Source organism: Rhodopseudomonas infernalis (genome assembly GCF_022271405.1).
Classification (GTDB): Bacteria; Pseudomonadota; Alphaproteobacteria; order Rhizobiales; family Xanthobacteraceae; genus Rhodopseudomonas; species Rhodopseudomonas infernalis.
Genome location: NZ_JAJNAL010000008.1, coordinates 1 through 112639 on the forward strand (window position 1 = coordinate 1; position 112639 = coordinate 112639).

Here is a 112639-nt window from a genome sequence, read left to right on the forward strand (position 1 = left end):
ATCGAGCCGCCGCCGCACCAGTTCGTACAGGCCGAGATTTTCGAAATGGCCGCCATCGGAAAGCTCGAGAAACGTCGCCTTGTGGTGATGGCCGAAGCCGAGAATGCCGGAGGTCAGCCCGGGCCGGAAATAGGTCGGAACTCTCGGGCTGAAAGGCAACCGGTTCTGCGCCAGCTTCCACGGGTTGGTCACCCACAGTCCCAACCGGATGTTGAGAATGGACATCACCGCGGACAGGAAGCGGTCGCGGGTGACGCCGGTGCCGATATAGCCGGCATTGGCATTGGCCGCGGCTCCGGAGGCGGCCATCGCGGAGGCCAGCGTCAGCGGCCCCTGTAGCCTCAGGTAGTCTCGGCTGCGCATCCAGCCGGTGGTGGCGGAGCCGACTATCGCCGGCGAGATCAGGAAATTGTCGCCGCCGCGCAGAGCCACCTTGGGGTCGGGTTCGTTGACCAGGATCGCGTGGGCGTTGACGAGGTGATAGGGGCGGTCGCCGCGCTCCTCGGCGCTGCGCACGACGTCGACGATCGTCAGTGTGTCGGCGACGTCGCTTTCTCGGGCGCTGCCCTTGGCAATCGCGTCCGTCATCGGCATGAAGGTTTCCATCAGCCGGTCACGATAGAACCGGTGCAGACCGGTGGCGTTGAGGCTGCCGAGCGCTCCGATCGCTAACGCCACGACGAACAGCGATACCGCGATGGTCAGACTGGTGAGCGGTTGCTTTTGAACCAGCACATGCGCCGCCAGAAATGACAGCAGGAAGAGGCCAGCGAGAAACAGCAGCGATCCGGTGATGGCGAGAAATTGGCCGGCTACGCTCGGCAACTGACTTTTGGCCTTGAGGTAGTAGCCATACAGTGCGGTGCCGACGCCGCTCAGAAGCGACAGCAGGGTGCCGACCGAGCCTAGCGACACCAGCCAACCTTGGGCGTCTGTGTACGGCTTAAGGCCTGCGATGATCAGCGGCATAGCGCCGAGAAAGGCCGCTCCAACCGCGGGCGGGATGATCCAGCTCGATGCTCTCTCGAAGGTGCGGCGAAGGAAGTAGCTCCAATTCGCTGATCTGAAGGCTTGAGCAATCGCCACCAGGAGGGCTCCAGCCGCGACCAGCCCTTCGACGATCAGTTGTGCGCCCATTGCGGGGTGCACCTCGTCGAGCCCGGGGAGCTTCCACCAGATATGAGTTGTCGCGGCGACCACGATCGCCACCGCGCCGAGCTGAGTCGACCACTTTCGTGTGCCCTGGAGTCGGCTGAGAAATGCGAACAAAATGGTGACGGTGAAGATCAGCAGCCCGACCGCCGCCGGACCGGCCAGCAAGGCGCGGTAGGTCGGACGACAGTTCAGCAGGGCCATGCCCTGTCTCTTGAGACAATCTTCTTCGAGAGACCGAGGATTGGTCAGCGCGTTGTCAAGCAGTTCAATCCCGAGAAAAATCGCGACCAGCAGCGGCAGCCAGACCGCGAGGCTGAGCAGCACGGTGCGCACCACGGCCATGATCAGGCCGGCCAAGCCGATGTTGTCGCCCGAGGTTAGATACGAGCCGTGCTGGCGCAGGAATGCCAGGTTGGCGGTCGCCGCCTGCTGCAGCGGCGTGGCGTTGTCGGTTCGGCTTTGAAACGGAAAGCTGGTGGCGTCCGCGCCGAAGCGCGGCAGGAACCCTTTAGGATCCTTGGCCAGCGCCATCTCCTGCTCGACGCGCCGCTGACTCCAGAACCACGACAGTGCAGTGCCGATATAGCCGCCGCCCGACACCGTAGAGATGTAGTGAATGCGGGTCAGCAGTCCGCGCGACGCCAGGCTTTCGAGTACCCCGAGCGCCACCGTGGCGGCCCGGACGCCGCCGCCCGACAGCGCCAGCCCGGCTCGATAGGCCGGCGTTTGCTCCGGCCAGAGGAATGCGTCCTCCGCGGCCAGCATACCGGCTTCGTCGAGCAAAAGCGACCCGGCTGCAGGGGAGGCCTTTGCGGTCGAAGCCTGCGCTGCTGCACCCGGATCGTTCGCGCTTCGTGCGGCTGCGTCCGCCCCGATCATCATCATTGCAGATCCTCCGCGTCAACGTGGCCACGCCCAGGATTGCTCGTCGCTCCGGAAGGATCCGACGCGGCGTTCGAGGTCGTTGATGCGGATGAAGCCGCCCGGCTTCAGCGTGGCGTCGAACACCACGCAGGCCAGCCCGCCGGCGTCTGCGGCGTAGCGCTTGATCGTCACTTGCCGCTCGGCCAGCGGCTCGGCATAGGCCGTGCCGAAACCGAATTGCGCCCAGAACTGGCTGTTCTGTCCGCCCCTGACGACTTCGGGATTGAACGAGAAATCGGAGCGATTACTGCGGCGCCGGAATGAAAAGTAACCGTCGGGCGTCGCATCGTCGGTGCGCTTGCAGCCGTTATTCCGCGCCGAGTAATCGACGTGATAGGCCTTCAGCGTCTTGCCGTCGGCGGCGTCGCGGATCTCGCTGGAGTCGTGGTAGTAATCATAGGAGCGGATTCGCACGCTCTTGCCCGACGGGAAGTCGGGATACGCCTCACAGGATCCGTCATTTCGATAGCTGTCGCGTACCAGCGCCACCCGTCCGGTTTCAGTTGCCTGCGCGCCTTCGACCCCGGTCTTGATGACCAGAACGCCGCGCCGGGCCGCTTTCAACACCGGCTCGTTGGCCACGTAGGCGAACGTCACCTTGCGGGCGCGACCGTCCTGCACGTCGGCCGTGAGGCTGGCAATTGGCCACCAAGCATTGTCTCTGCGATACAACCAGGTGCCGTCATCGAGCTTTCCGGCGTTGGCGATGGCGCTGCAATCGGCGGCGGCCGTGGTGGCGGATGCGGCAAGGATCAGGCAGGCGAGCGATAGCAATTTGCGAATGCTCATGGCGTCCTCCACGTGCGACGCGCTTAGCTCCGGCAAAGAAAGTGGGTGCGTGAACGCGGCGTGTCTCGGGTGTCCGGCCGCCGGCCGGCATCTGCATCAGACGGCGAGATGGCGTTCCCAAGGCAGGTCGTAATTCACCTGCACCTCCAGCCTTGCCGCTACAGCGGCGCAATCTTTTGAACTAATCGTTTACTTGCAATAACAAGTCTTCAAATACACGTGTGAGCACCTCGGACCCGAGAGATCTCACGATCCGACTATAGCACTGGTCGCGCCGCTGTCCACCGCCGCTGAAAGAATTGCGGCGGCCTTCGCGTGTGACGTAGCTAACTCAGCGCACTGCGCCGGGCGGCGGCAGCGGCTGGCTGGTGACGTCGGGGGCGGACTGCAGCGACAGCACGGATTCGGCGGCCGGCACTGCGGCGTCGGCCATCGCGGCGTGGCCTTCTGCGGACGGATGGATCGCGCCGCCATAGACGGCCGACACCACGCCCCAGGTGGCGTCGTGGATGTCGGCGGGCTGGATCGCGGCGGGCAAACCTTGGGGAAACGTCATCGCGGCGAAGTAACTGTCGTTGGCGTCGCGGATCCAGCGCGCGCGCGGCAAGTACGCGCGGAAATTGCTGGCGCCCGCACCGCAGGCCATCGGCGAGTTGGCGGCGGCGACGATGTCGCTGGTGAAGCTGTCGCCGCGCGGCGAGAAGCAGGCGCGGTCGAATTCCGGATCGGTCTCGGCGCGGGCGCAGAAGCCGTGATTGGCGAAGGTCCGCTGATGCGCGTCGACGAAGGTCATGGCGTCGGCGGATGGATTGCGGCACAGCACGCCGCCGGTGCATTGCGCCAGATCCTTCAGCCGCGGCAGGAATTCATTGTCGACGAACGATGCGACCGCGGCGAGCCGGTTCGGATCCGCGCTGAACGAGGGGTGCACGTCGAAGCCGCCGGGGCCGCCGGGGCAGGGGACGCCGCGGCTCGCCAGCGCCGGATTGGCGTAGGTGACGTAGACGACGCGCGACATGTCGTCGACCAGGCCCTTCAGCGTCTCGCGCAGCTTGGCGAAGTTCTGCGGCAGTTGCCGCTGCAGCGCGCTGCGGGATTCCTCGATCGAGCCGATCACGCCAGAGCGGCGGAAGATGCCGCGCTCGGTCGGGCTGTCGACGATGACGTCGGCGACCAGGCCGGAGAAGTTGATGTCGTTGGCGCCGACCGACAGCAGCACCAGATCGAGCCCGCGCTGCGGCTGGCGCTTGCGCGCCGCGGCGACCGCCTCGCGCAGTTCGGCGATCTGGCCGTTGACGTTGCTCGGACAGTTGGTCCCCGATTTGGTGCGGAAGCACTCGCGCGGCCGCTGCGACCCGAACAGGCCGTCTGGAATGGTGGCGCCGGTGCAGGCCAGCGGCAGATAGGTGACGGCGATGTGCGGATGGCGGGCCGCCAGCGCCAGCGCGGTGCGGGTCTGGTAGCTATACAGCGAGCGATGGCAGGCGGCGTTGAACCAGGTCGCCGAATATCGCTGCCAGTTCGCCAGCGTGTCGGGCGCCTCGCAGGCGCGGCCGCCCTTGAAGCCGGCGCGGCTCGGTCGATAGAATTGCCCGGCGGTGGCCCCGACATTGCTGATGCCGAGATAGGAGCGATAGCAGAAGCCGTCGTCCGACAGCGCGACCGGCCGATCGGGATTGCCTTCGCCCGAGGCGATCGAGTCGCCGAGGCCGGCGATGAAGAAATCGCGCACCATGATCTCGGTCGCCACGCGCTGCGGCGCGTCGGCGCCGCTGGTGACGTCGACGGTGGCGACCGTCGGCTTGCCGTAGCGGGCGCGGAAGTTGATCGGTTCGGCGCAGTCCTGGGTGGCGTTGCGCGGGCCGTCGCCGTCGTCGAAGGTCCAGGCGCAGATCGCGCCGACCGGGATCGCGCCGCCGAGCCGCACCGTCACCGGATGCTCGGTCGGGGTCAGGTAGCTTTCCTTGACGCCGTCACGGGTGCAGGGCTCGCTGACCCGGCCGGTCAGATCGATGCACAGCCGGTTGACCACATTGCGAGCCCAGCCGCGGCCTTCGCTCTGCATCCCGAGCGCCTGCTCGGACGCCAGCACGGTCAGCCCGTTCAGCGCCTCGGCCTGTTCGCGAAAATCCCGTTCCTCCCGGAACAGCCGGAAACGATTGCGGACCTCCCAGACGATCTGCATCGAGCCGTCGGTGACCGGTACGGCGGCGGCCGGCGGTGTCGCACCCGGGACGGCCGGCGGCGGCAGCGGGGTTTGCGCCGAAGCCGGGAGCGGCTGTGCGAAAAACAGGGCGGCCAGCGTCAGCAACGCCAGCGACCGAAACGAGGACATCACGGTGATCATGAGGCGATTGACGCTTCCGATAAGGCGGAAATATGAGCGTTACCATCGCGCTGAGAAAAGCCGCTCCGCCTTGTCTCTCAGCGCTTCTGCGAGTGCTGCGCGACCTGGCGGACCGGGGCTGTGGCGGTCAGCGGATCGCCATGGGCGGCCCGCTTTTCCTGCCACGGCTTGACCACGCTGAGCCACAGTTCGCGCAGGCCCATGATCGATATCGCAATGCCGAACGGCAGCAGGAAGTACAGCACGCGATAGATCAGCAGCGTCGCGATGATGTCTTCGCGGGCGAACATCGGCAGCGCCACCAGCATGGCGGCGTCGAACACGCCGAGCGAGCCAGGCGCGTGACTGGCGAAGCCCAGCAGGGTGGCGAGGATGAACACCACCGCCAGCGAAACGTAGTCGATATACGGCTCGGACGGCATCAGCAGATACATCGCCAGCGCGCAGAAGCCGAGGTCGACGACGCCGATCAGCACCTGCACCAGCGTGAGCTTGGCCGACGGCAGCACCACCTTCCAGCCGTTCTGGCCGAGCTCGCGGCGCTTCTTGCCGCTCGCCAGCCAGACGAAATAGGCCGCAATGCCGGCGAGGCAGGCGAGGCCGATCAGCTGATTGACGCGGTCCGGCAGCAGATCCATGGCGCTGGCCGCGGCCGGGTGCCAGATCATGCCGATGCCGAGCACGAACAGATTGCCGAGCCAGAAGGTGAGGCCGGAGATGAAGCAGATCTTGGCGACGTCGATCGCCGACAGCCCGTAGTCCGAATAGATCCGGAACCGGATCGCGCCGCCGGTGAACACGGTGGCGCCGAGATTGTGGCCGATCACGTAGGAGCTGAAGGCCGACAGCGCCGCGATGCGATACGGGACGTGCAGCTTGCCGATCGTGCGCAGGGCGAAGAAATCGTAGAAGGTCAGTGTGCAGAACGCGCCGATGACACACAGCGCCGCCAGCCCGATCTGGGCCGGGCTCTTGTCGGTCAGCGCCGTCAGAATGACGTTGTGATCGACTCCCTTCAGGGTGCGGATCAGCGAGGTGATCGCAAAGCCGATAATCAGGATGCTGGCGACGATGCCGAGCCGTTTCCAGCCGACATAGGTCTTGAAGACACGCCCCAGCGCGCTCAGCAGTCGATGCATTCGTCCTCCCGGCGGGGCGGCAACGCGACGGGAGCCGGCTGCGGCACGGCCTGACACTCGGCACCCGACAAACTCATCCGCGAAAATCCTTAGGGCATAATCGGCCCGCGACGCAATCGGGCCGACGCCGTTTGGAAACCCATCCATGGAGCGGCGGATGTCACTGGCCCTTGACGTGGCGCAAAGGAGCTAGTCGGCCGCGGCATGGCGGCCCTCGGCGTCGGACAGCTCTCACCTGCCGGTCAGATATAGGGCGGACCAGGCGGCGGCGCCATTGTCTCGTGGGGCTCGGCGAAAACCCGGAACGGGTCTCTGTCTGTCTGGTTAACCCGGCACCCGGGGAACGCCGGCTGCGGCTAGGCAGCCTCGGACATCCAAAACCCCAGAGAGGCCATGCAATGGGACTTTTTACCAAAGACATCAAGACCATGGACGATCTGTTCGTGCATCAGCTGCAGGACATTTATTACGCCGAGCAACAACTCGTGAAGGCGCTGCCGAAGATGGCCGACAAGGCCACCGATCCGATGCTGAAGCAGGGGTTCATGACCCATCTCGAGGAAACCCGCGGGCACGTCAAACGGCTGGAGCAGGTCTTCGAAATGCACGGCGCCAAGGTCAAGGCGGTCAACTGTCCGGCGATCGACGGCATCATCGAAGAGGCCGAGGAAACTGCCGGTGAGGTCGAGGACAAGACCGTGCTGGACGCGGCGCTGATCAACGCCGCGCAGGCCGCCGAGCACTACGAGATCGTCCGTTACGGCAGCCTTGTGGCGTGGGCGAAGCGGCTGGGCCGCAACGATTGCGCCGCCGTGCTGCAGAAAACGCTCGACGAAGAAAAGGCCACCGACAAGAAGCTGACCACCCTCGCGGAGACATCGATCAACATCCGCGCCGCCAGCTGACCTAACAGCGGCTGATAGCATGAGGCTAAACGCCGCGCAGGCACCTGCGCGGCGTTTGTCATGCCGACGTCACGAGAACTACGCGAGGCCGACTACCTCAGAGTTGTATTGTTTGACGGCCGGGTGACAGGCGCTTAGTTGCGGCGCAAGGCGAAGTGTGCGCCGCAGAACGCCATCGCGGCTCCGAGCAGAAGCGTCGCCAGACCGGCGACCACGCCTGCCGTGCTCGGCCCGGCGGAGGGTGCGGAGGCTGCCTGTCCGGCGGCGGCCAGCACCAGTACACCAATGGCGATCAGGAATTGTCGCATCCGCGGCGGGATCTGCCCGGCGGCGGCGCGATGCATCAGTGTCGCGGTGAAGTAGCCGCCGGCGAAGCCCGCCGTTGCCACCAGCCACCACGCCAATGCCGCCCGGGCCGGCATGAATTCGGCGAGGTCGCTCCGCCACAGCCCGCCAAGATCCAGCCCCAGGCGTTGCCCCAGCATGTGCAGCGCCAGCGCCAGCAGCACGCCGCTCACCAGAGCGCCGGCGAAGATCAAATGACGGGCGAAATAGGCGGTCTCGGGTCTGGGCATGGCGCTCGGCGGCGGAGGGGCTGCACAGAGTTGTAGGAAACGGAGATGCTGTCGGCAAGCGACGACGGGGGTGGGGCCAGCAACAGTGGGCCAAACAGGCGGATCGACGCATTGCAAGGGGGCGTGGACTGCGGCAATGACGCGGAGAGCACGGAGGGGCGAGTGGCAAGGGCGGATCCGAAGACTGGCGTGAAGCCGGGGGCCTACGCTTTCAAAGCGTCCCTGATCGGCGCGGCGCAGCAGTTCGAACTTACCGATGACGGCCTGCTGTGGCGGGTCGGCCCGAAATCCGGGCTATGGCCCTACGCCAGCATCAAGCAAGTGCGGCTCAGCTTCCGGCCGGTGTCGATGCAATCGCAGCGCTACCGGGCGGACCTCGAGGACAACAATGGCGCGCGGGTGCGGATCCTGTCGACGACCTGGCAGACCGTGGCGCTGATGGCGCCGCAAAACGACGCCTACAGGGCGTTCATTCTGGAGTTGCACCGACGGATGCTGGCGGCCGGTAGCCGCGCCGAACTGATCGGCGGACTGCGTCCGGCCATCCACACCGCCGCGCTGGTGATCGTTGCGCTGGTGGCCGCGGCAATGACCGGGCTGCTCGCCCGCGCGGTCGCGACTGGCTCCTGGCCGGGCGCTTTGTTTATCGCGGGCTTCGCCGCCTTGTTCGGCTGGCAGATCGGCGGCTTCATCCGCCGCAACCGCCCACGGCGCTACGATTTCGACGATGTACCAAAGGATCTGCTGCCGTAGGCCGGGCCACAGTGGTGCGCTGCGTGGACAAGACGTGTCCGATGACCATCGCAGGCGCGCGTCCGGCGCCAAATGACCACCTTCCACATTTCGGCTATTTCGTAACGACGGTGTGTTCGCTTCTGCTGGGCGGTATTCGTACTATCATTCGCAATAACCCTTCTAAATGCGTCGCGGGATCAAAAGCGTTCGCTGGTCCGTCTTGCTAGTTAGTCTCTGTTTCACAATGGGGACGACCGATGAACGTCAGGGCGAACAGATCCATTCACCGTGCGTGGCGCTGCGGTAACATGCACAAATTGATTTCTGCGACGCTCGGACTGGCGCTTGCTGCTGTCGCCACGGCGGCGGTCGCGAAGGAATACCCGATCGGCAAGCCGCATAGGCTAGAAGCGGTCGGTCTGGATGTGGCCGCGGTGTATCTGCAGCCGATCGACATGGAGCCGCCCGGCATGATGCGGGCCGCCAAGGACTCCGACATCCACCTCGAAGCCGACATCAAGGCGCTGAAGTCCAACAAGAACGGTTACGCCGAAGGCGACTGGGTCGGCTATCTCAAGGTCACCTACGAGCTGATCAAGGACGGCGATCCGGACATCATCAAGGGCGACGCAATGCCGATGGTCGCCAGCGACGGGCCGCACTACGGCGACAACGTCAAGCTCAAGGGGCCCGGCAAGTACAAGCTGAAATTCACGGTGTCGCCGCCGGGCGACGACAAGCATGCCGGCCATTTCGGTCGCCACGTCGACAAGGAAACCGGCGTGCAGCCGTGGTTCAACACCTTCACGGTGGACTACGACTTCACCTTTGCCGGCGTGGGCAAGAAGGGCGCTTACTGACGAGAGCGCAGGGGCGTGCCGCCGGAGCGGCGCGCCCTCCTCGTGTTGGCGGGGTGCCGTCCTTGCAGCCGTCTTTTGGGCGGCTCGCGTTATTTACAGACAAGTTGAGGCGTGTGCGATGAGGCCGTTTGGAATCGATGTCGGTGCGGCGGTCGCCGGGCGCGGTCTGTCGCTGTTGGCGCTGCTCGCTGGGCTGCTGGCCTGGCCGATCGCCGGCGCGCATGCCGACGACGAGCCGACCTTCAGGATCGAGTTCAACGACGGCAAGGTCTCGCCGCAGCGGATCGAAGTGCCGGCCCTGACAAGGTTCAAACTCGACCTGCACAATCTGGGTCGTGAGCCGGCCGAGTTCGAGAGCAAGGAACTGCGCAAGGAAAAGGTGCTGGCCCCGGGGTCGAGCTCGATCCTGGTGATCAGGACGCTCGATCCCGGCGAGTATCCGTTCTTCGACGACTTTCATCTCGACGCACCGCCTGCCGTGTTGATCGCCAAATGAAACGGAGCGGGCGGTGAGTAATCAATCCTGGAACGTGGCATTCGTGATCTGGCGCGAAAGCGTCGAAGCGCTGCTGATCATCGGGATCCTCAACGCCTGGCTGGCGCAGCAGCCGCGGGCCCATGCGGTCCGCGGCCGGATCTATCTGTGGTCGGGCGTTGTCGCCGGCCTGGTGGCGGCAGTGGCGTTCGGTGCGCTGCTGATCGGGTTCGGCGAGACGCTGTCGGACGATGTGCTGCAGGCCTATCAGACCGCTGCGGTGCTGATCGCCGCCGCGCTGATCGTCCAGATGGTGTTCTGGATGCGCGCGCACGGCGGGTCGCTGAAGCGCGAGCTGGAGACCTCGCTGCAACGGGCGGCCGACCGGGCGAACTGGTGGGGCGTGTTCGTGCTGGCGCTGATCGCGGTGGCGCGGGAGGGCAGCGAGACCGTGGTGTTCCTCTACGGAACGCTGGCGTGGGCCCGTTCGGACCAACTGATGACGCTGATTCCGGTGGCGCTGTTCGGCTTCGGCCTCGCGATCGTCACCTACTATCTGCTGCAGGTCGGCAGCCGACTGATCTCGTGGCGGATCTTCTTTCGGACGACCGAGATCATGCTGCTGTTTCTGGCGGCGTCATTGCTGGTCACCGGCGTCGACAATCTCGTCGGCCTCGGTGTGCTGCCGTCCTTGTCGGGGCGGCTGTGGGACTCCTCGGCGCTTCTGTCCGATAGCGGCGGCGCTGGCGGGATCATCGGGGCTCTGACCGGCTATCGGGCCCGACCCGACCTTGTTCATGTGCTGGTGTATGGACTGTATTGGGGGCTGATGTGCCTGATTCTGTTTTGGCCGCGTCGCGGCAAGGCAGCTTGAGGTCGTTCACGCCCAAGTGGCGGCGCGCCTCGGCCAGCGATCTCGACGCCGGTCTTGCGGCGCTCGGCGACTGGCTGGGCCGCCACCGCCGTGCTGTCGCCGTCGTGCAATGGGCCGTGGTGCTGATCTATCTCGCGTTGCTGATCGTTCCGCCGCTGCTGCCGATGCCGGAACAGACCGCGCGGATCTGGAGCAACCTCACGCTGGCGGCGCAGTTCGCGTTCTGGGGCATCTGGTGGCCATTCGTGCTGCTCAGCATGGTGCTGTTCGGCCGGTTGTGGTGCGGCGTGCTGTGTCCGGAAGGCTCGCTGAGCGAGACCATCAGCGCCCGCAGCCGGGGATACGCCGTGCCCGGGTGGATCACATGGAAGGGCTGGCCGTTCGTCGCGTTCTCGCTCACCACGATCTACGGCCAGATGATCAGCGTCTATCAATATCCGCAGGCGGCGCTGGTGCTGCTCGGCGGCTCCACGGTGGGCGCGGTCGTGATCGGCTGGTTCTACGGCCGCAACAAGCGGGTCTGGTGTCGCTATCTGTGCCCGGTCTCGCGGGTGTTCGGGGTGTTGGCGAAGCTCGCGCCGCTACACTACCGGGTCGATCTGAATTCCTGGCAATCATGGCAGAAGCCGCGCGGGGGCGCGCCGGCGCGGGTCGATTGCGCGCCGCTGGTTGCGATCGGCACCATGAAGGGCAGCGCCGCCTGCCACATGTGCGGACGTTGCAGCGGCTTCCGCGGTGCCGTGACGCTGGCGCGCCGCTCGCCCAATCATGAGATCGTCAACGTCGCCGGATCCGAGACCAATGCGGTCGAGACGCTCGTCATCCTGTTCGGATTGCTCGGCCTGGCGGCCGGCGCTTTTCATTGGGGCTCCAGCTCGATCTACATCGCGGCAAAACAATTTTCCGCCGAATGGCTGATCGAGCACCGGCTGATGTGGCCGCTGGAAGCAACGGCGCCGTGGTGGATTTTCACCAACTATCCAGATCAGAGCGACGTCATGACGCTGCTCGATGGCGCCGTGCTGATCGGCTATCTGCTGCTGTTCGCCGCGCTCGTCGGCATCGGCGTCGGCGGCGGCGTTGCGGTCGCGACGCGGTGGCTCGGGGCATGGTCGCCCGCGCGTTTCCATCACATGGTGCAGAGCCTGATCCCGCTCGCCGGCTGCGGTGTATTTCTGGGACTGTCGATGACGACGGTGACGCTGCTCGGCCAGAACGGCATCTTCCTGGATTTCGTTGCGGGTCTGCGGGCGACGATGCTGATCGGCGCCGCTGCCTGGTCGCTCTGGCTCGGCTGGCGGATCGCGGGCATCTATGCCGGCGGGCGCCGGCGCGTCGCCGCTATGCTGCCCTTGGCCATCGGCGTCACCGCCGCTGCGGCGGTGTGGGCGTCGCTGTTCTGGCGCCTTTAGTCGCACGTCTCCGCGCCGTGTCGGCCGCCGCGGTCACGCCCCGCTGCTTCGTCACGCGGTATTTCGCACCACCAGCACCGAGCAGGGCGCGTAGCGGACGACGTGGCCCGCGTTGGAGCCGAGGAAGTAGCTGCGCATGGCCGGGCGGTGCGAACTCATCACGATCAGATCGGCGCCGATCGCGGTCACCTCTTCGATGATCTCGTGATAGATGCCGCCCTGGCGCACCGCCGTGGAAAGCCGCGACGACTCGATGCCGGAGGTGGCCGCCACCTCGGCGAGTGCGGCTTCGGCATCGCTGCGCTGCTGATCGTCGAAATCCGCCGGGACGTATTCGGCGAGTACCACGGGGGTCAGCGAGATCACGTGAAGCAGCCGCACCGTGCCGTCGTAGGTGTGGGCCAGCGTCGCGGCCGTATCGATCGCTTTCTTCGCCAGCGCGGTGTCGGCAAGATCGATCGGCACCAGAATTCGTTTGAACATCGGCGGCCTCCCTCACCAACAGCGCGCCAAGAAAGCTAACTGGCCTCGCGCAAAATCTTCGGGCTGACGAAATGCTGCAGCTTGCCGGTGCCGAAGCGGGCATCGGCCCAGTCGGCGATCGGGAAGTCGATCACGGCGATCGCGCTGGTCGGCATGTTGCCGGACAGCATCCGGCGGTCGCCCTCGTTCGTCCCGCAGGTCAGGCCGAGCGCGAGTTCCTGCAGGCCGGGATTGTGTCCGACCAGCATCAGACGGTTGATGCCGGCCGAAACCTCGTGCACCGCGGCGAGCAACTGCGCGGCGCTGGCGCTGTATAATTCCGGCAAGTGTTCGACCTGCGGTTCCGCGCCAGGAAACAACTCGGACAGGATGTCCCAGGTCTGCCGCGTCCGGGTCGCGGTCGACACCAGCACCTGGTCCGGCACCAGCTGTTGCTCCGCCAGCCACTCCGCCATTGCGGCCGCATCGGCCCGGCCGCGTTCCTCGAGCCGGCGGTCGTGGTCCTTGCCGGTCGGCGCATCCGTTTCAGTCTTGGCGTGACGCAGCAGGATCAGTCGGCGCATGTGTCCCTTTCCGGCGGGCGAGCTTGCGGATTAATCGAGAAGCGCCGGGAGGACAAGGTGACAATCGCCCGGGCTATCCGTAAGAAAACGTCATGACCCCCTCCGTCACAAGTGCGACGAATGGACCGCATCCGCTCCCGACCGAGGCGGCCTCGGATCTGCATGCGCGGCTGACCTTCGACCTCGACGTCGATCTGTGCGTGGTCGGGGCCGGTCTGGCCGGTCTGTCGGTAGCGCTGGAGGCGGCGCAGCTTGGGCTCAGCGTCGCGGTGCTGGAAGCGCGACGCGTCGGCTGGGCGGCTTCGAGCGCGACGCTCGGCAGCGTGCTGCCGGGCTACGGCGTGCCGATCGGCGAGCTGATCGAGCGCGTAGGCGTCGGGCACGCCAGCGACCTGTGGGCGCTGTCGCGCGAAGGCATGGACATCGTCCGCGCGCGGGCCACCGAGGAGGCGATGCCGGGCATCGCGCTGTCGTCGGGTGCGCTCGAGGTCTCCAATGTCGATCTCGGCGACCGGCTGGTCGAGCGTCTGCAGACGCTCGGCGTTGATTTCGGCTCCGAGGTCGAAGGCTGGCAGATCGACCGTGTCCGCGAGGTGCTGCGTACGCAGCGCTATTTCCACGCCATCCATTTTCCCGGTGCGTTCCAGCTCGACGGCCGGCGCTATATCCGCGGGCTCGAGGCAATGGCGCGGCGGGCCGGGGTTCGGATCTTCGAGGATACGCCGGTGCTCGGCATCGACTCGTCGGGCATTCGCAAGCGGATCGTCACGCCGCATGCGCGGATGCGGGCGTCGGACATCGTGCTTGCCGGAAATGTCCATCTTGGCGCCGCCTCGCCGCGGCTGACGCGGACGCTGCTGCCGATGTGGCGGATGGCGGCCCTGACGGCGCCCCTCGGCGAGCGGCTGGCGGAGGCGATCGCCTTCACCGGGTCGATCGCCGACACCGATGGCGTCGATCACTACCGAATCGTCGGCGGCGACCGGCTGCTGTGGACCGGGCCGGAGACCACCTTCGATATCGCCCCTAGGCGGCTGGAAGGGCTGATCCGGCGGCGGATCGCGGCGCTGTATCCACAGCTCGGCGCGGTGGCGATCGAGCGCAGCTGGAGCGCGCCGATCGGCCAGACCGTGCACGGCATGCCGCAGATCGGCGAATTGCGGCGCGGGTTGTGGGTGGCGAGCGGGTTCGGCCGGCATGGGCTCTCCACGACGGCGATCGCCGGCCGCCTGATCGCGCAGGGCATTGTGCATGGCGATCAGCGCTGGCGGCTGTTCGATCCGTTCGAGCTGGTCTGGGCAGGCGGCAAGATCGGCCGGGTCGTGGGGCAGGGCGTCGCCATCGCGGAACGCCGCACGGCGATCGCCTCCGGCCTGCTGGCGCGCTACCGCGAACGCGCTGCCGAGCGCAGCCGGCAACGTGAGGAGCGGCGCGAAGCGGCCAATCGCAGCGTAAGGCGGGTACTGCCGGAGCAAACGCCGGCTTCGCCGACAAAGAGCGATCGCCCAGTCGAACAGCGGACCGAGGCTGGTTCCCCCTCCGCGTAACAACGCTCGCGACAATGTGAGCCTGCAGCGGGGTGTGTGTTGTAACTTCCGCGGACGTGGCTGCGCATCTGCGAACGACACACCTCCGGGCAGCAGCGCCCACCATCGACGGAGACCGCCATGATCGACCGCCGTCTGCTTCTTGCTTCCGCCGCCGTTGCGTCGGTGTTCGGCTTCCGTTGGCTGCGGCCGGAGGAGGCCCGCGCGGCCGAAAAATTCGAGATCGAGAAGACGCCGGAGGAGTGGCGGGCGCAGCTCACGCCGATGCAGTATCATATCTTGCGCGAGGAGGGCACCGAACGGCCGTTCTCCAGTCCGCTGCTGAAGGAGCACCGCAAGGGCACTTTCGCCTGCGCCGGGTGCGACCTGCCGCTGTTTGCCTCCGACACCAAATACGACAGCGGCACCGGCTGGCCGAGCTTCTGGCAGCCGCTGCCGAATGCCGTCGGCGAGCGCAAGGATTCGACGCTCGGCATGATCCGAACCGAGGTGCATTGCCGCCGCTGCGGCGGACATCTCGGCCACGTGTTCGACGACGGCCCCAAGCCGACCGGCCTGCGCTACTGCATGGACGGCTATGCGCTGACCTTCAAGCCGTCGCCGTCCAGCCCAAGCTGATACAAGACGGCGATCGACTCCGGCGCTATGACGGCGTCGGAGTGATCGGTATCGTACGCGTTGTCGGGTTCCCGTGCCGCCGGGGCTCGCCTCGGAGGTTTTCCGGAATGAAAGTCGCGGCCGCGATTGACAAGGCCGCGCCGCGTCCCCCATCAAGCCGCAACATTAACTTTTGGATATGTTGGCGGCAGGCGGAATGGATCGCACCTTATCCCGATCGGGATTCTCTGTTGGTCTGCTTGGTCTGGTCGCATTTGCGCTGCTGCTTCCGATAGGGCTGGCGGCGCTCGTTTTTCCCACGCCGCTCTACGATACCCGTGAGCTGGTTGCGTGGGGCCGCCATTTTCCGCTGGTGACGCCGGTCCATCCGCCGATGATGGTGTGGTTCGGCGGCATCGTCGACCGGCTGTTCGGTCCGTCCGGCACCGCCATCGTGGCGGCCAACCAGATCTGCCTCGCGATTGGTCTCGCTTATCTGTACGCGACGCTGCGGCTGCTGATCGAGCGCAGCATGGCGGCCTATGTGCTGGCGCTGACCGGGGCCTCGTTCTACGTGGTGTTCGCCCCGCTCTCATGGGCGCTCAACGCCGACATCCTGCAACTGATGTCGTGGCCCGCGGTGCTGTATCACTTCATGCGTGGCCGCAGCACCGATCGCTGGCTGCACTGGATTCTGTTCGGCGTCTGGACGGCGGTCGCTGCGCTGACCAAGTACAATGCGGCGGTGCTGCTGATCGGCATCGCGGTCGGCATCATCGCCGTGCCGTCGTTTCGATCCTGCCTGCGCCGACCGGGCTTGTACGTCGCCGCACTCGTCGGCGGGCTGCTGATCCTGCCGCATGTCATTGCGGCGCTACAGGTCGGAAGCACGATTCATTACGGCGAGCGGCATTTCACCGGCTTCGGTTCGATGGCGGACACCGCGCGGCGGCTCGGCTGGCTTGTCGTCGGCTATCTGCCGATCCTGCTGCCGGGCGCGGCCGTTCTGGGGATATCCGTCGCGCGGCGGATGGTGGTGTGGCGCGTACCACGTTTCGCAGCGGCCAGCGACGAGCTGAAATTCGTCGTCATCGTCAACATCGCGATGTTCGCGGTGCTGCTGGTCCTGATCGTCGGGCTGGGACTGGAGTATATCGCGCGCTACGGCGCGCCTTTCGCGGAGCTGTCGGTGCTAGCGCTGGCGCCGCTGTTCTCGTGGGCGGCGGACCGCCGCGACGCCGTGATGCGCCAGACCGTGCTGTCGCTCGGCACGTTGTACGGCGTATTGGCGGTCGCGGTGTCGGTTATCTATCTGTTCTTCGCCTCGCACAGCGGACTGCAGGAAGCGACCGCGCCGGCGGCCCGGCTGATTCTGGATGACTGGAACAGCAAGTACACATGTGGTCCGGGCTATTTCCTCGGCGATCGCCAGACGGTGTACGGCATCGGCATCGCCGCCGGCCCGGATGGCGACTCGATGACGCTGGATTTCATCCCCAAAGCCCGGTGGTTCGATCGCGCCAAGCTCGCGTCGCGGGGCGCCGTGCTGATCTACACGCTGCCGCAGGTCCCGACAGATTTTGCGGCGGCCTTTCCCGATCTGACGATGTCGGATGAGAAACGCATCAGCGTGCCGGTGCTGCGCACCCGCACCGGAAAGACCAAGGACTACTTCTATCGCCTGGTGCCGCCGAAAGATTGCGGACGCTGAACGCTCGGTCGTTCAGCGGACCAGCATCTGCCACTTCTCGGCGGCCTCGATCGCGGCAGGGCGCAAGGTGTCGGCCGGGATGCCGCGATGCAGCGCCTTGGCGTATTCGCAGACGGCCATGAAAGTCGACGCGCGCGCTTCGTCGACTTCGAACGAATGCGGCGTGCCGTCGCCCTGCACCAGCCCGACCAGCCCATTGAGGATGCCGAGCGCTCCCTTGGGATCGGCCAGCTCGGTCTGCCGTAAGCACTGCAGCACATGCTGCGCCATCTCGCCTTCGCTCATGCCTTGATCGCCCGCCGTTGAACTCTGGTCGCTTGTTACCATGATGATCTGGTCGCTTGTTACCATGATGATGGGCGGATGTCCTGATCTGGCGCAAGCCGGAACCGCAGCGGCGTTTCAGCCAAGCGCGCTGGCGGACATCGCCAACGCGCGGCGTAGCACCTTGGACAGATCTTCGACCGAATACGGCTTGTGCAGCAGTTCGAAGCCGTGGTGGCCGTCGTCGGCCAGGACATTGGCGTAGCCCGAGTTCAACACGATCGGCAGGTTCGGCCAGCGGGTTCGGATCTCGCGGCCGAGCGCGACTCCGTCCATTCCGGGCATCACGACGTCGCTGAGCACGATGTTGAAACGCGCGGCGTCCTGGCCGAGCAGCTGCAGGGCCTGTTCGGCGCTCGAGGCCAGCACGGTCTCGTAGCCGAGGTCGTGCAGCAGCTGGGTCGAGAACTCTCCGACCTCCGCATTGTCCTCCACCACCAAGACCCGCTTGCGCTCCTCGGACTTGTCGCTGTCGCCCGGCGCAGTGCGCTCGCGCTGTTCGATCGGTTTGTCGCTGAGCGGCAGCCGCAGCGTGATGGTGGTGCCCTTGCCGAGTTCGCTGTCGACCGAGACGTGGCCGCCGGATTGCTTGACGAAGCCGTAGACCTGGGAAAGGCCGAGTCCGGTGCCGCGGCCGACGTCCTTGGTGGTGAAGAACGGCTCGAAGATGCGGTCGATCTGGTCGGGCGCGATGCCCGAGCCGGTGTCGGTGATCGACACGGCGACGACGTCGCCGATGCCCGCGGCGTCTTCTTGATAGGTCGGGCGGGCGCGGACGACGCGGATCTGCAGTTCGCCCTGGCCATCCATCGCGTCGCGTGCATTGGCCACCAGATTGACCAGCGCCGCATCGAACTGGTTGGCATCGGCTTCGATCGCGAGCGGGCGTTCGTCAATCGTCAGCGTGAACCCGGCGCGCGAGCCGAGGGCGGTTCTGAGCATCTCGGCGATCTGCTCGATTTGCGCGGTGACGTCGAAGACCTGACGGTTCTGCGCATGACGGCGCGCGAAGGTGAGGAGCTGGCCGGTCAGTTTGGCCGCGCGATCGGCCGTATCGGAAATCGCATCGACGTAGCGCCGCATGCGATCGGGCGGCAGTTCGCGCCGGCGCAGCAGATCGGCCGAGGAGCGGATCACGGTGAGCAGATTGTTGAAGTCGTGCGCCACGCCGCCGGTGAGCTGGCCGATCGCCTCCATCTTCTGGGCTTGGCGAAAGGCTTCCTCCGCCTTGCGCCGCACGGTGATCTCGACGGCCTCGGGAACGATGGCGATGACCTGTCCCTGCGCGTCGTGCACCGGGCGCATCTGGAAGTCGAACCAGCGCCAGCCGCCGACCGGCAGGTTGAGATGCAGCTCGCGACGCACGGTTCCTCCAGCGGCGACGGCGGACACGGCTTCCTTGATCATCTCCGTCATGCCCGGCGTGCCGGCGAACCAGGGAGTATCCCAGACCGGTTTGCCGACAACGTCGTCCAGCGCTGCGCCGATGCCGGACAAGGATGTGAGATTGGCGTCGATCAGGACGCCGTCGACGCCGAGCAGGGCCTGGTAGGTGTAGCTGGCGGCGAAGATCGTGCGTAGCCGCGCTTCTTTCTGGCGCAGTTCGGCGGTGCGTGCGGCGACCTGCTCTTCGAGCTGTTCGTTGAGGTTGCGCATCGCCGTCTCGGCGCGCTTGCGCTCGGTGATGTCGCGGAAATACACCGACACGCTGCTGGAATTGGTCGGCGCGACGCGCAGGTTGAACCAGCGCCTGCTCGGCCCATGCTCGATCTCGAATTCCGAGCCGGCGCGCTCGTCCATCGCGCGGCGCAAGGCTACTTCGATGCGGCTTCCGGTCAGTGCCGGATAGACCTCCTGGCAGATTTTGCCGATCAGTTGCGAGGCCCGACGCCGCATCATCCGTTCGGCGGCGGTGTTGACGTAGGTGAAGCGATACTCGCTGTCGATCGCCACGAAGCCGTCGCTGATACTGGCGAGGATGCTCTCGGCGCGGTCGCGTGCCGCCTGTGCTTCCTGCCGCAGCGTGTGTTCGGTGCGCAGCGCTTCGCGCCGCACCTCGGCGGTGTCGAGATTGGACCGCACCCGCGCCAGCAATTCGCGGGCGCTGAACGGCTTGCTGAGATAGTCGTCGGCACCGGCCTCCAGACCCTCGACCTTGGCTTCCTCGCCGGCGCGCGCCGACAGAAAGATCACCGGCACGTCGGACAGCCTGGGATCGTTGCGCAGCGCCTTCAGCAGGTTCAGTCCGTCGAGCCGCGGCATCATGATGTCGGACAGAACCAGATCAGGCCGATGCTTCCAGGCGGCCTCCAGGGCGGCCACGCCGTCACCCACGGCTTCGACCTCGTAGCTGTCGCCGAGCAGGCGCACCACGTAGTCGCGCATGTCGGGATTGTCGTCGGCGAGCAGGACGCGGGGCCGGACTTCGTCGCGGCGGATGCCGAGTCCGAGGTCTTCGGCGGACGACGCGTGAGGCAGGTCGGCCGCGCCGCCGTCGCCCTCCAGCCAGCCCATCGCTTCATCCAGATAGGCCTGGGCCCGAATGTTGGTGGAAACCTGATGCGAAACCGGCTGAGGCCGGCCAGCCGGCACATGCGCGGTACCGAACGGCAGCGTGACGTGGAACGCGCTGCCGCGTCCGATTTCGCTTTCCACGCGGATGCTGCCGCTGTGCAGCTTGACGAGCTCCTGCACCAGCGCGAGCCCGATGCCGCTGCCTTCGATCGACCGGCCGCGCGCGCCTTCGACACGGCGGAAGCGTTCGAACAGATACGGGATCTCTTCGGGCGGGATGCCGGTGCCGGTGTCGCGCACCACGATCTCGGCCGACCGGCCGTCCGGCGAGGCGCCGACCGAGACGGCGACTTCGCCCTCGAAGGTGAACTTGAAGGCATTGGAGAGCAGGTTGAGGACGACCTTCTCCCACATATCGCGATCGACATAGACCGGCTGCGGCAATGGCGGCGCGTCGATCACCAGTCGCAACCCGGCCTTGTCCATTGCGGAGCGAAAATTGGAGGCGAGCTCGGCCGTGAATGCCGGCAGATCTACCGGACGAAAATGAGCGGTGAGTCGGCCGGCCTCGATCCGGGCGAAGTCGAGCAGGGTGTTGACCAGCTTGAGCAGGCGCAGGCCGTTGCGGTGGGCAATGCCGAGCAGGGCCTGCTGATCGTCAGACAGCCCGGTCTGCGTGATCACCTCCTCGAGCGGGCTCAGCATCAACGTCAGCGGGGTGCGAAATTCATGGCTGACATTGGAGAAGAACGCGGTCTTGGCCCGGTCGATCTCGGCGAGCGCTTCGGCGCGGCGGCGCTCTTCTTCGTAAGCATCGGCGTTGGTGATCGCGGCCGCGATCTGCCCGGCCACCAGCGCCAGGAAGTCGCGATAGCCGACGTCGTACAGCCTGAATGGATTGAGGCCGGCGACCAGAAAGCCGGAATGGCCGGTATCGCCGCTCGACTGGATCGGCAGCACGATCGCGCGGGTCGGCGGACTGCGCCAGCCGCCGGTGGGAAATTCGAAGCCGAACCGCGCCTGGAGATCGTCGACCAGTTGCGGCGTTCCTGACACCATCGCGTCGGCCACCGGCCACGACTCCGCGCCCGGCGCGACCGACAGTATCGGCTTGACGCCGGGATGGTTGGCATCGATGCCGGCCGATGCGGCGAGCCGTGCAGTCTCGCCGCCGGGCTCGACCAGATAGATCAGGGCGAACGGCAGATCGCGCGGGTTGCTTGCCAGGGCTGCGGCACTGCTTTCGCAGGCTTGCGCCACGTTGCGCGATTGCGCCGCGTTGCTGGCTACCTCGCGCAGCAGCGACAGCTGCCGCTCGCTGATGACGCGCTGGGTGTCGTCGGTATTGGCGCAGAAGATGCCGCCGGGCGAGCCGTCTTCGGTCGGGATCGGGCTGTAGGAGAAGGTGTAATAGGTCTCTTCCGGGAAGCCGTTGCGCTCCATGATCAGGAGCTGGGCTTCGACGTAGGTACCTTCATGTCCGCTGGTGGCCTTGGCGAGCAGCGGCGCGATGTCGTCCCAGATCTCGTGCCAGACCTCGCGGGTCGGCAGGCCCAGGGCCCACGGATGCTTGCCGCCGATGATCGCCTTGTAGGCGTCGTTGTAGAAGAAAATCAGGTCGCTGCCCCAGCCGATCCAGATCGGCTGTTGCGACGTCAACATGATCCGGACGGCAGTCTTGAGCGCTTGAGGCCATTGCTCGGGCGCCCCCAACGACGTCGACGGCCAATCGAACTCCCGCGACAGCGTCGTGAGTTCTCCTCCACCGAGGAAGAGATGGTCAAGACCGGCCGATTCGTCTCCGGGCGATACAACCGGCAATTTTAGGTCGGCCAACGCTGCCCCCGACACGATTGAACGGTCCGAACGCGCGTCTTCTCAAAAAGTTCCGACTTCGCAGTTCCGTGTCGGAACTTTTGGTCGTCCAGCTGACGATCAATCGGCAATTCTTGCCGAAGCCGGCAATTCCGCCACGGCTTCGGCCCGTTGGATAGTTCTTAAGCCACTGAAACAGCTGCATTGTTTCGTTGGCACGGAGTTTGCGGAAGCTCCCACAGATCGTGTCCGACCAGACAGCACAGCCAGCCGACACGGCGGCTTGAATTGGGAGAAGTGAGTAATGGGTATTTTCGGCGCTCTCACCACCTCGGTCGCGGGCCTGCGCTCGAACTCCTACGCGCTGGAGAACATCTCCGGGAATATCGCCAACTCCCAGACCACCGCCTTCAAGCGCGTCGACACCTCATTTCTCGATCTGGTCCCGCAAGGTGGCAGCAGCCAGCAGGCCGCGGGCTCGGTGACTTCCGAGTCGCGGCTGACCAACACGCTGGCCGGCTCCGTTCAGTCGGCCTCGGTCTCGACCTATATGGCGATCAACGGCGAAGGCTTCTTTGCGGTCCAGAAGCCCGGCTCCTTTGCAGACAACAGTCCGATCTTCACAGGCGTCAACAACTACACCCGTCGCGGCGACTTCTCGCTCGACAAGAACGGCTATCTGGTCAACGGCTCGGGCTACTACCTGCAAGGTGTGCCGATCGATTCGACGACCGGCAATCCGGTCGGCAGCACGCCGCAGGTGCTGAAGTTTCAGAATGACTTCCTGCCGTCGCAGGCGACCACCAAGATCAGCTATCGCGCCAACCTGGCAAGCTACCCGCTGACCACCAAGCACGACACTGCGGTGCCTGGCTCCGAATTGTTGCGTCCGGCCGACTTCGCGTCCAACCCGCAGGTCGTCGGCACTTCGCCGCCGCCGTTCGGCGACAACACCAAAGTCGGCCTGTCGTCGAACAACAAGGCAGGCAGCCCAATCACCGGGGCGACGTTGCTGAAGGGCAGCTCCGGTGACGCCGTTGCGACCAGCTTCACGATCACCGACACGGTGACGGTCGGAACCGGATCCGCGGCGAAAACCATCGCCTTCTACGATTCAGGGGCCGGCGGTTCGGCGGGCTCGGCCGCCAACACCACCTATCTCGACCTTGCCACCGCGACGGTCGCCAATCTGCTCGGCGCGATCGACACGGCGAACGGCAACACCGGCACGGCATCTTCGGCCGCAGCCGGCTCGGTGACGCTGCACACCGGCACGGCGTCGGATCTGCTCATTACGTCTTCGGCCGGCGGTTTCGCGACGCTCGGCCTGACCAGCCCCGTGACGGTGATGCGCACCGGCGGCGGCACAGTGGGCACGGGCCAAGTGATCGGCACCGACAACCAGGCCTTCCTCGACGAATCGATCTCCGGCGGCGCCACGACCGCCTATGACGGCAGCGGCGCTCCGGTGAACGTGCAGTTCCGTTGGGCCAAAATCGACTCCTCGACGCTCGGTGCCGGGCACACCGACACCTGGAATTTGTTCTATCAGGTCAATCCGAATGCCACTGGCAGTCAGGTGGCCTGGCAGAACGTCAATACTAACTTCTCGTTCAGCGCGACGGGGCAGATGAACCCGGTGATCGGGCAGCTGTCGTTGGCGAACCTCACCGTGTCCGGCGTGTCGCTCGGCACCGTCACGGTCTCGTTCGGCACAGGCGGCCTGACCCAGTTCGCCGACACCAACGGCAATGTTCAGGTCAATCAGCTGCAGCAGGATGGCTACGCCGCGGGCCAGCTGGTCAGCGTCTCGGTGAGCAATGAAGGCCGCGTCGTCGGCTCTTATTCCAACGGCCGCAACATCGACCTCGCCGAAGTCTCGGTCGCGACCTTCAACGGCGCGAACTTTCTGAATCGAATCGATGGCGGTGCGTTCGAGGTCACCAACGAGTCCGGCGAGCCGCTGTACGGCAAGGGCGGCAGCATCTCGGGCTCGTCGCTGGAGTCTTCAAACACCGACATCGCCGACGAATTCACCAAGCTGATCGTCACGCAGCAGGCCTATTCGGCCAACACCAAGGTCATCACCACGGCCAACACCATGGTGCAGGACCTGCTCAACGTGATGCGCTGAGGTGCATCGCACGCCTCGTTCTGTTTCGGTCAACGGGTAGCCGGTCATGAGTCTCGGAGACGCACTTTCGATCGCGATGGCCGGCCTGCGTGCGAACCAGGCGGCGATGTCGCTGGTGTCGTCGAACGTCGCCAATGCGGAAACGCCCGGCTACGTTCGCAAGACCATCGATCAGGTCCAGACCTATTCGGGCCCGTCCGGCAGCGGCGTCTCGGTCGTCGGCGTCAACCGCGAACTCGACGCCTTCCTGCAGGCCCAGCTGCGCACCGAAACCTCCGGCGCGTCCTACGCTTCGCTGCGGTCGGATTTCCTCAACCAGGTGCAGGGATTGTTCGGCGACCCGAACTCGACCGGGACGCTGGAAGATTCCTTCAACAGCCTGACCGCCGCAGTGCGCGCACTCGCCACCAGCCCGGACAGCACCTCGGCCCGGATCGGCCTGCTCAATGCGGCGCAGGTGATGTCCGGCGCGCTGAACGCGATGTCGAACGGCATCCAGTCGCTGCGCACCGGCGCCGAGACCGGGCTGTCGGACAGCACCACCACCGCCAACAATCTGCTGCAGCAGATCGCCTCGATCAACAACAACATCCGCAGCAATCCGGCCGGGGGCACCTCGACCGACACGGCGACGGCGGCGATGCTCGACCAGCGCGACCAGGCGATCAGCCAGCTCGCGCAACTGATGGACATCCGCGTCGTCACCGACGGTTCCAATCAGGTGACGGTCTTCACCGGCTCCGGCGTGCAACTCGCCGGCATGCAGGCCGCCAAGCTGTCGTTCGATGCCCAGGGCACGGTGACGCCGAGCACGACCTGGAGTTCGAACGCCGCAACCAGTCAGCTCGGGTCCGTCAAGGTCAGCTACGCGGACGGCAGCTCGATCGATCTGACCAGCTCGCTGAAATCCGGCAAGATGGCGGCCTATATCGAGCTGCGCGACAAGTCGCTGGTGCAGGCGCAGACTCAGCTCGATCAGTTCGCCGCCTCGATGGCGAGCGCGTTGTCGGACAAGACCACGGCCGGCACTCCGGTGACGTCCGGCACCCAGGCCGGCTTCGCACTCGATCTGTCGAACATGAAGTCCGGCAACACCGTCAATATCAGCTACACCGACACGGCCACCGGGGCCCAGCGCACCGTCTCGGTGATGCGGGTCGACGATCCGTCGGTGCTGCCGCTGCCGCAGACCGCCACGCTCGATCCCAACGACTATGTGGTCGGGATCGATTTCTCCGGCGCGTCGGGATCCGTCACCGCGCAGCTCAACGCCGCATTGAACAGCCGCAACCTGCAATTCACCGGCACCGCGCCGAACATCACGGTGCTGAACAATCCCAACTTCTCCATCGTCACCGCGGCGTCGGTGACGAGCACGGAGACGTCGCTCGCCGGGGGCAGCGCAGAATTGCCGTTGTTCACTGACGGCAGCTCCGCCTATAGCGGTGCGCTGACCGGCTCCGGTTCGCAGATGACCGGCTTCGCGCAGCGGATCGCCGTCAATCCGGCACTGGTCAACGACTCCGACAAGCTGGTGTCCTATTCGGCGTCGACGGCAGCCGGCGACACCACGCGTCCCGATTTCATCCTGAAGCAGCTCAGCACCAGCAAATTCTTGTATTCGCCCTCGACCGGGGTGGGCTCGACCGGCACGCCCTATAACGGCACGCTGCAGAACTATCTGCAGCAATTCGTGTCGCTGCAGGGCTCCAACGCGCAAGCGGCGTCGCAGCTTTCCGATGGCCAGAACGTGGTGCTGAACACGCTGCAGCAGAAGTACTCGACGAACTCCGGCGTCAACATGGACGATGAAATGGCGCATCTGCTGTCGCTGCAGAACGCCTATTCGGCCAATGCGCGCGTGATGTCGACGGTGAACCAGATGTATCAGACGCTGATGCAGGCGATGTGAGGCAGCAATGGCAATCGACGGCGTAAGCGGGCGTACATCCTACATCGGCACCGGAATTATCAACATCCGGAGCCAGATCGAGAACCTGACCGCGCAGCTCGCGAACGGTCGCGTTTCGACGACCTATGCGGGCGACGGGACCGGCCGCAGCCTGGCGATCGGCATGCGCGCGCAGGTGGCGAACATCGCCAGCTATTCCGACACCATGACCAACATCAACACCCGGATCAGCGTCGCCAATCTGTCGCTGCAGCGGCTCGACGCGATCGGCAGCGAGGTGAAGGGTGCCGCCGCGAGCGCCGGCGCGACGCTCGACAACACCGGCCAGTCGGCCGGGCAGAAGACGGCCGGGCTGGATTTCTTCGATGCCGTCGACATGCTGAACGCGCAGTCCAGCGGACGCTATCTGTTTTCGGGGCGCGCCACCGACACCGCGCCGGTGACCTCGGCCGATCAGATCATGAACGGCAACGGCGCTGCGATCGCCGGGCTCAAGCAGATCATCAGCGAACGCCACGACGCCGATGTCGGCACCGACGGCATGGGGCGGACGATCGTCTCGACCGGCGCCACGCCGACCTCGGTGCAGATCGGCGAAGATTTCGCGGCCAATCCCTACGCGACGCCGACCGCGATCGGGGCCTCGCCGTTCGGTCTGAAGATCTCGTCGATCGCCACCACCATCGCCGGCGCGACGGTGACCCAGCCCACCGAGACGCCGCCGACCTCGGCGCCGGCAGCGCCCAACCCAGTGGCGATGGGGATCGACCTGGGCGGCAATCTGCCGAACGAGGGCGACACCGTGTCGTTCACCTTCAACCTGCCGGACGGCTCGCAGGAGACGATCAAGCTGACGGCGTCGTCTCAGTCGCCGCTGCCGGCCAACAGCTTCGCGATCGACCCGGGCGATCCCCTGGCGGTACCGGCGGTGCCTGCGTCGCCGTCGATCACCGCTGGAAACCTGAAGACGGCGCTTACCGATGCGGTGCAGAAGCTGTCGGGCAGTGCGCTGTCCGCCGCTTCGGCCATCAAGGCCGGCGACGACTTCTTCAACAAGACGCCGCCGCTGCGGGTCGCCGGCACCGCGCCGTTCGGCGCCGCCACCGCGCAGGTGGCCGGCACCAAGGCCGATACCGTGTTCTGGTACAATGGCGAGCCGGACTCATCGACAGATCCGGCGCGCGGCACCGCCATTGGCCGCGTCGACGACTCCATCACGGTGCAATACGGCATCCGGGCCGACGAGCAGGCGCTGCGCAAGCAGTTGCAGACCGTGGCGGTGTTCGCCGCGGTGACCACCTCGGCAAGCGATCCGAACGGCGCCAATAAACTCGCCGCGCTCAACCAGCGCGTGTCAGCGAACCTCGCGGTGGTGTCGGGGGAGCAGACGATCCAGAATATCCAGGCGGACCTCGCCGGCGCCCAGGCCGCGATGAAGGCCACCGGCGACCGCCAGACCCAGACCAAGGCGCTGGCGCAGACCATGCTGGATTCGATCGAGGGCGTGAACAATGACGAAGTCGCGACCAAGATCCTGGCGCTGCAGACCAGTCTGCAGGCGTCGTATCAGTTAACGTCGCAGCTCTATCAGATGAGCCTCGTCAAGTTTCTTTAGTTAAAGGTCTGTCAACGAATGAGCCGCCGTTGCGTCGATCGCACGGCGGCTTTTGTTTGCGTGCAGCCACGGTACAATCCCCGCAAGCCGAACGAAATTCAGCATCTTTAGGCCGACGCGGCGCTGAATTCGCGCACTATGAGATGCGCTACCTCGTTGTTTCACGAGGAAAAAGCCATCGTTTTATGCGCGCTTTCGTGCGCTAAAGGGAGTGCCTTACCTTTACGCATTTTTAGAGTCTGCCCGTCATGGTTCCGCGGTCGATCAAGAAGATCGTATTTGCGCACCAGGAAGGTAGCATCACATGTCAGGTATCGTTCTCTCGAACGCCGTTCGCCAGAATCTCTCGTCGCTTCAGGCCACGGCAGACTTGCTCGCCACCACCCAGAGCCGCCTCTCGTCCGGCAAGAAGGTGAACACGGCGCTCGATAATCCGACCAACTTCTTCACGGCCGCCTCGCTCGACGCCCGTGCCAGCGACATCAACAACCTCCTCGACGGCATTGGCAACGGCGTGCAGATTCTGCAGGCCGCGAACACCGGCATCACCTCGCTCACCAAGCTGGTGGACAGCGCCAAGTCGATCGCCAACCAGGCTCTGCAGACCGTCACGGGCTACGCGACCAAGTCGAACGTCTCGACCACGATCGCCGGCGCCACCGCCGACGACCTGCGCGGCACTCAGAGCTTCACCAGCTCCACCGCGCTCGGCTCCGTGCTGTTTGACGGCACCGCCGGCGGCACCACACCGCTGTCGGCCACCGATACGCTCGGCGCCGCCGCGAACTCGATCGCCAACACGGTCGCCAAGACGACGACCAACTCGGCCACCGATGGTACGGTCAACGGCACCGCTCTGAAGATCGGCACCGGTGGTGCGGATGCGACGGGCGCGACCCTGATCAGCGCGCTGACCAACGGTGCGACTGCCTCGGCCACAGGCCCGGTGTCCGGCGACTCGATCACGGTGAACGGCAAGACCATCACCTTCACCACCGCCGGCGCGTCCAGCAAGGACAGCTACGGCAACTACACGATCGGTATCGACCAGTCGATCGACTCGCTGCTCGACACCATCGACACCATCAACGGCAACACCGCCAAGACGTCGACCGTCACCGGCGGCTTGATCGAGCTGCACACCGGCACCAACAGCCCGCTGACCCTCGGGGACAACTCGAACGGCACCGTGCTGAGCAAGCTCGGTCTGTCTGCCGGCACCGTTGCGTTCGGTGCCGCTGGCGCCGCTGCCAACGTCACCGACACGACGAAGCTGTTCAACACGCAGGGTGCGCTCAGCACCAGCGCGATCGCCGACGGCACCACCCTGAGCGTCAATGGCAAGACCATCACGTTCAAGGCCGCCGACGCGCCGCTCGCTTCCGACGCTTCGACCGGCACCGGCGTGCTCGGCCGGATCTCGACCGACGGCAACGGCAATTCGACGATCTATCTCGGCAATCAGACCAACTTCACCAACGCGACCGTCGGTGACGTGCTGACTGCCATCGATCTTGCCAGCGGTGTGAAGTCAGCCAGCATCTCGAACGGCGTGGCCAACATCAGCACCAACTCCGGCCAGACCGCTTCGACCTCCGCTGCCGGTATCACCACGATCCGTGGCTCGACCGGTGCCGACCTCAGCATCACCGGCTGGTCCGACCTGTTCAACAACATGGGTCTGACCACGTCGGCCGGCTCCGGCCCGGTGACCCTGTCGTCGACCCGCACCACCAGCGCCTCGACCATGGGCACGCTGATCGAAGACGGCTCGACCCTGAACGTCAATGGCAAGACCATCACGTTCAAGAACGCCGCGGTTCCGACCGCGTCGTCGACCCATCAGGGCATTACCGGCAACGTCGAAACCGACGGCAACGGCAATTCGACGGTGTACCTGCAGAAGGGCACCATCAATGACGTGCTGAAGGCGATCGACCTGGCCACCGGCGTGCAGAAGGCGACGCTGGGTGTCTCGGGTGCCACCGTGGCGACTGCCACCGGCACCGCCAACTCGTCGATCCTGGCGAGCGGCACGCTGAAGATCTCGACCGGCCTCACCTCCGATCTGAGCATCAACGGCACCGGCAACGCGCTGGCGGCGCTGGGCCTGACGGGTCCGAGCGGCACTGCGACCACGTTCACGGCGTCTCGCGGTGCCAGCGAGGGCAACCTCGACGGCAAGAGCCTGACGTTCAGCTCGTTCAAGGGCGGTTCGGCGGTCAACGTCACGCTCGGCGACGGCACCAACGGCACGGTCAAGACGCTGGCTCAGCTCAACGTTGCGCTCGCCGCCAACAACATGACGGCGTCGATCGACAACTCGACCGGCAAGCTGACGATCGCCGCATCGAACGACTACGCCTCCTACACCCTGGGTGGCGCAGACGGCGGTGCGATCGGCGGCACCCTGGCTTCTTCGGCAACGTTCTCGGTGCCGGCGGCGCCGGTGGCTGACCCGAACGCGCAGACCACCCGCGCGGGCCTGGTCAAGCAGTTCAACGACATCATGGACCAGATCACCACCACGGCCCAGGATGCTTCGTTCAACGGCGTCAACCTGCTGAACGGCGACACCCTGAAGCTGGTGTTCAACGAAACCGGCAAGTCGACGATCTCGATCCAGGGCGTCACCAACAACCCGACCGGCCTCGGCCTGTCGAGCCTGAACGCCGGGACCGACTTCATCGACAACTCGCACACCAATGCGGTGCTGGCGAAGCTGAACACCGCTTCCACCACGCTGCGGTCGCAGGCTTCGGCCTTCGGTTCCAACCTGTCGATCGTGCAGGCCCGTCAGGAGTTCTCGAAGAACCTGATCAACGTGCTGCAGACCGGCTCGGCCAACCTGACGCTGGCCGACACCAACGAGGAAGCGGCCAACAGCCAGGCGCTGACGACCCGCCAGTCGATCGCAGTGTCCGCGCTGTCGCTGGCCAACCAGTCGCAGCAGGGCGTGCTCCAGCTGCTGCGCTGATCCGCAGCGCACGTCGCAACATCGTCACGAGGCGGCGGGGGAAACCCCGCCGTCTTTTTTTGATTCGCGTTAGGAAAAAAAGGGCAGGGATGCCCTGCGGCGGTCTCGCCCAAACCATCCCGCTATTTCCAGGCCATTGATAAACTACACTTTTTAAATGCCCGAGCGGCCTTAATCGGCTGTTAACCATATTTTAAAGTCCGCGCGCCATAGTACCGATGCTCAGGAAGAAGGTTTGGCCGAGAATCGGCTGCGTTGATCCGGACAGTGCGCGAGCACGGCCGAGGTCCCTCTCCAGAACAGGCGTCTAAACACAACCGGCGAGCGACGCGGCAGAGCCCGCGCGCGAGCAGCAGCGTACGACCGAAGTCGTCGCACAGCGCGGATCAGGAAGGTTTGCACCATGTCTGACGTGGTTCTCTCGGCATCAGTTCGCCAGAATCTGTTATCTCTGCAATCGACCGCAGAGCTGCTGTCGACCACCCAGAACCGGCTTGCGAGCGGCAAGAAGGTCAACACCGCGCTCGACAATCCAACAAACTTCTTCACCGCGGCAGGGCTCGACAGCCGGGCCAGCGACATCAACAATCTGCTCGACGGCATCAGCAATGGCGTCCAGATCCTGCAGGCGGCCAACACCGGCATCACATCGCTGAACAAGCTGATCGACACCGCCAAGTCGATCGCCAACCAGGCGCTGCAGTCGAACGTCGGCTACACCACGAAATCAAACGTTTCAGCCACCATCGCAGGCGCGACGCCGGACGATCTGCGCGGCACCCAGACCTTCGCCAGCGCGACCGCCACCAGCAACGTGGTCAACAATGGCAATGCCGGCGGCACCACGCCGGTGGCGCTGAGCAGCACGCTCGGCGGCGGCGTCGGCAGCATCACCGGCGGCTCGGCGATCACCAAGCCGGTCGCGGCCGACAACTCGGCCACCGGCACGGCGCTGCACATCGGCACGGCCAGCGCGCTCGCGGACGGCACGACCCTGATCAGCGCGCTGACCAGCGGCCTGACCAGCACCGCAACCGGCCCGCAGGCCGGTGATGTCCTCGTCGTCAACGGCAAGACCATCACCTTCACCACGACGGGCTCGCAGGCCAACGACGGCAACGGCAACTACACGATCGGCATCAATCAGCCGCTCAGCGCGCTGCTGGCGACCGTCGACTCGATCAACGGCAACACCAGCAATCCGTCGGTGGTCGACGCCAACGGCCGGCTCGAGTTGCACACCGGCACCAATCGTGCGCTGTCGATCAGCGATACGACCGGCGGCCAGGTGATGGCGAAGCTCAATCTGAGCCCGACCGTCGACGTGGCGCTGAACACCGGCGCGACCAGCGCGATCACCGCCACCACCAAGCTGTTCAACACGGTCGGCGGTTTGCAGACCGGCGCCATCGCCGACGGCACCACGCTGAACGTGAACGGCAAGTCGATCGTGTTCAAGGCCAGCGATCCGCCGAACGCGGCAGGCCTGCTGGCCGGTTCGGGCGTGCTCGGCAATATCGTCACCGATACGTCGGGTAACTCGACGATCTACATGGGCACCAGCAACGCCTACACCTCGGCCACGGTCGGGGACGTGCTGACCGCGATCGATCTGGCGAGCGGCGTCAAGACCGCCACGATCGCCGGCGGCGTCGCGACCTTCGCGACCAACGGCACGCCTTCGCAGATCTCTGGTTCGGGTGTCGTGACCCTGCAGACGTCGACCGGCGCTGATCTCAGCATCACCGGTCCGGCCGACTTCCTCAACACGCTGAAGCTGACCGGGTCCACCGGTCCCGGCCCGGCCACGGTGACCGCGACCCGCACCACCAGTGCGGCGACGATCGGCACGCTGATCCAGGACGGCGCGACGCTGAACGTCAACGGCAACATCGTCACCTTCAAGAACGCCCCGGTGCCTGCGGCGTCCGCCACCCACACCGGCGTGACCGGCAATATCGAGACCGATGGTCTCGGCAATTCGACCGTGTATCTGCAGGGCGGCACCATCGCCGACGTGCTGACTGCGATCGATCTTGCCACCGGCGTGCAGATCGCAAAGCTGAATTCGGGCGGCGCCACGCTGTCGACCCAGGTCAACTCGGCGAGTTCGTCGCTGTCGAGCGGCGCGCTGAAGATCTCGACCGGCAGCGCCTCCGATCTCACCATCAGCGGCACCGGCAATGCGCTGGTGGCGCTCGGCCTCGCCGGCAACACCGGCACCTCGACCGAGTTCAAGGCCTCGCGCGCGTCCGGCACCGGCGGCGTCTCCGGCAAGAGCCTGACCTTCACCTCGTTCAAGGGCGGAACGCCGGTCAACGTCATCTTCGGCGACGGCACCGGCGGCACGGTGAAGACGCTGGCACAGCTCAATGCAAAGCTGGCGACCAACAACATGACCGCGCAGATCGATGCCAATGGCTTGCTGACGATCTCCTCGAACAACGACTATGCGTCGGCGACACTCGGTTCGGTCGCCGACGGCGGCACGGTCGGCGGCACCATCACGGCGACGCTGACCTTCAGCACGCCAAATCCGCCGGTGGCCGACGTCACCGCGCAGATGGCGCGGTCCAAGCTGGTCGATCAGTACAACAACGTCATTCAGCAGATCACCACCACGTCGCAGGACGCCTCGTTCAACGGCGTCAATCTGCTCAACGGCGACACGCTGAAGCTGGTGTTCAACGAGACCGGCAAGTCGACTCTGAACATCGTCGGCACCGCGCTCAGCCCGGCGGCGCTCGGCCTGCCGACGCTGGTGTCCGGCGTCGACTTCATCGACAACGCCGCGACCAACAAGACGCTGACCGCTCTGAACAACGCGTCGACCACGCTGCGCTCGCAGGCGTCGTCGTATGGTTCGAACCTGTCGATCGTGCAGATCCGCCAGGACTTCGCCAAGAACCTGATTAACGTGTTGCAGACTGGCTCGTCCAACCTGACGCTTGCCGACACCAACGAAGAAGCGGCCAACAGCCAGGCACTTTCGACGCGCCAGTCGATCGCGGTCTCGGCGCTGTCGCTGGCCAACCAGTCGCAGCAGAGTGTGCTGCAGCTGCTCCGTTAAGCGCGACAGAACGGCAGCGGAGGCGCACGCGCGCCTCCGCGCAACGCGGCGATTCTCGGGCCGGCAACGCCGGGCCCGACTTATCCACCGAACACGGCATTGGATAGCGACGCGTAGCCGGCGCATAACTGGCGCGCGGCCCGACGCACCTGAGTCGTCGGCCGGTCGCGCCGACCGCGATCGACGGATCGCCATCAAAGGACAACACGATGCCATTGCGAGTCGAATTGAAGCCGTTCGAGCGGATCGTGATCGGGCAAAGCGTGATCACCAATTCCGATTCGCGCACCACGTTTCTGATCGACGGCGACGCGCCGATCATGCGCGAGAAGGACATCCTCACCGCCGAGACCGCCAACACCCCGGTGAAGCGCGTCTATCTGTGCGTGCAGATGATGTATCTGCAGAACGATATTCCCGCGTATCAGGACTTGTATCTCGGCTTCATCAAAGAACTTCTCGAGGCCGTGCCGAGTTTTCGCGACACGATCGAGGCCACGAGTAATCTAATTTTAAGCGGCCAGCTTTATAAAGCGCTGAGGGAGTTGCGGCCTCTCATCAAGCGTGAAGAAGAATTGCTGCAGAGGTAGTCATGTCGAGTGCTGCTCAAGCGTATGCCCGTACCGCGCAACGGACGGCTTCTCCGCGGGAGATCGAAGCGCAAGCTCTGCTCAAAGCCGCCCGGCAGCTCCAGGACGTTGTGACGAACTGGGACGAGCGCGGCGCCATCGGCATGAACGAAGCGCTGATGTTCAATCGCAAGCTGTGGTCGCTGTTCGTCAGCGACGCGCTGCGCGACGACAGCCCGCAGACGCTGGATATCCGGCAGAACATCGCCAATATCGGCGTGTTCGTGCTCAGCCAGTCGGCGGCGCTGCAGATGGCTCCGCAGGTCGAGCCGCTCAATGCGCTGATCGAGATCAACCGCAACATCGCCGCCGGTCTCAGCGGCCGCGGCTAACCGGTCCCGCGTCCAACGCGACGCGGTCTACGCCGATAACGATCCCACTCTCAGTCACGAGTGATTGCCCGCGCTTGCGCTGCAAGCCGGGGCATCATCCCAATCGCTGCTGCGTTCACGCGATTCGATCGGTCGGGATCGGGCCGGTGCGCTGCTGCAGTTTCGATTGATCCTGTTCGCGGAAGTAAGCGCGCGCCTTGAGCTGCCAGGATTCCGGATATTGGTTGATCACTTCGGCGGTCGACTCGTCGACCGAGACGTACACCATCGCGGCCGATGCCTGATCGAAGATCACCTGGCGCGAGATGGTGTCGGCGCCGACCTTGGCGGCGTTGCTCGCGACGGCATTGCTGCCGCCTCCGTTCGCCGTAGCGGACACGCTTTGCGGTGCGGGCAATTGTGTCGCCACGGCAGATTGGACCGCTTCAGGCTGAAGCCTGACCACGGGCGGTATCACCAATTGCCCCACCGGCTTCACGGTGAAGTCGAAACTCATGGCAGCCTCCTGGCTCCATCAAGGTCAATTCACCCGCCCAGGAGATGCTGCACAGAAGTTTTGAAAGTTGTTCTACACCGTTCAGTCAGATTTGATTCGAGTTGGAGCCACCGGGACGGCCCGGCCATGGCGACTGCGGCGCGGACGGCCGCGCGGCTACAGCGACCGGCTCACCGCGATCGGCGTCAGGTTGCGTGGGCCGGGCGCGGCGCGCCTGCCGGCGGCCGTGTAGGTCTGCGGGATGTTGCGCTTCTGCACCTCGGCATTGACGCCGCGGACGATGCCTTCCGACACCGCGTGTGCGGTCGCCAGTACAGTGAGGTTGACCTGCAGCATCGCGCGAAACACTTCGTGGTGGCGGTGCAGGGCGCCGAGCAGGTCGGGGGTCGCTTTCGCCATGTAGGGCTGGCTGGCGCGCACCAGCGTGATCGCCGCGATATAGCGCTTGGTAAGGTCGTTCTTCTGCGGCTCGAGCTTCATCGCCTCCGGGATCTTGCCGGCGCGGACGAGTTCGGTCTCCTGTTCGATCAGCGCCAGCAGATTGTTCATGATCTCGGTCAGCACGTTGGCGAGCTGGCGCGCGTCGATCGGTGAAGTGACGGATGGGGCCGGGGCGGGCGCCGGCTGGCGTTGCATCTGCATCATGCGTCGTCCTTGCTGCTCAGGCCTTGCCGTTCGCCTGTTGAAGAATGAGGGTGCGGAACACATCGCTGGCAATGCCGACGCCGCCAGCCTTCGCCACGGTCTGCGAATACTGTTCCGTCAGCATCGAGCGCCAGACCCCGGTTCCGACCGTGTCGCCGAACGGGCCTTCGCCCTTCAGCCCCGAGGTCATCTGCGAGAACATCGAATTCAGAAACATCGCCTCGAAGTCGCGGGCGGAATTGCGTGCCTTCGTCTGGGCCTCCGGCGAGACCTTTGCGAGTGCCGCAGCCATATCGTGGTCGGGGCGGCCGTTGCGCGTCGGAGCGGTGGTCGGATAGTTGACCGGGACAAGCGACATCACATCACCTCGATATCGGCTTCGATGGCGCCGGCGGCCTTGATGGCCTGCAGGATGCCGATCAGGTCGCGGGGGCCGATGCCGAGGCCGTTGAGGCCGTCGACCAGCTGCTGCAGCGACACGCCGTCCTTGACCAGCGCCAGCTTCTTGCCGTCTTCGGTGACGCCGACCCGCGTGTTCGGCGTCACCACGGTGCGACCGCGCGACAAGGGGTTGGGCTGGCTGACCTGCGGGCTTTCGGAAATCGACACGGTGAGGTTGCCCTGCGCCACCGCAACGGTGGCGACACGGACGTCGCGGCCCATCACGATGATGCCGCTGCGTTCGTCGATGATGATCTTGGCAGCCTGATCCGGCTCGACCTGCAACTGCTCGATTTCGGTGACGAAGGCGACGGCGTTGCCTTTGAATTCGGCCGGGATCGAGAGCTGCACGGTCGACGGATCGATCGGCTCTGCGCTCTTGGTGCCAAGAAAGTCGTTGACCGCCGCGGCGATGCGCTTGGCGGTGGTGAAGTCGGCGTTGCGCAGCGCCAGCCGCACCATCGGCAGCCGGTTCAGGGCGAATTCGATTTCGCGTTCGATGATCGCGCCGTTGGCGATACGGCCGACGGTGGGGACGCCGCGGGTGATCTTGGCGGCATCGCCCTCGGCCTGGAAGCCGCCGATCGCCAGCGAGCCTTGCGCCACGGCGTATACATTGCCGTCGGCGCCCAGCAGCGGCGTCACGAGCAACGTGCCGCCCTGCAGATTCTTGGCGTCGCCGAGCGCCGAGACAGTGACGTCCATCCGGGTGCCTTGGGTGGCGAAAGCGGGCAGATTGCCGGTCACCATCACGGCGGCGACGTTGCCGGTGCGGATGGTGGCGCCGCGGATGTTGACGCCCATTCGCTCCAGCATCGCCTGCAGCGATTGCTTGGTGAAGGGGATGTTGTTCAGCGTATCGCCGGTGCCGTTGAGGCCGACCACGAGGCCGTAGCCGATCAGCTGATTCTGCCGGACGCCCTCGATATTGGCGAGGTCTTTGATGCGCGACGTCGCGCTGGCGGCCACCCCCGACAGCAGCAGCGCGGACAGGGCGACTGCGGCCAGCTTCAGGATCGTGGACGAAACGCTCGGCATTCTCGGACTCCCGCGATGGCCGTCGCGTCCAGACGCGAAACGGCCTCAGCAGTCGTCTTGCGAGACCCGTGCCAATCGCCAGGATTTGATAAGCATCTGTTCTGAATAACTAAATCGCGATGGCGATGGCGGGGCCGCAGCGCTGCCCACGGCAAAACCGACACCGCCCGGCAAATCTTGCCGATCGTTTACCCGCCGTTAACCATAAACCGCGAGGTTGGGTTCCCGGGCTCTCAGCGCGCTTGTCAGCTTGGGTGTATGCTGTTCAGGCGCGGCGCTTAGCCAGGAACAGTCCGGCGAGAAAGACCATGCGAATCTACGGCCCGAACGGCACCTCCACATCGACACCCTCGAGCACGGTCCGTCGCAGCGGCTCGAGCACGTTCTCATTGCCCACCGGCGGCGCGCAGCCGGAGCCTGAAGCCCGGGCGGTGCATGCGCCGCTGGCACCGACGGGGCTCGAGGCGCTGCTGGCCATGCAGGGCGTCGAGGACGCCACCGAGCGCCGCAAACGTTCGGTCGCGCGCGGTCGGACGGCGCTCGACGTGCTCGACGATCTAAAAATGGGCCTGCTGGCCGGCAATTTCGATCCGTCGACCGTGATGCGGCTGCGCGCTGCCGCGGCGGAGCTTAAGGCCTCGTCCGGCGATCCGGGTCTCGACGCGGTGTTGTCGGAAATCGAGCTACGGGTCGAAGTCGAACTCGCCAAAGCCGGCCAATACTGACCACTTCGGCACGAGTTCCGTCTAGGCGACGAGGGCTTGGCTCGCTTGGGGGCGGAATGGCGGACGATATTGTCTGTCATCTGCGCGCGCTATATAAGCTGCCGCGCAGGCGGGATTTTTTGCCGCCCAACGAGATCATGGATTGCCCCTTGGATAAGTTGAAAAGCTATCGACCCTCCGAGAAAGAGCCGTTCATGAATGAACGGCAACGTGAGTATTTTCGTGCGAAGTTGCTGGCCTGGAAGGACGAGATTTTGCGCGAAGCAAAACTCACGCTCCAGACCCTTCAAGAAGAAAACGTCAACCACCCCGACCTGGCCGATCGCGCCTCGTCGGAAACCGACCGCGCGATCGAGCTGCGCGCGCGCGATCGGCAGCGCAAGCTGATCTCCAAGATCGATGCCGCGTTGCAGCGCATCGAAGACAACACCTACGGCTATTGCGAAGAGACCGGCGAGCCGATTTCGCTGAAGCGGCTCGAGGCCCGTCCGATCGCAACCCTGTCGGTGGAAGCCCAGGAGCGCCACGAGAAGCGCGAAAAAGTCTACCGCGACGAGTAGCGGGCTGCGCTCGGCGATAAGTCTGGCCCCGGTGGTCCTGCTGACAGGACCTCCGGGTTGCCGTTCTCGACAAGCATCACGCGCGTGGTGGTTTGAAAATATTGCGCCGCGGCATCATGTCGGGTAAAGTGTTACTTATAAATCGGACCCGGTGAAACTCCGGGTGGCTCTTCCGGCCGCCGATCCGCCGGACCACGCAAAAGTTCTCTTTTAAGAATCTGCCTGTCCTCGGGCCGATCGACCTTTTGCGCCTGACGCGCGGCAAGCGCGTCACCCACGAAAGCAACTCTCTTCATGGACATGATACATCTGCGGAGCGAATGGGCTCCGAACGTCACCCGTGAACTCCTCGCGGGGACGGTGGTGGCCCTTGCGCTGATTCCAGAGGCGATCGCATTCTCGATCATTGCCGGAGTCGATCCCAAGGTCGGACTGTACGCATCCTTCTGCATCGCCGTGGTCACCGCCTTTGCCGGTGGCCGACCCGCGATGATCTCAGCGGCGACCGGCGCCACCGCGCTGTTGATGATAACGTTGGTGAAGGAGCACGGCGTCGGCTACCTGTTTGCCGCGACGATCCTGACCGGCGTGATCCAGATCGTCGCAAGTCTGATGCGGCTTGGCACGCTGATGCGTTTCGTCTCGCGATCGGTCGTCACCGGCTTTGTCAATGCACTCGCAATTCTCATCTTCGCCGCGCAGATGCCTGAACTGATCGGACGCGGTCCGGCGGTGTATGCGATGACGGCGGCCGGGCTCGTGATCATTTACGGCCTGCCGCGCCTCACCAAAGCAGTGCCTTCGCCCCTGGTGGCGATCATTCTGCTGACGGGGGTCTCGATGTATCTCGGTCTCGGCATCCACAAGGTCGGCGACATGGGCGCGCTGCCGAACGAATTGCCGTGGTTCGCCCTTCCGCAGGTCCCGTTCACATTCGAGACCCTGCGCATCATTCTACCGACTTCGCTGACCATCGCGATGGTGGGACTCCTCGAAAGCCTGATGACGGCGGCGATCATCGACGAGATGACCGACACCACGTCCGACAAGAACCGCGAATGCGCGGGTCAGGGCCTCGCCAACATGGTGTCGGGACTGTTCGGCGGTATGGCTGGTTGCGCGATGATCGGACAATCGGTGATCAACGTTTCGTCCGGCGGACGCGGTCGGCTATCGACGCTGTGGGCGGGCGCGTTTCTGTTGTTCCTGATCGTCGTGCTGGGGCCGTACGTCGCGCAGATCCCGATGGCCGCACTGGTGGCGGTGATGATCATGGTGTCGATCAACACCTTCCAGTGGAAGTCGGTTCGCACGCTGGTGACGCATCCACGCTCCTCGAGCTTCGTCATGCTCGGTACCGTGGTGGTTGTTGTCGGCACCCACGATCTCGCCAAGGGCGTGCTGTTCGGCGTCGTGCTGAGCGGATTGTTCTTCGCCCACAAGGTGACCCGGCTTTTCCGCGTCGAGTCATCGCGCGACGGCGGGCCGGTGCGGACCTACAAGGTCGCCGGGCAGATCTTCTTCGCTACCGCCGAGGCCTTCCACAGCGCGTTCGATTTTCGCGAGGCCGATCTGGAGCGGGTCGTGATCGATCTGGCGAACGCGCATCTCTGGGATATCACCAGCATCAACGCACTCGACCGCGTGGTGCTGAAATTCCGCCGCCACGGCATTGCGGTCGACGTGGTGGGGATGAACGAAGCCACCGCGACGCTGGTGGATCGTCTAGGCACCCACGACAAGCCGGGCGCCGCGCTCGGCGCGCCCGGTCACTAGATCTCATCATCGCGTCGCGGCGTCGCTTTCACTGCGACTGGTGGCGGCGCGATCTCGGCGCGGGCTGCTGCGTGAGATCCGGCTGCTGCTGGCGGCGGAAGGCGACCACCGGATTGATGTCGCAGCCGGCGCGGGTGCCCGAAGCTGTCGCCATGCACTGCTCGTAGGAGTCGAACTGGCAATTGCCCGGATAGCCCCAATCGCCGCCCTGCAGGCAGTAGGGGAAATCGCGTGCGGACGCCGGCGCTCCCATGAAGCCGACGATCATCGCGGCCGCACCCAGAGCGGCGCCGAGTCTAATCATGTGGTCTCTCCATCGTGCCGGACCCCGCGGACGCAGGATGGACCGGGTCGGTAGCGGAAATAGTGAGCGTCCGGGCTGATACAACAGCGAAGCCGGCATGCCGTCGATGCGCCGGATCATGTTTGTGCAAACGTGGTTTGCGATCAACGCGCTCAGTCGGTCGCCGGCCTCGGTCCGATGATCAGTCCTTCCTGGTCATCGCGATCAGCCGCGCCAGCAGCTTCTTGCGGCTCATCCGCAGATCGGGCGCAAGATCCGTGAGATCGGCCAGCCAGGCGCCGTCTGCGGCGAGACGGACGATCTCCAGCGCCGGCGCGGAGTCGGTCTTCTTGTGCTTGGCCATCCGGGCTCGCATCCACACCGACCAGCGCGGTCGTAGCAGCGGGTCGGTCATCATCGACACCGCCAGCGCGCCGCCGCATTGGCCTTCGTCCTCTTCGCCGAGCTTGAAGGTGGCCATCACATAGGCGCGGGTGAAACAGCCGTAGCTCCCATGGTCGCGTTGCAGAGCTTCGTCGACCGCCGCACCGAACACGTCGAGCTGCGCGTCGAAGACCGCCTCGATCAGCTTTTCCTTGGAAGCGAAGTGATGAAACAGGCCGCCTTTGGTGACGCCCGCCGCGGCCGCGACCGCCTGCACGGTGACGGCTTGCAGCCCGCGCTCCATCGCCAGACGCGCGGCGCAGTCGATCAGGGCCTGTCTTACGACTTCAGGTTGTTTCTTCCGCTCGTAGGCCGTGGGCGCCATTCAAGACACTTTCTATCTTGCCTTCCTACGAAGTCATGATGTCGCCCCGTTGTCATTGTCAACGATGTAATATACCAACCGCGCGGTATCTTTCTGGCGGCTGGCGATGGGCGGGCAGGAGTCTCGCACGGCCGTTGCGATCGGAGAATAGTTCAGTGACGACGATAAGGATGGCGAGCCTGCGCGAGGCCTGCGCCCTCGCAGTGGCGCTCGGCCTGGCGGGCTGCGGCGACAAGCAGGCCGAGGCCGAGAAGGCAAAGCCGGCGGTGGTGGTGAGCGTGGTGACGGTTGCGCCCGAAACGGTGCGCATCGTCAACGATCTGCCCGGCCGCATCGCGCCGACGCGGATTGCCGAGGTGCGGCCGCGTGTCTCCGGCATCATCGTCGAGCGCGTGTTCAAGCAGGGCACCACCGTCAAGCAGGGCGACGTGCTGTATCGGATCGATCCGGCGCCGTTCCAGGTCCGCGTCGCGAGCGCGAAGGCCGCGGTGCAGCGGGCCGAGGCGACGCGCGCGCTGGCGGCGCAGCAGGCGGAGCGCCAGATCCGGCTGAAGGATCGCGATGCGACCACCGGCCAGCTCTACGACAAGGCGATTGCCGAACTCGCCCAGGCAGAGGCCGACGAAGCATCGGCCCGCGCCGGGCTGCAGGGGGCCGAACTCGATCTGCAATACACCGACGTGCGGGCGCCGATCACCGGCCGCATCGGCCGCGCGCTGATCACCGAGGGCGCGTTGTTCACCGTCGGCGGCAGCGAGAGCCTCGCCACCATTCAGCAGATCGATCCGGTCTATGCCGACTTCACCCAGTCGGCGAACGATCTGCTCGCGCTCAAGCGTACGGCGGCGCAGGCGGCACGGCGTGGTGAGGCGATCGACGCGGACGTCCGCCTGCGGTTCGACGACGGGTCGGAGTATGCGCAGCGCGGTCGGCTGTTGTTCTCCGAGGCTTCCGTCGAGGCCGGCACCGGCCAGATCACGCTACGCGGCGAATTTCCCAATCCCGACGGCGATCTGTTGCCGGGGATGTATGTGCGCGTGCAGATCGTCCAGGGCGAAGAGAAGAACGTCCTCGCGGTGCCCGAGCGCGCGCTACGTCGCGATCCGGGCGGACAGGCGCAGCTGTTCGTCGTCGGTGCCGACAACAAGGCCGTGCTGCGGCCGGTGACGCCGGCGCGTCTGGTCGACGGTCGCTGGATCATTGCGAGCGGCCTGAAGGCCGGCGAGGCCGTCGTCGTCGAAGGCTTCCAGGCGCTGGCAGCGGGGACGGCTGTTGAGCCCAGGCCGTGGCGAAGCGCGACATCGGTCGGCGCCGCGAAGGCTCCTGCGCGCACCAACTGAGGTCACGATCATGTCGGCTTTCTTCATCGCGCGGCCCATCTTCGCGTGGGTGGTGGCGATCTTCATCATGATCGCGGGCGCACTGGCGATTCCGTTTCTGCCGGTCGCGCAATATCCCAATGTCGTGCCGGCGAAGATCTCGGTGACCGCCAACTACCCGGGCGCGTCGTCCGAGGAGATCTATCAGGGCGTCACGCGGCTGATCGAGGATCAGCTCAACGGCATTCCCGGCCTGATGTACTTCGAGTCGACGGCGGACGCGACCGGTGCGATCTCGATCGAGGTGTCGTTCCAGCCGGGGACGTCGCTGGCGCAGGCGACGGTCGACGTGCAGAACCGCATCAGGCGCGTGGAATCGCGGCTGCCGAGCGCCGTCACCCAGCGCGGCATCGTGGTCGACGAGGCCTCCAGCGCGTTCCTGATGTTCATCTCGGTGCAGTCGACCGACGGGTCGATCGATAGCATCGGCGTCGGCGACTACATCACGCGCAATCTGCTCAGCGAGATTCGCCGCGTCGAAGGCGTCGGCAAGGCGCAGCTGTTCGGCACGCAGCGTTCGATGCGGGTCTGGATCGATCCTGACAAGCTGCTCGGCCTCAGCCTGACGGTCGCCGACGTGTCGGCGGCGATCGCTTCTCAGAACGCGCAGGTCGCCGCCGGCCGTATCGGCGCCACGCCCAATCCGATCTCGCAGGAAGTCTCCGCGCCCGTGCTGGTCAAGGGCCAGCTCGGCACGCCCGAGGAGTTCGGCGCCATCGTGCTGCGCGCCAATCGCAACGGATCGACCGTGCGCCTGCGCGACGTCGCCCGGATTGAGGTCGGCGGCGAGGACTACAACACCGAGAGCCGGCTCAACGGCCAGCCCGCGGCGGCGATCGGCATCCAGCTCTCCGCGACCGCGAACGCGCTTGCGACGTCGAAGGCGGTCACCGCCAAGATGAAGGAGCTGTCGAAATACTTCCCGAAGGGACTGACTTACGAGATCCCCTACAACACCTCGCCGTTCATTCAGGGGTCGATCGAGAAGGTGCTGTACACGCTCGCCGAGGCGGTCGGTCTGGTGTTCGTCGTGATGTTCCTGTTCCTGCAGAACATCCGCTACACGCTGATCCCGACCATCGTGGTGCCGATTGCGCTGCTCGGCACCTGCGCGGTGATGTTCGCCACCGGCTTCTCGATCAACGTGCTGACGATGTTCGCGATGGTGCTGGCGATCGGCATCCTGGTCGACGACGCGATCGTCGTCGTCGAGAACGTCGAACGGCTGATGGCGACCGAGGGCCTGTCGCCGCGGGCGGCGACCGAGAAAGCGATGCAGCAGATCCGCGGTGCGATCGTCGGTATCACGCTGGTGCTGACGGCGGTGTTCGTGCCGATGGCCTTCTTCCCCGGCGCGGTCGGCATCATCTATCGCCAGTTCAGCCTGACGATGGTGGTGTCGATCCTGTTCTCGAGCTTCCTGGCGCTGACCCTGACGCCGGCCTTGTGCGCCACGTTCCTGAAGCCAGTGCCTGCGGATCATCACGAGAAGCACGGCTTCTTCGGCTGGTTCAACCGCGCGTTCAACAGCGTCGCGGGTCGCTATCAGTCCGCGGTCGGATGGGCGACCGGACGGATCGGGCGGATGATGGTGATCTATCTCGCGCTGCTGGCTGCGCTCGGCTGGGCGTATCTGCGGCTGCCGGCGGCGTTTCTGCCGGCCGAGGATCAGGGCTATCTGATCGTCGATATCCAGGCGCCGACCGAGGCCACGCAGAGCCGTGCGATGAATTCGATCGAGCAGGCCGAGAAGGTCTTCCTCGAGGATACGAGCGTCGCCCAGGTGTTCACCGTGTCGGGCTTCAGCTTCTCCGGCAACGCCCAGAGCGCGGCGGTCGCCTTCGTGACGCTGAAGGACTGGAGCGTGCGCGGCGATGACGATGCGGAAACGATCGCCAGGCGCGCGAATGTGCATCTGGCGAAGATCGGCGACGCGTCGGTGATGGCGCTGTCGCCGCCGCCGATCGATGGCCTCGGCAATTTCACCGGCTTCACCTTCCGGCTTCAGGATCGCGGTAGCCGCGGCACGGCGGCGCTCGACGAGGCAGCCGCGCAGTTGACGGCGGCGGCGGCGGAAAGTCCGGTGCTGGCGGGCGTGCGTGTCGAGGGCCTCGCCAATTCGGCGCAGCTCAATCTGGTGATCGACCGCGAGAAGGCCAACACCTTCGGGGTGTCGTTCGCCGACATCAACGCGACCATCACCGCGAGCCTGGGGTCGGCCTACGTCAACGATTTTCCGAACGCCGGCCGGATGCAGCGCGTCACCATTCAGGCGCTCGACACGCGGCGCATGCGGGCGGACGATCTGCTGAAACTCAACGTGCGCAACTCCAGCGGCGGCATGGTGCCGCTGTCGGCCTTCGCCCGCACCGAATGGTCGAAGGGCCCGATCCAGGTGGTCGGCTTCAACGGCTATCCGTCGGTCCGCTTCGCCGGCGATGCCGCGCCCGGCCACTCCTCGGGGGAAGCGCTGGCCGAGATGGAGCGGCTGGCCAAGCAATTGCCGAGCGGCTTCGGCTTCGAATGGGCCGGACAGTCCTTGCAGGAAATCCAGTCTGGCAATCAGGCGCCGTTCCTGCTCGGCCTCAGCGTGCTGTTCGTGTTCCTGCTGTTGGCCGCCTTGTACGAGAGCTGGTCGATCCCGCTGTCGGTGATGCTGGTGGTGCCGCTCGGCATCATCGGCTCGCTGCTCGCGGTGATGATCCGCGAGCTGCCGAACGACATCTACTTCAAGGTCGGCCTGATCGCGATCATCGGCCTGTCGGCGAAGAACGCGATCCTGATCGTCGAATTCGCCAAGGAGCTGCACGCCGAGGGCAAGTCGCTGCGCGAGGCGGCGATCGAGGCTGCGACGGTGCGGTTTAGGCCGATCATCATGACGTCGCTCGCGTTCATCCTCGGCGTCACGCCGCTGGCGTTCGCGACCGGGGTCAGCGCCGGCAGCCAGAACGCGATCGGCACCGGCGTGCTCGGCGGCATGCTGTCGGCGACCCTGCTGGCGGTGCTGTTCGTGCCGGTGTTCTACGTCTTCGTACTCCGCCGGGTGGAGCGCCGAAAGCCGGCCCGTCACGCAGGCGCGGTGGGCGAAGGCGAACCGCAATCGGGTTGATCGAAACTGCTGAGTAGTCCGGAGTCGCTTGCGGCTCATCGCCCTTTGAGATCGGGTACTTTCGTTTCCACCCGTCATGCCCGGCCTTGTGCCGGGCATCCACGCCTTGCTGACGGAATCGCATCAAAGGCGTGGATGGCCGGGACAAGCCCGGCCATGACGGAATTTGTGACCACCTTCGGCGATCTAGAAAGTACTACGTAGCTTGAAGAGGCCGCGGCCTCCGTCCGGGGGAGAGCCGGAGGAGGCCGCGTTGGAACACCTGACTGCGCCTAGGTTCGCAGCCGGGTGTGGGAGCTCGTTGTGTTAGATCATGTCCGTCAGAACGGCAGCAGCACGTCCATCACCTGCGAGCCGTAGCGCGGCTGCTGCACATCGGTGATCTGGCCGCGACCGCCATAGGCGATGCGGGCCTGCGCGATCTTGCTGCTGTCGATGGTGTTGTCGCTCTGGATGTCTTCCGGCCGGACGATGCCGGCGACGATCAGTTCGCGGACTTCGAAATTGACGCGGATTTCCTGCTTGCCCTCGACCACCAGATTGCCGTTCGGCAGCACCTGCGTCACCACCGCGGCGACGCTTGTCTGCAGCGCTTCCTGGCGCTGCACCGAGCCCTTGCCATCGCTCGTCGAGGTCGAGTCCGTGGTCAGGATGCGGCCGGGCAACACCGCGGTGGCGGGGTTGGTGATGGTCTTGCTGCCGATGAAATCGGTGATGCCGGAATCGTCGGTGTTCTTTCGGCTGCGCTGGGTCTCGTTGGCGATGTTGGCCTTGTCGGTGAAGTTCACCGTCACGGTCATGATATCGCCGACCTTGGCGGCGCGCTGATCGCGGAAGAACGCGCGCGAGCCGTTCCGCCACAGCGAGTTGGCGTTGTAGGAGGCGACCTCCGGCTTCGGCATCGGCATCTGCACCGGCTTGTAGCCCGGCTGGGTGGTGGGATTCTCGATCGCACTCAGCGCCGGCCGCTCGCCAATCGCGGCGAGCCGGTCGATCGAGGAGCAGCCGCCGGCAAAGCCGCCCGTCGCCAGCAGCGCGGCGATCAGGACGAGACGGTTGGTCGGGATGGACTTGTACATTGAACTCACTCGGGCTTCGCGGCGGAACTGCGGGCGATGGAGGGTTCGGGCGCCACGGCGGACGCAGCTCCGCCGGCGCTGGCGAGGACCCGCGGCACGGCGACCATCACCACCACCTGGCCACGTCCCACCACGGTCGCGGGCACGGTTCGCTTCGATTGCAGATTCAGCACGTTGACGACGTCGCCTTCGGTGCCGGTTTCCAACGCCTTGCCGCGCGAGGTCAGATAGATGCCGGCGGCCTCGTAGATCAGCGTCACGCTCTGGTCGCGGGTCACGAGGTCCGGCTTGGTGAGATCGGTGGTTCGCATCACCTGGCCGCCGCGCAGCGATCGCCGCGTCTGCATGCCGATCGCGGCCTCGCGCGTGACGGTGTCGGAGGTGACCTCGGCTTTCGGACGGCGCTCGATCGCGACGTCGGAGACCTTGATCACTTCGTTTCGTTCGATCGGCCGGGTCAGCACGGTTACCGGGGCCGTCTCGACGGCCGTGCCGGTGACGCGAAGACGCACCGGCGCATTGTCGGCGCCGCCGCTGATCTCGAAGCTGAGATCGAAGCGGCCGCTGCGGCGGTCGAACCGATCGGCGACCAGCATCGGGGCGCCGCTGTAATTTGCCGGCAGGGTGCGCGCCTCGATCTCGCGATCCCAGGTCAGCGCCAGATCCTCGGCGTCGCCGAGACCGTGACGGCGCTGCAGAACCTCGATCACCTGCTTCTCGATCTCCTTCGCCGGCAGGCTGCGTGCCAGCCGGGTGACGGTGACTTCGCGGATGTCGCGGGTGTCGACGCCGATCACCTGATGGGCGCGCAGCGTGGCGATCACCGCGTTTGTCGACAACGCGCCGGTGGTCCCGAGATCAGGCGCCCGATACACGGCGATCTGTGCGGCGACGCCGGCGTTGTCGATCAGGTCGCCGATCCGGACCAGTTCGTCGGCGACTTCGATGTGGGCGCGCAGCACCGGCGTGCGCAGCACGTCTTCGACCTGCGGCGACAGGCGCGGGGCGGGCGCGGTTTCGGCGGCGACCGCTGCGATCGGTGTTGCAACGAGCAAGGCGGCGAGGAGAGAACGGATCATCGGTCAGCTCCCTCAGCGGAACATGTTGGAGGTGGACTGCAGCATCTGGTCGGCGGCGCTGACGACCTTGGCGTTCATCTCGTAGGCGCGCTGCGCGGCGATCAGGTCGGAGATTTCATTGACGACTTCGACGTTGGCCTGCTCCAGCGTCTTCTGCAGCATGTCGCCGAGGCCATCGACGGTGGCGATGCCGTCCTGCGGCGGGCCCGAAGCCTGGGTTTCGAGGAACAGATTGTCGCCTTCCGGCTGCAGGCCGGTCTTGTTGATGAAGCGGGTCAGGCCGATCTGGCCGATCACGGTCGGCGTGGTCGAGCCCGAGACAGTCACCGAGACCTGGCCGTTGCTCGCGACCGTGATGCCGTAGGCGCCGTTCGGAATGGTGATGGTCGGCTGCACCGGATTGCCGGCTGCGGTGACCACGCGGCCGGTGTTGTCGGTGGTGAACGAGCCGTCGCGCGTGTAGCGATAGGTGCCGTCCGGCATCTGGATCTTGAAGAAGCCTTCGCCGCGGACCGCGAGGTCGAGATCGTTGCCGGTGGTCGACAGCGTGCCCTGGGTCATCAGCCGCGGCGTGCCGACGGTCTTGACGCCGCCGCCGATATCGACGCCGACCGGAATGATCGTGCCCTGATCGGACGCCTGGGTGCCGACGCGGCGGACGTGGTCGTAGATCAGGTCCTGAAACTGCGCCGTCTGCTTCTTGAACCCGGTGGTTCGCATATTGGCGATGTTGTTGGAGATCACCTGAACGTTGAGCTCCTGAGCGGCCATTCCGGTCGCCGCGGTGTAGAGTGCGCGCATCTCAGGTCTCCTTTACGCCGGCACGTCAGCAAGCCGCTCGATGGCGGTCTTCTGCAGGTCGCCTTCCTGCTGCAGCAGGGCGGAAACGGATTGGTAGGAGCGGCTGACGGCGATCATCCGCGACATCTCGGCGACCGAATTGACGTTCGATTTCTCGACGTAGCCTTGGCGCACCTGCGATTTGGTGTCGGGCGCGCCGGGATCGTTGGTGGCGGCATAGAGATTGTCGCCCTGCTTCTCCAGGCTCTGCGGCCGCGCGAACGACACCATCCGGAGCTTGCCGCGCAGCGAGTCGATCACCGCGCTGCCTTCGATCACGCTGACATTGCCGTCGGCGGCGATGTTGATCGCCTTGTCGGTCGGCTGGAACACGATCGGGCCGGAGTTGCCGAGCACCTGATAGCCGGAGGCGTTGACGAGCTGGCCCTGCGGATTGATCGAGAGCTTGCCGTCGCGGGTGTAGCGCTCGCCGGCCGGAGTCTGCACCACCAGGAAGGCCGAGCCGTCGATGGCGATGTCGAGCGGGTTCTTGGTCTCGTCCAGCGGTCCGGAGGAGAAGTCGTGATAGGCGGCGCGGTCCTGCACGAAACTGACCCGGCGGTCCGGCTGCTGGAAATTGTCTTCGTGCGCCCCGGTGTTCAGGAATTCCTGAAACATCGAACGCTGGGCCTTGAAGCCATTGGTGTTCACGTTCGCCAGGTTGTTCGCGACGACATCCATCTGTCGTTCGAGCACGACCTGCCGCGACAAGCCGACCAGAAGCGTATTCTGCATCGGTATTCTCCCTTTAACGATCCGCTTCCGGTCCTCCCAGACCCTCGGCGGATGCCGTGAACCGAAGCTCTCCCAAGCCGCGGTTCGCCCTTCCGTCTTGCGAGCGGCGTGCCAACTCATAAAAGCAAATTAAATCAATTGCTTAACGTTCTTGGAGAGCGCTGGGAGGTCGGCAATAAGGATCTGTTGACCATGTTGCCCGGCAAAATCTTCCTAGTCGGGGGCGCTCTGGAAAGGTTCCGTTAACCATTGCGACATTAGCGTCGCATGATCAGGGCTCGAGGCGCTGGCGGCTTAGTTTCGCGTTAACGGTTCGCCCGGACGGCACGGCTCTTCTTGCAGGCGGACGCAGCCGATGGCGGATTCAGAGAAACCGGAAGAAGGCGCCGAGGGCGCCGAAGGCGCTGCGCCGAAAAGCAAGAAGAAGCTGATCATCATCATCGCCGCGGCCGTGCTGCTGCTGGTCGGTGGCGGCGGCGGCGCATGGTTCTTCATGTCCAAGGGCCACAACAAGGATAAGGAACACGCCGAGCACGTCGAGAAGGTGAAGCCGCCGAATTTCGTCGAGGTGCCGGAGATCATGGTCAATCTCGCCGGCTCGCCGGGCGAGCGGGTGCAGTACCTCAAGGCCAAGATCGTGCTGGAAGTGAAGGACGACAAGCTCGCCGAGCAGATCAAGCCGACGATGCCGCGTATCACCGACCTGTTTCAGACCTACTTGCGCGAACTGCGCTCGAACGACCTCAACGGCTCGGTCGGGATGTTCCGCATGAAGGAAGAGCTGACCCGCCGGGTCAACGTCGCGATCGCACCAGCGCAGGTGAACGCGGTGCTGTTCAAGGAAGTGCTGGTGCAGTGAGCTGACATGGCCGGCCAGGAACAACTCGACCAAGACGCCATCGCAGCCCAATGGGAAGCGTCGATGGCCTCGGAAGATCCCGAGGCCGCGGCCAAGGCTGCGCAGGAGAACGAACTCACCGGGACGATGGCGGAGCAATGGGCCGCCATGGTCGACGATGGCGGTCGCGATCTCGGCGGTGGCAAGAACGGCGGCGAGCGCGTGCTGTCGCAGGAGGAGATCGACAATCTCCTCGGCTTCAGCGTCGGCGAGGTGCATCTCGACGAGAACTCCGGCATCCGCGCCATCATCGACTCGGCGATGGTGTCCTACGAGCGTCTGCCGATGCTCGAAATCGTGTTCGACCGCCTGGTGCGGTTGATGACGACGAGCCTGCGCAACTTCACCTCCGACAACGTCGAAGTCTCGCTCGACCGCATCACCTCGGTGCGGTTCGGCGACTATATGAATTCGATTCCGCTGCCCGCGGTGCTGTGCGTGTTCAAGGCCGAGGAGTGGCAGAATTTCGGCCTCGCCACCGTCGATTCCAGCCTTATCTATTCGATGATCGACGTGCTGCTCGGCGGTCGCCGCGGTCAGGCGTCGCTGCGCATCGAAGGCCGGCCCTACACCACGATCGAAACCAACCTGGTCAAGCGGCTGCTCGAAGTCGTACTCGCCGACGCCGAACAGGCGTTCCGGCCGCTGTCGCCGGTGGCGTTCTCGATCGACCGGCTGGAGACCAATCCGCGCTTCGCCGCGATCAGCCGTCCGGCCAACGCCGCCATTCTTGTCCGCCTGCATATCGACATGGAAGATCGCGGCGGCAATATCGAGCTGCTGCTGCCCTACGCCACGATCGAACCGATCCGCGGCGTGTTGATGCAGATGTTCATGGGCGAGAAGTTCGGCCGTAACCAAGTCTGGGAAGGCCATCTCGCCACCGAGATCGGCCAGGCCGAGATCTCGGTCGATGCGGTGCTGTACGAAGCCGAAGTGCCGTTGAAGCAACTGATGGCGCTGCAGGTCGGCGACACCCTGCCGCTCGATTTGCGCGCCGACGCGCTGGTCGCGGTCCGCTGCGGCAACGTCACGTTGACGGAAGGCCGGATGGGCCGCGTCGGCGACCGCGTCGCGATCCGCGTCACCAAACCACTCCGCAAGCCGGTCACGACCTACGCGATGTTCGAACGGACCGACGAGCAAAGCAAAATGATGGAGGCACAATGAGCCATACCCTGGGACTCGTCATCGAAAGCCTCGTCGCCGTGCTGTTGCTGCTGACGATCGGTTATTGCTGGCTGCTCAACAAGCGGTTGCTGCGGCTGAAGGCCGACGAGCAGTCGCTGAAGGCGACGATCGGCGAACTGATCACCGTCACCGAGATCGCCGAACGCGCGATCGGCGGGCTCAAGCTCACGGTGCGCGAGGTCAACGAGAATCTCGGCCGCGACATCGCCGCAGCGAGCGCGATGTCCGAGACTCTCAAGAAGCAACTCGCCGAAGGCGACAATGTGCTGCGCCGTCTGTCGAAGATCGTCCTCGCCGCGCGGCCGTCGTCGGAGCAGCCAGACGCGCCGACGCTGTCGGCAGCACGCGCCAACGCAGCCGCGGCTGAAGCCTTCGCCGATCGGCGACGACACAGCGGCCTGGCTGCATGACCGCACTCCGGGATATCCGCATCCTTCCGGTGGTGCTGGTCGCGATCCTCGGCCTGGCCGTGCTGAAGATCGCCGGCCTGCTGCTCGATGGCGGCTACGTGTTCGACTACGATCCGAACGCGACCAAGCCGTCGTGGGCGCAGGCCAACCTGAACTACCCGGGCGGCGCTGCCGCCAAGGCTGCGAATCCCGAACTGTCCTCCGACATCACCGGCTCGGTCCAGGCTCCGGCGAAAAAGGAAGAACAGAAGCCGACGGTTGCAGCCCCGGAGGACGTCAAGCCATCCGAGCCGCCGGTCGAACAGCCGGCCGGCATTTCACCGTCCGAGCGGGCGATCCTCGAGCGGCTGCAAGCGCGCCGCCAGGAACTCGACGCGCGCGCCCGCGAAGTTGAAATCCGCGAGAGTCTGCTGAAGGCCGCCGAGAAGCGGATCGAATCCCGCGTCGACGAGATGAAGGCGACCGAGGGCCAGATCGGCAAGGCGAACGAGCAGAAGAGCGAGGCTGAAGCCGCGCGGTTCAAGGGCATCATCACGATGTACGAGTCGATGAAGCCAAAGGACGCAGCCAAGATCTTCGATCGCCTCGAGATGCCGGTGCTTATCGAGATCGCGTCACAAATCGCGCCGCGCAAGATGTCGGACATTCTCGGTCTGATGACGCCGGAAGCCGCCGAGAAGCTGACGGTCGAAATGGCCCGCCGCGCCAGCGGCAAGAGCTCGGCGACTGCGGCCGCGCTGCCCAAGATCGAAGGTCGACCGGTTCCCGGGAGGTAATTTATTACTTACTGCGTGCAGCCCGTGTGCACGTATTTCGATCAGTCGCAGATTCGCGTCAGTACAGCCTTGAAGCCGAGAGCGGGAGCTTCGGCCGCGGTGCCTTCGACCTGCGCGAAATCGCCGATCGATGAGCCGTGAAAGTCAACGCGAACTTCGTCGACGCCGAACACGGATGCCACGTTGGGATCGTTGGTGTGCCGACGGCTCGTGATTTTACCGTGAATCTGGCCGCCATCCTGCTCGTAACTACCGATATAGGCAAAGGCCGAACTGCCACCGCGGAGCTTTCCGTCACTTGCAAACACCACGCCGACCGCTTTTCGACGGGCCGTTTCAAATTCGACTTTATACAATCCCTTCAACAGCATAACTATAGCGTTCCCCAATTGAACGGCTGATGAGAAGTCTGATGTGTATCGATGGAGGAATTTTGACTTTCGACCCGCTCGTAATTCTTACTACAGAATTTAGGATTAGCCGACTAATTAAAATCAGATGACCGCATCCCAAACGATGCATCCATCGCGCGACGGTTGTCAGACGTCTCTGGTAGCAACGGGATGGGCGATGGTTAAACCAGCGTTAACAGCTTCCGTGGTGAAGTGGCGTGGGAATGCCTGCATGGGGAACCGTGCGGGCGGCGGTGCATCGGATAACGCAAAGGGCGGGTTCGGTTCGCCCGCCAGAACAGGGTCGTTGACCGGAAGACACCGATGGCGCGGATGGCTGCCGTTGTAAACTGGTCGCGGGCGCTCTGCTGGCGCCTCGCGCAAGTCTGCCTCGCAATAGGGCTCAGCATGGCCGTCGCCCTTTCGGCGCAGCCGGCGGTGGCGCAGGCCGTGCGCGGCGAGGCCAGCTTCGACGCCAGCGGTGGTTATGGCCGACTGCTGTTTCAGCTTGCCGAGGATGTCGACTCCGACGTGGTGATGGCCGGCTTGATCGTCGTCATCCGATTCAAGCGTCCGGTCGATATTCCAATCGACAAGCTCACCGAGTCCGGGCGCGACTACATCGGCTCGGCGCGGCTCGATCCGGATGGCTACGCGGTGCGGTTGGCGCTGCTGCGCAAGTTCACGGTCAATCCCATGGCCGCCGGCGAGCGCCTCTATGTCGACCTCTTGCCCGAAAATTGGGCGGGCGCGCCGCCGAGTCTGCCGCAGGACGTCGTGAAAGCACTCGCCGAGCGTGCCCGTGCGGCGGAGCGCGCGCTGCGTGCCCAGCAAGCCAGAGCCGATGTCAAGAAGCGTCCGCCGATCCGGGTCCGCGCGTCGATGCAGCCGACCTTCGTGCGCTACGTGTTCGAAGTGCCGCCGGGCGTTCAGGTGTCGTCGACGCTGAGCGAGAAGAAGCTGACGGTGCAGTTCAACACCGGCCTCAACTTCGACCTCGCCGACGCGCAACTCGCGGGCGCGCCGAATGTCGGGGCGATCAGCCAGAAGATCGACGGCAACGGCTCCAGCGTCGACTTCGCACTGATTGGCGGCGCGGACGTGCGCTCGTTCCGGGAGGACAAAAACTTCGTCGTCGACGTCAGCTTCCAGCCGCAGGAGAGCGAACCGCAGAAGAAGAGCGACGCGGCGCTGGTGCTGCCTGAAATCGCCAAGCTCGAAGCGGCTGCGAAGCTCGAAAGCAAGCCGGCAGCTGCAAAGCAGGAGACGCAAAAGCCGGAGGCCGCGAAGCCTGTCGCAGCCAGGCCGGAGACGAAGCCCGAAGCGGCCAAGCCTGAGGCAAATCCCGCTGCGAGCGCCGAGACAAAGACGGAGGCCAAGCCAGAGACCAAGCCCGCGGCCGCAACGCCGAAGGTTGCTCCGCCGTCACTCGCAGGGCCGCCTGCGCGGGCCAGCGATCCGCCAGCGGTTGCACCGGTCGCGGTGGCGGCGGTCGCGGGACCCGAGCCCGTTGCGGCACCAGCGGCCGCGGCTGCGCCGAAAGCGGCCGCGCCGGCCTCTGCGCCGGTCGCGCTCGCCCCGGCTGCGTCGAATGCGGCCCGGCCGGTCGAGGCCCGGCGCAGCACCGATGGTCTGCAGTTCGACCTGTCATTCGCGGCGCCGACGCCGGTGGCGTTGTTCCGCCGCGGCGAGGTGCTGTGGCTGGTGCTCGACAACACGGCTCCGTTCGATCTCACCGCGATCCGTCGCGAAGGCGGCGGTATCGTCGGCGACGTCAGCCGCGTCGCGCTGCCCAGCGGACAGGCGATCCGCATTAGACTCGATCGGCCGCAGCTTGCGACGCTGAGCGACGAGGACGGCTCCGGCAGATCCTGGTCGATCATGCTGGCTGATTCCGGCCGGGCGGCGCCGCGGCCGCTGAACGCGGTGCGCAACATCGCCGATCCGAACCGCGCGACGGTCAGCATTACGCTCAGCGGGCTCGGCAAGCTGCACCGCCTGATCGATCCGGAAGCCGGCGATGCGCTGACGGTGGCCACCGCGCTGCCGCCGCCGCGCGGCTTCATCAAGCGGCAGAGCTTCGTCGAGTTCAATCTGCTGGAGTCGCTGCACGGCGTGGTGATCGAATTGAAATCCGACGACGTGACGGTGGAGACCGCGGCCGATGCGGTGGTGTTGTCGCGTCCCGGCGGACTGACCTTGTCGTCGGCCGAGCCGGCCGGGCAGGCGGGTTCGCCGAGCGAGCGGCCGTTCTTCGACGTGACGCAATGGTCGAAGGATCAGGAAGGCCGCTATTTGCCGGCGCTCGACGCGCGGATCAACGCTCTGACGGCCGCGACTGGCGAGGATCGCTTGCCGGCGCGGCTCGATCTGGCGCGGTTCTACATGGCCCGGGGCATGTATCAGGAAGCCAAGGGTGCGCTCGATCTGGCATTGCTCGGCAGCAAGCCCGGCCAGGAAGACCCCGCCGCGATGATCGGCCACGCGGCCGCTACCGCACTGATGCTGCGGCCGGAGCAGACGCTGAAGGACGTCGCCAACCCGGCGATCGCCTCGACCTACGAGGCGCAGATGTGGAAGGGCGTCGCGCTGGCGCGTCAGGGCAAATGGGCCGAGGCGCGCGAGAAGCTGAAGTCGGTGCAGTTCGCCGTCACGGCGCTGCCGCTCGACATCCAGCGTGAAGTGCTGCAGACCGCGATGCGCGCCTCGCTCGAAGTGCGCGATTACTCCGGCGCCGCCAAGATCAGCAGCGATTTCGACCTGGTCGGGGTGCCGCCGGCGATGGCGCCGCAGCTGGCGATGATGCGCGGCTGGCTCGACGAAGCGCTCGGCCGCGATCAGGAGGCGCTGCGGCGCTACAAGGAAGCTATGGCGTCGGCGGATCGGCAGGCCGCGAGCGAAGCGAAATTCCGCGACGTCGTGCTGCGCTCCAAGCGCGGCGAGCTCTCGCCCGAGGACGCGCTGCCGGAACTCGAGCGGCTGTCGGTGACCTGGCGCGGCGACGATCTCGAAGTCCGCACCCAGCAATTGCTGTCGAAGCTCTACACCGATGCCGGCCGTTATCGCGACGCGCTGATGGCGGCGCGGATCGCGACGCAGCTCGCGCCGAATTCCGACTCTGCACGCCAGGCGCAGGACGACAGCCGCGCGCTGTTCAGCCAGATGTATATCGGCAACAAGGGTGACGACATTCCGCCGATCGAGGCGCTGGCGACCTTCTACGAATTCCGCGAACTGACGCCGATCGGCCGCCGCGGCGACGAGATGATCCGCCGGCTGTCCGATCGCCTGGTCGCGATCGACCTGCTCGATCAGGCCAGCGAGTTGTTGCAGTATCAGGTCGACAAGCGGCTCGAGGGCGCGGCGCGGGCGCAGGTCGCCGCAAGGCTGGCGATGGTTTATCTGATGAACCGCAAGCCGGACCGCGCGATCGCGGCGCTGCATTCGTCGCGCATCGCCGATCTCGCCGGCGAGCTGCGACAGCAGCGGCTGCTGATCGAGGCGCGGGCGCAGAGCGACATCGGCCGGCACGATCTCGCGCTCGACATCATCAGCAATATCGGCGGTCGCGAAGCGATCCGGCTGCGCTCCGACATCCATTGGGCGGCGCGTCGCTGGCGGGAATCGTCCGAGCAGATCGAACTCTATCTCGGCGATCGCTGGAAGGACTTCACGCCGCTGTCGTCCGACGAGAAGAGCGACGTGATCCGCGCCGTGATCGGCTACGCGCTCGCCGATGATGCACTTGGCCTCGGGCGTTTCCGCGAGAAGTTTGCGCCGCTGATGACCGACCCGGCCGATCAAACTGCATTCGACATCGCCAGCAAGCCGGCCTCGGGCGACAGCGCCGCCTTTGCGGCGATCGCCAAGATGGCCGCGAGCGTCGACACGCTGGAAGGCTTCCTGCGCGAGATGAAGCAACGCTTCCCCGACGCCAGCGCCCGCGCCACCCCGCCCGGCGCCGACATGACATCGACCGGCTCGCTGCCGGCGATCACCCGCACGCGGCGTGAAGCGGCGGCGGATCATTAGTCAGCCGGCGCCGCGCGAGAGTCGCGGACGGGGCGATTAGTTGACAGCCAGGTAGTTGACGAAGAGGTCGACCACGCACTGAGGCGCGGCGCTGCTGAAGAACAATCTGAGGTTCCGATCCGTCTCGGCCGCCGCGGATGCGCTGCGGGGGAAGAGTTGTTTTTCATAGGCGACGAGCGCAGCTTCGACGTCACCGGGATTGGCGGCGATCGCCTTGCCGAGCTCGGCGCCGTCGTACATGGCGAGATTGGCTCCTTCGCCGGCAAACGGCGACATCAGGTGTGCCGCATCGCCGAGCAGCGTGACTCCGGGCAGGCGATCCCAGCGGTGATCGACTGGAAGCGCATGGATTGGGCGAAGCACGGGTTCGGTCTCGCTCTCGGTAATAAGTGCCGTTAGTTCCGGGGCCCAACCGTTGAATTCCGACGCGACTCTGGCCAAGGCCGCCGTCCGGTCGGTGAAGTCGATGCTGCCAATCCAGTCTTCCGGCGTGTTCAAGGCTACGTAGGTGCGCAGAGTGCCGTTGGCGTGGCGGTGAGCAAGGATCCCTTTGCCCGGCGCAATCGCCATCATCGTGCCGCCGCCGATCGCTTCGGCGCTGGCCTTGTGGCGGGTGTCGGCGTCGAACAATTGCGTCTCGATGAACGTCGTGCCGACATAGGCGGGCGTTGCTTTGGACAGAAGCGGTCGAACTTTCGACCACGCGCCGTCGGCCCCCACCAGCAGATCGGTACTCACCGTCGAGCCGTTGGCGAACGTCAGCAGGTGCCGCCCGCTGCCCAGCGGTGACACCGTCGCAAGCCTGTGTCCCCAGCGGATCGTATCGGCGGGAAGTGAGTCGAGCAGAATCCTTCGGAGATCGCCGCGGTCCACCTCGGGCCGACCGCCATTGCCGAGGTCCGGCCAGTCCAGCAGGACGTTGCCAGCATTGTTGACGATCCGTTTTGCATCGGCACCGCGCTGGATGATCGCAAGAAACCGATCGAACAGTCCCGCGGCCTTGAGCGCGAGTTGCCCATTGTATTCGTGAATATCGAGCAAGCCGCCCTGTGGCCGCGCGCTCGCCGATGCTTCCGCGTCGTAGACCGTGGCTGCGATACCGTGAACGTGGAGGATCCTGGCAAGCGTCAGCCCGCCCAGACCGGCGCCGATGATCGCGATCGGGTTATTCATCACGTTGCTCCGTTGCGGGCCGCCATTCGGGACGCGCAAAGGCGCCGATGGAACGTCGTTCCAATGTATTGGAACGACGTTCCAAACATGTCAAGATGCAGCATGGTCAGACATGCAGGTGGCACGCGCCGACGGCTGCAAGCGCTCTCGCGGGAGCGCATTATCGAAGCGTCGATCGATCTGTTGGACGGCAGCGGAGAGGACGGCCTGACATTCCGGGCCCTGTCCGAACGGCTTTCCACCGGGCCCGGCGCCATCTATGGGCACATCCCCAACAAGAGCGAGCTGCTGATCGCCGCCTGCGACTCCATCGTCGCCCGCACGGTCAACGTCTCGTTGGCAGGCGCGACGCCGGAAGCGACCATTCGCGGCCTCGCTCTGGGGTTGTTCGACATGATCGACGCGCATCCGTGGGTCGGTTCGGCACTGGCACGCGCGCCTGGACGGTTGCCGATGGTGCGCATTCTCGAAAGCATCGGACAGCAGGTTCGTGCTCTCGGCGTGCCGGACGAGGAGCAGTGGGCGACCGTCGGTGCGTTGCTGAACTACATGCTCGGTGTCGGCGGGCAGAACGCAGCCAACGGGCAACTCGCCCGCACGCTCGGCCTGGATCGCTCCGACTTCCTTGGGTCGGTGTCGATCGCCTGGTCCGAGCTCGATCCGGCCGACTATCCCTTCACGCATAGCATCGCCGGACAGTTGCTCGCTCACGACGACCGGGCCGACTTTCTCGCTGGTATCGATCTTATTCTCAGAGGCGTCGACTCGTCGCGGCGTAGCCGAGCCGCAAGGGGCGGGGCGTCGCGTCGATCGTCAAATCAGCGGCAGGCACCCCCAGGCGCCGTGTTTCGCTAGCTGTTTTCGGACGCCCCTTGGATTCTCCGCGCTTTTCGGCAAATCAGGATGGTTGAGATTCTCGAGGAGCGGTCGCGTGGCGGATAAAGCGAAAACAAAAGCCCAAAATCTGTTCAGGCGGCCGGGATTCCTGGTGCGTCGGCTGCACCAGATTTACGTCGCCATATACCTCAAGGAGTGCGAGCAGTTCGGGACCACGCCGGTTCAGACCAGCATCATGCAGGTTCTCCTCGGCAAGCCGGGCCTTGATCAGGTGGCGCTGGCTGCGGAGATCGGCATGGACCGGACCACAACGTCCAATGTGCTGACCCGACTCGAAAAGCGCGGGATCATCCGACGCGAAGAGGCGGAAAAGGATCGCCGCGTCCGGCTGGCCTTTCTCACGCAGGAAGGCAGCGCGATGCTCGCCGACATGCAGACGGCGCTGGACAGGGCGCACAGCCGTCTCATCGCCCCGTTGCCGGAGAAAGAGCGGGACACTTTCATCCGGCATCTCGCGTTGCTGGTCGAATCCAACAACGGCGTTGGACGCACCGTGCTGCGCAATCTGTGAGCGCCAACTGGTGAATGTTTGACGTTGTCCACGTCAAATCCGTCAGCATACTGATCAAAATGGTTGCTCGGAGCGTCGGCCGCACGCAGCTCCGACTGCGGACAGATCATCAGTGTACTGATGAAATCGAGGAGTCTGGAGCTTGAACGAGACGACGGCAGCTCAGAGCTTGCGCGGTTTTCTGGACATGGTCCGGACCCGCTTCCCTGAAGAGTATCTCCAGATCCACGAACGCGTGGATGCACGCCTGGTGTCCACCGCAATGGTTCTCGAGCTTGATCGTGCGGGGCGAAGCCCGGTCGTGATGTTCGACAAGCTCGGCGATTCCGGCATGGCCTGCGTCACCAACATCGCCGCAAACCGCAAGTTGCTCGGTGCCTGCCTCGGCGTCGGAGCGTCCGAACTGCCGACCGTCTTTCGCGAGCGCAGCCAGCATCCGATTCCCTGTGAGTTGGTCGAGCGCGGGGAATGGGACGACATCGTCCTCGAAGGCGATGCCGTCGATCTCACCAAGTTGCCGATTCCGCATCAGTTCACTGTCGACGCCGCGCCCTACATCACCGCCGGTCAAGTCACGGCCCGCGACCCCGTCACCGGCATCGACACCACCGGCTTCCACCGCCTGATGCTCACCGGCAAGAACCGGCTGGGGATCTCGCTGCATTCGCGGCGCCGGATGTACGAGTATCACCGTCGCGCCGAGCAGCGCGGCCAATCGCTTCCCGCCGCCATCACCATCGGGGTGCACCCGCTGCACTACATGGGCTCGATGACCTACGCCTACGGCGCCGATGTCCGCAAGTACGAGATTATCGGGGCTCTGTTCGGGCAGCCTTATCGGCTCGCCAAGTGCGGCGTCGGCGATCTCGAGGCGCCGGCCGGCGCCGAGATGGTGATCGAAGGAGAAATCCTTGCCAACGTGCACGAGCCGGAGGGGCCGTTCGGCGAGTTCACGGGCTATGCTTCCTACCGCAGCACCCAGAATGTGTTTGTCGCGCACCGCATCCGCATGCGCCGCGACGCTTTCTTCCACAGCATCACGGCGGGAATGTCGAAGGATCACATTCTCATCTCATGCGTGACCCGCGAGGGCGAAATTCTCAATGCGCTCCGCCGAAACCTGCCGAACGTGACGGCGGTGCATGTCCCGCACTCGACCTGTGGGGCGTTCCTCGCCGTCGTCGCGATGAAGAAGACCGCGGCAGGCGAGCCGCAGATGGCGGTGATGGCTGCGCTGGGGACAGAACTCTACACCAAGTACGTCATCGTGGTGGATGACGACGTCGACATCTTCGATCTCAACGACGTGTTCTGGGCGATCGCCACCCGGGTTCAAGCCGAGAAGGACATCTTCTTCATCCCCGGCGTCAAGGGCGCAGTGATCGATCCGAGTTCCGACCCGCAAAGCTTCACCGTCACCAAAATGGGCATCGACGCGACCCGCCCCAGCGGCCGGGAATTTGCAGAGCGACTGGTCGTCCCGGACGAGGCGCGCGATCGGGCCCGGGCCATTCTCAGTGCGGCGGGCATCACCTTGTGAGCCCGGCCGCTGCGCGCAAGCAACTACGTATAGGCAGCAAAGGAGACGAGCCGATGAGACGATTGACCGCTTTCTGCTTCAGCCTGACCCTCGCAACGTCGGCCGGCCTTGCGGCCGCCTCGGCACAGCCGGCGGTGAAACTCCGCTTCGCCACCGTTGGCGTCGGATCGGCCTGGTACAATTACGGCGCGGGCTTCGCCGATCTCCTGACCAAACAGCTTCCCAAAGGGTCGAGCATCGACGTTCTTCCCATCGCCGGCGGCGTCGGCAACATCAAGCTGATCCAGAGCGGCGAGGCCGAACTCGGAATCAGCTTCGCGGTCACTTCGGCCGAGGGCTGCGGCGGCTTCGGCGCATTCTCGCAGAAGCAGGACAAGGTCATGGGCCTGATCGGCGGGCTCGATACCTATTACTTCAGCACCTTCGTCACCCGGGCGTCCGGGGTGACATCCTGGAATGACATCGTCGCCGGCAAGAACAAGTTCCATCTTCTGACCACTCAGGCCGGCGGCACCGGCGAGCAGGGCGTACGTCAGGTTCTCACCCTGCTGGGGTCCAGCAAGGAAGCGGTGGCGCAGAAGGGAGGATTGATCGAACCGTCGACCCGCTCGGGGACGGCCGAGATCATCAAGGACGGCAACGCCGGTGGCTGGGCGCATGTGGTGACGAAGGGCCATCCCGCTGCCACGCAGATCACCACCGTCAACGACATGATCATGCTTCCCCTGCCGGACGACGTGATCAAGGGAATGACGGAGAAGTACGGCTGGGCCGACGTCACCGTTCCGGCCAACACCTTCAAGGGGCAGACCGAGCCGGTCAAGACGGTGCGCGCCGCGTCCAACATCCTGATCGCGTCGAGCGTCTCCAACGACGCGGCCTATACGATCGCCAAAACGCTGGTGGAGAACGCGGCGGCGATGCCCCGGATCCACGCAGCTCTGGCCGACTTCGATCCCAAACTCGCCGCGGACCCCGCCCTCAACGGCAACTGCCCGATCCATCCGGGCGCGGCGAAGTACTACCGTGAAGCCGGGCTGATGAAGTAACAGCCGCCACTTCCGGATCCGGACCAACAGCCGAGAGCGAGACCATGACGTTATCTGCCCGCAATGCGCGGTTTCTGGTAGGTCTGATCGCGATTGCGCTCGCGGTCGTGCAGTTCATCCCGGTGTTCGCCAGCCGGGCGATCTACGAAATATCACTGCTCTCGGCACATGTCGGCGCGACGACCGCCATCGCCTATCTGGTGGTAGGACTTCGCGGCCGACGCAAGGAAGGGGACGACGTCCCATTGTTCGACGTGCTGTGCGCCGGCCTGGCACTGGCCTGCGCAAGCTATTTCTACATGCAGGGCGCGCGCGTGGCCGAGCGGATCGAGGGCGTCGATCCGGTCTACACGGCGGACTATGTGTTCGGCATCGTCCTGATCCTGCTGCTGCTGGAAGCCGCGCGCCGAATTGCCGGCACCGTCCTGATGTCGCTGGCGGTGCTGTTCATTCTCTACGTTTTTCTGGGGCCGTATCTGCCCGCTCCATTCGACAACAGGGGGTTGTCGCTGAAGCGGTTCGTCGATCTCCAGCTTCTCTCCGGACAGGGCATCTTCGGCACACCGATCTCGGCCTCCGCCAATATGGTGTTCTACTTCGTCATCGTCGGCGCGTTCCTGGAGCGCTCCGGTGCCGGCCGCCTGTTTGTCGATCTCGCCTATTGCGCCACCGGCCGGGCTTGGGGCGGAGCCGCCAAGGCGAGTATCGTTTCGTCGGGCTTGTTCGGCACGGTGTCGGGCAGCGCAGTCGCCAACGTGCTGATGACGGGCGTGGTCACCATTCCGTTGATGCGCCGCACCGGCTTCAGCCGCAATTTCGCCGGCGCGGTCGAAGCCACCGCCTCAACGGGGGGGCAACTCGCCCCGCCGGTGATGGGCGCGGCCGCTTTCATCCTGGCCGACATCGTCGGCGTGACCTATGGGACGGTCGCCTACGCCGCGATCGTGCCGGCGGTGCTGTTCTATCTGTCGCTCTACGTGCTGGTGGACAGCTATTCGCGGCGCTACGGCCTCGTTCCGACCCGCGATCTTCCGCTCGCGGAATCTTGGCGGGGCTTGAAAGAGCGCTGGCATGTGCTGCTTCCGCTCGGCCTCATGGTCTATTTGCTGACGTCGCAATATTCACTGATGCGTGTCGGCGCTATCACGGCGGTTGCGATCATCATCATCAGCTGGCTGCGCGCGACGACGCGGCTGATGCCCCGCGATATTTATGCCGCCCTCGTGGCAGGAGCACGGAGCGCCGCCGAGGTGGCGATTCCGTCCGCCGTTGCAGGGATCATCGTCGGCATCCTGGTTCACACCGGGATGGCGCTGCATCTGGAGCGCTGGCTGCTGGACATCGCCGGCAACTCGCTGTTCGTCTCGCTGATCGGCGCCATGCTGCTGACGTTGGTGTTCGGCATGGGCATGCCCACCGCCGCCGCCTATCTGGTGGCTGCCATTCTGGTCGGACCCGCATTGCAGAATCTCGGCGTGCCGGCGCTCGAGGCTCACCTGTTCATCTTCTATTTCGCGGTGCTGTCGATGGTGACGCCGCCCGTCGCGCTGGCCGCCTATGCGGCCGCCGGCGTCAGCGGTGGGTCGCTGTGGACCACGGGACTGATCGCGTTCGGTCTCGCCATCCCGGGCTTCATCATCCCGTTCGCGTTTGTCGCCGATCCGGCGCTCCTGCTGCAAGGCAGTGCGCTGGACAATGTCCGCACCGTCGGCACCGCCGCCATCGGCGTCTGCGCAACGGCGGCGGCCTCGGGAGGATTCGCGCTGGGACGGCTCTCATTGGTGATGCGGGGGATCCTGTTCGCCGGCGGCGTCCTGCTGATCGTGCCCAACCTCACAGCCGAGATTATCGGCTTCATTCTGCTGGCGCTGGTCGGACTGTGGCAGATGCGGCCCGGCATCCGCTCCCGCGCCGCGGTGCCGCCGGAGACGACGTCCCAACCTTCCGAAGGAACAGCTATCTGATGCGTACGAAGATCGAGGCCGGCTGGATCGTCGGGCACGACAAGGGACGTCACACGCTATTGCGCGACGCCGTGCTGGTGTACGAGGGCAACCGCATCGTTTACGTCGGCCGCGCTTTCGAGGGCGATGTCGACCGCACGATCGACGCAAAGGGCAAGCTGGTGACGCCCGGCTTCATCGACACCCATGTGCACTCCGGTCATCGCGCGTCGCACCGGTTGATCTCCGACACCGGCCGCCCGATGTATTACGGCCAACCGTTTCTCGAAATCAGCGTGCCCAAGGAGGGCAAGACGGTCAGCGGTGATCCCCGCTATCTGAAGCATGGCGATCCGGGCGCCGAAGCAGCTTTCGCGCTTAACGCCACCTTCACGGTGGCCGAACTGCTACGCAACGGCGTCACCACCTTCGTCGAGTTCGGCAGTCAGCTGAAGGTGCAGGATGCGTTGCTGGCGGAAGTGACGCGGCTCGGCACCCGCGCCTATCTGGCGCCCGGTTTCGACTGCGGCCGCTGGGTCGGCGACGAGCAGGGCCGTTTGAAACGGATCCGCGACGATCAGCTCGGCCTCGACGGCCTCGACGTCGCGGTCGATTGGATCGCCCGCAATGACGGCGCTGCAGAGGGCCGCGTCCGGGGCATCCTGGTGCCGCGCGAGGTCGAGACCGCAAGCCTGGACCTGCTGCGACGGACCCGCGAACTCGCCGACGAACTCGGGCTGCCGATGGCCACCCATGCGGCCTACAGCGTGATCGAATTTCACGAGACCGTGCGCGAATACATGATGACGCCGATCGAGCTGCTCGACAGCCTTGGCATGCTGCGACCGACGCTCAACATCGGCCACGGCAATTTCATCTCCGACAATGCCAACCTCAATTTCGCCCGCAAGGACGATCTGCGCCTGATGGGCGACGCCGGTGTCAGCATCTCGCACTGCCCGATCAACATCGTGCGGCGCTCGCGCACGCTGGACAGCTGGATGCGATATCGCGCCGCGGGCGTAAACATCTCGATCGGCTCTGATACTTATCCGCGCGACATGATCATGAACATGCGGACGGCATCCTATCTGGGCAAGATCATGAGCGAGACCTACCTTGCCGCGACCGCCGGCGAGGCGCTCGAGGCTGCGACGCTGGGCGGCGCCATTTCGGTCGGCCGCGACGATCTCGGGCGTCTGGCTCCCGGTGCGGTCGCCGACATCGTGATCATCAACCTGTCCGGCGGCAATTCGCTGCGCTATGGCCCGGTACGCGACCCGGTCAAGAGCCTGGTCGAGTGCGGCGTGGGGGACGATGTCGAGACGGTGATCGTCGATGGCGTGATCCGGATGGAGAATGGCATCATTCCCGGGATCGATTTCGCCGAGCTGAACCAGCGCGCTCAATCGGCCGGGGAGGCCGTCTGGGACAGCCTGCCGGAATGGGATCCGCTCGGCCGCTCCGCCGAGCAGGCATGTCCGTGGTGCTATCCGTCCACCTTCGAGTGCGAACCGGTCTGAGGGCGGCATGCGTCGATGACAAATCCATCAAAGCCGATCATCGTCGGCATCAGCGGCGCGTCGGGCATCATTCTCGGGGTCCGTCTGCTCGACATTCTGGCAACGCTCGGGATCGAGAGTCATCTGGTGATGACGCGCTCTGCACAGGTGACGCTCGCCCATGAAACCGATCTGAAAGTGTCCGATATCCGTGCGCGGGCCAGCGTGGTTCACCAGGTCGACGATATCGGCGCCTCGATCTCCAGCGGATCGTTCCCCACGGCCGGAATGATCGTCGCTCCCTGCTCGATCCGCTCGATGTCGGAGATCGCCAGCGGCGTGACCTCCTCGCTGCTGACGCGTGCGGCCGACGTGGTGCTGAAGGAGCGGCGGCGGCTCGTCCTCCTGGTGCGGGAGACCCCGTTGCACCTCGGTCATCTGCGCACGATGGCCGAGTTGACCGAGATGGGCGCCGTCGTGATGCCTCCGGTGCCGGCGTTCTACATTCGGCCGCGGAGCATCGACGAGATCGTCGACCATACGCTGAGCCGCGCGCTCGATTTGTTCGGAATCGATGCCGGCATTTCGCGGCGATGGACCGGATCGAAGATGGACGTCGCCGCAAAACCGGCCGATCGCGACGAATGACCCACGGACAATTGCCGATGACCGAACCGCCGGATCTCGACGGGCCGCATTGGACCTTCGCTCTCGATGTTTACGGCCGAGCCGGAGTGCAGCCGGCCTGTCTGCGGCTTCAAGACCGTTTCGGAGTCGACATCAACGTGCTGCTGGTCTGCCTGTTTGGCGGATCACGACTCGGCATCGCAATCGGCGAGCGTGAAGTGGCATTGCTCGACGAGATGGTCGCGGCTTGGCGCACGGAGATCGTGCAGCCGCTGCGGACGGTCAGACGAACGTTGAAAAGCATGCCGTCGTCGATCCAGCAGCCCAAAGATCTGCGCGAGACCGTCATGCGTGCCGAACTCCGCGCCGAACAGGTCGAACAGGCCATGCTCGCAGACCTGATCAGGACGTTGCCTCCGTCTCCGGCTCCCGACCTGCGGGCGGCGATGCACGCCGTGACGGCCTACTACGCGGCCCGCTGTGGCCAAGTCGGTGAGGACGCAACCACCGAGGCGGCGATCGAGACTGTTCTGAGCGCATTGTCGGCGGCGTCTGATCTGGAGTGAGACCGGACGACCCAGATCCGCGCCGTCCGCCGCGCGATGTGTCTATCCGCTGCCCGAATAGCTCTGCACCAGGCTCCCGGCCACCAGCGACCAGCCGTCGACCAGAACGAAAAAGATCAGCTTGAACGGCAACGACACCACCACCGGCGGCAGCATCATCATGCCCATCGACATCAGCACCGAGGCGACGACGAGATCGATGATCAGGAACGGCAGGAACAGCAGGAAGCCGATCTCGAAGGCGCGCTTCAGTTCGGAGATCATGAAGGCTGGCATCAGGATGCGCAGCGACAAGTCCTCGGGCGTCGCCGGCGGCGCTTCGCCGGACAGGTCGAGGAACAGCTTGAGATCCTTCTCGCGGACGTTCTTCTGCATGAAGATGCGCAAGGGACCGGTGGCGCGGACCAGTGCGTCCTCGACGGTCATCTCGTTGGCGATCAGTGGCTTGATGCCGTCGTCGTAGGATTTCTGTAGCGTCGGTCCCATCACGAAGGCGGTGAGGAACAGCGCCAGCGCGATGATCACCGCGTTCGGCGGCGCGGTCGCAGTGCCGAGCGCGGTGCGCAGCAGCGACAGCACCACGACGATGCGGGTGAACGACGTCATCATGATCAGGATCGACGGCGCGATCGACAGCACCGTCAGCAGCGCAATCAGCTGGATCGCGCGCTCGGTGACGCCGGTGCCGCCGCCGGCGCCGAAATTGATGCTGACGTCCTGCGCATACGTCGGTGCCGCCAGCGCGACAACGCTGGCGATCAGGACGGCGAGAAACTGAAAAACTCTACGCGGGTTGGTCGGCCGGCTCACGAAGGCGACTTCGGCCGCCCCAGTAGCGACGCCATCTCGTCTTCGAGGCTTTCGAAGCCGGATTTGGGAGCCGGAGCCGGAGCGGCAGTCGGGTCGGGACGGGGCTCGAGGCGAGGCTCCGGCGCACGAGCTGCGGGACGGGCCGGAGGCTCTGGCGCGGCGTCCGGCTTCGTATCGGTCGGGCGGCGCAGCGCGGCTTCGAGCCGATTGGCCATCTCGGCAAGATTCTGATCGGCAGCGGCCAAATCGGGAGAGGGCTGCGGCGCGGCGGCGGTCGGAGCCGGCGCGGCGGGAGCAAAGGGTGGGGCTGGCGGGGCGGGCGGTATCGGGCGCTCGGCACGAAGCGGCGGCGGCGCCTTCGGCAGTTCAGGCCGCGGCGGACGCGGCATCACCGGGTCGGGACGCGGGCGTGGCGCCGGCTCGAGCCGGGGCTCAGGGCGAGCTTCGGCCCGGGGCTCGGGACGAATTTCCGGCCGCGGCTCCGGACGGCTCACCGGGGCTTCGGGCCGCACCATCGGCTCCGGCGCCAGGCCGGCAAACGGATCGCTGGCGGGAAATTCGCTGGCGCGGCGCGGCGGCATCGCAGGCGGAACCGGGCGCCGTAGTTCGTCGGCGAAGGCGGGCCGCGAGGGGCGGGGCGGCAGCTCCAGCTCGGGCGCCTCGGAGCCGGTTTCTGTCTCCCAATCCAGCGGATTGAGTCGCGGTTCCACGCCGAGACCGGGACGCGCTGCGTCCCGCGACGGATTGGCGCGGACGATATTGCTCTCGACCACGAGGTCGCTCGGGCCGCCGATCATCAACAGATGTTCGATATTGTCGCGGCGTACCAGCACCAGCCGGCGCCGGCCGTCGACCGCTGCGGCGTCGATCACCGCCAGACGCGGCATTCGTCCCGTCTTGGTACTCGCGCCGAGGCGGTTGCCGGCGAACCGACGGACCAGCCAGGCGGCGGCCCCGATCATCGCCAGGACGGCCAGAAACGCAAAAAAGAACATCAATGGCTGCTGCATGCTCGATCCCCGGAGAAACGCATCGGTGGTGCCTGCTCGGCAGCGGCCAGAACGGGTCAACGCCGGCGACGAGCAGCGCGTTTCTTAACCCTTCTTAATAACCAGCGGCAGGAACCGCCATCCCGTTTTTCTTGTCGTCCACGAAACATGGGGACTGCGGCCGCAAATTCGGCCGCATTCCGGCGCCGGCGGGCGCCGCGTGAACGCCTTGGTAACGATATGGCAAGGCTTTCGTAACCAATCTTAACCGGCCGTTAACCATGTGCCCGGCAAATTCTGCCTACTCCCGGGGGAGTCGCTCCACGCGTGACCGGGAGGGGGGACGGCGATGGCGATCAACGATCTTCCGATGCTGGCGGCGCTGCGCACCAAGATGCAATGGCATCAGGAGCGTCAAAAGGTGCTGGCCGAGAATGTGTCGAACTCCGACACCCCGAACTTCCAGCCGCGCGACCTGGTCGCGCCGAAATTCGACGGTGGCGGTCATCTCACAGGTCCCACCGCGGGCGGCTCGCTGCCGATGATGATGACCAGCGCGTCGCATCTCAGGCCGACCGGCGGCACCACCTCGTTCGCGGATGATCGCCGCACCGGGTTTCAGACCCGGCCCGCCGGCAACGCCGTCAATCTCGAGGACCAGATGATGAAGGTCTCGGCCAACCAGATGGACTACGCCGCCGCGACCTCGCTCTACAGCCGCAGCCTCGGCCTGCTGAAGACCGCGATCGGCAAGCGCTGACTTAGGAGATTGAACCATGGCAGACGATGCAGGCGATTTCGCGAGGTCGATGGGTATCGCCACCTCCGGGCTGCGCGCGCAGGCCGGGCGGATGCGGGTGATCTCCGAAAACATTGCCAACGTCGATTCGACCGCACAGACGCCGGGCGGCGATCCGTATCGCCGCAAGGTGCCGACCTTCACGTCGGCGCTCGACCGCACTCTCGACGCGCGCACCGTCGCGCTCGGGCGGATCAAGCCGGACACCTCGGCCTTTCAGCTCAAATACGAGCCGACCAATCCGGCCGCGGATGCAAACGGCAACGTCAAATATCCGAACGTCAATTCGGTGATCGAAATGACCGATATGCGCGCCGCGCAGCGGTCCTACGAAGCCAACCTTAACGTCATCAGCGCGACGCGCCGGATGATCCAGCGCACCCTCGACATCCTCAAGGCCTGACCGGACCTGAGCCAGACGCCCCAGGAGACCACCCATGGCATCCCCGATTTCCGCAGCCAACGCTTATGCGAGCCTCGCCCGGCTCGCCAATCCGGCCGGCGCCGGCAAGCCGACCGACAACGGCCCATCGTTCGGCGCGCTGGTCAAGGACGCGATGAGCAGCGTGCTCGACGCCGGCCGCAAGTCGGACGCCCAGACCGTGGCGATGGCCAACGGCAAGTCGAACATCATGGACGTGGTGACCGCGGTCGCCGAAACCGACGTCGCGGTATCGACGCTGGTGTCGGTGCGCGACCGGGTGATCCAGTCTTACGAAGAAATTCTGAGAATGCCGATCTGATTGCAGCGCTGATCGCTCGCGCAACGCGGCTTCGGACAGAAGCCGGTCATTGCGAGCGCAGCGAAGCAATCCAGACCCGTGCAGCGAGCCGGATTACTTCGTCGCTTCGCTCCTCGCAATGACGACAGACTTAACGAAGGAATTCGACATGACCGGCCCCGAAACCCTCGACGTCGCGCGCGATGCGATCTGGACGATCGTCATCGTCTCGGCGCCGCTGATGGTGGTCGGCCTCGTGGTCGGCGTCGCGGTGTCGCTGGTGCAGGCGCTGACCCAGATCCAGGAACAGACGCTGGTGTTCGTGCCGAAGATCATCGCGATCTTCATCACCCTGGTGTTGACGCTGCCGTTCATGGCCGACCAGCTCCAGGCCGAGATGCTGCGGATCTCATCGCGAATCACCGGCGGTTGACGCATGATCGGGATCCGCGCCTCGGGCCGGTGCGCAGCGTCCGCGGTGGCTCTCGCCGCTGCGCGCAGCCACGCCGGCGCGAAGGTTGCCCGTCCCGACGCAGAAGTTCGCCATGCGCATCGACATCTCGTTCCTGCCTGCGCTCGGCGCCGCCTTCATGCTGGTGTTCGCCCGCATCGGCGCGATGGTGATGCTGCTGCCGACGCTGGGCGAGACCAACATCCCGACACGGGTCAAACTGTCGATCGCGCTGGCGCTGACGCTGATCATCCTGCCGCTGCACCGCGCCGCCTACCAGGTCGACATGTCGTCGCTGACGCCGCTGCTGGTGCTGATGGTGCAGGAGATCATCATCGGCATCGTGCTCGGCGCCACCGCGCGCGTGACGCTGGCGGCGCTGCAGGTCGCGGGCTCCGTCATCGCCCAGCAACTCGGGCTCGGCTTCGTCACCGCGATCGACCCTACGCAGGGTCAGCAGGGAATGCTGATCGGCAACTTCCTGACAATTCTCGGCGTGACGATGCTGTTCGCCACGGATTCGCACTATCTGGTGATTCAGGCGCTGAGCGACAGCTACAAGATCTTCGCTCCGGGCGAACTGCTCAACAGCGGCGACGTCGCGGCGCTGGCGACGCGCGCATTCGCAGCGTCGTTCAAGATCGGAATGCAGCTCGCGGCGCCGTTCCTGGTGTTTGGTCTGGTGTTCAACATCGGGCTCGGCATCCTGGCGCGGCTGATGCCGCAGATGCAGGTTTATTTCGTCGGCGTGCCGCTCTCCATCATGATCGGCTTCATCATCTTCGCGGCGGTGATCACCACGATGATGGGCGTTTTTGTCGGCTATTTCGGCGGCGTGATGCGCGATCTGACGCCGGGCTGAGCCTCCTGGACCGGGAAGGCTGAGCAATGGCCGACGATAACGACGAAGAGAAACAACAAGAACCAACACAAAAGAAACTCGACGATGCGCTGCAACGCGGCGACGTCGCCAAGAGCCAGGAGGTCAATACCTGGTTCGTCATCGCTGGCGCGACGCTGCTGGTTTCGTCGTTCTCGGGCTCGATCGGCACCGGCATCGCCGGGCCGATGAAGGCGTTGATCGAGAAGTCGTGGATGCTGAAGGTCGACGGCGCCGGCCTGATGGCTCTGACCAAAAGCCTGCTATACATGATGATCTCGGTGCTCGGCGTGCCGCTGTTGCTGCTGGCGCTGGTCGCGATCGGCAGCAATCTGGTCCAGCATAGGCTGGTGTTCTCGACCGAGGGGTTGCAGCCGAAATTCAGCAAGCTGTCGCCGCTGGAAGGTGCTAAGCGGCTGTTCGGCAAGCAGGCGATCGCCAACTTCCTCAAGGGCCTGTTCAAGGTGATCGCCCTCGGCGTGATCATGGTGGCGGTGCTGTATCCGGAGCGCGACCGGCTCGACGCGCTGCTGCAGATGGACGTCGCCGCGCTGCTCGGCGTCACCGTGTCGCTGACGCTGAAGCTGATGGGCGCGGTCGCCGGCGCGCTCGCCTTCGTGGCGGCCGGCGACTACTTCTTCCAGTATCGCACCTGGCACGAGCGGCAGAAAATGTCGCTTCAGGAGGTCAAGGAAGAGTACAAACAGTCCGAAGGCGATCCGCACATCAAAGGCCGCATCCGCCAGATCCGCTATCAGCGGATGAAGAAGCGGATGATGGCGGCGGTGCCGAGCGCATCGGTGGTGATCACCAACCCGACCCACTTCTCGGTGGCGCTGAAATACGAGCGCGGCATGCAGGCGCCGATCTGCGTCGCCAAGGGCGCCGACGCGATCGCGTTCAAGATCCGCGAAGTCGCCAAGGCCAACAACGTGCCGATCGTCGAAAACGTGCCGCTGGCGCGCGCGCTCTATGCCACCGTCGAGATCGACGCGGAGATCCCGGTCGAGCACTATCAGGCGGTCGCCGAGGTGATCGGCTACGTCATGAACCTGAAGCGCAATCTGTTCGCACGGCGGACTTGAAGCGGATCTTGATCCGAAGCGCCGCCGTGGTAGCGCTCCGGATCGAGGACGGTTCTATTTGCCGAACGTGCCGTAAGGGGCGAAGTGCGGATCGTAAGCGTCGCTCTTGAGGATGCTGTGCAATTGGCGTCGCCGCGCCCCCATGTTGCCGCCGTCGTAGAGCGGAAAGCACATCGCGTCGTTCATGAGTTCAGCCAGCGGATGCATGTCGGTGTAACTGTCGACCCCGACGACCCGCATGGCGTCGTAGACGACATCCACACAGGTCTCCGAGCAGAACACCTTGGTCATCACGGCGAGTTCCTGCTCCTGGCCTTTCGAGCGGTCGAACTGCTGGCAGGCCTTCCAGGTCAGGTATCTGCAGGCTTCGATCTTCATCTTCATGTCCGCGAGCATGTAGCCGACTGTCGGATAGTCGATGATCAAGCAGGGGCCGGAACGGGAGTCCTGCTTCGAGAAGGCGAGAGCATGGTCGAAGGCGGTTCGCATGACGCCGACGCAGGCGGCGCCGATCAGTGCGGCCGTCCAGGCAAAGTTGGTGGATACGATCTTGATGCCGTCGCCCGGTTTGCCGATGATGTTGCCTGCCGGCACCCGAACGTTCTCGAATTTCATCCGAGGCGAAATCGATGCGCGATGGCCCACGGTGTCGAGTAGTCCGGTGACGGAGATGCCGGGCGTGTTGCCCGGGACCATGATGACTGCCAGCGATTCCGCGGCGTTCTTTGCGGGGTCGGTTCGGCAAACCACGGCGTACAAGTGGCAGTTGTTGCCGTCCCAGCCGGTCCCGTTCGTGGTGTAGTGTTTCTCGCCGTTGATGACCCATTCGTCGCCTTCGCGGATCGCGAACGTCCTCACACCAAAGCGGGGATCGGCGGCATCGAAGTTGGCGCCGCCAGTCACCTCGGTGAAAGCCAGCGCGGCGAGCCGCGTTCCGTCTTCGATGAAGTCCGGCAGGAATCGCTTTTTCTGTTCGTCATTGCCGTAGAAGATGATCGGCTTGACGCCGAGCCCGGTCCCGAGGACCGCGGAGGGAACGTTGACGTCCACCGCCGCCAGTTCTTCTGCTGCAAGCGCGAAATCGAGTGTCGAAACTTCGGTGCCGCCGTATTCTTTCGGAAACAGCCCTTTGAGAAATCCCGCCTCGACCGCCTTCGCGTGGAAGGGCCTGATCGAGTAGAACCGCTCATCCGGCTTCTGATAGTTACGGATAGTCGGCCGAACGTCTTTCAGGACCGTGGTAGCGAAGGCGCGCGCGCCCTCCCGCAATGCAACCTGTTGCTCGCTCAATTCGAATTCGATGCTCATGTGGTCTCCTGCATGAAGATGATTAGCAGGTCGCAAGCAAATATCCGGGCCGGCGGCTTGTCTTGGACGGTAGTGACAATTCTCTTGTCCGCGAGCGACAACGCGGCTCTCCGGGAGAGCGACAAGCAGTTGGATTGCTTAGTTTGCTTGTTTGCAGTGCAGCGTTGCCCCACTTTTTGGGCTTGAACGGTAAAACAAAATATGCGGACCTAGCGTTTAGCGCGTGACTTTGTTGCTGATGCGGTTCCGGAGCTCGTCATGCCGTTCTGGACGACTGAAGATCTGCCCGCGCACGAGCAGTTCAGCTTCTGGCGCGAAGTTCTTTGCGAAGCCTACATCACACTCAATCCCGTTCGGCGTCGCCAAGGCCGGTTTTCCGGCAGCGTCACGGCGACGCTGATGTCGGACGTGAACGTCACGAGGTTGTTGACCGAGCGGCACGTCGTCGAACGGGGGCCGGCCGAAATCAGCAAGACACCGCTCGAGTATTATTTCGTCAACCTGCAGACCAAGGGCGACGTTGTCGCCCGGCAGAGGGGACGCGAGGTGTTGGTGCGGCCGAACGAGTTTTATCTCGTGGATACGACCGAGCCATACCATCTCGACTATCGGACGGATCCCGAGACTCGTTCGTTGAGGATTCCGAAGCGACTCCTCGATCCGTTGTTGAGAGATCCCGTGGCCTCGACCGCGATACGAGTCTCGCGCGAAACGGCGATGGGGGCGCTCGCCGTCGATTTCCTGCAGTCGGTGTTCGAACGCGCCCCGGTCATGCCGGTGTCGTCACACGATGCGATCGCCGGCATGGTGGTGGATCTGGTCGCGTTGTCGCTCGGTGGAAGCGCCGAGGCGGCGGACGTTGCCGTGGGATCGGCCCGGCAGGCGATGCTGAGCTCGGTTCTCAAACACGTCGACGACAACCTTCACGATCCGGCCCTCTCGATCGAAAGCGTGTGCCGGCAGTTCAGGATTTCGCCCCGCCAGCTGCATCGGTTATTTGCGGCAGCCGAGATGACGTTCGGCGAAACGATCCGGGCGAAGCGGCTCGAGCGGTCTGCGCACGCGCTGTCGCAGATGCCCGATCAGGCGGTTTCCAGCGTCGCCTTCGCCTGCGGCTTCAACGACATCTCGTACTTCAATCGGTCGTTTCGGAAGAAATTCGAGGCATCGCCCACGGAGTACCGGCGCGCGAACGGACGAAATATCGACTGAACGTCCGGTGACGATCGGCGGCGCGCCGATGAAGGCGCCGCCCGCGCGAAAACAGCCCGCAAGCCCAGCGGCTACAGTCCCGAGGCGAAAGCCAGAACAGTTGGCGGCGACCGGTTCGGCGGGGGCTATCCAATGCAATCGGCGCGTTCAGTTCCACGCCCCTGGCGCCGGACGCGGCGACGCGTCGGAAAGGGCGCTTTCCAGGCTGGTCGCTGCCCGCAAAGAGGGCGTTGGATGCTGTCCCCGGGATAGATTTGCTTGCGCGGTCGGCTCCGATTCAGGCAGGTGGATGCTGGCCGCCGCTGCGCCGGCAGGCAAGGGATCGGTTCGGTGACCATGACTATCAACGACCATCAGGCTTCGTCGACGGAGCCGGGGCGCCGCAGCGGCAGCATCGCGCTGGTGCTGCTGGTGGCGGGCGCCATCGTGGCCGCCGCAGTGGCGTTCATGACGCTCGGCCGGGCCGAGGCGCAGCCCTATATCCTCGGCCTGCTGGCGCTGCTGGCGATGGTCGGGCTGTTCATGCTGTTCGCCTTCGCGGCCGGCATCGTCGGCTTTGCCGATCGCGCCGCGGCCGATCCTGTGCTGCGGTCGATCTCCGAGGGCGCGATCGACGGCATCGCCGTCACCGATTCGCGCGGCCACGTAGTCTACGCCAATGCGGCCTATCTGGCGCTGACCGGCGCCGGCTCGATGCAGGATGTCCGGCCGGTCGAGCGGGTGTTCATCGGCAATCCGGATGTCTCCGAAGCGGTGTTTCGGTTGCTGAAGGCCTCGCGCGAGGGCAAGCGGCTGCAGGAAGAGGTGCGGGTCGCCGGCGCCGAGGGCGCGGCCGGCCGCTGGATGCGGCTGCGGGTGCGGCCGCTCGGCTCGGGCAAACGCGAGGCGAAGCAGACGGTGTGGTCGATCGCCGACATCACGCGCGACCGCGAGCACCAGGAGGACGTGTTCCAGGAGCTGCAGCACGCCATCGAATATCTCGACCACGCGCCCTGCGGCTTCTTCTCGGTCGATGCCGGCGGCAACCTGGTCTACGTCAACGCGACGCTGGCGAACTGGCTGGACCACGACCTCGCCGAGATCGGCTCGGGCGGATTGAAGCTCGGTGACATCGTGTCCGGCGACGGTTCGGCGCTGCTGACCTCGATCGTGCCCGAACCGGGCGAGGTCAAGACCGAAGTCTTCGACATCGACCTGAAAATGCGCAGCGGCAAGACCATGCCGGTGCGACTGTATCACAAGCTCGCCTTCGGCGCCGACGGCACGCCGGGCGCCTCGCGCACGCTGGTGATCAGCCGCGCCCGCGACGAGCGGCTCGATCCGCAGCGCGCCGCCGAGATCCGCTTCATGCGGTTCTTCGACCACACCCCGATGGCGATCGCCACGGTGGACAAATCCGGCGCGGTGGTGCGCGCCAACGCCCGCTTTGCCAAGCTGGCGCAGAGCCTCGATCCGTCCGGCGGCGCCGCCAAATCGATCCTCGCCGCCGTCAGCACCCGCGACCGCGCCACGTTGGGCGCCGCGATCGATCAGGCCGCGCAGGGCCAGGCCGACATCGCGCCGGTCGAGGTGATGCTCGACGGCGCCAAGGAGCGCTGGGGCCAGTTCTTCGTCACGGCGGTGGCGGACGACGGCGATGCCGAGGCGGCAATCGTCTATCTGCTCGAGACCACCGAGCGCCGCGCGCTGGAGAACCAGGTCAACCAGGCGCAAAAGATGGACACCATCGGCCAGCTCGCCGGCGGCATCGCGCATGATTTCAACAACGTGCTCTCGGCCATCATGATGGCCAACGACTTCCTGCTGAACGCCCACAAGCCGACCGATCCGTCGTTCCAGGACATCATGCAGATCAAGCAGAACGCCACCCGCGCCGCGACGCTGGTACGGCAGCTGCTGGCGTTCTCGCGCAAGCAGACGCTGCGGCCGCAGGTGCTCGATCTCGGCGAGGCGCTTACCGATATCGACCGGCTGCTGAAGCGGCTGATCGGCGAGAAGATCACGCTGGAAATGCAGCACGGCCGCGACCTCTGGCGCACCAAGGCCGACGTCTCGCAGTTCGAGCAGGTCATCGTCAATCTCGCCGTCAACGCCCGCGACGCGATGCCGGAAGGCGGCAGGCTGACGATCCGGACCTCGAACGTCGCCGCGGCCGACGTCGCGCAGCTTGCCCACAAGGGCATGCCGGCTGCCGACTACGTCCGCATCGACGTCAGCGACTCCGGCACTGGCATTCCGGCCGACATCGTCGACAAGATCTTCGAGCCGTTCTTCTCGACCAAGGAAGTCGGCAAGGGCACCGGCCTGGGGCTGTCGACCGTGTACGGCATCATCAAGCAGACCGGCGGCTTCGTTTACGTCGACAGCGTAGTCGGCAAGGGCACCACCTTCCAGATCTTCCTCCCGCGTCACGAAGCGGCCGCCGAGCCGCAGCCGGAAGCGCCAGCGCCGAGCGGCTCCGCTGCGGAGGCCGCCGCTGCGGCCGCGGCCGCCAAGCCGCGCGGCGACATGACCGGGCAGGGCACCATCCTGCTGGTCGAGGACGAAGAGGGGCTGCGCTCGCTCAACGCCCGCGGCCTGCGCTCACGCGGCTACCAGGTGATCGAAGCCTCGAACGGCATTGAGGCGTTGGAGGAGTTCGACGCCAATGGCGGCGCGGTCGATCTGGTGGTGTCCGACGTGGTGATGCCGGAGATGGACGGCCCGACGCTGCTGAAGGCGATGCGCGGCCGCAATCCGGACCTGAAGATCATCTTCGTCTCCGGCTACGCCGAAGACGCGTTCGAAAAGAGCCTGCCGGAAAACGAACAATTCGCCTTCCTGGCCAAGCCCTTCGCGCTCAGCGCCCTGGTCGCGAAGGTGAAGGAAACGATGGCGCCGAACTAGCTCGGCGCTCGCCTCATTCACCATCCGAAACGGGCTTGTCCCCGCGACCGAGGGCCGCAGGTTGCGACGGCCCCTGCGGCGTTGCGCATCCTTCACTTTTGTCCGCTGCTGCCCATTTTGAGAGAGCTTTCCCCCTGCCGGGGAATCGAGGGAAACCAATGAACTTTTTGCATCGCACGCGTGGCGCTGTTGCCGCTTTGGCCGTGACCCTGTCGCTGGCCATGCCGCTGGCGCTCGCGCTGTCGTCGGCGGCAGAAGCCCGCATCGGCGGCGGCGGTAATTCCGGTTCGCGCGGCTCGCGCACCTTCTCGGCTCCCAAGGCGACCCCCACGGCGCCGGGCGCAGCGCAGCCGTTCAACCGCACCATGACCCAGCCGGGCAGCCCCGGCATGAACGCGCCGGCAGCCGGCGCGGCCGCCAAGGGTGGCTTCTTCAACCGGCCCGGCATGGGCATGCTCGGCGGCCTCGCCGCCGGCTTCCTCGGCGCCGGCCTGCTCGGCATGCTGTTCGGTGGCGGCTTCATGTCCGGCCTCGGCGGCTTTGCCTCGATCATCGGCCTGATCCTGCAGGTCGTGCTGGTGGTCGTCGTCGCACGGCTGGCGTGGTCGTGGTGGCAGCGCCGCAACAACCCGCAGCCCCAGCCGGCCTATGCCAACACCAGCGCCGGCGCTGGCCCGACCGTCGGTCCGGGTCCGGAACCGGCGCCGGCCTATCGCAGCGGCTTCGGTTTCGGCGGCGGCAGCGCCCCGAACCAGCCTCCGCTGGAGATCAAGCCGGAAGACTATGAGGCGTTCGAACGCCTGCTGACCGACATCCAGGCGGCCTGGTCGAACGAGGACCAGGAGCGGCTGAACCAGCTCGCGACGCCGGAAATGGCTTCGTACTTCGCCAAGGATCTGGCGGAGAACAAGGCGAGCAACGACATCAACAAGGTGTCGGACGTGAAGCTGCTGCAGGGCGACCTCGCCGAAGCTTGGCGCGAAGGCGATACCGACTACGCCACGGTGGCGATGCGCTTCTCGCTGGTCGACAAGACGCTCGAGCGCGGCACCAACCGGCTCGTCGCCGGCAGCGAGACGCCGATCGAGGCCACCGAGGTCTGGACCTTTGCCCGTCGGCCGGGCGTTGACTGGGAGCTGTCAGCGATCCAGCAGACCACCTGAGCCTCGTCTCCCGCATGAGGCTTCCAGCGCCGCGGATTCTTCCGCGGCGCTTTTTTATGTGCGGTTGATCCGCCGCCACGTCGCGGTTCCAAACGGTGAACCGGACCGACGCTTCCGCATTGACCTTGGATGATCGGCCAGACGATGGATGTCGCCGATCAAGACGAGGAGCGATGCCGATGCATTACGAGCTGTATTACTGGCCCACCATCCAGGGACGCGGCGAGTTCGTCCGGCTCGCGCTGGAGGAAGCCAAGGCGAGCTATGTCGATGTCGCCCGGCAGAGCAAATCCGGCGTCCCCGCCATGATGAAGATGATGCAGGCCAGGACCGGCACGCCGTCCTTTGCGCCGCCCTTTCTGAAGGCCGGCTCGCTGATGATCGGCCAGACCGCCAACATCCTGCTGTATCTCGGTGACCGCCATGGCCTCGCGCCGAAGACCGAAGCCGGCCGGCTGTGGGTGCACGAGCTGCAACTCACCATCGCCGATCTGGTGCAGGAGGTGCACGACACCCATCACCCGATCGGCACGTTGCTGTACTACGAAGACCAGAAGAGCGCCGCAAAGTTGCGCGCCGCGGCGTTCCGCAAGGAGCGCATGCCGAAATACTGCGGCTATTTCGAGCGGCTGATAGAGGGCGGCGGCCCGTTCGTCACCGGCCGAAAGTTGACCTATGCGGACCTGTCGTTGTTCCAGATCGTCGAAGGCCTGCGCTACGCGTTTCCGAAGTCCATGAAGAAGTTCGAACGCAAGATTCCGGGCCTGGTCGCGCTGCACGACCGCATCGCCGAGCGCCCCAGCATCGCCGCCTACCTCGCCAGCGACCGCCGCATCCCATTCAACGAAGACGGCATCTTCCGCCACTACAAGGCGCTGGACAAGTAAGCAGCTTGGGGTCGGCGCGCATATCCTCTTCACGAGTCATTCCGGGGCGCGCCACCGGGTCCGGCCTTCGGCCGGCCAGATGACAGGCTCCGCGCGAACCCGGAATCTATATCACCTGGATTCCCGTTGAAGCACCGAAGAGGATCGCGGATAAGTAACAGTCGCTGGTGGTTATGGATTCCGGGTTCGCGAGCTGCGCTCGCGCCCCGGAATGACGAATGAGAGTTTGGCGACGTCCTGCTACCTGCTCTTGCCATCGACGGGCGTCAGCTTCAGCGTAGCTAGATCGATGCCGTCGATGCAGGCGACGTTGAGGGCGATGACTTCGCTGCCGTCCGGCTTGGTTCCGCGCGCGAACACTTCGACGCCGCACTCGCCGCACTGCTGATGACGGATCGCCCGCTGGTTGAACAGATACTCCTTCAGGCTGTCCTGTCCGGCCCGCAGTTGAAAGCTCTGCGGTGGCAGGAAGGTCAGATGCAGGCCCTTCTTGGTGCAGATCGAGCAGTTGCAGGCCGTCACCATGGTGAGGTCGGTGGTGCATTCGAACCGCACCTGGCCGCAATGGCAGCCGCCGGTGCACACTTTCAGTCCGGTCATGATCGCGCTCCGCCGCCCGGCCGATCGGGCTTGTCTTGTCTCCTCTGTACCAGTGCGGAGACGGCGGGATAACGCCGGACTCTGAAAATAGGTGCGCCGGACGTGAAAAGCCCCGCGCAGGGCGGGGCTGGTCACCAAGTCTGGTCACGATGGCTGATCGCCCGCTCGCGATCAGGCGAGCTGGTCGACCCGCGTTCCTTGTCCGGGCGGCAGAGCCGCCTTGACCGGCTGCGTTGTGGAGGAGTCGTCCTTGTCCTTCGGCGGGGGCGGAGGGGGCGGGGGGCTCGCTTCGACAGCCGGCTTCGAGACGGGCGTCGACGAGACGCTCGAGATACTACTCATCATCGATCCTCGTAGGTTTGCGAGTGTCTCCGACGACTCTCGGGGATGGTCGTTCGCCCTATGCGTTGGGCGGGACCGCGCCCGTCATCGGATGATGCGAGCATCGCGCCTTCCAGTGAACTTTGCGCGCAACCGGGTGGTGGGATTTACTTCAAATGCCGTGCTTGCCCGGCGCCCCGATCCGCCCCGGCCGAGCTGCGCCGTGGAAGCGTCCGGCGCCTATTCGCTCTTGTCGCGCGACACCGCGATTGACGAATCCGTCTTGCCGCGGATGCAGCGCATGTCGAGCCGGCGAAACCGCGATTTGACGTCGTTGCCGCGCAACAAGCCGACCCGGCCAAAGCAGCGCTTCACCCCGCGCCGCGTATCGGCCTTGGGGATCGTGAACACGATTGCCGAGGCGCTGGCGATCAGCTCCTGAAACTCCGCCGACGGCTTTCGCGCCGGCGCGATCCCGAAGACCTCGTTCTTCACCGTCCGGCTCGGACACCCCAGCCGCAACGACTTCGCCGCCGGATGCGCCAGATAGATCACATTCGCCACCGTCTTGCCGATCGTCACCCCGTCGATCTGTGACTTGAGCTGCTGCGCAAGGTCATCGCAGCGATCGGCATGGGCGGGGGAGGCGAGGGCCGTCAAGAGGGGGAGGACGGTGGCCACAGTCAAGCAGGGCAGTCGGATCGGCATCGACGATTCTCCTCGGTACCTCCGCACTCAACCGTGGCACGAGGCGAGATGCAAGTATCGCCGCCAACACCCACCGGCCGGCTCTGGTTGTGTTAGGATAAGATATGGATCAAGACGATATCAAAGCGATTTTGGACCGCGTCCTGACATGGCCCCCCGAGCGCCAGAAGGATGCCGCCCAGCTACTATTGGTGATGGAGGAAGCGGATGCGAACCCTTATCACCTGACCGAAGCGCAGGCCGCGGAAGTTCGACGCCGGATCGCGATGAAAGGCGGGGCGGTGTTGACGCTCGACGAAGCCCGCCGACATTTCGAGCAGCTCTTCCGTGAGGGCTCGGGTGGTGAAACGGAAGAAAGATGAGATTGGTCGGGCGCGGATCGTCGGCGACGTCTTGCCGCCGCCGGATCGTCTCGTGCTACGCGAAGGCAGCGTCAAGGTAACCCTCAGCCTGTCGCGGCGCTCGGTGGATTTTTTCAAGCGCGCCGCGGCCAAACAGAAGGTGCCGTATCAGCACATGATCAGAGCGCTGGTGGACGGTTATGTGGAGGGCTCGGAGGGGCGGCGCTGACGATAAGCGAATATCCTCGCATCCTTTCGCCATAGGCGTCGAACACACTTCAAACCAAAGCTCGATTTGCATCTTTCCCTTTTTTGTGGAGGATGCGATATTGTTATTTTAAATGAGTATTTGGGGTTGATCGATGTCGGATATTCCAAGCTATTTGAGCCGAGGAGAACGGGCTCGGCTATTTCCGGTCTTAGCGGACACTTCTAAAGAAGGCCGTACAGCGTCGATCCTGCTCGCCTGCCTTGCGAATGTCGATGAATTCGGCCACTCGATGATGGGCACTGTCGGTCAGCGGGTAGGTCCTCGAACGAAAATTGAGACGTTCACTGAGATCTGTTTTTCATCGAAGGTCGACAAGATTCGTCCGGATGGGCTTATCGTGCTCACAACGGGCAGCCGGCAATGGCGAGCCCTTGTTGAAGCTAAGGTCGGAAATTTTGATTTGGAGATAGGCCAAGTCGAGAGCTACCTGGCCCTTGCGCGTGAGAACGAGATCGATGCGCTGATTACTATTTCAAATCAGTTTGCTGCCGTTCCTGCGGTGCATCCTCTGCAGCTCGCTACGTCGGCCAGACGAAAGATAGAGCTATTTCATTGGTCTTGGATGCATGTGTTGACTGAGGCTAGTTTACTTCTCGCCAACGACGAGATTCTCGATCGGGATCAACGGTTCATTCTCAATGAGATGGTCCGTTTTCTGACGCATCCCAGCGCGGGGGTTCGGGGTTTCGATCAGATGCCGGCCTGCTGGACGGATCTGGTCGCCTCCATACAGGCGGGGGCGGTGCCTGCGGCGAGCTCTCCTTCCACTCGGGAAGTGGTAGGAGCGTGGCATCAAGTTGTAAGAAATCTCTCTCTCACGATGAGTCGCCAGCTTGGAGTCGAAGTCTCGCCGCGGATTCCGAGAGAGCATCTGCGGGACTTGGATGCACGAGCGAAGGCTGATAGCTGCCTCTTGTGTGATGATCATACCTTGTCGGCGACATTGATCGTTCCAGACGCGGCGTCTCCTCTGGAAGTCACTGCTGACGTTAAGGCGCGATCGCTGACTATTTCCATGCACCTCCGCGCACCCGACGACAAAAAGGGGACAAAGGCGAGGTTGAACTGGTTGTTGCGCCAGTTGCCATCGACGACAAATGAAAACTGGCACGTTCGACTTTACTGGCCAGGCAGAACAAGTAGCACTCAACGGCCTCTGAAGGTGCTCAGAGAGAACATCGATGACGCCGTGGACGAGCGAGCTGGACAGGTTGTCACGTCTTTCGACGTGTTCCTTGTTCGCGATATTGGGGCTCGTTTCTCTCAACGTAAGAATTTCATTGTGGATCTCGAATCGATTGTGCCTCAAGCCTACGATCAGGCCGGGCAGCATTTGCGCGCATGGCAACGCACAGCTCCCCGTCTGCCAGAAGAAAAAGCGGTTCCTGCAAGCGTCAGCACGGAGGCGATGCGAGACGCCGCCGAACTAGAGCTGACCGGGCCCGAGGAGAAGTCCGTTTGCTCTGTGGAGGCGAGCATGCTGCCAACTGAGGCCTTGGTCGGGGCGGTGCCCATTGAGCTTCCAGCAGACCCCACCCAGGATGCGGCCGACGGCGCCGCCTGACAGAAGACTGCATCACGGGAGCTTCCAGACGCGCCCTCGGCAAGTCTCCCGCCCATTTTGAACCCTTCAAAATCCCGCCGAAACCGCCTAGACAGGGCCCCGAATTTCCCCATTCGAGGCCCCGCCCATGAACGCTCCCACCGCCATTCCGTCCGCCGCCACTCCGGTTCCGCCGTACAAGCACACGCCGCTGTTTCCGCTGGGAACGGACACCACGCCGTATCGAAAGATCACCTCCGAGGGCGTGCGGGTGGAGAACGTGCTGGGCCGGGACATGCTGGTGGTCGAGCGCGAGGCGCTGCGGGCGCTGTCGGAGGCGGCGTTCGGCGACATCAACCATTATCTGCGGCCGGGCCATCTCGCCCAGCTGCGCAAGATCCTCGACGACAACGAGGCGAGCCCGAACGACAAGTTCGTGGCGCTGGATTTCCTGAAGAACGCCAACATCGCCGCTGGCGGCGTGCTGCCGATGTGCCAGGACACCGGCACGGCGATCATCATGGGCAAGAAGGGCTGCAACGTCATCACCGCCGGCGACGACGAGGCGGCGCTGTCGGAAGGCGCGCGCGATGCTTATCTGCGCCGCAACCTGCGCTACTCGCAGGTCGCGCCGCTGACCATGTATGAGGAGAAGAACACCGCCAACAACATGCCGGCGCAGTGCGAGATCTACGCCGAGGGCGATGACGCCTACAAGTTCATGTTCATGGCCAAGGGCGGCGGCTCGGCCAACAAGAGCTTCCTGTTCCAGGCGACGCCCTCGGTGCTGACCCGCGACCGGCTGCTCGCGTTCCTGAAGGAGAAGGTGCTGACGCTCGGCACCGCGGCGTGCCCGCCCTATCACCTCGCGATCGTGATCGGCGGCACCTCGGCCGAGCTGTGCATGAAGACCGTGAAGCTCGCCTCGGCGCGCTATCTCGATGCGCTGCCCACGCAAGGCTCGGCGGACGGCAACGCCTTCCGCGACCTGGAGATGGAGCAGGAAATCCTCAAGATGACGCAAAGCCTGGGAGTGGGCGCGCAGTTCGGCGGCAAGTACTTCTGCCACGACGTCCGCGTCATCCGGCTGCCGCGCCACGGCGCGTCGCTGCCGATCGGGCTCGGCGTGTCGTGCTCGGCCGATCGTCAGGTGCTCGGCAAAATCACCAAGGACGGCGTGTATCTCGAAGAGCTCGAGCACAATCCGGCGCAGTATCTGCCGGAGGTCGAGCAGGCGCTCGGCGGCGAGGTGGTGCAGATCGATCTGGACCAGCCGATGAAGGACATCCTCGCCAAGCTGACGCAATATCCGACCAAGACCCGGCTGTCGCTGACCGGCACGATGATCGTGGCGCGCGACGCCGCCCACGCCAAGCTGCGCGAGCGCCTCGACAAGGGCGAGCCGCTGCCGGACTACTTCAAGAACCACCCGGTGTACTACGCCGGCCCGGCCAAGACCCCGGACGGCTACGCCTCCGGCGCATTCGGCCCGACCACCGCGGGGCGGATGGATTCGTTCGTCGATCAGTTCCAGGCGGCCGGCGGCTCGATGGTGATGGTCGCCAAGGGCAACCGCGCGCCCGCGGTGCGCGAGGCGTGCAAGAAATACGGCGGCTTCTATCTCGGCTCGATCGGCGGCGCGGCCGCCAACCTCGCCGAGCACTGCATCAAGAAGGTCGAGGTGCTGGAATATCCGGAGCTCGGCATGGAGGCGATCTGGAAGATCGACGTCGTCGACTTCCCGGCCTTCATCATCGTCGACGACAAGGGGAATGATTTCTTCAAGGAACTGAATCTGGGCTGAGGCGCCTCCGCGCGCCTGCCACCTGCTTCGTCATTCCGGGGCGCTCACGAAGTGAGCGAACCCGGAATCTCGCCGTTCAGGGCACCCAAGCGGTTCAACGCAGAACATCTCGGGATTCCGGGCTCGCTCGCTGACGCGAGCGCCCCGGAATGACTGCTTGGGGCGGGTGCGCTGCCGCGCAGGCGGGGCGCTGCCGGGGAGGCGGGGTGCCTTACGCCCGCGTGCCGGTGAACGGGAATGAGCCCATCGGGCCGATGCCCATTTCGCCCGAGATGCTATCGCCCGACACCTTGCCGGTGTAGGTCAGCGTCAGCGGGATCGGGTTGGTGATGTCGAGCTTCCAGGCGAGGTCGTCGCCGTTCACCGTGCCGTCGAAGATCTGGCCGGAATCGCCATCGGCGGATTGCGTGCCGGTGAGCGTGCCGCCATCGGCCTTCAGCGTCAGGTCGGCCTGCCGCTCGCCCATCGGCGTGCTCATGGTGATCTTCCAGTTTCCGTCGACTGCCATCTGTTTCTCCCTTGAGCAGGCCGTGGGACACGGCCGGCGACCCTGCTTTAATGCGTTTTCGCGCGAAGTGGAATTCGGCTCGGCTGCAGAAAGTTCGAGCTTTCAGAAAATGCCGACGCGCTTGCAGGATAATTCACAACCACGATGCCGCCAGTAGGCAGGATGGCGCAGCAAGGGTGCGCGTCGCGCTGAACCATCCGCGCTTTTACGGATACAGATACCAGTGGTGCGGTATTGATCAGGTGATAGGATGCTCGTCGGAGGACGTCCCGAGGTTCACCGCCAATGGTGGAGACTCGTTATGCGGATGTCATTCTGGCGAGCCCTGATTGGGGTTGCCGCGCTGGTCCTGATTGCACTGCCGGGCACGGCGCTCGCTCAATATGAAGTGCTCTCCGAGCGCACCACGATCGGCCTGACGGTGACTGTGGACCCGGCCGTGCCGGGGCGCGCCACACTGCGGGCGGAGGTCACCACGCCGTTCGGTGCCGGGGTTCCAGAGGGACGCATCACCTTCCACGACATGACCACCCAGCAGGTGCTGGGTTGGAGCGGCGTCGAGCAGCCGCAGATCATCATCGACGGGGTGTCGCCCGGGCGGCATATGCTGCGCGCCGATTACAGCGGCACCACCGCGTATCTGCCGCTGATCATGCTGCCCAGCCAGTCGGCGCAGGTTCCGCTCAATATCCGGATGCAACCGGCGCTGACGCTGTCCTCGTCGAGCGAGCTGGTGGCGCCGGGCGATCTGGTGACCTTCAGCGTCACGGTGACCGGCCATGCCGGCGTGCCCTGCGGCCGTGTCACGCTGCGCGACGGCGACGAGGTGATTGCCGGCCATTTGCGGCTCGACCACGCCGGTGCGGCGGCGTTCACCACCTTGGCGCTGCCGCCCGGTCCGCACAGCATCGTGGCGGTCTACGAAGGCGACGAGCGCTACGCGGCGGCGACGATCGAGATCGAACAACAGGTGACGTCGACGCTCGCTGCGGTTGCGCCGCAGCTGTAGATCCCGGCCGGCGCGGCTATTCGGCCATCGACACAGCCGCGGCGGTTTCGGCGCGGCGGCGGCTGCGGATCGCCAGCCGGAACACCAAATACTGCGCCGCAAGCGCCGCCACCTTGGCGGCTGGCGCGATCACCATCACAAAGAACGTCCAGGCCTTGATATCACCGGTCATCGCCGCGGCGATCACGCCGGCGCCGAGCGCAATCATCAGCACCGCCCAGAAATAACCGGACACCCGCACGTAGTCGGGGATCGTCGTGGCGACGATCGGCGGCACGTAGCGCAGCATCCAGTCCCGCCGCAGCATGATGGCGCCGACCGCGATGTGGCCGATGCTCGGCTTGATCAGCACGAAGCGCGGATCGTTGGTCAGCAGTGTCGCCCCGCCGAGCACCACCACCATGGCGACGCTGGCATAGGCCATGACGTCGAGCCGGAAGCCTTTGACGCGGGCATAGAGAAACTGGCCGACCGCGCCGATCACCGCCACGATCGTGGCCAGGGCGACGTTACCGGTCGAGAAATACAGCACCACGAAAAGGATGGTGGAGAAGAAATCGTTGCCGAGCTTGGCGAACGCGGCCTTCATCGCGAGTTCCTCCCGGCAGCACCCGCGCCGCGGCGCGGATCGATCGTCCCGATAGTGCGCGGGGCGGAACGTGAAGTAAACCGCGCAGCAGCGCGAGGCGATTGTCTCACGCCGGCGTGAAACCGGAAGTGCTGTGTGGCGTTGGTGCGCCATGGCCAAATCGACGCGAAAAGCAGCACCTAAATCCTCCAGGACGAAGAGCGCCAAAAAGGCGCCGTGGTCGCGAAGCAACCCGCGCAAGCGCGCCGGCAAGGCGTCGAAGCATCTGTCGCCGGCCAAAAAGTCCGCCGCCAAGGCTCGCGCGAAACGCGCCGGGCGGCCCTATCCCAACCTGGTGGACAACATGGCCCTAGCCTCGACGTCGAAATCATCCAAGTCCTCAAAGTTTAAATCATCCGCGTCGAAGGCGTCCAAGAAAGCCAAAACGGCCAAGGAGTCCTCAGCCAAGAAGTCAGCCAAGAAGAAGGCCACCGCCCGCAAAGGCTCTGCGGGCAAGAAGGCCTCGAAGAAGAAATCCTCGACCAGCAAAGCTTCAGCCAAGAAGAAAAGCACGCGGGCCACCCCGCGCAAGGCGGCGGCCGCCAGAACCTCTCCAGTCCGGAGGTCTTCCAGACAGCCGGCCGAGAAGGACCCTCGCGGCGGCCTGACCGCGGCGGGCCGCAAGGCCTTCGCCGAACGGGACGGCGCGCACCTCAAGCCCGGCGTGACGAAGACGGCGTCACAGATGTCGCCGGCCGAAATGCGCCGCAAGGGAAGCTGGGCCGTGCGGTTCTATGGCCGTGCCAAGTTGCCGGCCCTCAAGGACAAGCAAGGTCAGCCGACCCGCTTCGCGCTGTCCGCCCACGCGTGGGGCGAGCCGGTGCCGAAGACCGAGGCGGCGGCCCGGCGGATCGCCGCCAAGGGCGAGCGCCTGCTCGAACGCTATCGCCAGCTGAAGGACAAGGGCGCGGCCTGACCGCGGCAGCGTTGCCGATCTGGCTGGGGACGGCGCTGCGACGAGCCCTGAAACCCCTGCACATCGCGGCGGAATCGATCTAGAAGGGCCGCTTGCGCCCTTTCATCGTTCGTGACGTTCAAAGCTCATGCCGGATCCTTCGTCCAAGCCCTATCGTGTCGGTCGCTCCAAGACGGGCCTCGGCCTGTTCGCCACGGAGCCGATCAAGAAGGGCACCAAGATCATCCGCTATTTCGGGCCGATGCTCGACTGCAACAAGAAGAAGGACGACGCGGTCGAGAACAAGTATCTGTTCCAGATCAGCAAGCGTTGGACCGTCGACGGCTCGGTGCGCAAGAATATCGCGCGCTACATCAATCATTCCTGCAAGCCGAACGCCGAGTCGGACGTCAGCGTCCGCAAGCGCAAGATCATGATCCGGGCGATCAAGAACATCGAGCCCGGCGAAGAGATCAACTACGACTACGGCACCGAGTACTTCAAAGAGTATCTAAAGCCGATCGGCTGCAAATGCGACGCCTGCGAGAAGAAGCGCCTGAAGAAGGCCGCCGAAGCCCGCGCCGAGAAGAAGCAGGACAAGCAAAAGGCGAAGGGCAAGGCGGATAAGTCAAAGGACAAGGAAGCTGCGAAGTCCAAGGCTAAGGCCGGCAAGCCAAAGGCTGAAAAGGTGAAGGCTGATAAGGTGAAGTCTTCCAAGGCCGACATGAAGTCGGCGAAGGCGAAGTCAGCAAAGGCCGGCGCCAAGGCTTCCAAGGCCAAGGCGTCGAAGACGCAGCCCAAATCCGCGAAGCCGAAGTCCGGCAAGGCCGCGGCTTAGTTCGCCCGGTCTTTCGTCTGCACAATCCTCCGTCATGCCCGGGCTTGTCCCGGGCATCCACGCCTTACGGCAGTTTTAGCAACAAACACGCGCTTGCCCTGAAGGCTTCGAACAGCTTCTCCGTGTCATTGCGAGGAGCGCAGCGACGAAGCAATCCAGCGCAGTGCTCGGCGCGTGGATTGCTTCGCTTCGCTCGCAATGACGGTTGGGCCGTCACCGCCGCGTGGCTCCGCTTCAGCCCCATATATTGCAGCTCCGCGAACACGCCGACGGCGATGGCCTGCATCACCACGAAGGCGAGGCCGAGCGCATTGGGCGCGACCGCGCTGCTGAGCAGCAAGGTGATGCTGCCAAGCGTCCACAGCGCGTTGCCGATGATCACCAGCAGCACCAACGGGCGCTGCAGCGCGGCGCGGCTGCCGAGCCAGCCGACGAACGCCGCGTAGGCAATCAGGAACAGGCCGGTTTCCAGCAGCAGCGGTTGCGGCAGCGCCAACAGCGGGGCCAGCATGCCGGCGCCGAGCGTCAGCAGCAGCGCCATGGCGCCGCTCACCAGCGCATCGGCCTGCAGTGCGCGGCGAAGCAGCAAGGACGGGTGAATCATGATCGTCTCCTTTGGTTCGATGGGCGATGTTCGAACCATGAGGGCGCCCGCCGCCGAATTCGATTACCTCGCAGGTCATGGAAGCTGTGCCGGGCGCGTGCTAGTTTTGCCGCATGAACACGTCCATCTCCTCGGCCCAGGCCGCCGCCGGCGCGCAACCGGTCCGCATCGGCGATTACTTGCGGCAATGGCGGCAGCGCCGCCGGCTGAGCCAGCTCGATCTCGCACTCGACGCGGAGATTTCCGCGCGTCATCTGTCGTTCGTCGAAACCGGCCGCGCCGCGCCGTCGCGCGACATGGTGATGCGTCTCGCCGAGCGGCTCGACGTGCCGCTGCGCGAGCGCAACGTGCTGCTGGTGGCGGCGGGCTTCGCGCCGGCGTTCCCGCTGCGGACGCTGGACGATCCGGCACTTGCCGCGGCGCGCGGCGCGGTCGAGCAGGTGCTGAAGGCGCACGAGCCCAATCCGGCGCTCGCCGTCGATCGGCACTGGAACCTGGTCGCCGCCAATCGCATGGTGATGCCGCTGCTGGACGGTGTCGCGCCGTCGCTGCTGACGCCGCCGCTCAACGTGCTGCGGTTGTCGTTTCATCCCGACGGGCTGGCGGCGCGCACCGCCAATCTCGGCGAATGGTGCGCGCATCTCCTGGAGCGGCTACACCGGCAATGCGAGGTGAGTGCGGATCCCAAGCTGCTCGAGCTGTATCACGAGCTCAAGACCTATCCGGTGCCGGCCCGCGCCGCGCCGGTCGCGGCCGATGCGGTCGCGGTGCCGTTCCGGCTGCGGCACGAAAGTGGAACACTAAGCTTCATTTCCACCACCATGGTGTTCGGCACGCCGGTCGATGTGACGCTGTCGGAGATCGCGATCGAGACGTTCTTCCCGGCGGATGAGGCCACCGCGGCCGTGCTCCGCGGCATGGCTGCAAACCTGTAGCGCCTTGCACGCAATTGCCCCGCGCCCATCTGTATGGGACTGTGAGCCAGGGAAACGAAACCAGGAGGCGCCGATGAGCGCGCTGAAGCCGCTGAAGATCGATGTCGTCTCCGACGTGGTCTGCCCGTGGTGCTATATCGGCAAGAAGCGGATCGAGCAGGCGCTGGCGCTCGCGCCCGACGTGCCGGTCGAGCTGACTTTCCGGCCGTTCTTCCTCAATCCCTCGGTGCCGCGCGAAGGCATCGAGCGCGACGCGTATCTCACTCAGAAATTCGGATCGCCGGAGCGCTACAAGGAACTCGCCAGCCGCGTCGTCGACGCGGCCGCGCAGGAGGGGCTGGAGTATCATCCCGACCTCGTGAAGCGGCAGCCCAACACGATCGATTGCCACCGCCTGATCCACTGGGCCGACGCGATCGGCAAGGGCCCGGCGATGAAGCAGCGGCTGATGGAGTTGTACTTCCGCGACGGCGGCGACCTGACGGATATCAACGTGCTGGTGCAAGCCGCGGCCGAGATCGGTCTGAACCCCGACGAGATCCGCGCCAGGCTGGCCACCGATACGGATGTCGAACTGATCGCCGGGCAGGCCAACGAGGCGGCCGAGAAGGGCATCTCGGGTGTGCCGACCTTTGTGTTCGCGCAGAAATACGCGGTGTCCGGCGCGCAGGATCCGGCACAGCTCGCCAAGGCGATCCGCCACATCTCGGAGGAGATCAACGCGCAGGCGGCGGAGTAGGCCTCAACGCTTCAGCAGCCGCTTTGCGGTCTGGCGCAATGCCTCGCGGGCGCGGAGCGCCGCGGTGATCGGCGCGAACAGCGGATCGCGGGTGCGCAGCGGGATCAGCACGTCGCCGACCGCAAACCGGCCGCGCCAGATCGGATCGATCATCGGGTGGTCGGGCGCGGCGGTGGAGTCGACCAGCCGGATCGCCGGATCGGCGCACAGATGCCGCGTCAGCTCCAGCGTCAGCAGCACGCCGGGTGAGCTGCGCGCATGCTGTTCGGCTATGCCCAGCTTGAAGAAGTAAGCGCGATCGCCATGCCGCAGCACGATGCCGGCGGCGATCGCCTCGTCGCCCGCGTGCAGCAGCGCAATCTCGCAGGCGCCGCGTCCAGCCAAGGCAACGGCCGCCTGCCGCAGCCGCGCCGCCAGCTCCGGCTGATGCAGCAGCGCGGTGCCGCGGCGGCCCTTCCAGCCGCTGGCTTCGAGCGCCAGGAACACGTCGTAGCCTTGCGCCACGTCGCCAGGCGTCTGCGCCACGCTGAAGCGCACTTCGCGATGATCGGCGAGGCGGCGCAGTAGACGACGATATTCCTTCAGCCGCTTGCCGCCGAGCGCATCGCGCAGCAATTCCTCGCTGTCGCGTGTCGCATCGAGGCAGGCGCGCGACCAGCCGCGCAACAGCACCGGCTCACGGCCTTCGGCCTGCGCCGCCTGCGTCAGCAGCCGCACCGCGTCACCGTCCCGTGCGACATCGCGCAGCAGCAGCGCCCGGGCGCCGGTGCCACGCGCCCCCGTCAGCAGCGTTGCGGCGGCCTGGATCCCGTCGGCACGGTCGAGCAGCGGTGTATCGAGCGAGCGGAACGGATCGGCCGAGACCAGCACCGGCAGCGGTAGCCGGTAGGCGTTCCAGCACGACAGCACGGGCAGCAGGCCGGTGAGGCGGCTCCCAGCATCAAACGCAGTCAGGGCGCGCGTCACGCTGCGGGCGCGGGCATCGCCGTTCGCGGCCAGCGTCCACTCCGGCAGATAGTAGCCGTTCGGCTCGATGACGCGCCCGGCCAGATCGCGCCAGGCCTGCTCATCGAGCGCGGCGAGCGACGGCAAGGCGCGGGGCGCCGCGTCCTGCGACGCGTTGCGAGCGGCCGGCGTTGCTTGCGAGATGTCCACTACGGGTGCGTCCTGAATCCTCCGGGGCCGCGCCTTGCAGCACGGCCGTGCGTGCCGGAAGCTAGCGGAGCGGGTGTTCGATTCCGTAAGCTGAGGCGCGGATTTGCCGGGTAGTGTTAATCGAGCCTTACCCGGCTCGTTGAATGGCCATCCTCGCTGGCGCGGCGTCGGATTGCCGCGGGGGTGAACCGCAGTGCCGTGCGGGCCGACCAACGACGGGGATTGATCTGGAGGACTATTGATGCGCGCGATTTGGACGGCGGCGATGGCTGCTGTGCTGGTGCTGGGAGCGAAGGCCGCATGGGCTGAGAGCCGCGTTGCGCTGGTGGTGGGGCAGTCTGCCTATCGGGCGGTCCCGGCGCTGCCGAACCCGGCCAATGACGCCAAGGCGGTCGAGAAGCTGCTCGGCGAGGCCGGCTTCGAGGTCACCGCCGCCAACGACCTGACCCAGACCGAGCTGCGCCAGATGGTCGGCGACTTCGCCGCCAAGATCGCCGCCAAGGGGCCCGACACCGTGGCGCTGATGTTCTATGCCGGCCACGGCATCCAGGTCGACGGCGAGAACTATCTGATCCCTGTCGACATCGATCCGAAGCGCGAGACCGACATCCCGCTGCAGGCAGTGCGGCTCGACGACGTGCTCAATACGCTGACTTCGGTGCCGACGCGCAGCCGCATCATCATGCTGGATGCCTGCCGTAACAACCCATTCCCCGAGATCCGCAAGACGACCGGGCAGGGGCTGGCGCTGGTCGATACCAAGACCGGTTCGCCCGGCACCTTCGTTTCGTTCTCGACCTCGCCGGGCGCCGAAGCCGAAGACGGCGGCGGCGCCAACAGCCCTTATACGACGGCGCTGCTGGAGGCCGGCCGCAAGAGCGGGCTGCAGATCGAGGACACGTTCAAGCGCGTCCGGCTGGCGGTCAACAAGGCCACCGAGGGCCGACAGACGCCGTGGGACTCATCGTCGCTGATCGATGACTTCCGGTTCTTCGGCGCGAGCGAGGCCGCGGCGCAGCCGGAGAAGAAGCGCACGGTGGAGGAATGGCGGAGCCTGCTCAAAGGCAAGAAGGTCGAAGAGGCGAACGAACTGATCGTCTCCGACGGCTCGGTCGACGCCTATGAGGCTTTTGTGTCGCTGTTCGCCGAGCCGCCGCTCGGCACCCAGGCGAAGCGCTGGCTCGATCGCCATCGCAGGATGCAGGCCTGGAACAAAGCGGTGCTCGCCAACACCGCATCGGCCTACAAGACGTTTCTCGATCAGTATCCCGAGAGCGATCTGACCGTCACCGCCAGGAAGCTGGAGCTGCGGCTGCGCAACAAGCCGGAAGTCGCGGTGGCTGTTCCGGTCGCCACGTCGCTTGGTCCCACGCCTGTCGCCGCGCTGACGCCGGCATCCGGCGCGACCTGCCCATGCGGCGCGCCGCCGGCAATCGAGAAGAAGGCCGATAAGAAAACCGAGAAGTCCAAACCGAAGCGCGCCGAGCGCGATGAGCCAAAGCGGACAGCGTCAAAGCCGCCGCGCGGCCGTGTGTACTACGAGGATGATGTCGACGATGTCGTTGTCGTGCGTCGTCCGCCACCGGACTATTACGACGTGCCGCGGGGCCCCGGGATTTCGATCGGCGGCGGCTTCCGTGGCGGCAGTATCGGCCCGCGTGGGCCGACCGGCGGCAATATCGGCGGAGGGGGCGGACGCTACTGATCGACGCCGGTCGCCGATGTGAGCCGGCGATCGGCTACTCGAAGGCGACACCAACGCGCTGGGCGCTGCTCCAGACCGGGCGGCAGCGATGCATCACCTTGTCGCTTTCGATTACCAGCATGAAGTGCTCGGGCAGGCCCACAGGGCCCTCGAGGTCAATCCGCGCGCCGCTGGCCGACAGGTTGCGAACCGTGCATTCGAAGCCAGCGCTGTTGAACGCGACTGTGCCGCGCTTGTAGACTCGCTGGCGGGGGACGCTTCGTCTCTCGGTCATCGTCTCGGGTCCGCTCTATTGCGATGCTGGACCTTCGCATAGGAAAATTACGGAGACTTTGATGCGATTGCGCTGCAAACGCGTGTGCTGTTTAGGATTCGTTTACCAGAGCGTCGCCCGTCTCCCCTCCCTGTTCCCCATTCCTCTCAGGCGCGCCGGCTGCGCACGCCGCAGGATTCTGTTCGGTTGAGTTCCGTAGGGCCGAAGGAGCAACCATGAGGACCGTGTACGCGGCAGCTTGCGCCGCTGGATTGATGACCTCGCCGAGTGCAGCGCAGGCCGACGCTCGAAGGCGAGTCGGACGGGGAGATCATCGACACCGAGGCGTTCGTGGAAACGCCAGGCAGGTCGGCGCTTGTCGCGGCCAACCTCACCGCCAGCATCGTCATCGCGGCCGCTAAGGTGCTCGGCCGGTAAGCCGTCACAGCATCGCAAACGCGCTCGACACCATGGCGACGGGATTGCCTCCACCGGCTCCGTACAACGTGACGCGGCCGAAGCTCATGGTACGGCCGAGCCGCACCACGCGGGCTTCGGCGAGAACGTCGGACGAACTGACCGCTTTGAGGAAATGGGTGGTCTGATCGACAGTGGTCATCGGTCTGAAGCCGCGGTTGGCGGCGCTGATCGCGAACACCATTGCGGTGTCGGCGAGTGCCATCAGCGCCTGACCGCAGACGATGCCGCCGCTGCGGCAGATCCGCTCCGAGAACGCCATCCGCAGCGTCGCTCCGGGCTGCCAATCCGCGGCGGCGCCCTGCGGCGGATTGGTTTCGATCGTTTCGACCGAGAGCCTGAGGTCGAGCACCCAGGGCGCGAACATTTCATCCAGCATCCGACGCGCGTCCTCGAGCCCGAATTCCGCCGCCTGAGCGCTATCAGCCATAACGTTTCTCCCTTGATGCATGTCGATACGTGACCGTCGCCTCCATCCGTGCGGAGGGCATGCCATTTGGTTGTATCGGACCCGATTCTGCACGGCTTGAAAACGCCACGGTCGTTCCCTTAAGGTCCGGCCGTTCAGTAGGGTGGCGTATGGTAAAGCGTTCGGTGCTGGTGCTCGGCGTGGTTGTTGCGGCAATTTTTCTCAACGGCTGCACGCGTTGTGGTCCAATCTGGGACGATTGGATACCGTCGCCAAAATCCTGCAGATCCGATCGCCTGTAATGCAGTCGCGGCCGCTGGGCCGCGTAGGAGTGTCCAATGAAGTTGTTGCGCGGCGCTGCGGTGAGCATCCTGTTGGTCGGCCCGGCCTATGCTCAAATGCCGAACGTGAACCTGATGCCCGAGGTTCAGCATAAGTCACCTGAGGAGAAGGCTCAGGACGCGATCAGAGACAAGGCTTATCGTGAATCGCTGCGCAAGATCCCCGATGCCAAGGCGCCGAACGATCCGTGGGGCGACGTGCGTAGCAACGAGACCACACCTTCCAAGCCGAAGACCGCGACTACGAAGTCGAAAAAGTCCGGGCCGGCAACAAACTAATTTCCGCAGATAAGTGCGACCACGCCGAGATCTCGTGTTCAAAACGGCACAGATTTTTCTATAGAATTGATGTTGATGGTCCGCTGCGGCGACTGTTCGCCGCGCGGCTGCTCGCGTTCGACGGCAGACGGCGTTGAAGCGATTGCAGGATCACACGTGAATTCTTTCGAGGCGGCATTCGACCCGATGGCGTTCCTAGGCAGTGCGGGGCCGGGCCGGACAATCCAGCAATTCCGTAAAAATCAACACATCTTCGCCCAAGGCGACAGGGCCGACAGCGTGTTGTACTTGCAGCACGGGCGCATCAAGCTCGTGGTGATGTCGGAGCAGGGCAAGGAAGGCGTCGTCGCCGTTCTCGAAGCCGGCCAGTTCTTTGGCGAGAGCGCGCTGATCGGGCGCCGCCGAGTCTCCACTGCGGTGGCGCTCGAAGACTGCACCGTCACCACGCTGACCGGCTCGACGCTGATCGCGACGCTGCAGCGTGAATCGGGCATGTGCGAGTACTTCATGACGCACCTGCTGAAGCGTAATTGCCGGGTCGAGGAAGATCTGATCGATCAGTTGTTCAATTCGAGCGAGAAACGACTGGCGCGGCTGTTACTTCTGCTCGCCGACCTCGGCGAAAACGACACCGTCAAATCGCTCCCGGTCGATATCAGCCAGGAGACGCTGGCGGAGATGATCGGCACGACGCGGTCGCGCGTCAGCCACTTCATGAACAAGTTCCGCAAGCTCGGCTTCATCAACTATAATGGCCACATCGAGGTCTATCCGGCGCTGCGGAGCACCGTGCTGCCCGACAGGGCGCGGCAGCCGGACCTCGACGTTCGTCGCTCTGAATAGCGGTTCGATCCGCTCGGCGATTTGGTCAGGGTGAGTATCGATGCGGTCGCAGCACAAGCGCCCGTGACCGGCGCCGCAGGGCGTCCTCCGCGTCAGCTCTTGTCGCCGAGCAGTTTGCCGTCGGTGCGGTTGACGAAGTGCACCTGGGTGCAGGCCGGACAGCGGATCAGCTCGAATGTCGTCGCCGTCGGCGGCGTGATATCCTCAGCGACCCAGGCCTGAACCTTCATGGCAGTCCGCGGGCATTTGTAGATCACATGGGGCATCGGAGAGGCCGGAGCTCCCGGGAAGTTTACGGGACGATTGCCGGCCCGAACCCTCGGCCCTTTGATCTAGATCAAAAGTAGTATAATTATACCTAAGAATGCATGCAGAATCTATCGACTTCGATGGCCTGCACCTCAGTCGGGGAACTGGATGCAGGTCGCCATCGGTCGGGGGACTCAGTACTGTCGCCGCGAGGCACGCTTCCTTATTGGCGCGCGCAGCTCAGTACGATGCTTGCTGCGGTCGGGCCGCAGCGCGCCGTCAGCACGCCGCGCTCGACCGCAATGGTGTCGCTGAACCGGGCCGAGGCGCTGCCGATGCACAGCGCCGACACCAGTGTCTCGCCGCTGTCGCAGGTCGTTGGGCAGCCATCGGACGAGCACGTCGTCGAGGTCACGGTGCGGAAATTGCTCGACGAAGCGCCGTCCTTGCCGGGAGGACCGGCCGGGCCAGCCGGGCCAGCGGGACCTTGCTCGCCTTGGGGGCCGGGCGTGCCCTGACCGAGGTCGCAGCCGGCCAGCGCCAGTGCTGCCGTTACCATCAAGATCGAACTGCCGAGACGCATTCCACACTCCCTGTGAGCTTGGGCCCGTCCGCGGACCCGTTGCGCTGGCCGCAAAGCTGCATCGGGGATGCTGTCGGGAGGCGTCATCGGCCTTTCCAAGGAAGCATCCCGCCGGCGGTGCAGACCACGGCTTCGCCAAGTTTACGCCGATTGCTGTCCGCCGAAATTGCGATGGCGCAAGCCCGCTGGCGCATCGTCGGGGCTGCCGCTCGCCGTCGATTGCTGGGGCGGAGACACCCTGGAATGAAGGAGCCCCGAACGAGGCCATGTTCGGGGCTCCCGTCAGCGTCGGAACTCCCCACCTCTAGAAAGCTCGGCAATGACGGCGGGCAGGCTATCCGGCCAGCTCGGGCTCGCATTGCGTGAAATCAAAAACTGATTTCCGCCGCTCTGACGCGATCTGTCTTCCCGGTACTACCCGCGGTACTCAAGCCACGGCGTGTTTGCCACGACTGCGAACTCAGGCGCGCCCGCGAGCCCGATCATCGCCCCGGGCTTAGCGCACGCTGCGCATCTGCCGATCGCGATCGTTCAGGCTGGCCATCAGTTGCAGCAGCACGCGTCGCCGCTCTTCGTCTTGGGTTTCCGACAGCAGCCGTCGATACAGCTTGAGGTTCTCTTCGCGAACAAACTTCTCCAAGGAAGTGCCTGTTCGTTCCGGGATTGTTGGCCGGCCAAAGCCGACCCGCGCGATACGACTGCCTGTCCGAATGGTGGAAAAATACAGCGATTGCGGCCCTCTGTCGACTGCCGGCCGCATCGCTGGATCAAGGGAAAGTACGGATGCTGTCAGGAAAACTCCTTGCAGCTTCAACGACCCATGTTCACCGGTCACGCCCCTGGCGGGAGACTTGCCGTCGGATTGTTCAAAAGCTGCGCGACTGCGGAGACGACCTGAGATGGTGCGAACGGCTTGGTGATCAGGAGGCTGTTTGGGACGCCGCGGGATGCCCACTCGGCGGCGCTGTCGCCGGTCATGTAGATCACTGGCAAGCTGGGATCGGTTTCTCGCGCCAGGCGCCCCACATCCCAGCCGTCCATGCGATCGCGGCCGAGATTGACGTCTGTGATTACCGCGCGGAAACGGTCCGGCTGCGCCAGCAGTTTCTCTGCGTCCTCGCCGGAAGCCACGGCCTCGACCTGAAACCCGCCTTCCTCGAGAGCTTCCTGCACAAGGCTCTGGATCATCGGTTCGTCTTCGACGACCAGCACCACGATCGAATTTTCCAAGACGAACCCCTGCCACAGGCATCGACTTCCAAGATCGACAAGTCCCGGATGATCTGGAAGTTCCGTTCCGCCTGGAACGAACACGCGAGATGCGTCCATGGGCGGATGGCATGGACACATCGGAGCGCGCTAAAGCTGCAGTCGAGTAACGCGCGGGAGTTGATCTATGACTTGGTACGTGGACGCCATTCTGGTCGGGATCATCCTGCCCTGGATCATCGTGACCTATCGGCTGATCGCCGCGTTCCGCGTCGGCGCCGTCCCCGGGCTGATCGCCTGGGCGAAATGGGCGGTGCCCTGCGTGCCTGCGATGCTGCTGGTGATGTGGGGGCTGCAGAGCCTGCGCTGAGGCGAAGCTCGGCGTGACACGATCGCCCAATCAGCCCGAGAAGCCGCCGTCGCCACGATTGATCGACAGCATCATGCCGTTCTTGATCCGGCGGACCTCGGTGAACGCCCGCTGCACGCCCGGATCCGCCGAGTCGGTGGAAAAGGTGATCAGCTTGGTGCAGTTCGGACACTGCACCTGGAACCCCTCGCGAACGTTCTTGACCTTCTCGCGGAACGGAACTCTGCATTTGCTGCAGAGAACTTTGACCTTGTCCGGCGGCTGAGGTGGGGCGAGCTGCATGCGCATGCTGCAGTTCTGCGCGGTAAGCATTGATGAACCATGAAGGCCAACTCGGATTTGCTCGACCTGGCTTCACGCGCCCGCTCGTCGTCACGGCGAGCTTTGCGACGGTCGTCAGCGTTCAAGGAGCGTCGCGGTTGGTCTGCGCCCGTTTCGATTCGAATCGCGCGTAGCTGTCAGTGGTCCAGGCGCCGGCCCGGTGTTGATTCCGACTGTCTTCAGTCGGTGCCGAAGGCGATCGGCATCTGCGACAGTCGCCAGTGCGTCGGCCGGCGCGGTACGGCTTCGTGGGTATGGCAGTGGACCCATCCGCCGATCACGCGTCGGCATGGCTCCAGATTCCACTCGACCCGGCCATCGACGATCACGGCCAGTTCCAGACCAACGTCGTAGCTCTCGGTCCCAATCGGTTGCCACATACGACTAAAGGTGCATCGTGCCGGCAGCGCGGCATTGTCGCCGATCAAATCGCGAAGCCTATGCACCGGTTTTCAACAGCGTTTATCCCTCGGAAGCGTTGACTTCGGCTGTGGGGAAGACGAGCGGGCTGGCCCACCGGCGATCGCACCAAGAGGTAGTGTCTCATTTTGAAAATATTCCCACTTGACGGCCGGTTTCGCTGGTCCTGCCACCGTGGTATGCTTAGCGGAAAGCAGGAGGCGTAGATGGGCGATAGGTGGGTTAGGTGTACAGGACACGGCGGGCGCGAAGTGCTCGTAAATTTAGGCAATGCGCTGACAATTCAGCGTTTATCAGGCGCGGCCGGAAACGACTTCACCCGCATCAATTTCAGCATCGATGGCGATGGCAAGAACGGCCTCTCTGTTCAGGAGCATCCGGACGAAATCCTCAAACTGAAGGCTCTTTGATGCCCAGAGGCCCCAAAGGCGAAAAACGCCCCGCCGACGTGATCGGCGCCGCCGTCATGGTTGCTCGGATCGCCACCGGGGAGATCGAGGAAGGCACCGAGCCGGAAACCAAGGCGGCAGCAGCCTTGGGCAAACGGGGCGGCAAAGCCCGCGCAGCCAGCCTCACCCCCGAACAGCGCTCGGAAATTGCCCGAGTCGCTGCCGAGGCAAGATGGAAAAAAGGCGACCGTTAAGCCGCCTTATCGTCCCTGTCATCCGCGCTCTTACGCAGCTCAATATCGAACGCCAGATCCAGAACCATCTGAATCGGCTCTTCGCTTGGGTGCGCCGCGTTCCAGTGATCTTGATCGTAGGTGAGCATCACACCGTCGCTGACCATCTGCTCACGTCGGTTGTAGAGGGACATGTGCATCTGGGGCCGCGTCGCTTCTTCAATATCGACAAAGAAGTGCAGTTGCGTCCCGCCGTGAGCCTGCTTTACGGCGTGATAGACGCGATATGGCTTCCCCGTCGTCTTGTCATAACTAATGACTTCGCGAGCGTCGTCCGAGAACTGTTTAGTGAGCAAGTCAATCGGGTCTGGCGGCGTAGGAAGCGGCCAACCGCGCTTCACTGCCCACAACGCAACCTTACGCATGTCAATTTCAGTAACCTTCGTCTCTTCCTTATAAGCTCGGATGAGACGCTGCCGTTCCTTACGTCTAGACATCGAGGTATCTCCGTTTGATCAATTGCCTAGCGGCACAACATCTCCCCAACCGTCCGTGATCGCGTTAGGCGTCACGATCGAACGGATCTTCACGATATGATTGCCGAACCGGTCATATCGACCGATGCGGCGACGCAATTGCCCTGCAATCAAACCAGGGTGAACGTTGATCATCTTGGCAAAAGCCAAGATGTCTCGTTCGGAGAACATTGGAGCCTTTCTTGCAACGAAGGCTTCCAACATCTTTTGTGGTACGCAGAACTCAGCGGCAGCGGCATTTGCTACGCGTTCTTCCTCAGCAATGCCTTCGCAAGTGCCGGCACTATCGCCTTCCAAATCGGAGTCCAGCATCATGCCACCGGCGCCATGCCGCTGGTCGACGTGCTCCAATTCGTGTCTTAGGACAAACCAAAAATTATCGATCCGATCGAAGCGCATCGAAAGCGCGATCACCGGAGACCTCTCGTTCAGCCAAAAACATACGCCGTCGATTTTTGCCGAGGGAAGAGATTCGACGACTAAAAAACGGATGCCGTGCTCGGCGAGTATGCGAGGCACTTTCCGCGCTTCCTCGGCAGATGAGAGTAACGGCCTAAGTTTTGAAATTGCAGATTTGGCGGATGCTGGGGAATAGCGCGCGACAAGCATTTCGCTCGCGATCTTTCGAACCCGGTAAAGCCATGCGAGTTGCACAGGAGTAGCTTCAGTATTGACCTGTGTTCTTTTAGCCGCGTGCGGAAGTATCTCGATGTCTTCGACACGGTTGACGCCGAAGAAGCGCACTAGCTCCGGCTGGACCATCGGGTCTTTGAGGTCTTTAGCGTTTATCCACCCCCGTTTAATCATTTCCGAAACAGGCAACTTGCCAAAGAGATGCGCGCGGGTCTCTCGTACCGGATCATGCCGTGCGGCCAGTCGGGCTTGGGATAGGTCATAGCTTTGCTGAAGCTCAAGGAAGTGCTCGGCGGGGACGCAGAACGCTTCCTCCAAGACGACGGCTAGATCGGCATCGATGGCACGTTTGCCGTTGACGATCCGAGAAACGGCCGTCTCATCCATCCCTAGCACCAGCGACAAAATCCTGTTCGTCCATCCTTTTTCCTTCAAAAGGGCGTCGATAAGCTGATCCGGGGAGCGAAATTGGCTGGAATCATCCATCATGGCCGCAGCTTAGCCGGTTTGCGCAAACTTGCAAACTGAACTTTATGCTTGACATCAAGTATGAAAATTTCATTATGAACGCATGAACAAATTGCCCCTGCAGAAGCGTGTCCAGATCCTCTCGATGCTTTGCGAGGGAAGCTCCATGCGGTCGATCAGCCGGGTGGCTGACGTGTCGATCAACACGGTTAGCAAGATGCTGGTCGATGCCGGACAGGTCTGCGCCGCCTATCATGACCAGTATGTTCGCGGCCTGAACTGCAAGCGCGTCCAGTGCGATGAAATCTGGTCGTTTTGCTACTCGAAGGACAAGAACGTAAAGGCCGCCAAGGCCGCTCCGAAGGGCGCTGGCAACGTCTGGACTTGGACGGCGCTGGATGCCGACACCAAGCTCATCGTGACATGGAGCGTCGGCGACCGCGATGCTGACAACGCGGCGAACATCATGGAGGACTTGCGTGACCGGGTTAAGACCCGGATGCAGCTGACGACTGACGGACTCAAGGTATATCTGGAAGCCGTTCAGGAGGCTTTTGGCGTCGATGGCATCGACTACGCCCAACTGGTCGAGATTTACGGCGCGGCCCCTGGAAAAGGCGACGAGAGCCGCTACAGCCCCGCAGAGTGCATTGGCTCAAAGAAGGTGAAGGTTGAGGGTGAGCCGGATATCAAGCACGTCAGCACGTCTTATGTGGAACGCCAGAACCTCAACATGCGGATGGGAATGCGCCGCTTCACCCGACTGACCAACGCCTTCTCAAAGAAGCTCGACAACCACTGCCACGCGCTGGCGCTCTACTTCATGTTTTACAATTTCTGCCGTATCCATAAGACGCTAAGAGTGACACCCGCAATGGCCGCAGGAGTTACGGAAAAGCTTTGGAATACGGAAGGCATTGTTGCGCTAATCGATGCGCGGGACGAAAGAAAACGCACGCGCCAACCGGGCGCTTAAGGCGCAAGGCGCCATTCTTTTCTCTGTTTCCAGTCCTCGGGAAATCCCATAGACGTTAGGGGAATACGCGGGTGTGAATCGATGATCTTTCCAAGGGCTTCTGCCCAATGGTTGTTAGACCATATCTTTTGCAAAATGATCTGCATTGCTAGTAGTACCGAATAAATACGGTCATTCTGACCGTTAAACTGCACTCTACGAGCATTTGGAATTGTTAGCTTAATCGTTAAAACGCGGTTCCAGAGCCTCGAATGATGAGCACAAAGGTTTCTGACATATGAGATTGCGTGCAGCCAAGAACTTAGAATCTGGTGGTTGAGCCCAAACTTTCTGCAGACATCGCCGTATTCGGGGTGCTTTAGAAACTTGAAGCACTGAGAGATTGATCCAAATGATATTACCTCAAATGTCATCCAGCACGGCGGCAACTCCGGGCGATCGTATGAGTTGTAATAGTGCTTGATAAAGACATCACGTCTTGAAGCTTGGTTATGGCCAATTTGCCGTTTTAAATCTGCGATGAAATCGGCGTGCCATGCATCAAGGTCAAATCGCTCATGCCGATGATAGAAGCCCGGTCTTCCGAATTTAGTTTTGTCCATGTACCAGTGCGGGCCATGTCTTGACGCGACCGAATTCGATATAGCGGCGCGGGCAGCTATCTCAATTTTTTCAACAGCCTCTAGCACCAACATCCGAAGCTTGCGGTCGAAAATATATCTGTCGTGGACCAACTCAAATGTCGTGCCCGGGTGGTAATACGCCGAACCGCCGTTAAGACCGGATTTGAAGGGGTGCAGATAGCCAGAGAACCTATAATAGCCAATGTGCTGTAAGTGGTCGAAGGAATCTGCCCAATTCTCGAAAACCAAGCCTCGGCTAGCGAGAAGTATGGCCTGCTCTTCCAATCCAAGAGCGGGCTTCGCAAACGTAATGCGCGCCAAAGTTGCGGCCCCAGACAAGGAAAACCCCACCATATGCGCTTCCAAGGAGAGGCGGGCGGGGTATTATTGATGGCGAACGTATAGTGCATGGGTGAAAAGTCAATTACTGAAGGTCAATCAATTGTAGAAAATCCGTTGTACGGGGGATGCCCGTACAACCCCTAAGCAAAAAGTTCAGTTTTCAAAGTGAGACACTACCCACCAAGAATGAGAAGAACATATTGCGAACACGGAACGAACCGTGTACATTGGTTGCATCAGGTCTCGACCACCGCGGTTTGTCCCCTCGGCGAATCCCGTTCATAAGGAGCATCACATGGCTTCCGGCCCCACTGCCCTGCGTATCGTCGAAGGTTCTTCAATGGACAAATCCAAGGCGCTCTCTGCTGCGCTGTCACAGATCGAGCGTCAGTTCGGCAAGGGCTCGGTGATGAAGCTCGGCAAGAACGATCGTTCGATGGACATCGAGACGATCTCCTCTGGCTCGCTCGGGCTGGATATCGCGCTCGGCGTCGGCGGCCTCCCGAAGGGGCGTGTCGTCGAGATTTATGGGCCCGAATCCTCGGGCAAAACCACGCTGGCGCTGCATTGCGTCGCCGAGGCCCAGAAGAAGGGCGGCATCTGCGCCTTCATCGATGCGGAGCACGCGCTCGATCCGGTCTATGCCCGCAAGCTCGGCGTCAATGTCGACGAGCTGCTGATCTCGCAACCTGACCATGGCGAACAGGCGCTGGAAATCGCCGACACGCTGGTGCGCTCCGGCGCGATTGACGTGCTGATCGTCGACTCGGTGGCGGCACTGGTGCCGCGCGCCGAACTCGAAGGCGAGATGGGCGACGCGCTGCCCGGCCTGCAGGCCCGCTTGATGAGCCAGGCGCTGCGCAAGCTCACCGCCTCGATCAACAAGTCGCACACCATGGTGATTTTCATCAATCAGATCCGGATGAAGATCGGCGTGATGTACGGCTCGCCCGAGACCACGACAGGCGGCAATGCGCTGAAGTTCTACGCCTCGGTCCGCCTCGACATCCGCCGCATCGGCCAGATCAAGGATCGCGACGAAGTCGTGGGCAACCAGACCCGGGTCAAGGTGGTGAAGAACAAGCTGGCGCCGCCGTTCAAACAGGTCGAGTTCGACATCATGTACGGCGAGGGCATCTCCAAACTGGGTGAGATCCTCGACCTCGGCGTCAAGGCTGGTGTTGTCGATAAGTCCGGCGCATGGTTCTCGCATGACAGCCAGCGGCTCGGCCAGGGCCGCGAGAACGCCAAGGCATTCCTGCGCGCCAACCCGGATCTCACCGCCAAGATCGAAGCGTCGATCCGGCAGAATTCCGGTCTGATCGCCGAACAGATTCTCGCCGGCTCGCCGGAGACCGACGCAGACGGCGAGGAGCCGGTCGAAGAGTAAGTCCTCGCGGCCGGCGATCACGCCGGCCCGGTGGTCGTAACAGTTAAAGCCGGCGGGCGCCGCGAACCCCTGTTGCCGGGGAACCCGTAGCGCTCGCCGCACCTTTTTAAGATGATGAGTTGTTTGTCGCGCGGGTGCTCGGTGCCCGACCGTCATTGCACCGCTCGCACGATTCTCCGCCGTCATCGCCAGCGAAGGGGGGCGCCCCAGCATTTTAGAGCGCGTGATAATCTGCATCGCCTCAAATGCTTTGCGGCATTTTGTCACCAGCTTTCTCGGGTGCCGACGATCTGCTTTGTGCAAATCCATCTCTCAACACTTAGTCGCCCACGATTTGCACTGCCCGCCCGCGGGCCGACGCCGTCGGCGTCCGCTGGACCCACAAATTGATTGTGCGCGCGTGGGGCGAGATTTCGGACGATCTTTGCATGAGATGGATTGTCGGGCGCTGTCAGATAGCGCTAATAGACCTAAAATGGGCTACTTTATTTGTTGCGTAGATCATTCTTAACTCGGCATAATTGTGCATGACAATTTTTAGTAAACTAATCTCTTGGATTTGGAAGGATCTCGGTAAGCTTGCGCTGTTGCTGGGGTGGGCATTGAGCTTCGCCCTTCCTGCATGGGCAACTTGGGCAATAACAGCCTTTCAGGAGTGGGCACCTCTTTCCTGGATAGCTGCCGGTTTCGTGGGCGTAACGATTACGGCAATTTTCTATGCAGTTTTTGCTAGGGCGCGGCTGTGGTTGGTGAATGCCAGTATCCAAGAACGATTTTACCAAGAAACGGAGCGCATTAATCCACTTGAACAGACATTCCGAAATGTACGAATAAACGTTGCCGACCTAGTATCTCCGATCGAGCCGATAGTCAGAGGGAAGACGTTTATAGATTGCGAGATATTAGGTCCGGCGAACGCCGCTCTGTCAGCCACCAAGCCGGGCGCTGGAAGCATGAACGGGGTGAACTTCATTGGCTGTGACGCATGCAAGGTCAAGGACGATGCTTTCACTGCAAACGGAATAATGTTCGAAGATTGTACTTTTCTCAGGGGGAAAATTTTCCGTATTACATTTTTCATTCCTGAGATCGGCTACGAGCACGTTAAGAGAAGTATGCCGGGAATGAACTGGCTTACGCCAGATTGATCAGGCTGCATCCACGATGTTTGACTTCCCGCTTCGCTTTTAATCGACCAGCTTCGCCTCAAACCGCATTTCGGTCGGAAGGCCGATCACGAATCCACCAACGGGTAGTTCTCGAAATTCGAGTCGCGACACAAATCGCCTCGCTTTGGCTGAAGTAGTCATGCGCAACGAACAGGCGCTCGCCACGATATCATTACCAAGCTTTCTAGAGGATCGTTCGTCAAGTAAAGAGACGACTCGCGCGCCCGAGCTCGATCATGATCGGGAGTTAGAACGCTAAGGAGGGGCGATCTAACTCCTGACCAGTCGTTCCCTGCCCATCGTTGCTCCCGCTTTACTCCGCCGCCCGCGCGTGGTCCGCGGCCAGTGCGTAATCTTCGATCGGCGGGCAGGAACAGATCAGGTTGCGGTCGCCGTAGACGTTGTCGACGCGACCGACCGGGCTCCAGTATTTATCCGTGCGCGAATGCGGCGCCGGGAAGCAGCCTTCCGTGCGCGGGTAGGGGCGCGTCCACTCTGCGGAGGTGACGTCGTGAACGGTGTGCGGCGCGTGCCGCAGCGGCGATTGCTCGATCTTGAACCGGCCTTCCTCGACCTGCGCGATCTCGCGGCGAATCGCGATCATGGCGTCGCAGAACCGGTCGATTTCGGCCTTCGATTCCGACTCGGTCGGCTCGATCATTAACGTACCCGGCACCGGGAAGCTCATGGTCGGCGCGTGGAAGCCGTAGTCGATCAGCCGCTTGGCAATATCGTCGACGGTGACGCCCGAGGTGGTCTTCAGCGGCCGCGGATCGACGATGCATTCATGCGCGACGCGGCCGCGGAGGTTGCGATACAGCACGGGGAAATGCGGCTGCAGCTTGGCGGCGATGTAGTTGGCGTTGAGGATGGCGATCTCGGTGGCGCGCTGCAGCCCGGCTCCGCCCATCATCAGGATGTAGATGTAGGAGATGGTCAGGATCGACGCCGAACCGTAAGGCGCCGCCGACACCGTGCCGCCGCCGTGCAGCACGCCGGAGGTCGGCTCGCCTTCGGCCGGATGGCCGGGCAGGAACGGCGCCAGATGCGCCTTGACGCCGATCGGCCCCATGCCGGGGCCGCCGCCGCCGTGCGGGATGCAGAACGTCTTGTGCAGATTGAGGTGGCTGACGTCGGCGCCGTATGCGCCGGGACGGGCGAGGCCGACCTGGGCGTTGAGATTGGCGCCGTCGAGATAGACCTGGCCGCCATGGGCGTGGACGATGTCGCAGATGTCGCGGATATGCTCCTCGAACACCCCGTGGGTCGACGGGTAGGTGATCATCACCGCGGCCAGATTGGCCGAATGCGCCTCGGCCTTGGCACGCAGATCGTCGACGTCGACGTCGCCGTGGCTGTTGCAGGCGACCACGACCACATCCATGCCGACCATCGTGGCCGACGCCGGATTGGTGCCGTGCGCCGAGGACGGGATCAGGCAGATCCTGCGGTGCGGCTCACCGCGCGACAGATGATAGCCGCGGATCGCCAGCAGACCCGCATACTCACCCTGTGCGCCCGAATTCGGCTGCAGCGACACCGCGTCGTAGCCGGTGATCTCGGCCAGCCAGGCTTCGAGTGTCGCGAACATCGCGTGATAGCCTTCGGCCTGCGCGCGCGGCACGAACGGGTGCAGGCTGCCGAACGCCGGCCAGGTCAGCGGCATCATTTCGGTGGTGGCGTTCAGCTTCATGGTGCAGGAGCCGAGCGGGATCATCGCGCGGTCGAGCGCGAGGTCGCGGTCGCTGAGCTTGCGCATGTAGCGCAGCAGTTCGGTCTCCGAGCGATAGTCCTGGAACGCGGCCTGCGTCATGAAATCGCTGGTCCGCTTCAGACCGTTCGGCAGCGTATCGGCGGCGCCACGCTCGACGCTCGCATAGTCGAGCGAACCGCCGAACGCGCGCCACAGCGCCTCGACGGTCGCCGGTGTGGTGGTCTCGTCGAGCGCGATGCCGAGCGAACTCGCGTTGATCCGCAGGTTGATCTTTTCGGCCTCGGCGCGCGCCACGATGGCGTCGCGCTTGTCGCCGACCTCGACGGTCAGCGTGTCGAAATACGTGTCGTTCGCCGGCGCGAAGCCGAGCTGCTTGAGGCCGGCGGCGAGCGTCGCGGTGCGGCGGTGAACGCGACGGGCCATCGCGGCCAGACCGTCAGGGCCGTGGTAGACCGCATACATCGAGGCGATCACCGCCAGCAGCACCTGCGCGGTGCAGATATTCGAGGTCGCCTTCTCGCGGCGGATGTGCTGTTCGCGGGTCTGCAGCGCCAGCCGATAGGCCGGCTGGCCGTGGCTGTCGATCGACAGGCCGACGATGCGGCCGGGCAGGCTTCGCTTCAGGCTGTCGCGCGCCGACATATAGGCCGCGTGCGGACCGCCATAGCCCATCGGCACGCCGAAGCGCTGTGCCGAACCGATCGCGATGTCGGCGCCGAGTTCGCCTGGCGGGGTGATCAGCGTCAGCGCCAAAAGATCGGCGGCCATCACGGCCAGCGCGCCCTTCTCGTGCAGCTTGGCGATCGCGGCGCGCGGATCACGAAGTGCGCCGGATGAGCCGGGATATTGCAGCAGTGCGCCGAACACCTCGGCGCCGTCGAGCTCGGTGTCCGGATCGCCAACCAGAATCGTCCAGCCGAGCGGCTCGGCGCGCGTACGTAGCACCGCCAGCGTCTGCGGATGGGTGTCGCGATCGACGAAGAACGTCTTCGACTTCGCCGCGGCGGCGCGCTCCGCCAGCGCCATCGCTTCGGCCGCGGCGGTCGCCTCGTCGAGCAGCGAGGCGTTGGCGACGTCCAGCCCGGTGAGGTCGCAGATCATGGTCTGGAAATTGAACAGCGCTTCCAGCCGGCCCTGGCTGATCTCGGGCTGATACGGCGTGTAGGCCGTGTACCAGGCGGGATTTTCCAGAATATTGCGCTGGATCACGGTCGGCAGCACCGTGCCCGAATAGCCTTGGCCGATCAGCGAGGTGAATACTTGGTTCTGCGCCGCCAGCTCGGCCATGTGCGCCAAAGCTTCAGTCTCCGACAGCGGCGCACCGAGTGCCAGCGGCTCCTTGTTGCGGATCGCAAACGGCAGCGTCTCGGCCATCAGTTGCTCGAGGCTGCCGGCGCCGACGGTGGACAGCATCGCGCCGATATCTTGCGGCGAGGGCCCGATATGCCGTCGCACGAAGTCATTGGCGGCGTCGATCGGTCGGCGATGCGGCATGCTCAGGTCCTCGTTTCGAGAAGTCCAACTGGAAATGCGCGCTCGCACTTTTCGCGGCTTCGCAACTGTTCAAGTACTCATCAGCTCGTCATGGCCGGGCTTGTCCCGGCCATCCACGTCTTGCATCCGATGACACGCTCGAAGGCGTGGATGCCCGGAACAAGCCCGGGCATGACGGCTTTGGTACTAAGCCGTGTGGGCCTTGTAGGCGGCTGCGTCCATCAGTCCGTCGAGTTCGCTCTTGTCGGCGATCTTCAGCTTGAAGAACCAGGCGGCGCCGTCGGCGTCGGAGTTCACCAGCGCCGGCTCGGTGCCGAGCGTCTCGTTGACTTCGAGCACTTCGCCGCTGATCGGCGCGTAGACGTCGGATGCCGCCTTGACCGACTCGACCACCGCGGCCGCTTCCGCCTTCTTGACGCTGCGGCCGACCTTCGGCAGTTCGACGAAAACCACGTCGCCGAGCTGTTCCTGTGCGTAGTTGGTGATGCCGATGGTGGCGACGTCGCCTTCGATCTTCAGCCACTCGTGATCGGAGGTATAGAGCGTGGTCATGCGGGGTCCTCAGCGCTTGTAGGTGTTCGGAACGAACGGCGTGGCGGCGACGCGCAGCGGCAGACGCTGCCCGCGCACCTCGGCAAAAACCTGCGTGTCGAGCTTGGCGTGCGAGCGCGGCAGATACCCCATCGCCATCGGCGCGTTCAGGCATGGGCCGAAGCCGCCCGAGGTCACGGTGCCGATCGTCTCCGCCGAGTCGGCGCTGGCGAACAGCGGCGCGCCTTCGCGCACCGGGGCGCGGCCCTCGGGCCGCAGGCCGACGCGGCTGCGCGAGCTGCCGCTATCGAGCTGCTTCAGAATGGTCGAATCGCCGAAGAAGCCGCCCGGCCGCGCACCGCCATTGCGACGGCTCTTCTGGATCGACCAGGTCAGCGCGCCCTCGACGGGCGTGGTGGTGGTGTCGATGTCGTGGCCGTAAAGGCAGAGCCCGGCTTCCAGCCGCAGACTGTCGCGGGCACCGAGCCCGATCGGCAGCACGTCCGGATCGGCCAGCAGCTTCTCGGCGAACGCCTCGGCGCCGTCCGCCGGCACCGAGATCTCGAAGCCGTCCTCGCCGGTGTAGCCGGAGCGCGAGACGATGCAGGGCAGGCCGTTCAGGCTGAGTTCGGCGACGTCCATGAAGCGCAGCGTGGTCACATCTGCACAGAATTTCGCCAGCACGCTCTCGGCTTTCGGCCCCTGCAGCGCCAGCAGCGCGCGCTCGGGCAGGGCGGTGATGTCGCAGACCTCCGAAAGATGCGCCCGCAGATGCGCCTCGTCCTCGACCTTGCAGGCGGCGTTGACGACCAGGAACAGCCGGTCACCGAGATTGGTCACCATCAGATCGTCGAGGATGCCGCCGGATTCATTGGTGAATTGCGCGTAGCGCTGACGGCCGGGGGCAAGCGCCGCGATGTCCTGCGGCACCAGCCTTTCCAGCGCGTGCGCGGCGTCGTCGAGCTGGCCGGATTTGGCCCGCAGCTCGATCTGGCCCATGTGCGAGACATCGAACAGGCCGGCAGCGGCGCGGGTGTGGAGGTGCTCTTTCAGCACGCCGGGCGCGTATTGCACCGGCATGTCGTAGCCGGCAAACGGCACCATCTTTCCGCCGCGCGCCAGATGCAGCGCGTGCAGCGGTGTCCGTTTCAAGGATTTTGAATCGTCGCGCGCCAGCATTCACAAGGCTCCCACGGTTCCCGAGACCTATTTCTCGTCACCACTCGAGCCCCATCTGTCGCTGTGCCTGAGAGCATTATCCCGTCGGCGGACCTGCCCGGGACGCGCCCGGCAGGGTCTCTTTCCAGATGTCATCAAATCGCGCGGTCCGTTTGCCTGAGAGTTTCCGGGGCGGTTGCTCCTTCGGCGCCGGCCCCCTTCAATCAAGAATTGGGCCGATCTCTCCCGACGCGACTTAGTCTAAGGTAGGTAGGACAGAAACACGGCCGCAGCAAGGCTGTCAACGCAGTGCAGCGAGCTATCAACGGAAGTTCGCTATCGTCCAGGTCAGTGGCAACCAACTGAATCCATGCCCACTTTCTGGACAGCGGCCGGCCCCCCGTCTAAAAGGCTGGACTCCGGGACAGTGGGGTCCGGCGGGCGTTTCGCGGGCATTCCGGACTGAATGGACGAACATGAGCGGCGTTAACGAAATCAGGTCTGCGTTTCTGAACTACTTCGCCAAGAATGGCCACGAGGCTGTCTCGTCGTCGCCGCT

General features: G+C 64.5%; 107 protein-coding genes, 1 pseudogene, 1 riboswitch and 1 other annotated feature (1 of these 110 cut by a window edge). Of the genes and pseudogenes, 64 read left to right on the forward strand and 44 right to left on the reverse strand.

The window, feature by feature from the left end; translation table 11 throughout:
• The 4 genes from LPW26_RS07520 to LPW26_RS07535 all read right to left on the reverse strand — a co-directional run.
• Positions 1–1920 (reverse strand): patatin-like phospholipase family protein (locus LPW26_RS07520; RefSeq protein ID WP_238733941.1); only part of this gene is annotated, 1920 nt, incomplete at its 3' end.
• 135 nt (positions 1921–2055) lie between these two features.
• On the reverse strand, positions 2056–2868 hold the full coding sequence (locus LPW26_RS07525) for a hypothetical protein (protein WP_238733942.1): 813 nt from the start codon (positions 2866–2868) through the stop codon (positions 2056–2058).
• A 331-nt stretch (positions 2869–3199) separates the two neighbouring features.
• Positions 3200–5203: an SGNH/GDSL hydrolase family protein gene (locus LPW26_RS07530; RefSeq protein ID WP_238733943.1), complete on the reverse strand. Its 2004-nt coding sequence runs from the start codon at positions 5201–5203 to the stop codon at positions 3200–3202.
• Positions 5204–5292: 89 nt separating this feature from the next.
• A complete protein-coding gene (locus LPW26_RS07535) occupies positions 5293–6354 on the reverse strand; it encodes a putative bifunctional lysylphosphatidylglycerol flippase/synthetase (RefSeq protein WP_238733945.1) in 1062 nt (353 codons plus the stop codon).
• Between the two features lie 398 nt (positions 6355–6752).
• Between LPW26_RS07535 and LPW26_RS07540 the strand changes: the two genes are divergently transcribed.
• The gene (locus tag LPW26_RS07540) at positions 6753–7259 is read left to right on the forward strand and encodes a YciE/YciF ferroxidase family protein (protein ID WP_119855529.1); all 507 of its coding nucleotides are present in this window, start codon (positions 6753–6755) and stop codon (positions 7257–7259) included.
• A 134-nt stretch (positions 7260–7393) separates the two neighbouring features.
• Here LPW26_RS07540 and LPW26_RS07545 read toward each other — a convergent pair whose 3' ends face one another.
• Entirely contained in the window at positions 7394–7834 is a 441-nt protein-coding gene (locus tag LPW26_RS07545) for a hypothetical protein (RefSeq protein ID WP_238733947.1), read from the reverse strand.
• A 162-nt stretch (positions 7835–7996) separates the two neighbouring features.
• On the opposite strand from LPW26_RS07545, the gene LPW26_RS07550 reads away from it, so the two are divergent.
• The 5 genes from LPW26_RS07550 to LPW26_RS07570 all read left to right on the forward strand — a co-directional run bounded on the left by LPW26_RS07550 (position 7997) and on the right by LPW26_RS07570 (position 12190).
• Positions 7997–8587, forward strand: coding sequence for a hypothetical protein (locus LPW26_RS07550; protein ID WP_406677223.1), 591 nt, complete (start codon positions 7997–7999; stop codon positions 8585–8587).
• A gap of 290 nt (positions 8588–8877) precedes the next feature.
• On the forward strand, positions 8878–9429 hold the full coding sequence (locus tag LPW26_RS07555) for an iron transporter (RefSeq protein ID WP_238733951.1): 552 nt from the start codon (positions 8878–8880) through the stop codon (positions 9427–9429).
• A 118-nt stretch (positions 9430–9547) separates the two neighbouring features.
• Positions 9548–9925, forward strand: coding sequence for a cupredoxin domain-containing protein (locus tag LPW26_RS07560; RefSeq protein WP_238733953.1), 378 nt, complete (start codon positions 9548–9550; stop codon positions 9923–9925).
• 13 nt (positions 9926–9938) lie between these two features.
• Positions 9939–10778 (forward strand): FTR1 family iron permease, encoded by an 840-nt coding sequence (locus tag LPW26_RS07565; protein WP_238733955.1) that lies wholly within the window; start codon positions 9939–9941, stop codon positions 10776–10778.
• Entirely contained in the window at positions 10775–12190 is a 1416-nt protein-coding gene (locus LPW26_RS07570) for a 4Fe-4S binding protein (RefSeq protein WP_238733957.1), read from the forward strand. Before LPW26_RS07565 ends, LPW26_RS07570 begins: the two co-directional genes overlap by 4 nt.
• A gap of 51 nt (positions 12191–12241) precedes the next feature.
• Here the strand turns inward: LPW26_RS07570 and LPW26_RS07575 are convergent, their stop codons facing one another.
• Together LPW26_RS07575 and LPW26_RS07580 are read right to left on the reverse strand one after the other, a co-directional pair.
• Positions 12242–12673 carry a universal stress protein gene (locus LPW26_RS07575; RefSeq protein WP_238733959.1) on the reverse strand — a complete coding sequence of 144 codons (432 nt, stop codon included), beginning with the start codon at positions 12671–12673 and terminating at the stop codon, positions 12242–12244.
• A 35-nt stretch (positions 12674–12708) separates the two neighbouring features.
• Positions 12709–13236, reverse strand: coding sequence for a SixA phosphatase family protein (locus LPW26_RS07580; RefSeq protein WP_238733961.1), 528 nt, complete (start codon positions 13234–13236; stop codon positions 12709–12711).
• Between the two features lie 92 nt (positions 13237–13328).
• Here LPW26_RS07580 and LPW26_RS07585 point away from each other — a divergent pair, with 92 nt between their 5' ends.
• From LPW26_RS07585 to LPW26_RS07595, 3 genes are all read left to right on the forward strand, one after another.
• Positions 13329–14783 (forward strand): NAD(P)/FAD-dependent oxidoreductase, encoded by a 1455-nt coding sequence (locus LPW26_RS07585; RefSeq protein WP_238733963.1) that lies wholly within the window; start codon positions 13329–13331, stop codon positions 14781–14783.
• Between the two features lie 120 nt (positions 14784–14903).
• Positions 14904–15401, forward strand: coding sequence for a peptide-methionine (R)-S-oxide reductase MsrB (gene msrB / locus LPW26_RS07590; protein ID WP_238733965.1), 498 nt, complete (start codon positions 14904–14906; stop codon positions 15399–15401).
• A gap of 196 nt (positions 15402–15597) precedes the next feature.
• Positions 15598–17091, forward strand: coding sequence for a glycosyltransferase family 39 protein (locus tag LPW26_RS07595; RefSeq protein ID WP_238733967.1), 1494 nt, complete (start codon positions 15598–15600; stop codon positions 17089–17091).
• 12 nt (positions 17092–17103) lie between these two features.
• Here LPW26_RS07595 and LPW26_RS07600 read toward each other — a convergent pair whose 3' ends face one another.
• Positions 17104–17376, reverse strand: coding sequence for a hypothetical protein (locus LPW26_RS07600; RefSeq protein ID WP_238733969.1), 273 nt, complete (start codon positions 17374–17376; stop codon positions 17104–17106).
• A 117-nt stretch (positions 17377–17493) separates the two neighbouring features.
• Positions 17494–21765: an ATP-binding protein gene (locus tag LPW26_RS07605; RefSeq protein WP_238733970.1), complete on the reverse strand. Its 4272-nt coding sequence runs from the start codon at positions 21763–21765 to the stop codon at positions 17494–17496.
• Between the two features lie 283 nt (positions 21766–22048).
• On the opposite strand from LPW26_RS07605, the gene LPW26_RS07610 reads away from it, so the two are divergent.
• The 7 genes from LPW26_RS07610 to flaF all read left to right on the forward strand — a co-directional run bounded on the left by LPW26_RS07610 (position 22049) and on the right by flaF (position 34413).
• The gene (locus LPW26_RS07610; RefSeq protein ID WP_238733971.1) at positions 22049–23878 is read left to right on the forward strand and encodes a flagellar hook-basal body complex protein; all 1830 of its coding nucleotides are present in this window, start codon (positions 22049–22051) and stop codon (positions 23876–23878) included.
• A gap of 46 nt (positions 23879–23924) precedes the next feature.
• Positions 23925–25790, forward strand: coding sequence for a flagellar hook-associated protein FlgK (flgK, locus tag LPW26_RS07615; RefSeq protein ID WP_238733972.1), 1866 nt, complete (start codon positions 23925–23927; stop codon positions 25788–25790).
• A gap of 7 nt (positions 25791–25797) precedes the next feature.
• The gene (locus LPW26_RS07620; protein ID WP_238733973.1) at positions 25798–27405 is read left to right on the forward strand and encodes a flagellar biosynthesis protein FlgL; all 1608 of its coding nucleotides are present in this window, start codon (positions 25798–25800) and stop codon (positions 27403–27405) included.
• Between the two features lie 304 nt (positions 27406–27709).
• Complete coding sequence (locus tag LPW26_RS07625; RefSeq protein ID WP_238733974.1) at positions 27710–30382, forward strand: DUF1522 domain-containing protein; 2673 nt, start codon at positions 27710–27712, stop codon at positions 30380–30382.
• Positions 30383–30785: 403 nt separating this feature from the next.
• Entirely contained in the window at positions 30786–33452 is a 2667-nt protein-coding gene (locus LPW26_RS07630) for a DUF1522 domain-containing protein (RefSeq protein ID WP_238733975.1), read from the forward strand.
• Between the two features lie 209 nt (positions 33453–33661).
• Positions 33662–34042: a flagellar biosynthesis repressor FlbT gene (gene flbT / locus LPW26_RS07635; protein ID WP_238733976.1), complete on the forward strand. Its 381-nt coding sequence runs from the start codon at positions 33662–33664 to the stop codon at positions 34040–34042.
• A gap of 2 nt (positions 34043–34044) precedes the next feature.
• Positions 34045–34413: a flagellar biosynthesis regulator FlaF gene (gene flaF / locus LPW26_RS07640; protein ID WP_238733977.1), complete on the forward strand. Its 369-nt coding sequence runs from the start codon at positions 34045–34047 to the stop codon at positions 34411–34413.
• 115 nt (positions 34414–34528) lie between these two features.
• Here the strand turns inward: flaF and LPW26_RS07645 are convergent, their stop codons facing one another.
• From LPW26_RS07645 to LPW26_RS07660, 4 genes are all read right to left on the reverse strand, one after another.
• Positions 34529–34909 (reverse strand): hypothetical protein, encoded by a 381-nt coding sequence (locus LPW26_RS07645; RefSeq protein ID WP_238733978.1) that lies wholly within the window; start codon positions 34907–34909, stop codon positions 34529–34531.
• 156 nt (positions 34910–35065) lie between these two features.
• On the reverse strand, positions 35066–35554 hold the full coding sequence (locus LPW26_RS07650; protein WP_238733979.1) for a hypothetical protein: 489 nt from the start codon (positions 35552–35554) through the stop codon (positions 35066–35068).
• A 16-nt stretch (positions 35555–35570) separates the two neighbouring features.
• The gene (gene flgJ / locus LPW26_RS07655; protein WP_238733980.1) at positions 35571–35912 is read right to left on the reverse strand and encodes a flagellar assembly peptidoglycan hydrolase FlgJ; all 342 of its coding nucleotides are present in this window, start codon (positions 35910–35912) and stop codon (positions 35571–35573) included.
• Positions 35912–37033, reverse strand: coding sequence for a flagellar basal body P-ring protein FlgI (locus LPW26_RS07660; protein WP_238733982.1), 1122 nt, complete (start codon positions 37031–37033; stop codon positions 35912–35914). The genes flgJ and LPW26_RS07660 overlap by 1 nt, the downstream gene beginning before the upstream one ends.
• Positions 37034–37341: 308 nt before the next feature.
• Between LPW26_RS07660 and LPW26_RS07665 the strand changes: the two genes are divergently transcribed.
• From LPW26_RS07665 to LPW26_RS07675, 3 genes are all read left to right on the forward strand, one after another.
• A complete protein-coding gene (locus LPW26_RS07665; protein WP_238733984.1) occupies positions 37342–37758 on the forward strand; it encodes a flagellar assembly protein FliX in 417 nt (138 codons plus the stop codon).
• A 194-nt stretch (positions 37759–37952) separates the two neighbouring features.
• Entirely contained in the window at positions 37953–38318 is a 366-nt protein-coding gene (gene dksA, locus LPW26_RS07670) for an RNA polymerase-binding protein DksA (protein WP_234831092.1), read from the forward strand.
• Between the two features lie 141 nt (positions 38319–38459).
• Positions 38460–38515, forward strand: a sequence feature (sul1 is cis-regulatory element that is thought to sense ions involved in sulfur or methionine metabolism; They are found in Alphaproteobacteria).
• A 97-nt stretch (positions 38516–38612) separates the two neighbouring features.
• The gene (locus tag LPW26_RS07675; RefSeq protein WP_238733985.1) at positions 38613–40094 is read left to right on the forward strand and encodes a SulP family inorganic anion transporter; all 1482 of its coding nucleotides are present in this window, start codon (positions 38613–38615) and stop codon (positions 40092–40094) included.
• Between the two features lie 28 nt (positions 40095–40122).
• Here LPW26_RS07675 and LPW26_RS07680 read toward each other — a convergent pair whose 3' ends face one another.
• Positions 40123–40398 (reverse strand): DUF3551 domain-containing protein, encoded by a 276-nt coding sequence (locus LPW26_RS07680; RefSeq protein ID WP_238733986.1) that lies wholly within the window; start codon positions 40396–40398, stop codon positions 40123–40125.
• 181 nt (positions 40399–40579) lie between these two features.
• Positions 40580–41146 (reverse strand): TetR family transcriptional regulator, encoded by a 567-nt coding sequence (locus LPW26_RS07685; RefSeq protein WP_238733987.1) that lies wholly within the window; start codon positions 41144–41146, stop codon positions 40580–40582.
• Positions 41147–41316: 170 nt separating this feature from the next.
• On the opposite strand from LPW26_RS07685, the gene LPW26_RS07690 reads away from it, so the two are divergent.
• Both LPW26_RS07690 and LPW26_RS07695 read left to right on the forward strand, forming a co-directional pair.
• Positions 41317–42486 (forward strand): efflux RND transporter periplasmic adaptor subunit, encoded by a 1170-nt coding sequence (locus LPW26_RS07690; RefSeq protein ID WP_238733988.1) that lies wholly within the window; start codon positions 41317–41319, stop codon positions 42484–42486.
• 10 nt (positions 42487–42496) lie between these two features.
• The gene (locus LPW26_RS07695; RefSeq protein WP_238733989.1) at positions 42497–45634 is read left to right on the forward strand and encodes an efflux RND transporter permease subunit; all 3138 of its coding nucleotides are present in this window, start codon (positions 42497–42499) and stop codon (positions 45632–45634) included.
• 320 nt (positions 45635–45954) lie between these two features.
• Here the strand turns inward: LPW26_RS07695 and flgH are convergent, their stop codons facing one another.
• Genes flgH through flgF form a run of 4 tightly spaced genes read right to left on the reverse strand, consistent with a single transcriptional unit; the run spans position 45955 to position 49367 of the window.
• Positions 45955–46713 (reverse strand): flagellar basal body L-ring protein FlgH, encoded by a 759-nt coding sequence (gene flgH, locus LPW26_RS07700; protein ID WP_238733990.1) that lies wholly within the window; start codon positions 46711–46713, stop codon positions 45955–45957.
• A gap of 5 nt (positions 46714–46718) precedes the next feature.
• Complete coding sequence (gene flgA, locus LPW26_RS07705; RefSeq protein ID WP_238733991.1) at positions 46719–47792, reverse strand: flagellar basal body P-ring formation chaperone FlgA; 1074 nt, start codon at positions 47790–47792, stop codon at positions 46719–46721.
• Positions 47793–47804: 12 nt separating this feature from the next.
• Positions 47805–48593, reverse strand: a complete 789-nt coding sequence (gene flgG, locus LPW26_RS07710; protein WP_238733992.1) for a flagellar basal-body rod protein FlgG — start codon at positions 48591–48593, stop codon at positions 47805–47807.
• A gap of 12 nt (positions 48594–48605) precedes the next feature.
• On the reverse strand, positions 48606–49367 hold the full coding sequence (gene flgF, locus LPW26_RS07715) for a flagellar basal-body rod protein FlgF (protein WP_238733993.1): 762 nt from the start codon (positions 49365–49367) through the stop codon (positions 48606–48608).
• A 355-nt stretch (positions 49368–49722) separates the two neighbouring features.
• Between flgF and fliL the strand changes: the two genes are divergently transcribed.
• From fliL to LPW26_RS07735, 4 genes are read left to right on the forward strand one after another with little or no spacing between them, the layout of a single operon-like run.
• The gene (gene fliL / locus LPW26_RS07720; RefSeq protein ID WP_238733994.1) at positions 49723–50226 is read left to right on the forward strand and encodes a flagellar basal body-associated protein FliL; all 504 of its coding nucleotides are present in this window, start codon (positions 49723–49725) and stop codon (positions 50224–50226) included.
• A gap of 6 nt (positions 50227–50232) precedes the next feature.
• Entirely contained in the window at positions 50233–51435 is a 1203-nt protein-coding gene (fliM, locus tag LPW26_RS07725; RefSeq protein ID WP_238733995.1) for a flagellar motor switch protein FliM, read from the forward strand.
• A complete protein-coding gene (locus tag LPW26_RS07730) occupies positions 51432–51866 on the forward strand; it encodes a DUF6468 domain-containing protein (protein WP_238733996.1) in 435 nt (144 codons plus the stop codon). The genes fliM and LPW26_RS07730 overlap by 4 nt, the downstream gene beginning before the upstream one ends.
• Positions 51863–52642 carry a MotE family protein gene (locus tag LPW26_RS07735; protein WP_238733997.1) on the forward strand — a complete coding sequence of 260 codons (780 nt, stop codon included), beginning with the start codon at positions 51863–51865 and terminating at the stop codon, positions 52640–52642. The genes LPW26_RS07730 and LPW26_RS07735 overlap by 4 nt, the downstream gene beginning before the upstream one ends.
• Before the next feature lie 41 nt (positions 52643–52683).
• Here the strand turns inward: LPW26_RS07735 and LPW26_RS07740 are convergent, their stop codons facing one another.
• Positions 52684–53013 (reverse strand): GrlR family regulatory protein, encoded by a 330-nt coding sequence (locus tag LPW26_RS07740; protein WP_238733998.1) that lies wholly within the window; start codon positions 53011–53013, stop codon positions 52684–52686.
• A gap of 345 nt (positions 53014–53358) precedes the next feature.
• Between LPW26_RS07740 and LPW26_RS07745 the strand changes: the two genes are divergently transcribed.
• On the forward strand, positions 53359–57066 hold the full coding sequence (locus LPW26_RS07745) for a tetratricopeptide repeat protein (RefSeq protein WP_406677195.1): 3708 nt from the start codon (positions 53359–53361) through the stop codon (positions 57064–57066).
• Between the two features lie 36 nt (positions 57067–57102).
• Here LPW26_RS07745 and LPW26_RS07750 read toward each other — a convergent pair whose 3' ends face one another.
• Positions 57103–58239, reverse strand: coding sequence for an FAD-dependent oxidoreductase (locus LPW26_RS07750; protein WP_238734000.1), 1137 nt, complete (start codon positions 58237–58239; stop codon positions 57103–57105).
• A 63-nt stretch (positions 58240–58302) separates the two neighbouring features.
• On the opposite strand from LPW26_RS07750, the gene LPW26_RS07755 reads away from it, so the two are divergent.
• The 8 genes from LPW26_RS07755 to LPW26_RS07790 all read left to right on the forward strand — a co-directional run bounded on the left by LPW26_RS07755 (position 58303) and on the right by LPW26_RS07790 (position 66874).
• Positions 58303–59094, forward strand: a complete 792-nt coding sequence (locus LPW26_RS07755) for a TetR/AcrR family transcriptional regulator (protein ID WP_238734001.1) — start codon at positions 58303–58305, stop codon at positions 59092–59094.
• Between the two features lie 76 nt (positions 59095–59170).
• On the forward strand, positions 59171–59647 hold the full coding sequence (locus LPW26_RS07760) for a MarR family winged helix-turn-helix transcriptional regulator (protein ID WP_238734002.1): 477 nt from the start codon (positions 59171–59173) through the stop codon (positions 59645–59647).
• Between the two features lie 142 nt (positions 59648–59789).
• Entirely contained in the window at positions 59790–61187 is a 1398-nt protein-coding gene (locus LPW26_RS07765) for a UbiD family decarboxylase (protein WP_238734003.1), read from the forward strand.
• 53 nt (positions 61188–61240) lie between these two features.
• Positions 61241–62236: a TAXI family TRAP transporter solute-binding subunit gene (locus LPW26_RS07770; protein ID WP_238734004.1), complete on the forward strand. Its 996-nt coding sequence runs from the start codon at positions 61241–61243 to the stop codon at positions 62234–62236.
• A 44-nt stretch (positions 62237–62280) separates the two neighbouring features.
• A complete protein-coding gene (locus LPW26_RS07775) occupies positions 62281–64200 on the forward strand; it encodes a TRAP transporter permease (protein WP_238734005.1) in 1920 nt (639 codons plus the stop codon).
• Positions 64200–65702: a chlorohydrolase family protein gene (locus LPW26_RS07780; RefSeq protein ID WP_238734006.1), complete on the forward strand. Its 1503-nt coding sequence runs from the start codon at positions 64200–64202 to the stop codon at positions 65700–65702. Before LPW26_RS07775 ends, LPW26_RS07780 begins: the two co-directional genes overlap by 1 nt.
• A gap of 15 nt (positions 65703–65717) precedes the next feature.
• On the forward strand, positions 65718–66329 hold the full coding sequence (locus tag LPW26_RS07785; protein WP_238734008.1) for a UbiX family flavin prenyltransferase: 612 nt from the start codon (positions 65718–65720) through the stop codon (positions 66327–66329).
• A 17-nt stretch (positions 66330–66346) separates the two neighbouring features.
• Positions 66347–66874, forward strand: coding sequence for a TIGR02444 family protein (locus LPW26_RS07790; RefSeq protein ID WP_238734010.1), 528 nt, complete (start codon positions 66347–66349; stop codon positions 66872–66874).
• A 42-nt stretch (positions 66875–66916) separates the two neighbouring features.
• Here the strand turns inward: LPW26_RS07790 and fliP are convergent, their stop codons facing one another.
• Both fliP and LPW26_RS07800 read right to left on the reverse strand, forming a co-directional pair.
• A complete protein-coding gene (gene fliP / locus LPW26_RS07795; protein WP_238734012.1) occupies positions 66917–67684 on the reverse strand; it encodes a flagellar type III secretion system pore protein FliP in 768 nt (255 codons plus the stop codon).
• Positions 67681–68694 carry a flagellar biosynthetic protein FliO gene (locus LPW26_RS07800; protein ID WP_238734013.1) on the reverse strand — a complete coding sequence of 338 codons (1014 nt, stop codon included), beginning with the start codon at positions 68692–68694 and terminating at the stop codon, positions 67681–67683. Before LPW26_RS07800 ends, fliP begins: the two co-directional genes overlap by 4 nt.
• Before the next feature lie 328 nt (positions 68695–69022).
• On the opposite strand from LPW26_RS07800, the gene flgB reads away from it, so the two are divergent.
• The 6 genes from flgB to flhB all read left to right on the forward strand — a co-directional run bounded on the left by flgB (position 69023) and on the right by flhB (position 72610).
• The gene (gene flgB / locus LPW26_RS07805; protein WP_238734015.1) at positions 69023–69433 is read left to right on the forward strand and encodes a flagellar basal body rod protein FlgB; all 411 of its coding nucleotides are present in this window, start codon (positions 69023–69025) and stop codon (positions 69431–69433) included.
• A 16-nt stretch (positions 69434–69449) separates the two neighbouring features.
• Positions 69450–69875, forward strand: a complete 426-nt coding sequence (flgC, locus tag LPW26_RS07810; protein WP_238734017.1) for a flagellar basal body rod protein FlgC — start codon at positions 69450–69452, stop codon at positions 69873–69875.
• Between the two features lie 34 nt (positions 69876–69909).
• Positions 69910–70215, forward strand: a complete 306-nt coding sequence (gene fliE / locus LPW26_RS07815; RefSeq protein WP_238734018.1) for a flagellar hook-basal body complex protein FliE — start codon at positions 69910–69912, stop codon at positions 70213–70215.
• A 148-nt stretch (positions 70216–70363) separates the two neighbouring features.
• A complete protein-coding gene (gene fliQ / locus LPW26_RS07820; protein WP_238734019.1) occupies positions 70364–70627 on the forward strand; it encodes a flagellar biosynthesis protein FliQ in 264 nt (87 codons plus the stop codon).
• A gap of 112 nt (positions 70628–70739) precedes the next feature.
• Complete coding sequence (gene fliR / locus LPW26_RS07825; protein ID WP_238734020.1) at positions 70740–71507, forward strand: flagellar biosynthetic protein FliR; 768 nt, start codon at positions 70740–70742, stop codon at positions 71505–71507.
• A gap of 26 nt (positions 71508–71533) precedes the next feature.
• On the forward strand, positions 71534–72610 hold the full coding sequence (flhB, locus tag LPW26_RS07830; RefSeq protein WP_238734022.1) for a flagellar biosynthesis protein FlhB: 1077 nt from the start codon (positions 71534–71536) through the stop codon (positions 72608–72610).
• A 54-nt stretch (positions 72611–72664) separates the two neighbouring features.
• On the opposite strand, the gene LPW26_RS07835 is transcribed toward flhB, so the two are convergent.
• Entirely contained in the window at positions 72665–73918 is a 1254-nt protein-coding gene (locus LPW26_RS07835) for an acyl-CoA dehydrogenase family protein (protein WP_238734024.1), read from the reverse strand.
• 258 nt (positions 73919–74176) lie between these two features.
• Between LPW26_RS07835 and LPW26_RS07840 the strand changes: the two genes are divergently transcribed.
• The 4 genes from LPW26_RS07840 (at position 74177) to LPW26_RS07855 (ending at position 80066) form a co-directional block, all read left to right on the forward strand.
• Complete coding sequence (locus LPW26_RS07840; protein WP_238734026.1) at positions 74177–75130, forward strand: helix-turn-helix domain-containing protein; 954 nt, start codon at positions 74177–74179, stop codon at positions 75128–75130.
• A gap of 336 nt (positions 75131–75466) precedes the next feature.
• On the forward strand, positions 75467–78016 hold the full coding sequence (gene cckA / locus LPW26_RS07845; RefSeq protein ID WP_238734149.1) for a cell cycle histidine kinase CckA: 2550 nt from the start codon (positions 75467–75469) through the stop codon (positions 78014–78016).
• A gap of 158 nt (positions 78017–78174) precedes the next feature.
• A complete protein-coding gene (locus tag LPW26_RS07850) occupies positions 78175–79179 on the forward strand; it encodes a Tim44 domain-containing protein (RefSeq protein WP_238734028.1) in 1005 nt (334 codons plus the stop codon).
• A 179-nt stretch (positions 79180–79358) separates the two neighbouring features.
• A complete protein-coding gene (locus LPW26_RS07855) occupies positions 79359–80066 on the forward strand; it encodes a glutathione S-transferase (protein ID WP_238734030.1) in 708 nt (235 codons plus the stop codon).
• 240 nt (positions 80067–80306) lie between these two features.
• On the opposite strand, the gene LPW26_RS07860 is transcribed toward LPW26_RS07855, so the two are convergent.
• Both LPW26_RS07860 and LPW26_RS07865 read right to left on the reverse strand, forming a co-directional pair.
• Positions 80307–80666, reverse strand: coding sequence for a GFA family protein (locus tag LPW26_RS07860; RefSeq protein ID WP_238734031.1), 360 nt, complete (start codon positions 80664–80666; stop codon positions 80307–80309).
• A gap of 561 nt (positions 80667–81227) precedes the next feature.
• Complete coding sequence (locus tag LPW26_RS07865; RefSeq protein WP_238734033.1) at positions 81228–81695, reverse strand: hypothetical protein; 468 nt, start codon at positions 81693–81695, stop codon at positions 81228–81230.
• Between the two features lie 104 nt (positions 81696–81799).
• On the opposite strand from LPW26_RS07865, the gene LPW26_RS07870 reads away from it, so the two are divergent.
• The 4 genes from LPW26_RS07870 (at position 81800) to LPW26_RS07885 (ending at position 85654) form a co-directional block, all read left to right on the forward strand.
• Positions 81800–82057 (forward strand): hypothetical protein, encoded by a 258-nt coding sequence (locus LPW26_RS07870; RefSeq protein WP_238734034.1) that lies wholly within the window; start codon positions 81800–81802, stop codon positions 82055–82057.
• Positions 82035–82265 (forward strand): hypothetical protein, encoded by a 231-nt coding sequence (locus LPW26_RS07875; RefSeq protein WP_238734036.1) that lies wholly within the window; start codon positions 82035–82037, stop codon positions 82263–82265. The genes LPW26_RS07870 and LPW26_RS07875 overlap by 23 nt, the downstream gene beginning before the upstream one ends.
• Positions 82266–82398: 133 nt before the next feature.
• Positions 82399–83871 (forward strand): hypothetical protein, encoded by a 1473-nt coding sequence (locus LPW26_RS07880; protein ID WP_238734038.1) that lies wholly within the window; start codon positions 82399–82401, stop codon positions 83869–83871.
• A 127-nt stretch (positions 83872–83998) separates the two neighbouring features.
• Positions 83999–85654, forward strand: coding sequence for a fumarate hydratase (locus LPW26_RS07885; RefSeq protein WP_238734039.1), 1656 nt, complete (start codon positions 83999–84001; stop codon positions 85652–85654).
• A 211-nt stretch (positions 85655–85865) separates the two neighbouring features.
• Here LPW26_RS07885 and LPW26_RS07890 read toward each other — a convergent pair whose 3' ends face one another.
• Entirely contained in the window at positions 85866–86162 is a 297-nt protein-coding gene (locus tag LPW26_RS07890; protein ID WP_238734040.1) for a hypothetical protein, read from the reverse strand.
• Between the two features lie 301 nt (positions 86163–86463).
• Between LPW26_RS07890 and LPW26_RS07895 the strand changes: the two genes are divergently transcribed.
• On the forward strand, positions 86464–87171 hold the full coding sequence (locus tag LPW26_RS07895; protein WP_238734041.1) for an Ig-like domain-containing protein: 708 nt from the start codon (positions 86464–86466) through the stop codon (positions 87169–87171).
• Positions 87172–87187: 16 nt separating this feature from the next.
• Here the strand turns inward: LPW26_RS07895 and LPW26_RS07900 are convergent, their stop codons facing one another.
• Complete coding sequence (locus LPW26_RS07900; protein WP_238734042.1) at positions 87188–87760, reverse strand: inner membrane-spanning protein YciB; 573 nt, start codon at positions 87758–87760, stop codon at positions 87188–87190.
• A gap of 151 nt (positions 87761–87911) precedes the next feature.
• Here LPW26_RS07900 and LPW26_RS07905 point away from each other — a divergent pair, with 151 nt between their 5' ends.
• A complete protein-coding gene (locus LPW26_RS07905; RefSeq protein WP_238734044.1) occupies positions 87912–88715 on the forward strand; it encodes a DUF6321 domain-containing protein in 804 nt (267 codons plus the stop codon).
• Between the two features lie 127 nt (positions 88716–88842).
• On the forward strand, positions 88843–89532 hold the full coding sequence (locus LPW26_RS07910) for an SET domain-containing protein (RefSeq protein ID WP_238734046.1): 690 nt from the start codon (positions 88843–88845) through the stop codon (positions 89530–89532).
• Positions 89533–89740: 208 nt separating this feature from the next.
• Here LPW26_RS07910 and LPW26_RS07915 read toward each other — a convergent pair.
• A pseudogene (locus LPW26_RS07915) lies at positions 89741–90136 on the reverse strand (hypothetical protein); the annotation flags it as partial.
• A gap of 113 nt (positions 90137–90249) precedes the next feature.
• Here LPW26_RS07915 and LPW26_RS07920 point away from each other — a divergent pair.
• Positions 90250–91071 carry a helix-turn-helix domain-containing protein gene (locus tag LPW26_RS07920; RefSeq protein WP_238734048.1) on the forward strand — a complete coding sequence of 274 codons (822 nt, stop codon included), beginning with the start codon at positions 90250–90252 and terminating at the stop codon, positions 91069–91071.
• 73 nt (positions 91072–91144) lie between these two features.
• On the forward strand, positions 91145–91810 hold the full coding sequence (locus tag LPW26_RS07925) for a DsbA family oxidoreductase (protein WP_238734050.1): 666 nt from the start codon (positions 91145–91147) through the stop codon (positions 91808–91810).
• A gap of 3 nt (positions 91811–91813) precedes the next feature.
• Here LPW26_RS07925 and LPW26_RS25375 read toward each other — a convergent pair whose 3' ends face one another.
• On the reverse strand, positions 91814–92965 hold the full coding sequence (locus LPW26_RS25375; RefSeq protein ID WP_238734052.1) for a GNAT family N-acetyltransferase: 1152 nt from the start codon (positions 92963–92965) through the stop codon (positions 91814–91816).
• A 241-nt stretch (positions 92966–93206) separates the two neighbouring features.
• On the opposite strand from LPW26_RS25375, the gene LPW26_RS07935 reads away from it, so the two are divergent.
• Positions 93207–94670 carry a caspase family protein gene (locus LPW26_RS07935; protein WP_238734054.1) on the forward strand — a complete coding sequence of 488 codons (1464 nt, stop codon included), beginning with the start codon at positions 93207–93209 and terminating at the stop codon, positions 94668–94670.
• Positions 94671–94704: 34 nt separating this feature from the next.
• On the opposite strand, the gene LPW26_RS07940 is transcribed toward LPW26_RS07935, so the two are convergent.
• On the reverse strand, positions 94705–94944 hold the full coding sequence (locus LPW26_RS07940) for a PilZ domain-containing protein (protein ID WP_238734055.1): 240 nt from the start codon (positions 94942–94944) through the stop codon (positions 94705–94707).
• A gap of 267 nt (positions 94945–95211) precedes the next feature.
• Here LPW26_RS07940 and LPW26_RS07945 point away from each other — a divergent pair, with 267 nt between their 5' ends.
• Positions 95212–95361, forward strand: a complete 150-nt coding sequence (locus LPW26_RS07945; protein ID WP_238734057.1) for a hypothetical protein — start codon at positions 95212–95214, stop codon at positions 95359–95361.
• Positions 95362–95365: 4 nt separating this feature from the next.
• On the opposite strand, the gene LPW26_RS07950 is transcribed toward LPW26_RS07945, so the two are convergent.
• Complete coding sequence (locus LPW26_RS07950; RefSeq protein WP_238734059.1) at positions 95366–95830, reverse strand: PaaI family thioesterase; 465 nt, start codon at positions 95828–95830, stop codon at positions 95366–95368.
• 317 nt (positions 95831–96147) lie between these two features.
• Between LPW26_RS07950 and LPW26_RS07955 the strand changes: the two genes are divergently transcribed.
• On the forward strand, positions 96148–96429 hold the full coding sequence (locus LPW26_RS07955) for a hypothetical protein (protein ID WP_238734061.1): 282 nt from the start codon (positions 96148–96150) through the stop codon (positions 96427–96429).
• A gap of 156 nt (positions 96430–96585) precedes the next feature.
• A complete protein-coding gene (locus LPW26_RS07960) occupies positions 96586–97272 on the forward strand; it encodes a Crp/Fnr family transcriptional regulator (RefSeq protein WP_238734063.1) in 687 nt (228 codons plus the stop codon).
• 92 nt (positions 97273–97364) lie between these two features.
• On the opposite strand, the gene LPW26_RS07965 is transcribed toward LPW26_RS07960, so the two are convergent.
• The 4 genes from LPW26_RS07965 to LPW26_RS07980 form a co-directional block, all read right to left on the reverse strand.
• Positions 97365–97502 carry a hypothetical protein gene (locus LPW26_RS07965; RefSeq protein ID WP_238734065.1) on the reverse strand — a complete coding sequence of 46 codons (138 nt, stop codon included), beginning with the start codon at positions 97500–97502 and terminating at the stop codon, positions 97365–97367.
• Positions 97503–97744: 242 nt separating this feature from the next.
• Positions 97745–98104 (reverse strand): hypothetical protein, encoded by a 360-nt coding sequence (locus tag LPW26_RS07970; RefSeq protein WP_238734067.1) that lies wholly within the window; start codon positions 98102–98104, stop codon positions 97745–97747.
• 496 nt (positions 98105–98600) lie between these two features.
• On the reverse strand, positions 98601–98918 hold the full coding sequence (locus tag LPW26_RS07975; protein WP_238734069.1) for a ferritin family protein: 318 nt from the start codon (positions 98916–98918) through the stop codon (positions 98601–98603).
• Positions 98919–98935: 17 nt separating this feature from the next.
• A complete protein-coding gene (locus LPW26_RS07980) occupies positions 98936–99433 on the reverse strand; it encodes a response regulator (protein ID WP_319942167.1) in 498 nt (165 codons plus the stop codon).
• Between the two features lie 67 nt (positions 99434–99500).
• On the opposite strand from LPW26_RS07980, the gene LPW26_RS07985 reads away from it, so the two are divergent.
• Complete coding sequence (locus LPW26_RS07985) at positions 99501–99683, forward strand: hypothetical protein (RefSeq protein WP_238734071.1); 183 nt, start codon at positions 99501–99503, stop codon at positions 99681–99683.
• A 30-nt stretch (positions 99684–99713) separates the two neighbouring features.
• Here the strand turns inward: LPW26_RS07985 and LPW26_RS07990 are convergent, their stop codons facing one another.
• Both LPW26_RS07990 and LPW26_RS07995 read right to left on the reverse strand, forming a co-directional pair.
• Positions 99714–99971 carry a hypothetical protein gene (locus LPW26_RS07990; RefSeq protein ID WP_238734072.1) on the reverse strand — a complete coding sequence of 86 codons (258 nt, stop codon included), beginning with the start codon at positions 99969–99971 and terminating at the stop codon, positions 99714–99716.
• A 212-nt stretch (positions 99972–100183) separates the two neighbouring features.
• On the reverse strand, positions 100184–100432 hold the full coding sequence (locus LPW26_RS07995) for a hypothetical protein (RefSeq protein WP_238734074.1): 249 nt from the start codon (positions 100430–100432) through the stop codon (positions 100184–100186).
• A 198-nt stretch (positions 100433–100630) separates the two neighbouring features.
• Here LPW26_RS07995 and LPW26_RS08000 point away from each other — a divergent pair, with 198 nt between their 5' ends.
• Positions 100631–100834 (forward strand): hypothetical protein, encoded by a 204-nt coding sequence (locus LPW26_RS08000; protein WP_238734076.1) that lies wholly within the window; start codon positions 100631–100633, stop codon positions 100832–100834.
• The gene (locus tag LPW26_RS08005) at positions 100834–101067 is read left to right on the forward strand and encodes an RNA-binding protein (protein ID WP_238734078.1); all 234 of its coding nucleotides are present in this window, start codon (positions 100834–100836) and stop codon (positions 101065–101067) included. The genes LPW26_RS08000 and LPW26_RS08005 overlap by 1 nt, the downstream gene beginning before the upstream one ends.
• On the opposite strand, the gene LPW26_RS08010 is transcribed toward LPW26_RS08005, so the two are convergent.
• Positions 101064–101543: a hypothetical protein gene (locus tag LPW26_RS08010; protein ID WP_238734080.1), complete on the reverse strand. Its 480-nt coding sequence runs from the start codon at positions 101541–101543 to the stop codon at positions 101064–101066. The two genes, LPW26_RS08005 and LPW26_RS08010, sit on opposite strands and share 4 nt — an antisense overlap.
• 18 nt (positions 101544–101561) lie before the next feature.
• On the reverse strand, positions 101562–102704 hold the full coding sequence (locus LPW26_RS08015) for an ImmA/IrrE family metallo-endopeptidase (protein ID WP_238734082.1): 1143 nt from the start codon (positions 102702–102704) through the stop codon (positions 101562–101564).
• Between the two features lie 82 nt (positions 102705–102786).
• On the opposite strand from LPW26_RS08015, the gene LPW26_RS08020 reads away from it, so the two are divergent.
• Positions 102787–103659 (forward strand): IS1 family transposase, encoded by an 873-nt coding sequence (locus LPW26_RS08020; RefSeq protein ID WP_238734084.1) that lies wholly within the window; start codon positions 102787–102789, stop codon positions 103657–103659.
• On the opposite strand, the gene LPW26_RS08025 is transcribed toward LPW26_RS08020, so the two are convergent.
• Positions 103656–104636 carry an Abi family protein gene (locus tag LPW26_RS08025; RefSeq protein ID WP_238734086.1) on the reverse strand — a complete coding sequence of 327 codons (981 nt, stop codon included), beginning with the start codon at positions 104634–104636 and terminating at the stop codon, positions 103656–103658. The genes LPW26_RS08020 and LPW26_RS08025 overlap by 4 nt on opposite strands.
• A gap of 283 nt (positions 104637–104919) precedes the next feature.
• Here LPW26_RS08025 and recA point away from each other — a divergent pair, with 283 nt between their 5' ends.
• Positions 104920–106014 (forward strand): recombinase RecA, encoded by a 1095-nt coding sequence (gene recA, locus LPW26_RS08030; RefSeq protein ID WP_238734088.1) that lies wholly within the window; start codon positions 104920–104922, stop codon positions 106012–106014.
• 527 nt (positions 106015–106541) lie between these two features.
• On the forward strand, positions 106542–107162 hold the full coding sequence (locus tag LPW26_RS08035) for a hypothetical protein (RefSeq protein ID WP_238734090.1): 621 nt from the start codon (positions 106542–106544) through the stop codon (positions 107160–107162).
• Positions 107163–107496: 334 nt separating this feature from the next.
• Here LPW26_RS08035 and gcvP read toward each other — a convergent pair whose 3' ends face one another.
• From gcvP to gcvT, 3 genes are all read right to left on the reverse strand, one after another.
• Complete coding sequence (gene gcvP, locus LPW26_RS08040; protein WP_238734092.1) at positions 107497–110391, reverse strand: aminomethyl-transferring glycine dehydrogenase; 2895 nt, start codon at positions 110389–110391, stop codon at positions 107497–107499.
• A 186-nt stretch (positions 110392–110577) separates the two neighbouring features.
• Positions 110578–110943 (reverse strand): glycine cleavage system protein GcvH, encoded by a 366-nt coding sequence (gene gcvH / locus LPW26_RS08045; RefSeq protein WP_054162400.1) that lies wholly within the window; start codon positions 110941–110943, stop codon positions 110578–110580.
• Between the two features lie 9 nt (positions 110944–110952).
• A complete protein-coding gene (gene gcvT / locus LPW26_RS08050; protein ID WP_238734093.1) occupies positions 110953–112101 on the reverse strand; it encodes a glycine cleavage system aminomethyltransferase GcvT in 1149 nt (382 codons plus the stop codon).
• A gap of 134 nt (positions 112102–112235) precedes the next feature.
• Positions 112236–112340, reverse strand: a riboswitch (glycine riboswitch).
• A gap of 216 nt (positions 112341–112556) precedes the next feature.
• On the opposite strand from gcvT, the gene alaS reads away from it, so the two are divergent.
• Positions 112557–112639: the start of an alanine--tRNA ligase gene (gene alaS / locus LPW26_RS08055; RefSeq protein ID WP_238734095.1), read on the forward strand. 2587 nt of this gene lie beyond the right edge of the window; 83 of the gene's 2670 nt are visible here — the first part of the coding sequence; its start codon is at positions 112557–112559; its stop codon lies beyond the right edge, outside the window.

Excerpts from the sequence above, each read along its gene's own strand:
- flgJ (WP_238733980.1), bottom strand. The coding sequence starts at position 35,912 with ATGTCGCTTGTCCCGGTCAACTATCCGACCACCGCTCCGACGCGCAAC.
- LPW26_RS07755 (WP_238734001.1), top strand. The coding sequence starts at position 58,303 with ATGTATTGGAACGACGTTCCAAACATGTCAAGATGCAGCATGGTCAGA.
- gcvP (WP_238734092.1), bottom strand. The coding sequence starts at position 110,391 with ATGCCGCATCGCCGACCGATCGACGCCGCCAATGACTTCGTGCGACGG.
- msrB (WP_238733965.1), top strand. The coding sequence starts at position 14,904 with ATGATCGACCGCCGTCTGCTTCTTGCTTCCGCCGCCGTTGCGTCGGTG.
- LPW26_RS07900 (WP_238734042.1), bottom strand. The coding sequence starts at position 87,760 with ATGAAGGCCGCGTTCGCCAAGCTCGGCAACGATTTCTTCTCCACCATC.
- LPW26_RS07970 (WP_238734067.1), bottom strand. The coding sequence starts at position 98,104 with ATGCGTCTCGGCAGTTCGATCTTGATGGTAACGGCAGCACTGGCGCTG.
- LPW26_RS07840 (WP_238734026.1), top strand. The coding sequence starts at position 74,177 with ATGCCGTTCTGGACGACTGAAGATCTGCCCGCGCACGAGCAGTTCAGC.
- LPW26_RS07530 (WP_238733943.1), bottom strand. The coding sequence starts at position 5,203 with ATGTCCTCGTTTCGGTCGCTGGCGTTGCTGACGCTGGCCGCCCTGTTT.
- fliM (WP_238733995.1), top strand. The coding sequence starts at position 50,233 with ATGGCCGGCCAGGAACAACTCGACCAAGACGCCATCGCAGCCCAATGG.
- LPW26_RS07940 (WP_238734055.1), bottom strand. The coding sequence starts at position 94,944 with ATGACCGAGAGACGAAGCGTCCCCCGCCAGCGAGTCTACAAGCGCGGC.
- LPW26_RS07950 (WP_238734059.1), bottom strand. The coding sequence starts at position 95,830 with ATGGCTGATAGCGCTCAGGCGGCGGAATTCGGGCTCGAGGACGCGCGT.
- LPW26_RS07865 (WP_238734033.1), bottom strand. The coding sequence starts at position 81,695 with ATGCCGATCCGACTGCCCTGCTTGACTGTGGCCACCGTCCTCCCCCTC.
- LPW26_RS07980 (WP_319942167.1), bottom strand. The coding sequence starts at position 99,433 with ATGGACGCATCTCGCGTGTTCGTTCCAGGCGGAACGGAACTTCCAGAT.
- LPW26_RS07690 (WP_238733988.1), top strand. The coding sequence starts at position 41,317 with ATGGCGAGCCTGCGCGAGGCCTGCGCCCTCGCAGTGGCGCTCGGCCTG.
- LPW26_RS08015 (WP_238734082.1), bottom strand. The coding sequence starts at position 102,704 with ATGATGGATGATTCCAGCCAATTTCGCTCCCCGGATCAGCTTATCGAC.
- LPW26_RS07800 (WP_238734013.1), bottom strand. The coding sequence starts at position 68,694 with ATGCAGCAGCCATTGATGTTCTTTTTTGCGTTTCTGGCCGTCCTGGCG.
- LPW26_RS07895 (WP_238734041.1), top strand. The coding sequence starts at position 86,464 with ATGCGGATGTCATTCTGGCGAGCCCTGATTGGGGTTGCCGCGCTGGTC.
- LPW26_RS07745 (WP_406677195.1), top strand. The coding sequence starts at position 53,359 with ATGGCGCGGATGGCTGCCGTTGTAAACTGGTCGCGGGCGCTCTGCTGG.
- LPW26_RS07645 (WP_238733978.1), bottom strand. The coding sequence starts at position 34,909 with ATGAGTTTCGACTTCACCGTGAAGCCGGTGGGGCAATTGGTGATACCG.
- LPW26_RS07555 (WP_238733951.1), top strand. The coding sequence starts at position 8,878 with ATGCACAAATTGATTTCTGCGACGCTCGGACTGGCGCTTGCTGCTGTC.
- LPW26_RS08010 (WP_238734080.1), bottom strand. The coding sequence starts at position 101,543 with ATGTCTAGACGTAAGGAACGGCAGCGTCTCATCCGAGCTTATAAGGAA.
- LPW26_RS07790 (WP_238734010.1), top strand. The coding sequence starts at position 66,347 with ATGACCGAACCGCCGGATCTCGACGGGCCGCATTGGACCTTCGCTCTC.
- LPW26_RS07625 (WP_238733974.1), top strand. The coding sequence starts at position 27,710 with ATGTCAGGTATCGTTCTCTCGAACGCCGTTCGCCAGAATCTCTCGTCG.
- flgA (WP_238733991.1), bottom strand. The coding sequence starts at position 47,792 with ATGATCCGTTCTCTCCTCGCCGCCTTGCTCGTTGCAACACCGATCGCA.
- LPW26_RS07595 (WP_238733967.1), top strand. The coding sequence starts at position 15,598 with ATGGATCGCACCTTATCCCGATCGGGATTCTCTGTTGGTCTGCTTGGT.
- LPW26_RS08020 (WP_238734084.1), top strand. The coding sequence starts at position 102,787 with ATGAACAAATTGCCCCTGCAGAAGCGTGTCCAGATCCTCTCGATGCTT.
- LPW26_RS07905 (WP_238734044.1), top strand. The coding sequence starts at position 87,912 with ATGGCCAAATCGACGCGAAAAGCAGCACCTAAATCCTCCAGGACGAAG.
- LPW26_RS07600 (WP_238733969.1), bottom strand. The coding sequence starts at position 17,376 with ATGAGCGAAGGCGAGATGGCGCAGCATGTGCTGCAGTGCTTACGGCAG.
- LPW26_RS07785 (WP_238734008.1), top strand. The coding sequence starts at position 65,718 with ATGACAAATCCATCAAAGCCGATCATCGTCGGCATCAGCGGCGCGTCG.
- flaF (WP_238733977.1), top strand. The coding sequence starts at position 34,045 with ATGTCGAGTGCTGCTCAAGCGTATGCCCGTACCGCGCAACGGACGGCT.
- LPW26_RS07540 (WP_119855529.1), top strand. The coding sequence starts at position 6,753 with ATGGGACTTTTTACCAAAGACATCAAGACCATGGACGATCTGTTCGTG.
- fliR (WP_238734020.1), top strand. The coding sequence starts at position 70,740 with ATGCGCATCGACATCTCGTTCCTGCCTGCGCTCGGCGCCGCCTTCATG.
- flgH (WP_238733990.1), bottom strand. The coding sequence starts at position 46,713 with ATGTACAAGTCCATCCCGACCAACCGTCTCGTCCTGATCGCCGCGCTG.
- LPW26_RS07770 (WP_238734004.1), top strand. The coding sequence starts at position 61,241 with ATGAGACGATTGACCGCTTTCTGCTTCAGCCTGACCCTCGCAACGTCG.
- dksA (WP_234831092.1), top strand. The coding sequence starts at position 37,953 with ATGAATGAACGGCAACGTGAGTATTTTCGTGCGAAGTTGCTGGCCTGG.
- LPW26_RS08025 (WP_238734086.1), bottom strand. The coding sequence starts at position 104,636 with ATGGTGGGGTTTTCCTTGTCTGGGGCCGCAACTTTGGCGCGCATTACG.
- LPW26_RS07580 (WP_238733961.1), bottom strand. The coding sequence starts at position 13,236 with ATGCGCCGACTGATCCTGCTGCGTCACGCCAAGACTGAAACGGATGCG.
- LPW26_RS07880 (WP_238734038.1), top strand. The coding sequence starts at position 82,399 with ATGTCGGATATTCCAAGCTATTTGAGCCGAGGAGAACGGGCTCGGCTA.
- LPW26_RS07695 (WP_238733989.1), top strand. The coding sequence starts at position 42,497 with ATGTCGGCTTTCTTCATCGCGCGGCCCATCTTCGCGTGGGTGGTGGCG.
- LPW26_RS07850 (WP_238734028.1), top strand. The coding sequence starts at position 78,175 with ATGAACTTTTTGCATCGCACGCGTGGCGCTGTTGCCGCTTTGGCCGTG.
- LPW26_RS07735 (WP_238733997.1), top strand. The coding sequence starts at position 51,863 with ATGACCGCACTCCGGGATATCCGCATCCTTCCGGTGGTGCTGGTCGCG.
- gcvH (WP_054162400.1), bottom strand. The coding sequence starts at position 110,943 with ATGACCACGCTCTATACCTCCGATCACGAGTGGCTGAAGATCGAAGGC.
- LPW26_RS07985 (WP_238734071.1), top strand. The coding sequence starts at position 99,501 with ATGACTTGGTACGTGGACGCCATTCTGGTCGGGATCATCCTGCCCTGG.
- LPW26_RS07990 (WP_238734072.1), bottom strand. The coding sequence starts at position 99,971 with ATGCGCATGCAGCTCGCCCCACCTCAGCCGCCGGACAAGGTCAAAGTT.
- LPW26_RS07585 (WP_238733963.1), top strand. The coding sequence starts at position 13,329 with ATGACCCCCTCCGTCACAAGTGCGACGAATGGACCGCATCCGCTCCCG.
- LPW26_RS07730 (WP_238733996.1), top strand. The coding sequence starts at position 51,432 with ATGAGCCATACCCTGGGACTCGTCATCGAAAGCCTCGTCGCCGTGCTG.
- LPW26_RS07560 (WP_238733953.1), top strand. The coding sequence starts at position 9,548 with ATGAGGCCGTTTGGAATCGATGTCGGTGCGGCGGTCGCCGGGCGCGGT.
- LPW26_RS07545 (WP_238733947.1), bottom strand. The coding sequence starts at position 7,834 with ATGCCCAGACCCGAGACCGCCTATTTCGCCCGTCATTTGATCTTCGCC.
- LPW26_RS07910 (WP_238734046.1), top strand. The coding sequence starts at position 88,843 with ATGCCGGATCCTTCGTCCAAGCCCTATCGTGTCGGTCGCTCCAAGACG.
- LPW26_RS07680 (WP_238733986.1), bottom strand. The coding sequence starts at position 40,398 with ATGATTAGACTCGGCGCCGCTCTGGGTGCGGCCGCGATGATCGTCGGC.
- LPW26_RS07860 (WP_238734031.1), bottom strand. The coding sequence starts at position 80,666 with ATGACCGGACTGAAAGTGTGCACCGGCGGCTGCCATTGCGGCCAGGTG.
- LPW26_RS08000 (WP_238734076.1), top strand. The coding sequence starts at position 100,631 with ATGGGCGATAGGTGGGTTAGGTGTACAGGACACGGCGGGCGCGAAGTG.
- LPW26_RS07610 (WP_238733971.1), top strand. The coding sequence starts at position 22,049 with ATGGGTATTTTCGGCGCTCTCACCACCTCGGTCGCGGGCCTGCGCTCG.
- gcvT (WP_238734093.1), bottom strand. The coding sequence starts at position 112,101 with ATGCTGGCGCGCGACGATTCAAAATCCTTGAAACGGACACCGCTGCAC.
- LPW26_RS08005 (WP_238734078.1), top strand. The coding sequence starts at position 100,834 with ATGCCCAGAGGCCCCAAAGGCGAAAAACGCCCCGCCGACGTGATCGGC.
- flgC (WP_238734017.1), top strand. The coding sequence starts at position 69,450 with ATGGCAGACGATGCAGGCGATTTCGCGAGGTCGATGGGTATCGCCACC.
- LPW26_RS07775 (WP_238734005.1), top strand. The coding sequence starts at position 62,281 with ATGACGTTATCTGCCCGCAATGCGCGGTTTCTGGTAGGTCTGATCGCG.
- LPW26_RS07620 (WP_238733973.1), top strand. The coding sequence starts at position 25,798 with ATGGCAATCGACGGCGTAAGCGGGCGTACATCCTACATCGGCACCGGA.
- flgG (WP_238733992.1), bottom strand. The coding sequence starts at position 48,593 with ATGCGCGCACTCTACACCGCGGCGACCGGAATGGCCGCTCAGGAGCTC.
- LPW26_RS07685 (WP_238733987.1), bottom strand. The coding sequence starts at position 41,146 with ATGGCGCCCACGGCCTACGAGCGGAAGAAACAACCTGAAGTCGTAAGA.
- flbT (WP_238733976.1), top strand. The coding sequence starts at position 33,662 with ATGCCATTGCGAGTCGAATTGAAGCCGTTCGAGCGGATCGTGATCGGG.
- flgK (WP_238733972.1), top strand. The coding sequence starts at position 23,925 with ATGAGTCTCGGAGACGCACTTTCGATCGCGATGGCCGGCCTGCGTGCG.
- fliQ (WP_238734019.1), top strand. The coding sequence starts at position 70,364 with ATGACCGGCCCCGAAACCCTCGACGTCGCGCGCGATGCGATCTGGACG.
- LPW26_RS07835 (WP_238734024.1), bottom strand. The coding sequence starts at position 73,918 with ATGAGCATCGAATTCGAATTGAGCGAGCAACAGGTTGCATTGCGGGAG.
- LPW26_RS08035 (WP_238734090.1), top strand. The coding sequence starts at position 106,542 with ATGACAATTTTTAGTAAACTAATCTCTTGGATTTGGAAGGATCTCGGT.
- LPW26_RS07925 (WP_238734050.1), top strand. The coding sequence starts at position 91,145 with ATGAGCGCGCTGAAGCCGCTGAAGATCGATGTCGTCTCCGACGTGGTC.
- LPW26_RS07665 (WP_238733984.1), top strand. The coding sequence starts at position 37,342 with ATGCGAATCTACGGCCCGAACGGCACCTCCACATCGACACCCTCGAGC.
- LPW26_RS07660 (WP_238733982.1), bottom strand. The coding sequence starts at position 37,033 with ATGCCGAGCGTTTCGTCCACGATCCTGAAGCTGGCCGCAGTCGCCCTG.
- LPW26_RS07885 (WP_238734039.1), top strand. The coding sequence starts at position 83,999 with ATGAACGCTCCCACCGCCATTCCGTCCGCCGCCACTCCGGTTCCGCCG.
- LPW26_RS07955 (WP_238734061.1), top strand. The coding sequence starts at position 96,148 with ATGAAGTTGTTGCGCGGCGCTGCGGTGAGCATCCTGTTGGTCGGCCCG.
- LPW26_RS07630 (WP_238733975.1), top strand. The coding sequence starts at position 30,786 with ATGTCTGACGTGGTTCTCTCGGCATCAGTTCGCCAGAATCTGTTATCT.
- recA (WP_238734088.1), top strand. The coding sequence starts at position 104,920 with ATGGCTTCCGGCCCCACTGCCCTGCGTATCGTCGAAGGTTCTTCAATG.
- flhB (WP_238734022.1), top strand. The coding sequence starts at position 71,534 with ATGGCCGACGATAACGACGAAGAGAAACAACAAGAACCAACACAAAAG.
- LPW26_RS07535 (WP_238733945.1), bottom strand. The coding sequence starts at position 6,354 with ATGCATCGACTGCTGAGCGCGCTGGGGCGTGTCTTCAAGACCTATGTC.
- LPW26_RS07675 (WP_238733985.1), top strand. The coding sequence starts at position 38,613 with ATGGACATGATACATCTGCGGAGCGAATGGGCTCCGAACGTCACCCGT.
- LPW26_RS07920 (WP_238734048.1), top strand. The coding sequence starts at position 90,250 with ATGAACACGTCCATCTCCTCGGCCCAGGCCGCCGCCGGCGCGCAACCG.
- cckA (WP_238734149.1), top strand. The coding sequence starts at position 75,467 with ATGACTATCAACGACCATCAGGCTTCGTCGACGGAGCCGGGGCGCCGC.
- flgF (WP_238733993.1), bottom strand. The coding sequence starts at position 49,367 with ATGCAGAATACGCTTCTGGTCGGCTTGTCGCGGCAGGTCGTGCTCGAA.
- LPW26_RS07965 (WP_238734065.1), bottom strand. The coding sequence starts at position 97,502 with ATGAAGGTTCAGGCCTGGGTCGCTGAGGATATCACGCCGCCGACGGCG.
- LPW26_RS07650 (WP_238733979.1), bottom strand. The coding sequence starts at position 35,554 with ATGATGCAGATGCAACGCCAGCCGGCGCCCGCCCCGGCCCCATCCGTC.
- LPW26_RS07870 (WP_238734034.1), top strand. The coding sequence starts at position 81,800 with ATGGATCAAGACGATATCAAAGCGATTTTGGACCGCGTCCTGACATGG.
- LPW26_RS07855 (WP_238734030.1), top strand. The coding sequence starts at position 79,359 with ATGCATTACGAGCTGTATTACTGGCCCACCATCCAGGGACGCGGCGAG.
- LPW26_RS07740 (WP_238733998.1), bottom strand. The coding sequence starts at position 53,013 with ATGCTGTTGAAGGGATTGTATAAAGTCGAATTTGAAACGGCCCGTCGA.
- LPW26_RS07890 (WP_238734040.1), bottom strand. The coding sequence starts at position 86,162 with ATGGCAGTCGACGGAAACTGGAAGATCACCATGAGCACGCCGATGGGC.
- LPW26_RS07525 (WP_238733942.1), bottom strand. The coding sequence starts at position 2,868 with ATGAGCATTCGCAAATTGCTATCGCTCGCCTGCCTGATCCTTGCCGCA.
- LPW26_RS07575 (WP_238733959.1), bottom strand. The coding sequence starts at position 12,673 with ATGTTCAAACGAATTCTGGTGCCGATCGATCTTGCCGACACCGCGCTG.
- fliE (WP_238734018.1), top strand. The coding sequence starts at position 69,910 with ATGGCATCCCCGATTTCCGCAGCCAACGCTTATGCGAGCCTCGCCCGG.
- LPW26_RS07780 (WP_238734006.1), top strand. The coding sequence starts at position 64,200 with ATGCGTACGAAGATCGAGGCCGGCTGGATCGTCGGGCACGACAAGGGA.
- flgB (WP_238734015.1), top strand. The coding sequence starts at position 69,023 with ATGGCGATCAACGATCTTCCGATGCTGGCGGCGCTGCGCACCAAGATG.
- LPW26_RS07935 (WP_238734054.1), top strand. The coding sequence starts at position 93,207 with ATGCGCGCGATTTGGACGGCGGCGATGGCTGCTGTGCTGGTGCTGGGA.
- LPW26_RS07750 (WP_238734000.1), bottom strand. The coding sequence starts at position 58,239 with ATGAATAACCCGATCGCGATCATCGGCGCCGGTCTGGGCGGGCTGACG.
- fliL (WP_238733994.1), top strand. The coding sequence starts at position 49,723 with ATGGCGGATTCAGAGAAACCGGAAGAAGGCGCCGAGGGCGCCGAAGGC.